We start from the raw sequence: 111,700 nt of genomic DNA, 5'->3' as shown, positions 1-111,700 counted from the left end.
CCGTGGGGTCATAGATACCGCGCGTACTCGTCGAGCACCCCCAGCACCTCCGCCTCCCCGCCCGGCGGAAGCTGGAGCACGACCTCCTCGCAGCCGAGCTCCTCGTAGTGCGCCAGCTTCCCGGGGTTCGGAAGGACCGCGTACGGGACGACCTGGAGGGCCTCCGGGTCGCGGCCCGCCTTGTCCCAGGCCTCGCGGAGCACCGGGACCGTCTTCGTCAGGCCCCGGCCGCCGATCGGCATCCAGCCGTCCGCGTACTCGGCGATCTGCGCGAAGAGCTTCGGCCCCGCCGCCCCGCCGATCAGGGTCCTGGGCGCGCCGCCCGCCGGCTTGGGGTACGCGTAGGAGGCCCGTACCGAGACCCCGAACTCGCCCTCGTACGCCGTCGGTTCCGCCGCCCACAGCGCCCGCATCAGCGCCATCCGCTCCCGGCCGAGCTCACGCCGCGTCGCCCACTCCACACCGTGGTCGGCGGCCTCCTCCTTGTTCCAGCCGAAGCCGACGCCGAGGGTGAAGCGGCCGCCCGAGAGATGGTCGAGGGTGGCGATCTGCTTCGCCAGGTCGATCGGATCGTGCTGCGTGACCAGCGTGATGCCGGTGCCGAGCCCGAGCCGCTCGGTGACGGCGGCCGCCTGGCCGAGGGCGACGAAGGGGTCGAGGGTACGGCCGTACTCCGGGGGCAGTACGGCGCCCGCCGCCGGGTACGGAGTCGTCCGCTCGACCGGGATGTGGGTGTGCTCGGGCAGATAGAGCCCGGCGAAGCCCCGCTGTTCGAGCTCGCGCGCGAGCCGCACGGGAGTGATGGTCTCGTCGGTCAGGAAGATCGTGGTCGAGATCCGCATAGGGGCAAGGTAGGCCGCGCGGCGGGGATTTCCGAGAGATGCGACGAGGATGTGTCTTGCGTTGCACGGGCGTTCACGGCTTCGTAGAAGCGTGACCGCCATGAGCGAACCGACCAGACGAACGCTCCTCACGACGGGCGCCGCCTCCGCCCTTACCTTGGGAACCGTGAGCTTCGCGCACGCGGAACCGGGCGGCGGCGACCGCACGGAGACGGTCGGCGGCACGCTGCCGCCCGGCTCCCCCGACTTCGTGTACCTCCCGGTCGAGATCCCGCGCGGGGTGCGCGAGATCCATGTCTCGTACGCGTACGAGAGGCCGGCCGTCCCCGCCGGGACGCAGGGCAACGCCCTGGACATCGGCCTCTTCGACCAGCGCGGCACCGCACTCGGCGGCAAGGGCTTCCGGGGCTGGTCGGGCGGCGCCCGCAATGAGTTCTTCGTCCGGTCGGACGCGGCGACCCCGGGGTACATCGCCGGTCCCGTACGCCCCGGCACCTGGTTCGTCGTCCTCGCGCCGTACACGGTGGCGCCGCAGGGGCTCACGTACACGGTGACGATCACCCTCCGCTTCGGCGCCTCGCCGCCCACGCCCCGGCCGGTGTACCCGCCGGAGCGGGCCAGGGGCCGGGGCATGGCCTGGTACCGCGGCGACTGCCATCTCCACACCGTGTACTCGGACGGGCGCCGCACCCCCGCCGAGGTCGCCGCGCTCGCGCGCGCCGCCGGGCTCGACTTCCTGGCCACCACCGAGCACAACACCCATGGCGGGCACGGGGCGTGGGCGGAGCTCGCCGGGGACGACCTGCTGGTCCTGCTCGGCGAGGAGATCACCACCCGCAACGGGCACGTCCTGGCGCTGGGGACCGACGCGGGCACGTTCGTGGACTGGCGCTACCGGGCGCGCGAGAACCGCTTCGGGCACTTCGCGCGCGAGATCCGCCGGGCGGGCGGCCTGGTCGTCCCGGCGCACCCGCACGCCACCTGCATCGGCTGCAACTGGAAGTTCGGCTTCGGCGAGGCGGACGCGGTCGAGGTGTGGAACGGTCCGTTCACCCCGGACGACGAGGTGTCCCTCGCCGGCTGGGACGCGGCGCTCGCCCAGGGCCGCTGGACCCCGGCGATGGGCAGCAGCGACGCCCACCGGGACCCGGACCGCGTCGGCGGCCCGCAGACGGTGGTCCTGGCGGACGACCTGAGCCGGGAGGCGATCCTGGCGGGCCTGCGCGCGGGCCGCTCGTACGTGGCCGAGTCGGCGTCGGTGTCCCTGGACTTCGCGGTGACGGACGGTTGGGGCGGCTCGGCGGGCATCGGCGAGCGGCTGCGGGTGGCGGCGGCGGACGAGCCGGTGACGGTACGGCTGACGGTGACCGGCGCCCCGGAGGGCGGCACGGTCCGTCTCGTCACGGACCAGGGCGTCCTGCACACGGCGCAGGCGCAGACGCAGACGCAGACGCAGGCGCGGGGCACGGTCCAGGTGGAGTGGGTGACGACGGCGGCGTACGCCACCTACGTACGTGCGGAGGTCCGCCACGCGGCGACGCTGCCACCCCTGCCGGGCGCGCTCGCGGCCTTCACGAACCCGGTGTTCCTGGACGTCAGCCCTGGTACTCGCTGAGGTCGATGGCGTGCACGCGCAGCGGGACGCCGAAGACGGGGTGGTCGATCTCGCGCTCGGGTTCCATGCCGAGCTTGCTCATGACGTTCTCGGAGGCCGTGTTGGAGATGTGCGCGATGGCGATCACCCGGTCGAGGCCCCGGTCCTGCAGCGCGAACTCCAGGACGGCGTGGGCGGCCTCGGAGGCGTATCCCTGCCCCCAGAACTGCCGCCCGAGCCGCCACCCGATCTCCACGGCGGGCAGCACCTCGGGCAGGAACTCGGGCACGGAGAGCCCGGCGAACCCGATCAGCTCCCCCGACCCGAGCAGCTCGACGGCGAAGAGCCCGAACCCCTCCTCGTCCCACTCCTCCTCCCACCGCTCGATGTCCTCGGCGGTCTGCTCCAGATCCCGTACGGACCCGTCGCCGATCCAGCGCATCACCTCGGGATCGGCGTTGATCTCGGCCATCGGGACGAGGTCGTCGTCGGTCCAGCGGCGGAGGAGGAGGCGGGGCGTGAGGATCTCGGTCATGGGTCCATCGTCCCGCACCGAGGGCGCGGGAAAATCCGCCGGTGCTCACGGGGTGCGGCTGCTTGGATGACGGCATGCTGAACCGCCTTGAGACGTATGACGACGCCGTCCCCCGATCCGCCGCCCGCGCCGAGGAGTTGGGGCCGCTGACCCTGTTCGTACGGGAGGGGGACGGGTGGCCGTACTACGCGAGGCCCGCGCTCGGGTACGCCGGTGAGGTCTCGGTCGACGAGGTGGACCGGGTGCGGGCGCGGCAGCGGGAGCTGGGGGTGCCCGAGGCCTTCGAGTGGGTGGCGGAGACGACGCCGGGGCTGCGGGCGGCCGTCGAGAAGAGCGGGCTCGTGGTGCACGAGCACCCGCTGATGGTTCTCGAGGGCGAGGGCGAGGGCGAGGGCGAGGGCAAGGCGGTCGCGGTGCCCGAGGGCGTCACCGTACGGATCGTGGGCGCCGACGACCCGGCCCTCGAGAGCGCCGCCGCCGCCCCGTACGCGGCCTTCGGTGCCACCCCCTCCGCCACGGCGGCCGCGGACCTCGCGGCCAGGATCGAGGCCGGTCTCACGCGCCTGGCGGCCGCCCTGGACGCGAGCGGCACGGCGCTGTGCGCCGGGCAGCACCAGCCGGTCGGCGCCGTCTCCGAGGTCGTCGGCGTCGGCACCCTGCCGGCCGCCCGCCGCCGCGGCCTGGGCCTCGCGGTCACCGCCGCCCTGGTCGCGGACGCCCGGGCCCAGGGTGTGGAGACGGTCTTCCTGACGGCCACGGACGAGACGGTGGCCCGCCTCTACGGGCGGCTCGGCTTCCGCACGATCGGCACCGCGCTGATCGCCGAACCTGCCGCCTGACGGTCGTACCGCGAAGGGTCTCGCGAAAGATCCCGCGCAAGATCCCGCGCAAGATCCCGCGAAAAACTTCTCCGGACGTGTCACATCCGCGTCGCGCGCTCCGTCATTGCGGTGAAGGCAACAGCAACGGCACCACGGACCGCCGAAGGAGCGACCACCATGCAGCACGAACTCAAGGCCCGGATGACGAACCCCGCCTACATCCTCCCCGAGGCCGGACCGGCCACCCAGAACCTGGTCAAGGCCACCCGTCAGGGCGGCGTCCCGGAGTCCACCCTGGAGCTCGTGCACCTGCGGGCCAGCCAGATCAACAGCTGCGGCTTCTGCGTCGACTACGGCGTCAAGAGCGCGAGGAAGGCCGGCGTGAGCGACGAGAAGCTGTTCGCCGTCTCCGCCTGGCGCGAGGCGCCGTACTTCTCCGCGGAGGAGCGGGCGGCGCTCGCGCTGGCCGAGCACGCGACGCGGCTCGCCGACACCTCGGACGCCGTGCCGGACGAGGTGTGGGACGCGGCCGCCGACCACTACGACGAGAAGCAGCTCGCCGCGATCGTGCTGATGGTCGGGCTCACCAACCTGTTCAACCGGCTCAACGTCACGGTGAGGCAGCCGGCCGGCGTGGGCCTGTAGGCGGACCGTCGGCGCTACGTGGTGGCGGGTACCGCGACCTCGGGCGCGAGGACCGTCACCGGCAGTCCCACGTACGCGGTGATGCCGTTGCCGTCCGTCGGGCGCAGCTCCACGTGCGCGCCCAGGCGGGCGGCGAGCCGGCCGACGACGTAGTGGCCGAGGTAGCGGGTGGGCGCGACGAGGAAGCTCTCGTCGCCGGACAGCCGGGCGTTGGCGCGGGCCAGGTCGTCCGCGCCCATGCCGACACCCCGGTCGACCACGGCCAGGCAGTACTCGTCGAGGTCCCGCCAGCCGTACACCTCGACCGGCAGCTGGACGGCCGAGTACACCAGCGCGTTCTCGATCAGTTCGGCGAGAAGGTGCGACAGGTCGGCGACGGCGTCGCCTCGGATGCGGCAGGGTTCGATGTCGGCCGTCGCGACCCTCTGGTAGTGCTCGACCTCCGCGACCGCCGACTGCACCACCTCCCGGGCGGTGACCGTGCCCGGCCAGGCCCGCGGCGGGTCCTGTTCCCCGGCGAGGACGAGCAGCGACTCGGCGTTGCGCCGCATCCGGGTGGCGAGGTGGTCGAGTTCGAAGAGTTCGCCGAGGGCCTCCGGGTCGATCTCCTGGCTCTCCAGCGTGGTGATGAGACCGAGCTGCCGGCGCAGCAGGCTCTGGTTGCGGCGGCCGAGGTTGGCCAGTGACTCGGAGGTGTTGCGGCGCAGGGCGGCCTGTTCGGCGGCGAGGCCGACGGCCGTCCGCTCCACGTTGCGCAGCGCGGCGGCGAGCTGGGTGATCTCCTGTGCGCCGCCGGGCACGGGCGCGTCCGTGCGGTACGGGGGTGAGGTGGTCGCCTCCGTTCCCCCCTCCGCCTCCTGGATGCGCCGCACCGCCTCCTGGAGCCGCACACCCGCCACCTCGTCGGCCTCCTCGGCGAGCGCGCCGAGCGGGCGGGTGATGGAACGCGCGGAGAGTACGGCGAGGGCGGCGGCGACCGCCACGATGAGGAAGCCGAGGGCGACGAACCCGGCGAGCTGTCCGGCGGCCGCAGAGCTGAGTTCCCCGGCCCGGACCCGCGCGTCCGCTCCGACGCCGCGTTGCACGCCGTAGAGGTCGTCCACGAGGACGGTCATCGAGCGCCACCACAGGTCGGGGTCGACGGTGACGCGGGAGCCGTCGGCCGCCGCGGTGGCCCGTTTCTCCAGCTCGGTGACGCGCCGGGCGTCGGCGGTGGCGAAGGCCTTGTCGAGGGCCGCGCGCTGGTCCGGGGTCGCGGACGTGGCGTACTGGCGCAGGGCGGCCACCCGGGCGGCCCGTACGTCGGCGAAGGCCTGGTACTCGTCGTCCCGGAAGCGCCCGGCGGCGAAGACCCCGTTGAGGGAGCCGCGCTCCAGGGCCACGGACTCGGTGGCGTCGCCGAGCGCCCGCAGGGCGCCCATGGCGTCGTCGAGCTCCCGGTCGCCGGCCGCGACCGGGCCCTGCGTGGGATGGCCGGCGGTGAGGGTGGCGATGGCGTCGGTGTAGAAGGCGAAGGTCTCGGTGCGCGAGCCGTCGGCGTCGACCGTCGAGCGCACGGCCGTCAGCCGCCCCAGGGGGTCGGCGCCCGGCAGGTCGCCGAGCGCGGCGCGGGCGGTGTCCGAGCGGGCCCGCTGGGCGTCCAGGTCGTCGCGGTACTGCCGGGCGCCGCCGAGGAGCCCGTTGCTGAGCCCGCGCTCGCGCTGGAGTTCGTGGACGAGGGCCTGGACGGCGAGGACGCGGTCGACCCGGTCGCGGGTCTCGCGGGCGGCGGCCCAGTCGGCCGCGCGGTCGGCGACGGCGAGTCCGGTGAGGACGAGAAGGAGGCAGGTCGGTACGGCCAGGACGACGGTGACCCGTCCGCGGATGGTGCTCCAGCCGGGGGTCAGGCGGGCGAGGCGTCCAACGACTTTCGCTGTGGGAGTCACTCCCACGACGCTAGGCAGCCGTCCGGTGCCCGCCGTTTCCCCGCCGTAAGGGGACAGTTGCGCTCCGCTCACCCCGGCCGAATCGAACGGGATGTGGCGCGGGTCACCCGCCCGTAACGCACGCGCCCGCGACGGCCGCGGAGCGGCCCCTCGTAACCCGCTGCGCCGCGGTCGCGTTGGAGCGGGCATGAAGAAGATCCTCACCGCAGCCCTGACCGGTCTCGCCGTGGCCGGGAGCCTCGGTACGGCCGGTACCGCCGCCGCCGAAAGCGACCTTCCCTCGGTCGTACCGCTGAGCGGCGTGCTGGCGCCCAAGGCGAAGCCGGCCGCCGCGGCCGACATGCCACCCGCCAACGCGGCCGTCGAGAAGCTGCTGCCGGGGCCGCTGCGGCCCTGAGGGCCTGAGGCCCTGAGGCCCGGAGACCGGGCACCCGGAGAACGCCGAAGTGGCGGGACCGTGAGGGTCCCGCCACTTCGTGCTGTGACTCAGGGGTTCGCGCGGGGGACGGTCAGTCCGCCACGACCAGCGACGGCGTCTCCTTCGTCAGCACCTCGCCCCGGAAGAACGCGGGGCTCCTGCGCTGCATCACCAGCATGATCACCACGCCGAGCAGCAGCAGCCCGACGCCGATCACGAAGACCGAGCCCATCCCGAGGACCGAGGAGCCGGAGCCGTACGCCGGGTCCCACATGTCGTAGAGCGTCTTGCCGAAGACGGCGGTGAGCATGAGGCCGCCGACGCCCGGGAGGATGCCCTTGACCATCAGGTTGCCGAAGGACGAGGTCAGGTCCTTGCGGAAGAACCAGACGCAGGCGAAGGCCGTGATCGAGTAGTAGAAGCAGATCATCAGGCCGAGGGCGTAGATCGTGTCGACCAGGACGTTCTCGCTGACCAGGCTCATCACCGCGTAGAACACTCCGGTGGCGATGCCCGCCCACACGGTGGCGCGGCCCGGCGTCTTGAAGCGCGGATTCATCCGGGCGAAGGCCGGGGGCAGCGCCTCGTACGCGCTCATGGCGAGGGCGGTGCGGGCGACCGGGATGAACGTGGTCTGGAGGCTGGCCGCGGCGGAGGCGAGGACGGCGACGAAGAGCAGGATGCCGAGGCCGGAGCCCATGATCGGGCCGGCGAGGACGGCGAAGACGTTGTCGGAGGTCTCCGGGTTGCCGAGGCCGGTGCCCTCCTCGCCGATGCCCGCGTACATCTGTACGGCGATGGCGACCAGCAGGTAGGAGGCGACGATGACGACCATGGCGAGGAAGGCGGAGCGGCCGGGGGTGCGGGCGCTGCCGGTGCTCTCCTCGTTGATGGACAGGCAGGCGTCCCAGCCCCAGTAGATGAAGATCGACAGGGAGAGGCCGGCGGTGAAGGCCGAGAAGGACTCGATGCCGAAGGGGTTCAGCCAGCTGAGGGAGAAGTCGATCGATCCGGCGACCTGGTCGGCCTTGCTGATCGCCATGAAGGCGAAGATCGCGATGACCGTGAGCTGCAGGCCGACGAGGGCGTACTGGACCCACTTGGTGGCGGTGATGCCGCGGTAGCTGATCGCCGTGGCGATGCCGATGAAGACCAGCGTGGTGAGGATGTGGACGGCCTTGTTGTCGTCCAGTGCGGCGACGTCCGCGCTACCGGTCACCTCGCCCGCCGTGAGCCAGAAGAAGGAGGTGGCGACACCGGCGAGGTTGGACAGGACGACGATCGTGGCGACCAGCAGGCCCCAGCCGCACATCCAGCCGATCCTGGGTCCGAAGGCCTTCACCGACCAGGTGAAGGAGGTGCCGCAGTCGGGGAGGGCCTTGTTGAGTTCCCGGTATGCGAATGCGACCAGCAGCATGGGCAGGAAGCCGGCCAGGAAGACGGCGGGCATCTGGAGTCCGACCTCGCCGACCGTGGGGCCGAGCGTGGAGGTCAGACAGTAGACCGGGGCCACCGTGGAGATGCCGATGACGGCACCGCCCATCAGCCCGACGGAGTTGCCGCCGAGGCCCTTCGTACGTACGCCGTTCGTGTCGCCCGGGGCGGTGACGCCCCTTACCGTGTCTCCGGCCTGGGGCCGTGCATCCACCTGAGTCATGAAGAGGACGTTAGGTGCTGCGGTTTCCACATCCGGAGGACAGAACTCCGCAACGTCGACCGATCTTCACCTTGCATTAAGAGGGCGATAAGACGCTCTCGGCATTGATTGAAAGATCGACGAGCGGTCGGGGCCGACCGATTGGTTGGCCCACTCGCACGCGTCCGATATACGGGAACCGCAGCAGTGTCCCGAATGTCCGTTTTCAAAATTTCCCGAGGTTTTTTGGGAACCCCCGCGGAAGCCTCTCGGAAGCCACTCCGAGCGGGATCAACCGGGCCAGACCACCGCCTGCAACTCGCTGTACGCGTGCAGGGCGTACGACCCCACGTCCCGCCCCACACCGCTCTTCTTGAACCCGCCGAACGGCGCCTCCATGTTCCGCCCGATCGTGTTCACCCCGACCCCGCCCGCCCGCAGCCGGGCCGCGATGCGGAATGCGCGGGCCACGTCCCCGGACCACACGTAGTCGAGGAGCCCGTAGTCGGTGTCGTTCGCGAGCGCGACGCCCTCCTCCTCGTCGTCGAAGGGGACGACCACGACGACCGGGCCGAAGATCTCCTCCCGCACCACCCGCATGTCGTTCGTACAGTCCGCGAGCAGGGTGGGGGCGACGTAGAAGCCCTTCTCGAAGCCGGCCGGGCGCTCCCCGCCCGCGACGACCCGCGCCCCTTCCTTACGGCCCAGCTCGATGTACGACTCCACCCGGTCGCGGTGGGCCGCCGAGATCACGGGACCGACGACCGTGCCGCGCGCCGTCGGGTCCCCGACCTTCAGATACGCCAGATAGCCGGCGAGCTTCTCGATCAGCTGCTCGTAGATCCCGCGCTGGGCGAGCACCCGGGTCGGGGCCGTACAGATCTGCCCGCTGTAGAAGGAGAAGGTCGTGCCGATGCCCATCACCGCGGAGTCGAGGTCGGCGTCGTCGAGGACCAGCGCGGCGCCCTTCCCGCCCAGCTCCATCAGCTGCCGCTTCAGGGACCGGCCGCAGACCTCGCCGATCGCCTGGCCGACGGCCGTCGAGCCGGTGAAGGAGACCATGTCGACGTCCGGGGAGTCGACGGCCGCCTCGCCGACGGCGGTCTCCGTGCCGGTGACGACGTTGACGACCCCCGGCGGGACCCCGGCCTCCTCCAGCGCGCGCGCCATGGCGTACACGGAGAGCGGGTCCTGCGGGGCGGGCTTCACCACGACCGTGTTGCCCATCGCGAGAGCCGGGGCGATCTTGCCGGCCGGATTGGCCCAGGGGTTGTTGTACGAGGTGATGCAGGTGACCACGCCGACCGGGCGGCGTACCGCCACCGCGCCGAAGACCCCGGCCTTCCCCATCGGGCCGGCTTCGTTGATCTGCGGGGGCAGTGCCTGCTCGACCGGCTCCAGGGCGCCGCGCGCGTACCGCCGGAAGCGGGAGGCACCGACGGCGACCTGCATCCCGCGCGCGGTACCGGTCGTGGCCCCGGTCTCGGCCTGCGCGAGGGCCGTGTTCGCCTCGGCGTCGCGGGCCATCAGGTCCGCGGCCCGGTCCAGGATCGCGGCGCGCTCCTCCGGTCTCGTACGGGACCAGGCGCCGAAGGCCGCGCGGGCGGCGGCGGCCGCCTCGTACACCTGGCGCCCGCTCGCCTCGGGCGCGAGGCCGACGACCTCCTCGGTGGCGGGGTTGATCACCTCGTAGTGCCCGGAGTCGGGCTCGACCCACTGCCCGTCGATGTACAGCTTCTCGGCCTTCACCTGGTGCTCACCGTCCTCGTGTCGCGCCCGGAGCGCAGGACCTTGCCCGGGATGGCGCCGGTCACCTGGTCGTCGCGGATGGTCTCCACGCCGTTGACGCGCACGGACACGACCCCGATCGCGCGCGAGTCGAGCCGGGGGCTGTCGCCCGGCAGGTCGTGCACGAGCGTCGCGGGGCCCGCGTCGATCCGCTCGGGGTCGAAGAGGACCAGATCGGCGTGGAAGCCCTCCGCGACCCGCCCGCGCTCGCGCAGCCCGAAGAGCCGGGCGGGGTCGTCGGTGAGCATCCGCACCGCCTGTTCGAGGGGGAGCAGCTTCCGGCCGCGCAGACAGTCGCCGAGGAAGCGGGTGGTGTACGGGGCGCCGCACATGCGGTCCAGGTGCGCGCCGGCGTCGGAGCCGCCGAGCATCACGTCCTCGTGCTCCCAGGTCTCGCGGCGCAGCGCCCAGGAGGCGGGGTCGTTGTCGGTGGGCATGGGCCACAGGACGGTCCTCAGGTCGTCGTTGGCGCAGATCTCGACGAGGCACTGGAAGGGGTCCTGGCCGCGTTCGGCGGCGATGTCGCTCACGACGCGGCCGGTCAGGCCCTCGTTCTCGCGGCTGTACGTGTCGCCGATGACGTACCGGCCGAAGTGCGCGAGGCGCCGGAAGACACCGGCCTCCTTGGAGTCGGCGCGCAGCAGCATCTCGGCGCGGACGGCCGGGTCGCGGAGCTTCGCGATCCGCTCGGGGACGGGGAGGGAGAGGATCTCGCCCCAGCCGGGGATGAGGTTGAGGGCGCAGAACGTGCCGAGCGACATGTTCATGGGGGTCAGGATCGGCATCGTGAGGGCGACGATCCGGCCGCCGGACTTGCGGGCGCGTTCGGAGGCGAGGAGCTGGCGCGGAACGCGTTCGGGGACGGCGGCGTCGATGGTGAGGACGTTCCAGTTGAGCGGGCGGCCCGCGGCGGCGGTCATGTCGACGAAGAGGTCGATCTCGTCGTCGGAGAACTGGTCGAGGCAGCCGGCGAGGATCGCCTCGATCTGGGTGCCCTCGTGTTCGCCGACGGCTCGGGAGAGGGCGATCAGCTCGGCGGGGGACGCGTGCCGGGAGGCGACGGGGGCGCCGTCGCCGTCGGAGTGGGTGGACGACTGGGTGGTGGAGAGCCCCCAGGCACCGGCGTCCATGGCGTCGTGGAGGAGCGCGATCATGCGGTCGAGCTGGGCGGGGGTGGCCTGCCCGCCGATGGCCTGGGGGCCCATCACGTACCGGCGCAGGGCGCAGTGCCCGACCATGAAGCCGGCGTTGACGGCGATCCGCCCTTCGAGGGCGTCGAGGTACTCGCCGAAGGACGACCAGGTCCAGTCGACGCCGTCCTCCAGGGCCTTGAGGGCCATGCCCTCGACCTTGGACATCATGCGGCGGGTGTAGTCGGCGTCCTCGGGCCGGTCGGGGTGGAGGGGCGCGAGGGTGAAGCCGCAGTTGCCGCCGGCGACGGTGGTGACGCCGTGGTTCATGGAGGGGGTGGCGAAGGGGTCCCAGAAGAGCTGGGCGTCGTAGTGGGTGTGGGGGTCGACGAAGCCGGGGGCGAGGACGAGGCCGTGCGCGTCCTCGGTGGTGCGGGCTGGGGTGTCGGCGCGGACGCCGTCGAGGACGACGCGCCCGTCCCGTATCCCGATGTCGGCGACGCGTGCGGGGGCGCCGGTGCCGTCCACGACGGTGGCGCCCTTGATCAGGTGGTCGAGCATGACGGTCCTTTCGGCACGTGGACTGCCCCGGCCGGGGGCCGCGCAGCCGGCCGCGGCTGCGAGGGCCTCCGACCGGGGCCGGTACGAGACGGCGATCCGGGAAGACACCGCCTCGCGCTCACTGCGGGCGGGGCTCCCCCACCCGGGGACGGGGGCCGCGGGGCCCCGGGCCCGTCAGGCGCCCGCGGCCTGGCGGAAGCGGGTCGTGCGGTGGACCGGGTCCGTGTCGATCTTGGGGATCACGTGCTCGCCGATCAGCTTGATCGTGGTCATCGTGTCCTCGTACGACACCCCGATCGGCAGCCCGAACGACAGCTGGTCCGCCCCCGCCTGCTCCCACCGCTTGCACTGCGCGAGCACCTCCCCCGGGTCCCCGCAGATCATCAGCTCCTCCGCGATCAGCAGCTCGATGATCTCCGCCGAGTACTCCGGCAGCAGCTCCGGCCACTCCGGGATCCCCTCCGGCCGCGGGAACGTGTCGTGGTAGCGGAAGAGCAGCGACTGCAGGTAGTTCAGCCCGCCCCCGACCGCGACCTCCACCGCCTTCTCGTGCGTCTCCGCGCAGATCGCCGTCGACGTCACCATCACGTTGTCGTTGACGAAGTCGCCGACCGCCTTCGCCTCCTTGATCGCCGTCTTGTACGACTCGACGACCCACTCCATGTCGGAGACCTTCTGCACGCTGAACCCCAGCACCCCGAGCCCCTTCTTCCCCGCCATCGCGTACGAGGACGGCGACCCGGCCGCGTACCACATGGCCGGGTGGGACTTCCCGTACGGCTTCGGCAGGACCTTCCGCGGCGGCAGCGACCAGTGCTTGCCCTGGAAGCCGACGTACTCGTCCTGGAGCCACATCTTGGGGAACTCGGCGATCGTCTCCTCCCAGATCTCCTTGGTGTGGTTCATGTCGGTGATGCCCGGCATGAACCCGAGGATCTCGTGGGAGCCCGCCCCGCGCCCCGAGCCGAACTCGAAGCGTCCGCCCGAGAGATGGTCGAGCATGGCGACCTTCTCGGCGACCTTGACCGGGTGGTTGACCGGGGCCAGCGGGTTGAAGATGCCCGAGCCGAGGTGGATCCGGTCCGTGGCGTGGGCGAGGTACCCGAGGTAGACGTCGTTCGCCGAGAGGTGCGAGTACTCCTCCAGGAAGTGGTGCTCGGAGGCCCAGGCGTACTTGAACCCGGACGCGTCGGCCTGGATGACGTACTCGGTCTCCTCCATCAGCGCCTTGTGCTCGGCCTCGGGATCGGTCTCGGCGCGCTTGCCGACGTATCCCTGTACGAAGATCCCGAATTCCAAGGGGGTTCACCGTCCTCGTCATCCTCGTCATTTCTGACGTACCGTCAGATTCTCGATGTGCCCGACTGTCGCACCGCACGGCGGGTGCGTCAATACCTGATGGAGCGTCAGAACAGCGCGACCCCCGCCAGCCAGCCGCCGTCGATGACGAACGGCTGCCCGGTGATGTACGCGGAGTCGTCGGAGGTCAGGAAGAGCGCGAGCGCGGCGACCTCCTCCGGCCGCCCGATCCGTCCGAGCGGCACCAGCTTCCGGTAGAGCTCGGCCGTCGCCGCCGGATCCACACCCTCCGGGTTGCTCATGGGGGTGTCGATCGCGCCCGGACAGACCGCGTTGACCCGGATCCTCTTGGCCGCCAGCTCCAGGGCCGCGACCCGGGTGAGCCCGAGCACCGCGTGCTTGGTGGCGGCGTAGGCGCCGACGCCCGCCATGCCCGTCACGCCCGTGTACGAGGCGGTGTTGACGATCGTGCCGCCGCCGGCCGCCTCGATCTCCGGCGCGACGGTACGGATCCCCAGGAAGCAGCCCACCTGGTTGACCCGCACGATCGCCTGGAACTCGTCCAGCGGCGTCGACACCAGCTCGTTGAAGCGGAGGATGCCCGCGTTGTTGACGAGCCCGTCGATCCGCCCGAAGCGCTCCTTGGCGGCGGCGACCGCACCCGCCCACTCCTCCTCGCTCGTCACGTCGAGGTGGACGTACGCGGCCCGCTCCTCCCCCAGCTCCTTGGCCAGCGCCTCGCCGAGGTCGTCGAGCACGTCGGCGAGGACGACCCGCGCCCCCTCGGCGGCGAAGAGCCGTGCCTCCTGCTCGCCCTGTCCGCGCGCCGCGCCCGTGACGACGACGACACGCCCGTCCAGCTTGCCCATGATCGGTCTCCTCAGTTCAGATGCGGGGCGACCTCTGCGGCGAACACCGCCATCTGGTCGGTGAGTTCGGTACGGCTCCGGGAGCGGAACCGCACCTGGATCTGGTCCACGCCCATCTCCCCGTAGGCGCGCAGCGAGGCCGCGAGGGCCTCCGGCTTGCCGGTCAGCGCCCGCCGGCCGACCTCCCAGCCGGGCTCGCCGACGTACAGGGGCTCGACGATCGCTCCGATCGTGACCGGGTCGGCGATCCCCGCCTCGGCGCGCAGCCGCTTCAGCCGGGCGATCTGCGCGGGAAGCCTGTCGCGCGGGTCACCCTGCGGCAGCCAGCCGTCGCCCCTGAGGGCGGCCCTGCGCACGGCGGCCGGCGAGGAGCCGCCGACCCAGAGCGGCACCCGCTCCTGCGCGGGCCGGGGCCGCTGCCCCAGGTCCTTGAACGCGAACCGCTCGCCCGCGTGCTCCGGGTACTCCTCGGGCCCGAGGGCGGCCCTCAGCGCGTCGAGCGTCTCGTCGAGCACGGCCCCGCGCGCGGCGAAGTCGACGCCGAGCGCCTCGAACTCCTCCTGGACGTGCCCGGCCCCGACCCCGAGGACCAGGCGACCTCCGGAGAGATGGTCGAGGGTCGCGTACGCCTTGGCGGAGACGAGCGGGTGACGCAGGCCGACGACGGCGACGTGCGAGAGCAGCCGGACGCGCTCGGTGGCGGCGGCGAGGAAGGAGAGGGTGGCGACCGGGTCGTACCAGACGGTGCTCATCGGCCCGGCGAGGCGGCGCGGGATGGCGACGTGGTCGCAGCAGGCGAGGTAGTCGAAGCCGGTGCGGTCGGCGACGCGGGCGATGTCGAGCAGGTCGGCGGGGCCGGCCGCGGCCTCCCAGGGCTCGGCGTAGATCGTGCTCTGCGACTGGACGGGGAGTTGCATCCCGTAGACGACCATGGCGACCCCTTTTGATCCGCGTCTCTGATCTGACGATCCATCAGGTACGAGCGACGGGGCTCATGCTCGTACCTGACGCTTCATCAGACAAGGGGCCGGACACACCTCAGGGAATCCAGAGCCCGTCCTCGGACAGACCGAGCAGCTCGATGGCGTTGCCGCGCACGATCCGTTCGACGACCTCCGGGTCCAGGTGTCCCATCTGGGCCTCGCCGACCTCCCGGGACTTGGGCCAGGTGGAGTCGGAGTGCGGGTAGTCGGTCTCGTACAGGACGTTGCCGACACCGATCGCGTCGAGGTTCCTCAGACCGAAGGCGTCGTCGAAGAAGCAGCCGTGGACGTGCTCGGCGAACAGCTCCGACGGCGGGCGCAGCACCTTCTCGGCGACGCCGCCCCAGCCGCGGTTCTCCTCCCAGACGACGTCGGCGCGTTCCAGGATGTACGGGATCCAGCCGATCTGCCCCTCGGCGTACATGATCCGCAGATTCGGGAAGCGCTCGAACTTGCCGCTCATCAGCCAGTCCACCATCGAGAAGCAGCAGTTGGCGAAGGTGATGGTGGAGCCGACGGCGGGCGGGGCGTCGGCGGAGGTGGACGGCATCCGGCTGGAGGAGCCGATGTGCATGGCGACGACGGTGCCGGTCTCGTCGCAGGCGCGCAGGAACGGGTCCCAGTAGTCGGTGTGGATGGACGGAAGGCCCAGGTGGGGCGGGATCTCGGAGAAGGCGACGGCGCGGACGCCGCGGGCGGCGTTGCGGCGGACCTCGGCGGCGGCGAGCTCGGCGTCCCACAGGGGTACGAGCGTGAGCGGGATCAGCCGGCCGGCGGCCTCCGGCCCGCACCACTCCTCCACCATCCAGTCGTTGTACGCGCGGACGCCGAGCAGGCCGAGCTCGCGGTCGGACGCCTCGGTGAAGGTCTGCCCGCAGAAGCGGGGGAAGGTGGGGAAGCAGAGCGCCGACTGGACGTGGTTGACGTCCATGTCGGCGAGCCGGTCGGGGACGGAGTAGGAGCCGGGGCGCATCTGCTCGTAGGTGATGACCTCGAGCCTGATCTCGTCCCTGTCGTAGCCGACGGCGGTGTCGAGCCGGGTGAGCGGCCGGTGCAGGTCCTCGTACACCCACCAGTCGCCGATCGGCCCGTCGTCGCCCCTGGCGCCCATGACCGGGGCGAACTTGCCGCCGAGGAAGGTCATTTCCTTCAGCGGGGCGCGGACGATACGGGGTCCGACGTCCCGGTACCTGGACGGAAGCCGGTCCCGCCAGACGTGGGGCGGCTCCACGGTGTGGTCGTCCACCGAGATGATCCTGGGGAAGGTGGGGAAGGTCGAGGACGTCGGGAAGGTCGAGGACGTCGGAAAGGTCGGGGAGGTCTCCATGCGTTTCACGGTAGCGCCGATCTGACGCCCCGTCAGCTAGCGGGATCCGGAGAGCTTGTGCAGACAGTCACCCGATGCTGACGCGCCCCCTCCGGACAAGGCAGACTGTCTTGGGCGAAACCAGCGGTACGGGCAGGGGGAGCTATGGACCGTGAGAACGGGCCGCGAGTACCGGAGCAGCGGGCTCCGCAGACAGGTCCCGGCGTTTCGGGCGGCGACCTGCGCTTCGGCGTGCTCGGCCCGGTGCGCGCCTGGCGGGACGGCAAGGCCCTGCCCTCCGGCTCGCCCCAGCAGCGGGCGCTGCTCGCCGCGCTCCTGATGCGCGACGGGCGCACGGCCACGGCCGCCGAGCTGATCGACGCCATCTGGGGCGACGAGCCGCCCTCGCAGGCGCTCGCGGCGGTACGGACGTACGCCTCGCGGCTGCGCAAGATCCTCGCCCCCGGGGTCCTGGTCAGCGAGTCCGGCGGCTACGCGATCCGTACGGACGCCTCCGCCCTGGACCTGAACGTGGCGCAGGAGCTGGCCGCCGAGGCGGAGAAGCTGCGGGCGGCCGGGGACCGCTGCGGGGCGCGCGCCCGGATCAACAAGTCGCTGGGCCTGTGGGACGGCGAGGCGCTCGCCTCCGTACCGGGGCCGTACGCGGAGACCCAGCGGGCCCGCCTGGAGGAGTGGCGGCTGCAGCTCCTGGAGACGCGGCTCGACATGGACCTGGAGGTCGGCGCGCACGCGGAGGCGGTGTCGGAGCTGACCGCGCTGACGGCGGCGCACCCGCTGCGGGAGCGCCTGCGCGAGCTGCTGATGCTGGCCCTGTACCGCAGCGGCCGGCAGGCCGAGGCGCTGGCCGTGTACGCGGACACGCGCCGGCTCCTCGCCGAGGAGCTGGGCGTCGACCCGAACCCGGAGCTGTCTCGGCTCCAGCAGCGGATCCTCCAGGCGGACGCCGAACTGGCCCGCCCGGCCGAGGAGACGGCCGCGCCGGCTCCCGCCGTGGCCCGGCCCGCCCAGCTCCCGGCCACGGTCCCCGACTTCACCGGCCGCTCCTCCTTCGTACGGGAGCTCGGCGACCGGCTGGCCACCGCCGAGGGTTCCGTGATGGCCGTCTCGGCGCTCGCGGGCATCGGGGGCGTCGGCAAGACCACGCTCGCCGTGCACGTGGCGCACGAGGCCCGGCCGCACTTCCCCGACGGCCAGCTGTACGTCGACCTGCAGGGCGCCGGGTCGCGCGCGGCGGCGCCGGAGACGGTCCTGGGCGCCTTCCTGCGCGCTCTCGGCACACCGGACTCCTCGATCCCGGACTCGCTGGAGGAGCGGGCGGCGCTGTACCGCTCGACGCTCGACGGCCGGCGGATCCTCGTCCTCCTGGACAACGCCCGCGACGCCGCCCAGATCCGGCCCCTGCTGCCGGGCACGGCGGGCTGCGCGGCGCTGGTGACCAGCCGGATCCGGATGGTGGACCTGGCGGGGGCGCACCTGGTGGACCTCGACGTCATGTCCCCGGAGGAGGCGCTGCAGCTGTTCACCCGGATCGTGGGCGAGGAGCGGGTCTCCGCCGAGCGGGAGGCCGCGCTCGACGTGGTCGCCGCCTGCGGGTTCCTCCCCCTGGCGATCCGTATCGCCGCCTCGCGGCTGGCCGCGCGCCGCACGTGGACGGTCGCGGTCCTGGCGGCGAAGCTCGCGGACGAGCGCCGCCGCCTGGACGAGCTCCAGGCGGGCGACCTCGCGGTCAAGGCCACCTTCGAACTCGGCTACGGCCAGCTGGAGCCCGCCCAGGCCCGCGCCTTCCGCCTCCTGGGCCTGGCGGACGGCCCGGACATCTCCCTTGCGGCCGCCTCCGCGGTCCTGGACCTGCCGCCCCAGGACACCGAGGACCTCCTGGAGGCCCTGGTCGACACCTCCCTCCTGGAATCCGCGGCCCCGGGCCGGTACCGGTACCACGACCTCGTCCGCCTCTACGCGCGTGCATGCGCGGAACGCGACGAGGAACCGCCGGCGGAGCGGGAGCGGGCGCTGTCGCGGCTGCTGGACTTCTACCTGTCGACGGCGGCCCGCGTGTACGCGATCGAGAGGCCGGGCGACCGCCTCGTCGACCACCTGGAGCCCACGGAGTACGAGGGCCTGACCTTCACGGACCGCCACGCGGCCCAGGACTGGCTGTACCGCGAGGCGAACTGCCTGCTGGCGTGCGTACGGCAGTCGGCGGGGGCGGAGGGGACGCTGCGGCGGGCGGTCGATCTGCTGTGGGCGTGCATCGACCTGGGCGAGTCGGGCGCCAACTCCAAGCAGTACGAGTCGGTGGCGGGGGCGCTGCGCGACGCGGCGCGCGGGTTCGGCGACGAGCACGCCGAGGGCCGCGCGTACATGAGCCTCACCAATGTCCGTACCCACACCGGGCGCTTCGACGAGGCCGATCGCGACGCCGCGCACGCGGCCCGCCTCGCGGCGAAGACCTCGGACCCCCTGACCCTGCCGTGGGCGGCCAACGCCCGTGGCATCATCGCGATTTACCAGACGCGGCAGGCCGACGGCGAGCAGTATCTGACCACGGCCATCGAGGGATTCCGCGCGGACGGAAACAGCCCCGGCGAGGCCAGCGCCCTGTGCAATCTCTCGCGGATCCACCTGGCCATGGGCCGTGTGGGCAGCGCGGTCTCCCTGGCGGAACAGGGCATCGCCATCTACGACTCCATGGGGCACTCGCTCCGCGGAGCGAACGGCCGCTACGCACTCGGCATGGCCCTGACCGAGAGCGGGCGGCACAGCGCGGGCGCGGAGGCGCTGCGCGAAGCCCTGGAGGTCTTCCGGGACAGCCGCCAGCGGCTGTGGGAGGGTATGACTCTCTTCCGGCTCGCGGAACTCGAACTGGCCGCCCGTCGGCCGGCACTGGCGGCGGCCTTGGCGGAGCAGGCGCTCGTGGTGCTCAGCGGCATCGGCGGGGAGTGGCGGCGGGGGAACGTTCTCACCGTGCTCGGCCAAGCCCTCGACAGCATCGGCCAACGCGGCCGCGCGCAGGCGTGCTGGCGCGAGGCGCTCGCGATTCACGAGACGCTCGACTCACCGGAGGCCGCGGCCATCAGGGCTCTGCTGACCCCTTCGGCCGCCGCTTAGGCGTCGCGGACTGCGCGTTCATCGAACGTTTATCGCCGACCGCCATGCTCTGTCCCATCGATCCGTCGCGTCGGGGGGCAGACGGGTCGCTGGTGAGGCCGTCGCTCCGACGCACTAGGGTGAGCGGCCCTGAGAGGCCCGTCCGGCCGTCCGCGGGGGAACAGCCGGACGGGCCCTACCGATCCGACTCCACCGCTCAGACAACGGAGGACCCATCATGACCGAGCCGACGAAGACCGACCCCGTCCTGAAGCCCCAGGACCAGCACGCCACCGGCACGGAGGAGAATTCGGTCACGACGCTGGACCAGCACGCGACCGGCGGCGACATCCGGACGCTGGACCAGCACGCGACCGGCGGCGACATCACGACCCTGGACCAGCACGCCACGTCCGAGCCGTTCAAGCCGACGCAGGGCTGAGCCTCCCTCGGGGGACGACCGCGGCGGCACCATCGGGGGAGTCGCCGGGGTCGTACCCGTCCGGAAGCCGGCCGCGCAGGCGCTCGGGGGACGTCCGCCGGAGCCGGGGGGGCCTGACGGACAGGGCGCGGCGCGCCGCGACCGGACGAACAAGACGGAGGGGCCGGGCACTTGCCCGGCCCCTCCGGCACGTCCCGACGCCGGTGCGCGCCCTCAGACCCCCCGGATCAGCACGTTCGGACCGCACAGCTTCCGCATGTCGTCCTCGTCCGAGGTGTAGAGCGTCACCCGGCCCCGCTGACGCCCCGCGATGACGGCGAGTGCCGCGTCGATTGCGTACTTGTGACCGTGCAGGCCGGCGCCCTTGAGGAGGCTGATCGCCGCGTCCGCGACATCCTCGGTGACGGGTTCGACCACGACACGGGAGAGGAACCACTTCCAGGCGGCGTACGGCACCTTGTCGTGGTACGCCTCGATCAGGGTCATGGAACTGGTCACCACGCGAATGCCGAGTTCATGGGCCATGACGATACGTCGGGCCATGACTCGGTCGCGCCGAGCGGCTCGCGAGAGGCCCTCGCAGTCCAGCACGTAGCAGCTCTCCGACATCAGGCGGCCTCAGCGCCCCGGGCGGCCTCGGCCTCCCGGGCCTCGCGCTCCTCGTGCCACTTCTCGATCTCACGGCGCTCCGCCTCGGCGGCGGCGAGTTCCTCTCCCGTAAGCGGCCCGCCGGGCTCCAGCATCCATGCGGCCAGCTCCCCCAGCCGGTCCTGCTCCCGCTGACGCTGTATGGCATGCGTGACGTACGCGCTGAAGCCGCCCGGGCCCACTTCCTTGCGGATCTCTTCCGCGAGCTCCTCCGGCAGGGTGACCGTGTACTTCTTCGTTGCCATACCAATTACCATACCATCACCGTGAGTGACCTGCGTCCTTCAGCGCGCGTACGAGCCGAGGCCCACCAGGCAGTACACGTACTCGTTCACGGTCGCCCCGTTGATCGTGTAGCGGTGGGAGAAGGCGTACTGCGTCTTCGGGTTGGCGTTGCAGCGGTTCAGGTCCGAGGTCAGGGGGATCGTCTGGATCACCCGGTAGTGCGCGTCGGACGCCGAGCAGGGGACCTCGTCGATGTCGCTGACGCTCTGCGCGGTCGTCGAGTCCGGGAGCGTGCCGTTGAGGCAGGTGCCCTTCGCGTACGGGTCCGGGGGCTCCGGTGTCGTCTCGGTGGGGGCCGGGGTGGTCGTCGTGGTGGCGGACGGGGTACGGGAGGAGGCGGTGGGTGAGGGGCGGGCCGTGGGGGTGCCGTCGTCGTCGGTGTCGTTCGTGAGGACGAGGGCGGCGATCACCGCGCCGAGGACCGCGAGCGGGACCAGGCAGCCGAGGACGCCGGACTTGCGTGACGGCGCCGGGCGTGTGGCCCCGGTGACGCGAACGCGCAGGAGGACGACGCCGTCGCCGAGGCGGGCCGGGACGAGGTCGCCGTCGCGGCAGGGCGGGATGGCGAGCTGGGCGGGCCCGGTGGGGGTCTGGACGGTGAGGACCACACCCGTGGCCGCCTGCTGCGGGGTGAGGGTGACGGGGACTTCTGGCGACGACACCGGCTGCTCCAGGAGGTGAGGAGGTGAGGATGCTGGGGTGGTCGTGCGACTGGTACCGCGTCATGTGACGTACGTGCGGGGGCAGTTGGTTGCAGAGGGGTATCGGTGTTCAGGCGCGGGCCCGCAGCTTCCCCTTGACCACCTTCCCGCTCGCGTTCCGCGGCAGCTCCCCCACGAACTCCACCTCCCGCGGCACCTTGTAGTTCGCCATCTCCCGGCGCGCCCACGCGATCAGGTCGTCCCCCGTCACCACCGAGCCCGGCCGCCGCACCGCGAAGGCCTTGCCCACCTCGCCGAGCCTGGCGTCCGGGATGCCGACGACCGCGACGTCCGCGATGTCGGGGTGCAGGCCCAGGAGTTGCTCGATCTCCGCCGGGTAGGCGTTGAAGCCGCCGACGATGAACATGTCCTTGATGCGGTCCGTGATCCGCAGGTTGCCCGCCTCGTCCAGGACACCCACGTCACCCGTGTGCAGCCAGCCGTCCGCGTCGACGGCGCGGGCCGTCTCCTCCTCGTCCTCGAAGTAGCCGCGCATCACGTGGTGGCCGCGCACCAGGACCTCGCCCGCCTCCGAGAGGCGGACCTCCGTGTCCGGGATCGGGCGGCCCGAGGTCGTCGCGATGACCTCCGCGGGGTCGCCCCTGCGGCACATGGTGACGATGCCGCTCGCCTCGGAGAGGCCGTACGCGGTGAGGACCGTGCCGACGCCCAGTTCGCCGCGCAGGCGCTCCACCAGCCGGAGCGGGACGACCGCCGCGCCCGTGACGACCAGCCGCAGGGCCGAGAGGTCGTACGAGGAGCGGGCGGGGTGGTCGAGCAGGGACTGGTGCAGGGTCGGCGGGCCCGGCAGCACCGAGATCCGTTCCGCCGCGATGTTCGCGAGGACCGTGTCCACGTTGAAGACGGGCTGCGGGACCATGACCGCGCCCCGCGTCAGGCAGGCGATGATCCCGGCCTTGTAGCCGAAGGTGTGGAAGAACGGGTTCACGATCAGATAGCGGTCGCCCTCCCGCAGGCCGGCGAGCTCCGACCAGACGTCGTAGCAGCGCAGGGTCTGGGCGTGCGTGATCACCGCTCCCTTCGGGGCGCCCGTCGTCCCCGAGGTGTAGATGATGTCCGAGGGATCCCCCGGGGAGATCGCGTCCGCCCGCGCGCGGACCTCCGCCTCCGGGACCGACTCGCCCTCCGCCAGGAAGTCCTTCCACGTCGTGTAGTCCTCGGGCGCCGCGTCCGCCAGCACCACCACCCGTTCCAGGTGCGGGAGTTCCACGCCCGCGCGGCGCAGCGACGCGACGTACGACGTCCCCAGGAACGTCCCCGTGATGAACAGCAGCTTCGCCCGGGAGCGCGCGAGCACGTACGCCGCCTCCGTGCCCTTGAAGCGGGTGTTCAGCGGGACGAGCACCGCGCCCGCCGTCACCGCCCCGAGCGCCGAGACGATCCAGTCCAGGGTGTTCGGTGCCCAGATCGCGACCCGGTCGCCCGCCCGGACCCCGGCCGCCATGCAGGCCGCCGCCGCGCGTTCGACGCGCTCGCCCAGCTCTTCGTACGAGACACGCGTACGGGTGCGGCCCTCGACGACCGCCTCAGCCGCCCCGTACCGCCGAGCCGCCCACCGCACCAGCCCGGCTATCGAGCCCCACTCCAGGTCACCGCGCATTGCCGCCCTCCCGTAGCTGACTATCCGTCAGATTAGCTGTAGCCTGACGCGCTGTCAGCAGTGAGGACGACCGAGGGGGTTGCCGTGCTCAAGGACCGCACAGCCATCGTCGGGATCGGACAGACACCCTTCGCGAAACAGCTGCCCGAGTCCGAGAAGGCCCTCGCCTGCCGGGCGATCCTCGCCGCCCTCGACGACGCCGGCATCGCACCCTCCGAGGTCGACGCCTTCGCCTCGTACACGATGGAGGAGACCGACGAGGTCGAGGTCGCCAAGGCCATCGGCGCCGGCGACGTCACCTTCTTCTCCAAGGTGGGGTTCGGCGGCGGCGGCTCGTGCGCGACCGTCGGGCACCTCGCCGCCGCCGTCGCCACCGGCCAGGCGAGCGTCGGGGTAGCCTGGCGGTCACGCAAGCGCGGCAGCGGGCCACGGCCCTGGAAGAACACCCGGGCACAGCTCCCGACCCCCGGACAGTGGACCCGGCCGTTCGGACTCCTGCGGCCCGCCGACGAGATCGGCATGCTCGCCCGCCGCTACATGCACGAGTACGGCGCCACCCGCGACCATCTCTTCAACGTCGCCCTCGCCTGCCGCAACCGGGCCAACCAGAACCCGGCCGCGATCATGTACGAGCGGCCGCTGACCCGCGAGATGTACATGACCGCCCGCTGGATCAGCGAACCCCTCTGCCTCTTCGACAACTGCCTGGAGACCGACGGGGCACTCGCCTGTGTGATCGTGAGCGCCGAGCGGGCGCGCGACTGCCGGCAGAAACCCGTGTACGTCCACTCCGCCGCCCAGGGCCTGCCCGCCCAGCACCACGGCATGGTCAACTACTGGAACGACGACCCGCTCTCGGGCCCCGCCTGGACCGCCGCCCGGCACCTGTGGAAACAGGCCGACTTCGGGCCCGAGGACGTCGACGTCGCCCAGATCTACGACGCCTTCACGCCCCTCGTGCCGCTCTCCCTCGAGGGCTACGGATTCTGCGGACGAGGAGAAGGCGCCGCGTTCACCGAAGGGGGCGCCCTGGAGATCGGCGGAAGGCTGCCCCTCAACACGGGCGGAGGAGGGCTGAGCGAGGCGTACGTCCACGGCTTCAACCTCATCAACGAGGGCGTGAAGCAGCTCCGCGGCTCCTCCACCGCCCAGGTACCGAACGCCTCCACCTGCCTGGTCACGGCGGGCGAGGGCGTCCCCACATCGGCGATCCTGCTGAGGAGTTGAGATGCTGACACCCGTGGTCGACGAGGACGGCGCGCCCTTCTGGGAGTACGCCGCCCGGGGCGAACTCCGCGTCCAGGCCTGTTCCGCCTGCGGGGAGCTGCGCTTCCCGCCCCGGCCCTGCTGCCCGCACTGCCAGTCCTTCGCGAGCGAGTGGCGCCGGATGTCCGGCCGCGGCCGGATCTGGTCGTACGTCCTGCCCCACCCGCCGCTGCTCCCCGACTACGCCGCCCAGGCCCCGTACAACGCCGTCGTCGTCGAACTCGCCGACGCGCCCCGCATCCGTCTCGTCGGCAACGTGGTCGCCGCCCCCGACGCCCCGCTCGACTCCGTCGATCCGGCGCGGCTGCGGATCGGGGCCGCGGTGAGGGTGGCGTTCACGGCGATCGACGGCATGGCCGTGCCGCGCTGGCTCCTGGAGCGCGGGTGAGCACCTCCGGCATCACCGTCGCCCACGACAAGGAGACCGGCGTCGCGGTCGTGACCCTCGACCGGGCCGAGAAGCACAACGCGATCACCGTGGAGATGGCCCGGCTGCTCTCCGACACCTGGCGTGCGTTCCGGTACGACGACTCCGTACGGGCCGTCGTCGTCACCGGCGCCGGAACGAAGGCCTTCTGCACCGGCATCGACCGCTCGGCCGCCACCGGGGTGCCGCAGCCGTCCTCCCCGTACACGATCGACGATCCGCTGATCGCCATCGGCCCCAAGGCGAACGACCTGTGGAAACCGGTCGTCGCCGCCGTGGAGGGCATGGCGTGCGGCGGGGCGTTCTATCTGCTCGGGGAGGCGGAGTTCCTCGTCGCCGGCGAGGAAGCGGTCTTCTTCGACCCGCACACCACCTACGGGATGGTCAGCGCCTTCGAGACGATCCACATGGCGCAGAAGATGCCGTTCGGGGAGGTGGCCCGCATGGCGCTGATGGGGACGGCCGAGCGGATCTCGGCCCGGCGGGCGTACGAGACGGGGCTCGTCTCCGAGCTGACCGCGCCCGGCGGCGCGCTGGACGCCGCCCGCGGGGCCGCCGCCGTCATCGCGGCGTACCCCACCGAGGCGGTCCAGGGCACGGTCCGGGCGCTGTGGTCGGCCAAGGAGGCCGCCCGCGCCCAGGCCCTCGCCCACGCGCCGCATCTGGTCACGCTCGGGAACCTGCCGCCGGAGCGTCAGGCCGAGCTGTTCACGAGGAGGGGGACGGGCTTCCGGACGCGGTAGGCGTGGCCGAGGCGTCCGTCCTGCGGACGTCGTACACCGCGCACTTCCTGACCTTGTCGACGAGCCTGGGGCTGTCCATCTTCACGTCGAAGACCTTCGACTCCCCCGGCCCGACCGTCACCAGCTCGTCCTTCGAGTCGACGAGGCCGTTCGAGGCGTCCTTGAACTCCAGGGTCACCCGGTACGTCTCGGTGAACGACCGGCGCGAGGTGATCCGCAGGGTCGCCGTGGTGTCCGCCTTACGGGCCGGCTTGCCCGCGCGCTTCCTCTGCGCGGGCTTCACGCAGTCCACGACCTCGACCTCCACGTCCGACGAGGGCGAGACGCTCGGCGTGGCGGGCTCGGTGGTGTAGTCGCTGCCGCTGCCACCGCCGCCCGAGCTGTCGTGGTCGTCGTAGTCGTCGTTCTGCTTCTTGGAGCTGGAGCAGCCACCGCCACCGTCGGAGTCGCTGCTCCTGCTCTTGCCGCTCTTGCCGCTCTTGCCGCTGCCGCTCTTCCCGCCGCTGCTGCTGGTCTGGAAGCCCGTCAGCGCGAGCACCACCACCGTGAGCGTCGCCGCGAGCTTGACGCCGCGACGCGCCGTCGCCGTTGCCATCCCGGCCCCTCCTGTCGTGTCCGCGCCACCCTAGCGCCGCGTGGCGGGGCCCCCGCACCCGGCGTAGCGTCGGGACCGAGAGCCGGACCGAAGGAGGCCGATCGATGGTCCGAAACGTCATCGGCTCGGTCCTGGCCCTCGCCGGAGCGACGGCCGCCGTCTGGAGCCCCTTCCGTGCCTGGTACGACGGCCGTCACGGCAGCGATTACCGCATCGACGACCTGTTCGGCGGCATCACCGACGCGAAGGCGGAGGTGGTCGGCTCGATCCTGCTGCCGTTCGCCTTCGCCGCCGTGGTCGCGCTCCTGGGTGTGGTGCTGCGCTCGCGGATCCTGGTGGCCCTCGCCGGGCTGGTCGTGGTCGGGTTCACCGTCCTGTGGATGGTCCGGGTCGGGCAGGCCGAGGGCAGCCTGACGGTCGCCGGCGACGGTACGGGTCTTGGCGACGGGGTCGCGGCCGCCCTCGGCGGCGGGGTGCTGCTCCTCCTGGCCGCGGTGGTCATGTCGGGCCGCGCCCGCACGCACGAGATGGAGCTCGGCCCGCAGCCGGAGCCGCGGCCCACGCACCCGACCCTGGACGACCCGGACGCGACGCAGGGACAGCCGACCCGGACGATGGACGTGCCCACCCGGGACCGGCAGCACCACGAGCCGCAACACCACGAGCCGCCGCCCCCGAACCACCGCCCCTGAGCCACTGCGGCCCGAGTCATCGCCCCTGAGCCACGGCGGCCCGAGTCATCGCGGCCGAGTCACAGCCGCCCCAGTCACCGCGCCTGAGCCACGGCCGCCCGAGCCGTCCGCAGCCGGGCCGCGGCCCGACGAGTCACTGCGCCCGAGTCACTGCGCCCGAGTCACTGCGCCCGAGTCAACCGCTCCTCGTCACGCCCTCGGCGCCGCCGACCGGCCCGTCGCCGTGCCCTTCACCGCGTCGAGGGCGTACACACAGCGGTCCTTGCTGCACGCGTACACGACCCCGCCCCGCGCCACCGGCGAGCCGGTGATCTCGCCGCCGGTCGCGAGCTTCCAGCGCAGCTGGCCGCCCGTCGCGTCCAGCGTGTACAGGACGTGGTCCGCCGAGCCGAAGTGCACCCGGCCGTCGGCGACGACCGGCGTGCCGATCAGCTCGCCGCCCGCCGCGAACCGCCACTTCGGGGTGCCGGTGACCGCGTCGAGCGTGTACAGCGCGCTGCCGCTGCCCACATGCACGTTGCCGTCGACGACCAGGACCGGCTCGATCGACTGGCGCGACTCCGTGGCGATCCGCCAGCGGTCCTGACCGGTCGTCGCGTCGAGCGCGTACACCGTGCCGAGGTAGTCGGCGAGGTACACCCCGCCGCCCGTGACGGCGGGACCGGGGGCGAACGCCGGCGGCGAGAGGAAGACCGCGGGCGCCTCGAAGTGCCAGCGGACGTGCCCGCCGGCGATGTCGATCGACAGCACACGCGTACCGGCCGAGACGTACACACAGCCGTCCTCCGCCGGGGCCACCCGGACCGGGACGTTGCCGCAGGAGGCGGCGTCGCCCACCGGGTACGACCAGCGCTCGACACCCGTACGGGCGTCCAGGGCCTGGAGCCGGGCGTCGCGCCACACGTACACCGTGTCGCCGTGCACCGCGGGCCCCGCCTCCGGGGTCTCGAAGTCCGTCTGCGCACCGCTGATCTCCCACAGCTTGGCGCCGTTGGAGGCCTCCCAGCCCTGGACCCCGCCGCCCCGGGTGCCGGTGACGACCGTGCCCCGGTCGACCTTGAGCGAGTACACCCAGGCGTCCGTCGAGAGCCGCCAGCGCTCGCTGCCGTCGGCGGCGTCGAGGGCGTACAGCGTGGGCCCGTCGGAGGCGTGGATACGGCCCTGGGACACGGCCATCGACCAGGCCACGTCCCGGGTCTTGAACTGGCGGCGGCCACTGGCCACGTCCAGCGCGTGCACCTCGAAGGAGGTCACGTAGAGGAGGTCGCCGGCGACGACCGGCGTGCCCCACACGTCGTTCGACATGCGGAAGCGCCAGGGCCGCCAGTGCGACGGCTCCTGCGCGGCCTCCGGGGCCGGGGCGGGCGAAGGCAGCGGACGGGAGCCGGGCGGCGGGCCCGGCTCCGCGCCGTTCGCGCCGCCGCCGGGCGGGCGGATCCAGCCGGTGGCCGGGCCCGCGTCGGCGCCGAGGCCGGCGCCGACGGCGGCGCGGGTGTCGGCGACCCGGGGGCCGGGCCCGATCGGGACCGCGGCGCCCGCCAGACGTACGGGACCGGCCTCCTGGCCCGCCTCCGCCGGCCCGGCGTGCCGTCCGCCGCCCACCGCGACCGCGCCCTGGCCGGACCGCGGGTCGCCGCTCCACTCCGGCGCCGGCCGGGGCGGACGCGGCGGTGCGGGCGGGGCGGCGGGAGGCGGCGGCGTGCTGGGGCGGCCGCCGCGGCGCGTCTCGATCATGGCCGTGGCGCGCTGCGGCAGCCAGGCCGAGGCCGTACCGCTGTCGTCGCTGCCCGAGCCGAAGAGATGCGGCGCGAGCTGCGCCTGCAGATCGGCCGGCGTCGGGCGGCGCGCGACGTCCATCTGCATGCAGGAGTCGATGAGCGGGCGCAGCTCGTCCGGCAGCCCTTCCAGGTCCGGGCCTTCCCGCAGCAGCATGAAGACGGTCTCGACGGGGTTGGCGCCGTGGAAGGGGGCGTGGCCGGTCGCGGCGAAGACCAGCATCGAGCCGAGCGAGAAGACGTCGGAGGCGCCGGTGACGCTGCGCGAGTCGCGGGCCTGCTCGGGCGACATGTACGCGGGCGTGCCGACGGCGACGTTGGTCATGGTCAGCCGGGTGTTGGAGACGCCGGATGCGATACCGAAGTCGATCACCCGGGGGCCGTCCTCGACGACGAGGACGTTGGAGGGCTTGAGGTCGCGGTGGACCAGGCCCGCGCCGTGGATGGACTGCAGGGCCTCGGCGACACCGGCGGCCAGCCAGCGCACCGCCTGGGCCGGCAGCGGCCCGCACTCGTTCACTATCTCTTCGAGGGAGGGTGCGGGAACGTACGCGGTGGCGAGCCACGGCACGGCGGCCCGGGGGTCCGCGTCGACGACGGCGGCCGTGTAGAAGCCGGAGACCGCCCGTGCGGCCTCGACCTCACGGGTGAAGCGGACACGGAACAGCTGGTCCTCGGCGAGCTCGGTCCGCACGGTCTTGATCGCCACGCGCCGCCCGGACGCCGAGCGCGCGAGATAGACCAGGCCCATGCCGCCTGCACCGAGCCGGCCCAGCACCTCGAAAGGCCCGATCCGTCTCGGGTCGTGCTGCGTCAGCTGCTCCACTTGCCTGCCACCTCCCCGTACGGGCCATGAGGGTACGGCCCCGTGGCCCTGATTCTTCCTGTCCGAGGCGGCGGTTGCGAACCCGGGGGCGGATCGGGGTGTCTTACCTCATATCGCCGGACGCGGCGGAGGGCTTTTCGGCGGGTTCGCCGCTTTCATCACCGGGCTCGACGTGGGCTTCGCCGGCTCGCCCGGCCGTGCGCTCGGCCGTGCGCTCTGCGGCACGCTCTGTGGCGGGCTTGTCGGCGGGCTCGTCGGCCGGCTCCGCCAGGACCGCGAAGCGGGCGCCCTGGTTGTCGTGGAGGACGGCGATGCGGCCGTGCGGGGTGTCGAAGGGCGGGTTCGTGACGCGGCCGCCGAGGGCGACGGCCCGCGCGCAGGTCTCGTCGCAGTCGGTGACGGCGAAGTAGATGAGGATGTGCCCCGGCATCTCGGCCGGGAAGGCCCCGGTGAGGACCGCGCGGCCACCGAAGGCGGAGTCGTCACCGGGGCGGGAGCCGGGCGGCGACCAGACGCGGTAGTCGAAGTCGCTCTCCCTGCCCTCCTCGTCCGGCTCGACCTGGCGGCCGAGATAGCCGAAGACGGAGGCGTAGAAGGTGTCGACCGCGTCCTTCTCCCGCGTGTACACCTCCATCCAGCAGAAGGAGCCGGGGAGCATCGTCTTCTCGAAGCCGTCGTCGTCGCCCGCCTGCCGCAGGCCGAAGACGGCGCCGCCGGGGTCGGCGGCGAGCGCCAGCACGCCGAAGGGGCCGACAGGGTAGGGCTCCATGATCATCTGCCCGCCGGCGGCCTTGATCCTGCCCGAGAGCAGGCCCGCGTCGTCGGTGGCGAGGTAGACGGTCCAGGTGGTGGGCATCCGGCCGTCCCGCTTCGGGATGAGGCCGGCGACGCGCTTGCCGTCACTGAGGGCCTCGTCGCGGTCGGGGTCGAAGGTCCAGCCGAAGAGCTCGCCGTAGAACCGCTTCCCCGCCTCGAGGTCGGGGAGCTGCGCCTCCACCCAGCAGGGGGTGCCCTCTGTGAATACGGCCATGGCTCCACGCTAGGTCGGGGAGACCCGCCGCGCACGCCCCGTAATCGAACATACCGCCATATAGGGACCCGGCGGCCCCCGAGTTCCGTGAGTTGTCCACCGAAGTTGTCCACAGGCTGTTAATAAGCCTATTCGGGTACGGGGCGGCTCCCTGGATGCCCCCGGAGCGGTCCCGGAGCGCTCCCGTGACGCTCGTGGGGCACTCGGGGGAAGCCCCGGCCCGGCACCCCGCGGCCCGCGCGAAGCCCTCCGATCGCCGCTCCGGAGGGGCCGCACCCCATTTGCAGTCGGCCGAATCGCGCGCCGATCACCCCTCGGTAAGCTGACGGCATGACAGGACAAGTACGCACCGTCGACGGCCGCGTGGCCGGACGACGCGGTCAGGCGACGCGGCAGAAGCTGCTCGACTGCCTCAGCGAGATGCTCAGCTCCTCGCCGTACCGGGACGTCAAGGTCATCGACGTGGCCCGGAAGGCGGGGACTTCACCCGCGACGTTCTATCAGTACTTCCCCGACGTCGAGGGCGCCGTCCTCGAGATCGCGGAGGAAATGGCCAAGGAAGGCGCGGCGTTGACCGATCTGGTCTCCGGCCGCTCCTGGGTCGGCAAGGCCGGCTGGCAGACCTCCGAGGAACTGGTCGAGGGTTTCCTGGACTTCTGGCGCCGGCACGACGCGATCCTGCGGGTCGTGGACCTCGGCGCCGCGGAGGGCGACAAGCGGTTCTACAAGATCCGCATGAAGATCCTGAACTCCGTCACCAACTCCCTTACGGAGACGGTCAAGGAGCTCCAGGCGAAGGGCAAGGTCGACAAGGACGTGAGCCCCGCCGCGATGGCGGGCTCCCTGGTGGCGATGCTGGCCTCGGTGGCCGGCCACCAGAAGGGCTTCCAGACCTGGGGAGTGAAGCAAGCCGAACTGAAGCCGAATCTGGCGCTGTTGGTGCACCTGGGGATCACGGGCAAGAAGCCGACGAAGTAGCCCGCACACCACCTCTTCGCCCGTCCTGTCACGCCGACGGCGGTCCCCTTCGCGAGACTGCCGTCGGCGTTCCCATGTCCGGCGGGCGGCACGCGCCCGGCGAAGACCCGGCGCAGACCCGGCGCAGGCTCAGCGAAGACCCGGCGCAGACCCGGCGAAGACCCGCGGGGCTACCGTCGCGTCAGTCGGAGGAGCCTGATCTCCCGCTCCACCCGGGCCTGGTACGTCGCGTACGGCGGCCAGAACCGGAGCGCCGCCTCCCACGCGTCCGCCCGCTCCTGGCCCGAGAGCAGCCGCGCGCGCACCGGGATCGTCTCGCCCCGCCAACTCACCTCCGCGTCCGGGTGCTTCAGCAGGTTCCCGGTCCAGGCAGGATGGCCCTCCCGGCCGAAGTTGGACCCGATCAGGAGCCAGGTCCCGCCGGGCTCCGGCAGGCACGCGAGCGGGGTCACGCGCGGCTGCCCCGACCTGGCGCCCTTCGCGGTGAGGACGAGGCCCGGCAGCATCTGCGCGCTCAGCATCACCTTGCCCCGCGTCAGCCGGTGCACCGCCCGGTCCATCGCCGGGATGACGTGCGGGGCGACCTTCGCGAACGTCCGCGTGGACGACACCTTCTGCATCAGACGCACTCCGACGGGCATCAGGCCGCCACCTCCCCGAAGAGTCCGGTCACCTGGGCCGCCCGCTCGCGCAAGCGGCGCGCGGGCCCGAAGAGCAGCTCGTCGGCCGTCGCCCGTTTGAAGTACAGGTGGGCCTCGTGCTCCCAGGTGAAGCCGATGCCGCCGTGCAGCTGGATCGTCTCCCCCGCCACCGTCCGCAGCGCGTCGAGGGCGGCCGCCAGCGCGAGCCCGCCGGTGCCGGGGTCCCGGGCCGCGCCGTACGTCAGCGAGCGCGCCGCCTCCACCTGGACGTACAGGTCGGCGACCCGGTGCTTGACCGCCTGGAAGGAGCCGACGGGCCGCCCGAACTGTTCACGGGACCGGACGTACTCGACCGTGCGGTCCAGGGCCGCCTGGGCGGCGCCGACCGCCTCGGCCGCGAGCGTCACGGCCGCGCTCCGTCCGGTCGCGGCGAGCGCGCCCAGCACGTCGACCGGCTCTTCGCCGAGCAACTCGGCCTCCACATCCCGTAGTTGGACTGAGGCCTGCGAGCGGGTCGCGTCCAGGGCCGGCTGCCGTACGCGGACGAGTCCGGCCGCCTCCCCGCGTACGAGGAAGAGCAGGGTGCGGCTGCGCGCGAAGCCCCCGGCGTGGGCGGCGACCACGAGCAGCCCGGCGCTGTGTCCGTCGAGGACCTGGGTGACCTCCCCGTACAGCCGCCACGTGCCGTCCGTGACGTGCGCCTGTACGCCACCGGCCCGCCCGCCGCCGGCGGCCCAGGAACGGTTGTCCCCCGTCAGGCCGAGCACGAGGGAGAGCGCGCCGCCGGGGACGGCGAGGGCGCAGGTCAGGGTGCCGTCGGCGATGCGTGGCAGGAGTGCGGCGCGCTGGACCCCGGTGCCGAGCGCGGTGATCGGCGGGGCGGCGAGGACGGCGGTGGCGAGGAGCGGCGAGGGGGCGAGGGCCCGGCCGGTCTCCTCGCAGGCGAGGGCGAGCTCGGCGGGGCCGCAGCCCACGCCTCCGTACTCCTCGGGCAGGGCGAGGCCGGGCAGCCCGAGGGCGGCGGACATCCGGTGCCACAGGTCGGTGTCGTACCCCTCGGGGGTGGCGACGGCGGCGCGGACCTCGGCGGGTCCGGAGCGTTTGGCGAGCAGTTCGCGCAGGGTGCGGCGGATCTCGTCCTGCTCCGCGGTGAAGGCGGCGTCCATGGGGCTCCCCTCCGTATCTGACGGCCCGTCATGTTAGGCCGGGCCGGAGCAGAAGCACAGAGCCAGGATCAGCAGATCTCGCCGGGCGCCTTCGCGGTCGCCCGCAGCAGATCCCGTACGAGATCGAAGTCGACGTTCTCCGTGCGCCGGAACCGCAGGCAGCCCTTGCCCATGTCCTGGCCGGCCAGCCGCTCCTCGAAGCTCTCCCGGACGTCCGGGCGCATCAGATAGAAGGAGATGTAGTGCTTCTGCTGGGCGAAGGCGATCTCCGGCTGCCCGCCCGGCCGCCGGTACGCGGGCATGCCGTAGGACAGGATCTCCTCGAAGCCGTGGAGCTCCGTGCGGCACAGCTCGCGCAGCCGGACCAGGACCGTCAGCCGGTCCGGATCGACGACCTCGGCGAGGTAGCCGTCCACATCCTCGGTCTCGCTTCCCGGCATCCCTTCCTCCTTGTTCGACGTATCTGATGTACCGTCAGATTCATGCCCACCACATCACGAGGCCGCCGCCGCGTCGCCGTCGTCGGCATATCCCTCTCCGACTGCGGCCGCGTCGACGAGGCCACTCCCTACACTCTGCACGCCCAGGCCGCCCGCCGCGCCCTCGCGGACAGCGGGCTCGACCGCTCGCTGATCGACGGCCTCGCCTCGGCGGGCCTCGGCACGCTCGCACCGGTCGAGGTCGCCGAGTACCTGGGTCTGCGCCCCCGCTGGGTGGACTCGACCGCCGTCGGCGGCGCCACCTGGGAGGTCATGGCCGCGCACGCGGCCGACGCCATCGCCGCGGGCCACGCCAACGCCGTCCTGCTCGTCTACGGATCGACCGCCCGCGCCGACATCAAGGCCCGGCGCCGCACCTCGAACCTCTCCTTCGGCGCGCGCGGCCCGCTGCAGTTCGAGGCCCCCTACGGGCACACCCTGATCGCCAAGTACGCGATGGCCGCCCGCCGCCATATGCACCAGTACGGGACGACCCTGGAGCAGCTCGCCGAGGTCGCCGTCCGGGCGCGGGCGAACGCCGCGCACAACCCGGAGGCGATGTTCCGCGAGCCGGTCACGGTGGACGAGGTGCTCGGCGGCCCGATGATCGCCGACCCGTTCACCAAACTCCACTGCTGCATCCGCAGCGACGGCGGCTGCGCGGTGCTGCTCGCGGCCGAGGAGTACGTGCCGGACACGGCGAAGGCGCCCGTGTGGATCCTCGGCACGGGCGAGCACGTCTCGCACACCACGATGTCGGAGTGGGAGGACTTCACGGTCTCTCCGGCGGCGGTCAGCGGCCGGCTCGCCTTCGAGCGGGCGGGGGTGCGGCCCGAGGACATCGACCTCGCCGAGATCTACGACGCCTTCACCTACATGACGCTGGTGACGCTGGAGGACCTGGGCTTCTGCGCGAAGGGCGAGGGCGGCCCGTTCGTGCAGGAGAAGGACCGGCTGCCGGTGAACACGGACGGCGGCGGGCTCTCGGCCTGTCACCCGGGGATGCGGGGACTGTTCCTGCTCGTGGAGGCCGTACGGCAGCTGCGCGGGGAGGCGCCGGGGCTGCAGGTGCGGCGCGCGGACGGGAGCCTGCCGGAGCTGGCGGTGGCGTCGGGGACGGGGGGCTGGTTCTGCTCGTCGGGAACGGTGGTGCTGGGCCGGGGCTGACCCGGCCCCACGGATCCCCACAAGCAGCGCGCGGCCCACGCGGTGCCCGTGAAGGAGTACGGGAACGAGTCGCGGGCCGCCGCAGCCCGACAGAGGAGAAGCCTCCTCCCCGGCAGGAAGTGGGCCGAACGTACCCGCTACTGTCCTGCGCACTAGGGGAGGGAAGATCTTGAAGCACGCGCACACGCACACGCACAGACACGGCCGCCGCCTGACGGCCCTGGCCGTCACCGCCGTCCTCGCGGCCACCGGGGGGACCCTGGCCGCGCCTTCGGCCATAGCCGCCGTTCCGGCCGCCACCGCCGACACGACGCCGCAGGAGACCGCCGTACGGTTCCCGCTGAACGCGGAGGTCGTCAGCGCCGGCACCTCCGGCTTCCTGTCGAAGACCAACACCGCCACCCCCGAGTACCGCTGGACCCGGTACGCGGACGGCACCTCCACCGTGTTGCCCGCCGCCGCCCTGGTGACCGGCGGGGTCTCGGACATCGTGGTGACAGGGGAGAACGCGGAGCCACACCTCAACCGCTTTTTGAAGATCCACGACATGACCTCACCCTCGGCGGCGCCCGTGGAGGTGGACCTCGACGAGCTCGGCGCCGACTACTGGTTCGCGGGCGCGATCGGCTCGACGCTGATCGCCATGGTGGAAACGGGGGAAGCGGGCTGGCTGCCCCACCTCATCACCGCAGAGGGCGGGTCATTGACCCACCGCCCGGTCACCGGCATGCCGGAGGGGGCATGCGACCTGAACGTGACCGCGTACTCCACGAACACCGCCGTGTTCGACTGCGGGCTCGGGTTGAACGAGGTCCGCGGCAAGGTCGTCGTCGATCTCACCACGGCCACCGCCGTATCCGCGCACGTCCAGGCCGGCTCTCCCGCCCGTCTGTGGGAGGCCGCCGTCTCCAGCACCCATGTGGCGTGGCACGAGTGGGTGGATGGGGCGCGGGTGATCGGCGCCGCGCGGCGCGGCTCGACCGAGACCAAGCGGATCCGGACGAAGGGCTACTACGAGGACAGTTTCCGGATGCTCGGCGAGTGGGTGACCGTCGGCGAGCCGCGCCCGCTCGAATACAGCGGAGGCCCGTACGGCGGTGTGGCGCCCACACCGCCGAGGCCCCTCACGGCCGAGTCGGCCGAGACCGGCGAGACGGTCGATCTCCTCGCGCACCTCTCCTCCGCGGTCCCCGCCCCCGACGGCTCCCTGATGGTGCGGGGCGGCACACCGGCCGAGGGCGAGGGCCTCTACCAGGTGGCCCTCGGCGCGGACGGGAAGCCGGTCGCCACGCTGGTCGCCTCGACCGGTCAGGCGACCGCCGTGACCCTCCTCGGCAGTACCGTCCCGACCGTGTTCACCGGCGACCAGCTCGCCAAGGGCGTCGATCTCAGCTGGGACCTGTCCCGGGGCGACGCGTACGTGTGGGCGACGCTGGTCCACGTACGGACCGGGCAGCGGCTGCAGTGGCCGCTCGTGACCGACGGCGGCCCGACGGCGCGGCGGACGGTCAGCCTGCGCTGGAACGGCAGAGAGCTGACGGGCTTCGGCTCCACACGCCCCGCACTCAACGGTGAGTACACCTGGGAGATCGCCGCGCTACCGGACGACGGCATCGGCCCGGACCTGAAGGCCACCGGGCGGTTCACGGTGTCCCGTCCCGTGGCCCCGCACGACTACGACGACAACGGGACCCCCGACGTGTTCGTCCGCGACGGGAACGGAGCTCTGGTGCGCCTCGGCATGCAGCGGTCGGAGGCGGGCGACAGCGTCCTCCACGAGGGCGGCTGGAACGTCGGCGGCGGCTGGCAGATCTACGACCGGATGGAGTCCGTCGGAAACGTGGCGGGCACCTCCGTGGCCGACTCGATCGCCCGGGACAAGAGCGGTGTGCTCTGGCTCTACCAGGGCACCGGCCTCGGGGCGAAGCCGCTCCAGCCCCGGACGAAGATCGGCGGGGGCTGGCAGATCTACGACCAGCTCGCGGGCGGCAGCGACCTCACCAACGACGGCAAGGCCGACCTCCTCGCCACGGACAAGTCCGGCGTCCTCTGGCTCTACGGCGGAACGGGCAATGCCAACGCCCCCTTCGCCACGCGGAAGAAGATCGGCTGGGGCTGGGGCATCTACAACCAGCTCACCGCCGTCGGCAACATCGCCGGAGCGGCGGCCGGAGACCTCCTCGCTCGCGACAAGGACGGCGTCCTCTGGCTCTACCTCGGCAAGGGCGACGGCACGTTCGCCAGCCGCATCAAGATCGGCGGCGGCTGGAACACGTACAAGGACCTCATCGGCATCGGTGACGGCAACGGCGACGGCCGCCCCGACCTGTTCGCGCTCAAGCAGGGGACGGGCAAGAGGGCGTACTTCTACGCGGGCACGGGTGACTGGCGCGCGCCGTTCAGAGCCGGGAAGTCCACCGGCGTGCTCCCGGATGACGTGTCGTACGACACCGGGTTCTGACGGCCCGAGGCCGGAGCATGCCGAGCGGCTGCTCCGGCCTCCCCGACCGCTCGGGCCGCGCGATCCGCCCGGCCACTGCCGCCTAGGGTTACCGCATGACCGACTTCGACCACGCGCTCCGCTCCCTGCGGGTCTGGGACACCGAGCTGCCCGTCTTCGACCCCAGGACGGCGCCCGCCGATCCCCTGCCGCTCTTCCACGACTGGTTCGTGGCGGCGGCCCGAGCAGGCCAGATCGAGCCCCACACCATGTCCCTGGCGACCGTGGACGAGGACGGCCGGCCCGACGTCCGTACGGTGATGCTGCACGACGCCGACGAGCGCGGCTGGCACTTCGCCTCGCACGCCACCAGCGCGAAGGGCCGCCAGCTCGCCGCCCGTCCCGACGCCGCGCTCCACTTCTACTGGCCGGCCCAGGGCCGCCAGGTGCGGGTGCGCGGCCGGGTCACGACCGGGACGCCCGAGGAGGCGTACGCGGATCTGCACGCGCGCACGACCGGCGCCCTGGCCTCGGCCCTGGTCGGCAGGCAGAGCGAGGTGCTCGGCTCGCGCGAGGAGCTGGCAGCGTCGAGCGCCGTGGCCTGGGAGCGGGCGAGCACCGATCCGGACGCCCACGCGAAGACGTGGACCCTGTACGTCCTCGAGCCGGCCGAGGTCGAGTTCTTCCAGGGCGACGAGCAGCGACGCCACGTGAGGCTCCGATACCGCAGGGAGACCACCACCTGGGTCCGCGAGCTGCTGTGGCCCTGAGGGCGCACCATGAGAGGAGGAGGTGGAACGCGATGGGTACGTACATGGACGTCCACCACAACATGGTGGGCATCACCGCTGAACAGCTCCGGGAGGCGCACGCCGCCGACCTCGCGATAGAGAAGGACGAGGGCGTGCACTTCGAGCGGGCATGGGCGGACCCCGAGTCCGGTCTGGTGTACTGCCTCTCCCACGGTCCCTCGGCCGAGGCGGTCCAGCGCATCCACGCCCGTACGGGTCACGCGGCCGACGAGATCCACGAGGTGCCCCTCAGCGTCTGAGCCGAAGCGGAAGCCGGAGCGGATGCCGGAGCGGAAGTCGAGGCCGGGGCCGGGGCCGGGGCCGAGCCCGGAGCCCGACCCTCCCGGCCCGTGTCACTCCCCCGCGTACATCGAGTCGATCTCGCGGGCGAAGTCCCGCAGCACCGCGCCCCGTCTCAGCTTCAGCGAGGGCGTCAGGTGCCCGCTGGTCTCGGACCACTCGGTCGTGAGCACACGGAACGCGCGGATCGACTCGGCCCGGGACACCAGCCGGTTGGCGTCGTCCACGGCACGCTGCAGCGCCGCGAGGAGTTCCTCGTCCCGGGTGAGCTCCCACAGGGCGAGGTGGTCCTTGCGCCGCATCCGCCGCCAGTGCAGAAGCCCCTCGTGGTCCAGGGTGACCAGCGCCGTGATGTACGGACGGTTGTCGCCGAGGACCATGCACTGGCCGACCAGGGGATGCGCGCGCAGCCAGTCCTCCAGCGGCGCCGGGGCGACGTTCTTGCCGGCCGAGGTGATGAGGACGTCCTTCGTGCGGCCGGTGATCCGCAGATAGCCGTCCTCGTCCAGCGCGCCCAGGTCCCCCGTCGGGAACCAGCCCTCGTCGGTGTAGGGCAGCGCCACACCGCGCTGGGCGTCCCAGTAGCCGGCGAAGACATGGCCGCCCTTGAGCCACACCTCCCCGTCGTCGGCGATCCGTACCGCCGTGCCGGGCAGCGGCCGGCCGACGGTTCCGGTGCGCGGGAGCCGCGGCGGGGTGACCGTCGAGGCGGCGGTCGTCTCCGTCAGGCCGTACCCCTCGAAGACCTCGACCCCAGCGCCCGTGTAGAACTCCGAGAGCGTGGCCCCCAGCGGCGACCCGCCGCAGATCACGTACCGGACCCGCCCGCCGAGCGCGGCCCTGATCCGCCGGTAGACCAGGGGGTCGTACAGCGCCCGCGCCGCCTTCAGCCCGAGGGAGGGCTCCGCCTCCTGCCCGTACCGACGGGCGACCCGGGCGGCGCGGTCGAAGGAGGCGGCCCGGCCCGAGCGTTCGGCCGTGGCGCGGGCCGCGTTGTAGACCTTCTCCAGGACGTACGGGATGGCCAGCAGGAACGTGGGCCGGAAGGCGGCCAGGTCGGGCAGCAGGTCGTCGTTCTCGACGGACGGCGCGTGCCCGAGCCGTACCCGCGCCCGCACACAGCCGATGGCCACCATCCGGCCGAAGACGTGCGCGAGGGGCAGGAAGAGCAGCGTCGACGGGGGTTCCTTGCTCTCCTCGCGGAAGACGGGGTGGAGGAGTTCGACGGCGTTGTCGACCTCGGCGAAGAAGTTGGCGTGGGTCAGGGCGCAGCCCTTGGGACGGCCGGTGGTGCCCGAGGTGTAGATGAGGGTGGCGAGGGTCTCGGGGGTGAGCAGCCCGCGGCGGGCGGTCACGGCCTCGTCGGGGACGTGCGCCCCGGCGCGGCGCAGATGGTCGACGGCGCCCCCGCCGAGGACCCAGAGGTGGGCGAGGCCGGGCAGTCCGCGACGCTCGGTGGAGACCAGCCGGGCCTGGCTCATGTCCTCGACGACGCAGGCGGCAGCGCCGGAGTCCTGCAGGATCCAGCGGGTCTGGAAGGCGGAGGAGGTCGGGTAGACGGGGACGGTGATCAGGCCGGCGGCCCACGCGGCGAAGTCGAGCAGGGTCCACTCGTAGGTGGTGCGCGCCATGAGGGCGAGCCGGTCCCCGGGCCGCAGGCCCTCGGCGATCAACCCCTTGGCCACGGAGTGGACTTCGGCGGCGAAGGCGGAGGCGGTGACGTCCTGCCAGGTGCCGTCGGGACGCTTGCGCCCGAAGACGACGGCGCCCGGCTCCTCGCGCGCGTTGTCGTAGGGGAGGTCGGCGAGCGAACCGCGCCGGACCCGGGGGGCGAGCGGGGGCACGGAGGCCTCCCGCACCCGCCCGTCGACGACGGTCACGGTCACGGTCACTGAAGGGGTGGCGACGGACACGTACGACTCCTCGGTCTGACCCTCAAGTAACCTTACTGTGCGGTAAATAAACGGCCATGCAAAGGAGTTCGAAGGAGTCGAATGAGGAATTTCCTCGCCCTGGCCGGGGCCGTGGCCCGTTCCCCCTTCACGAAGGTCCGCCCGGACGCGCCGCTGCCCCGGACCCGGATCGAGAGCGGCCCGCGACGGATCGACGGGGACCACCTCGCCGCGTACGCACGGATCTGCGGCTTCCCACCGGAAGAGCGGTCACTGACGCTGCCGCTGACGTACCCTCACGTCCTCGGTTTCCCCGCGGCGATGCGGTTGATGGCCCGCCGGGACTTCCCGCTGCCGCTGCTCGGCCTGGTCCACACCTGGATCACGATCACCCGGCACGCCCCGCTGACGGCGGACGACCGCCCCGAGATCACGGTGTACGCCCGGACGCTGTCCCCGCACCGCAGGGGCACGGAGGTCACGATGGTGACGCAGGCGCGGCTCGCGGGGCAGCTGGTGTGGGAGTCGACGAGCGGCTATCTGGCACGCCACGCCCGCCCGGCCGGCTCCCCTCCGCGCAGCCCGGCGCCGCCACCGCTGCCCGAGACCGCCGAGTGGCGCCTCCCGGCCGATCTGGGCCGCCGCTACGCCGCCGTGTCCGGCGACCGCAACCCGATCCACCTCCACCCGCTCACCGCACGCGCCTTCGGCTTCCCCGGGACCGTCGCGCACGGCATGTGGACCTTCGCCCGCTGCCTGGCCGAACGGGACCCGTCCGGTGAACTCCCGTACGCACGCGCAGAGTTCAAGGCGCCCGTACTCCTGCCGGGGGTGGTCTCCTACGCCGCCGGCGACTCCGGCCGCTTCCAGCTGAGGAACGGCGACCGCCTGCACCTGACCGGCGTCACAGGGGAGGGCGGGGAGTCCGGGGAGCCCGGGGAGCCCGGGGAGGAGACCAGCGCTCGCTCGTCATGAGGGTGCCGAGCCCCGCCCAGGAGAAGTTCATCAGCGTCGCCGCCGCCTCCCAGGCCGTCATCCCCGGCGTCTCGTTGGCCCAGTTGGCCAGCGACTCCGCCGCCCCGACCAGCGCCTGGGACAGCCCCGCGACATCCCGCTCGGCCAGCTCCGGGTCCCGCCGCGTCGCACGGTGCGTCTCCCGCGCGGCGGCCCCGATCAACGTCCCCACGTACGCCACGATCTCGTCGCGCATCTGCGCCGCCTCACCGGCGAACGGCTCCCCGTGCGTCCGCGCCTGCCGGCTCAACACCGCCCAGCCGTCGGGGTGCTCGGCCGTGTGCGTGAAGAAGGCGAGCAGCCCGGCCCACAACTGCTCCTCGGCCGGCAGCTCCGGATCGACCCCGGCCGCGACGGCGGCGAGCAGCGCCTTCGCCTCCCGCCGGATGCAGGCGGTGAAGAGGTCTTCCTTGGAGTTCAGATACAGATAGACGAGCGGCTTGGACACGCCCGCGAGCTCGGCTATCTCGTCCATGGACGCGGCCTGGTACCCCCGCTGCCCGAAGGTCTGCACGGCGGCGTCCAGCATCTGCTGCTCGCGCACCGCCCGCGGCATCCGCTTGACCTTCGTGCCGCCCACCTCGGACATCCTTCCCACCCCTGCTCGCCTGCTCCCGGGGAGAGCCTACGGCCTCGTCGGCCGGGGGCGGCCAGACCCTGGTCGGCGGTCACGCGGCAGTCGGCGCTTGCGCGCCCCGGTGAAGCGAACCGAGTTGCCGGGTTCCGGCAGTACGTCTTGTGCACCGCCTGCCGAGCTCCACCGATGCGGAGGACATGGTGGCGAAGCATCATGAGGCGGGCCGCTGCTGATCCTGGCGGCCACTCGGCTTCATGACCCGGGTGGCCCTGACGAACGGAGGAGGAGAGAGATGAGCGCCATCCTGATCCTGTTCGGCTCTCTCGGGGGAATCGGCCTCCTGCTGGTGATCCTCCTGCTCCGCCGCTCCAGCAGTCGCACGGGAACCGTCGACGGGCTGCGGATCGAGCACGAGGCCCGGCGTCAGGCACAGATCGACCGGATCTCGTACAACGCCCGATCCGTCCACAACTCCATGCCCACCTCAAGCGACAGCCACCAACAGCGCCATCGCCGCGGCTGAGCCGGGGCGGCCCGGCGTCGTCCCCTACAGTGCGAAGGCATGACGGCACTCGCATCCTTCACCTTCGTGCGCCACATCGACGGGCTCCGCTACCGCTTCGAGCGCGACGGCGAGCACAACGGCCGCCCCGCCTACCGCCGAACGGACGGGAACGTGCGGTGCGTCTGGTCGCCGGCCGACGGCTGGCACTGCGAGATCGCCGACGGCCTCGTCACCGCCCATCCCCTCGACAGCCACGCCGACGAACCCGAACCCCCTGCCACCGTCTGGCGCAGCTTCAAGAACGATCGCTCCTACCTCTACGACCTCCGGACCCTCGACCCCGAAGCGTGATCCGCCGGACGGCGACGCCTTCGAAGGTCCGGCCCGCCGTGCCTTCGTGACAGGGTGAACGAATGGCGACGAACCGCGAGCACTCATCCGATCTCCACCCCACCGGATTCACACCGTGGCCGGACACCGCCCCGGCCCACAGTGATCTCCTCGCGGCGAAGGCCCTCGTCTACGACCCCTGCGGGTTCACCTGCTCGCAGCCGGTCCCCGAAGCCGAGAGTGCCGCGTACGCCGCCCACGCGTTCACCCTCGACGGACTCTCCGTCCGATTCCGCGCGGCCAGGACGACCCCCACCAAGGTCGGCCAGTTCGTCACCGTATGGAAGAGGGCCCCGGGCGGGCCCATCCAGCCCTTCGACGCGACGGACCCCGTCGACCTCTTCGTCATCAGCACCCGCGACCAGCACCACCTCGGCCAGTTCGTCATTCCCATGGACGCGCTCCGCCGGCACGACGTCGTGTCGGCGAACGGTTCCGGTGGGAAGCGAGCCTTCCGCGTCTACCCGCCCTGGGTGACCACCACCAACCGCCAAGCCGGCATGGCGCAGGCGTGGCAGCTGGACTACTTCCTGCACCTGCCCCAGGACGGGTCCATCGACTCCGCCCGTGCCCGAGAGCTCTACCACCCATAGGGCGGCGCCCGCGCGACCACAGGACGAGCCGGCCCGCCGACAGGGCCGGCTGGTGGCTGACGACGTGATGCCCATGCCCCCGCACCGGGGACATGGGCATCAGGCGTGCACGTGGAGCTACGCGGCGACGATCAGGCGGCGACGGCCACCGGCTCGCGCTCGTCGACCGGGGAGGACGAGGCCGCGTTGTACGCGTCGACGTCCAGGATCTTCTCGCGGGCGGCGACGACGACCGGGACCAGCGCCTGGCCGGCGACGTTCGTGGCCGTACGGACCATGTCGAGGATCGGGTCGATCGCCATCAGCAGACCCACGCCCTCCAGCGGGAGACCCAGGGCCGAGAGCGTCAGCGTCAGCATGACCGTCGCCCCGGTCAGACCGGCGGTGGCGGCGGAGCCGACCACGGAGACGAAGACGATCAGCAGGTACTCCTTGAGGCCCAGCTGCACGTCGAAGATCTGCGCGATGAAGATCGCGGCCAGCGCCGGGTAGATCGCGGCGCAGCCGTCCATCTTCGTCGTGGCGCCGAACGGGACGGCGAAGGAGGCGTACTCCTTCGGGACGCCGAGGCGCTCGGTGACCTTCTGGGTGAGCGGCATCGTGCCGACCGAGGAGCGGGAGACGAAGGCCAGCTGGATGGCCGGCCAGGCGCCCTTGAAGAACTGGAGCGGGCTGACCTTGGCGACCGTCGCGAGGAGCAGCGGGTAGACGCCGAAGAGGACGATGGCGCAGCCGATGTAGATGTCGGCGGTGAAGGTGGCGTACTTGCCGATCAGGTCCCATCCGTAGTTGGCGATGGCCTTGCCGATGAGGCCGACGGTGCCGATCGGGGCGAGGCGGATGACCCACCACAGCGCCTTCTGCAGCAGCTCCAGGACGGACTCGGAGAAGTTGAGGATCGGCTGGGCCCGCTCGCCGATCTTGAGGGCGGCGACACCGGCGACGGCGGCCATGAAGACGATCTGCAGCACGTTCAGCTCGGTGAACGGCGTGATGACGTCCGTCGGGATGATGCCGGTGAGGAAGTCGATCCAGCTGCCCTTGTTCTCGGGCAGCTTGGCGTCCTGCGTCGTGACTCCGGCGCCGGCGCCGGGGTTGGTGATCAGGCCGATCGTGAGGCCGATGCCGACGGCGATCAGGGACGTGATCATGAACCAGATGAGCGTCTGGCCGGCCAGCCGGGCAGCGTTGTTGACCTTGCGCAGGTTGGTGATCGACACCAGGATCGCGAAGAAGACGAGCGGCGCGACGGCCAGCTTCAGGAGCTGGACGAAGATGCCGCCGACCTGCTCCAGGGTCTGCTTGAGCCAGCTGACGTCCTGGCTGCGGGCGAGCCAGCCGAGCAGGACACCGAGCACGAGACCGGCGACGATCTGGGCCCAGAAGGGGATCTTCGGTATGCGGGAGGAAGTCGGGGACTTCGTCTCCGGCGTGGACGCGGACGCGGACACAGACACACTCCACAGGTGCGTATCGGAACATACGGGACGGGGGTGCGGTACACCGCGCTCAGGCGGTACCGCTGCATGATGCCGGGGTCAGAGCTCGCGGCAACAGACCGCGGACATACAGCGGCACAGATCGACATGCCGGCGCGCCACGAGCGGAATGCTCACGGCATCGGGGAGGCGCACGGCTGTCTTCACGCCGGACACGTTAACACTTGAACTTTGAGAAGCTCAAAGCCCTTCTTTGAGGTGCTCGGGTGCCGCCTGGACCTCCGAAACGCAGAACACCCCGCTCAGGAGCCTTCGAAGCTCCCGATCGGGGTGTGTCGTCTGTGATGAACCTTACGCGTCCTCGCGGGCCCGGTTGGCCTCGAGACGCCCCTTCGCCCGGTCCACCTTGGACACGATCTGCTCGGACATCGCGTCCCGCTGCCTGCGCAGCAGCACGAAGCTGAGCGGCGCGGAGATGACGATGGAGAGGAGGAGCACCCACAGCAGGTTGGAGTCGCCGAGGCCGCTCGGCAGCACGCCGAGGTAGACGAGCCCCCAGAGCGCGAGGAAGCAGCCGGCGAAGATGCCGATGCGCATGAGGGTGTACCGGAGGGTGGCTGCGCCCGTCCCGTTGCTCGTCCCGTTCTCGGACACGACGGCCCCTTTCTCTGTCGTACGGATTCGCCCGACCAGTGAAGCACGGGGCAAACGTGATCAATTCAGCGGGAGCAGCATGAAGATGTCGTCGCGGTCGTCCCCCTCGGCCACCCGGATCGCGCCGGGCACCCGCCCGACCTCCTTGTAGCCGCAGGAGGCGTAGAAGCGGTCGACGCCCGTGCCGCCCCGGCAGGTGAGCCGTATCGCCTCGATCCCGTCGAAGCCGCGCACCGCGTCCTCGACGGCGGCCATCAGGTCGCGCCCGTAGCCCTTGCCCTGGTGGGAGGGGTGGACCATCACCGTGTACAGCCACACCCAGTGCTTCATCAGCCGGTGCGTGTTGTACGCGACGAAGGAGGTGGCGGCGACGGTGCCGTCCTCCTCGTACCCGACGACGAGCCGCATCCGTCCCTCGGCCATCGCGACGAGGTGCTTGACGAGCTCCGGCCGGATCTCGTCGGCGGTCACCGGCGGGACGAAGCCGACGGCGCCGCCCGCGTTGGACACGTCCGCCCACAGGCGCAGGACGCCGTCGCGCAGGGCAGGGGTGATCGGGGGGTCGAGTGCGAACGTGAGCGCCATGGGACCGGTCTCAGACCCGCATCGGCTGGGGCGACTCGCGGCGGTCCGCGTCGGGCCCCGGGTACTCGCGGATGATCTCGTAGCGCGTGTTGCGCTCCACCGGGCGGAAGCCGGCGTCCCGGATCAGTTCGAGCAGGTCGTCACGGGTGAGCTTGTTCGGCGTGCCGTAGTTGTCGGCGTCGTGCGTGATCTTGTACTCGACGACCGAGCCGTCCATGTCGTCCGCACCGTGCTGAAGCGCGAGCTGGGCGGTCTGGATGCCGTGCATGACCCAGAAGACCTTGACGTGCGGCACGTTGTCGAACAGCAGCCGCGAGACCGCGAAGGTCTTCAGGGCCTCGGCGCCGGTCGCCATGGTGGTGCGGGCCTGGAGCTTGTTGCGGACCTTGCCGTCCTTCATATCCACGAAGTCGTGCTGGTAGCGCAGCGGGATGAAGACCTGGAAGCCGCCGGTCTCGTCCTGGAGCTCACGCAGCCGCAGCACGTGGTCGACGCGGTGACGGGGCTCCTCGATGTGCCCGTACAGCATCGTCGAGGGGGTCTTGAGCCCCTTCGCGTGCGCGAGGCGGTGGATCCGGGACCAGTCCTCCCAGTGCGTGCGGTGGTCCACGATGTGCCGGCGGACCTCCCAGTCGAAGATCTCCGCGCCACCGCCGGTGAGGGACTCCAGACCGGCCTCGATCAGCTCGTCGAGGATGTCGGAGGCCGACATGCCCGAGATCGTCTCGAAGTGGTGGATCTCGGTCGCCGTGAACGCCTTCAGCGAGACGTTCGGCAGCGCCTTCTTCAGCTCCGAGAGGGAGCGCGGGTAGTAGCGCCAGGGCAGGTTGGGGTGGAGCCCGTTGACGATGTGCAGCTCGGTGAGGTTCTCGTTCTCCATCGCCTTGGCGAGGCGGACGGCCTCCTCGATGCGCATCGTGTACGCGTCCTTCTCGCCCGGCTTGCGCTGGAACGAGCAGTACGCGCAGGAGGCGGTGCACACGTTCGTCATGTTGAGGTGACGGTTGACGTTGAAGTGGACGACGTCACCGTTCTTGCGGGTCCTGACCTCGTGGGCCAGGCCGCCGAGCCAGGCCAGGTCGTCGGACTCGTAGAGAGCGATGCCGTCCTCCCGGCTCAGCCGCTCTCCGGAACGGACCTTCTGCTCAAGGTCGCGCTTGAGTCCCGCGTCCATGTACGGCCGCCTCCCATGTCTGACGTGTTTCAGGCTCCACCCACCGTACTCTCAGCCCTCTTCGGGGAGATCCCCGACCCGGTTCTCCCACTTGGTGGAGAGCACGATCGTCGTACGGGTGCGGGAGACGCCCTTGGTGCCGGAGAGCCGGCGGATCGTCTTCTCCAGCCCGTCGACGTCGCTCGCCCGCACCTTGAGCATGTACGAGTCGTCGCCCGCGATGAACCAGCAGTCCTCGATCTCGGCGAGGTCCTTCAGGCGGCGCGCCACGTCCTCGTGGTCGGCGGCGTCGGAGAGGGAGATGCCGATGAGGGCGGTGACGCCGAGGCCGAGCGAGGCCGCGTCGACCGTCGCGCGGTAGCCGGTGATGACCCCGGCCGCCTCCAGACGGTTGATGCGGTCGGTGACGGAGGGGCCGGAGAGCCCGACGAGCCGGCCGAGTTCGGCGTACGAAGCCCTGCCGTTCTCGCGCAGAGCCTGGATGAGCTGCCTGTCCACGGCGTCCATAGGTACGAAGCCTTCCATTGTCCAGCGATACCGCGAGTTTAGGTATAGAATCTAAGGTACACAGGGGCGACACCCTGTGAATCTTTCAGTTGATCAAAGACGATCTTTCAGGAGTGGTGTTCACCGTGTACACGATCGAGATGGCCTACGCCCGTATGCGCGAGCTGCAGGACCTGGCCAACCGCTCGCGTGCCCACCAGCCGTCCGCTTCGAAGCGCGCCGAGAAGAAGCGCGCCTCCAAGAAGCGCTAATCCCCCCGGGAGGAAGCCCCACCGAGCTCCCCCTCCCAGCGGCGGTACAGCCGGTGCGGCACCCCTGCCGCGTCGAGCACCCGCCCGGCGACGAAGTCCACCAGATCCTGGATGTGCGTCGCCCCCGCGTAGAACGCCGGAGAGGCGGGCAGCACCACGGCGCCCGCCTCGTCCAGCGCCACCAGGTGCTTCAGCGTCTGCCCGTTCAGCGGGGTCTCCCGCACCGCGACCACCAGCGGCCGCCGCTCCTTGAGCGTCACGCTCGCCGCCCGCTGCAACAGGTCCTTCGAAAGCCCCAGCGCCACACCCGCCACCGAGGCGGTCGACGCGGGAACGATCAGCATCCCCTTGACGGGGTACGACCCCGAGGACGGCCCCGCGGCCAGATCCCCGGCGGCCCAGTACCGCACGTCGTCGACGTCCACCTCGAAGGTGCCGGGCTTCCCGTCCGCGCCCCGCGCGAGCCACTGCGCGAGGTCCTCGCGCCAGTGGGCATCCCGGAAGGCGATCCCGGTCTCGTCGAGCAGCGTCAGCCTCGACGCCCGCGAGACGACCAGATCGACGCTCTCCCCCGCTGCGAGCAGCCCCCTCAGGACGGCGGCGGCGTACGGGGTCCCTGACGCCCCGGACACCCCGACCACCCAGGGACGACGCTGCTGTTTCTCTACCGGCTCCACGCCGACGAGCCTATCCGGCGGCGTGGAGGGCGGCCTTACTCAGGCTGCCTTGCCGACTTTGACGACGTACACCGTGACGGACGCATCGTCCGGGCGGTACAGCACCCGCCAATCCCCTACCGGCAGCCGGTAATAGCCGGATCCCCCCAAAGCGCGCGCCTCGCCCGGACGCGGCTCCTCGGCCAGCACCCGAATGGCTGCCGCGCACGCCTTCGCGCCGACGGGATCGGCCTCGCGCAGTCGGCGGAACTCCTGCATCGCCAGGTGCTCCCAGACCACGACACGGCTCACCGTTCGGCCTGCCTGTCCTCAGCCTCCAGCTGTGCCATGAACGCGTCGTGATCGAGCCGCGGCCCGCCGGGATCCGCCTCGCGGCGCCTGGCCTCCGCGATGTCCGCCTCGTCCCGGAAGCGCTGGAGCTCCTCGAGTTCGTCTATCGGCACGAGAGCCGCCGCCGGCTTCCCGTACTCACTGATGAGGATGTGTTCGTGGCCGTGGCGGACCCGGCCCACCAGCTGTCCCAGCTGGTTGCGGGCCTCCACGAGCGGATACGTATCCATGAAGAAACTGTACACACCTGCGGGTCCGTACGGTGGCCGTTCGAACTACACGGTCAGGCCGCGCACCAGCAGGTCGAGCAGCGCGCACACGAAGAGGGAGATCCCGATGAAGCCGTTCGTGGTGAAGAACGCGCGGTTCAGGCGGGACAGGTCGTGCGGCTTCACGATCGTGTGCTCGTAGCAGAACGCCGCCACCACGATCACCAGACCGGTCCAGAAGAACAGCCCCGCGTCCGTCGCCAGCGCGTACCAGACGAGCAGCCCGGTCGTGACGACCGCCGAGGCCCGCGCGCCCCAGAGCGCGGCCGGAACGCCGAAGCGGGCCGGGACGGACAGGACGCCGTGGGCGCGGTCCGCCTGGACGTCCTGGCAGGCGAAGATCAGGTCGAAGCCGCCGATCCAGACGCCGACCGCCAGGCCCAGGATCACCGCGTCCCAGGACCACGCCCCGGTCACCGCGATCCAGGCCCCGATCGGCCCTATGGCCTGGGCGAGCCCGAGGATCGCGTGCGGGAAGTTCGTGAACCTCTTCCCGTACGGGTAGACCACCATCGGCACGACGGCGAGCGGCGCGAGCGCCAGACACAGCGGATTCAGCAGCGCCGCGGCCCCCAGGAACACGACGACCGCGATCCCCGCCCCGGTCCACGCGGACCGCACGGACACGGCCCCGGTCACCAGCTCCCGTCCCGCGGTGCGCGGATTACGGGCGTCGATCTCCCGGTCGATGATCCGGTTGCAGGCCATCGCGAAGGTCCGCAGCCCGACCATGCAGAGGGTGACGAGCAGCAGGGTCACCCAGTGGATGTCCCGGTCCACCTGGAACATCGCGGTCAGCGAGGCGATGTACGCGAACGGCAGCGCGAACACCGAGTGCTCGATCATCACGAGCCGCAGGAAGGCCTTCACCTTGCCCGTGGGCTCGGGAGCGGGCCCGGAACCGAGAACTCCCTCGGCGGCAGACGTCATCCGAGGAACCTCCGGAAGTCTTCGATGCGGGTGCGCAGCTCGGCCCTGTCCATGGGGTCGATCTCCAGGTCGAGGTGGACACCCGTGTCGTGCCCCTTCGGCGTCAGCCGCACGTGGAAGGCGAAGCCGTCCCCGACCGGAACCGACTGGAGCTCCAGCGGGTTGCTCCGCGCCTCGGTCACCGGCAGCCGGAACGACCCGCCGCTCTCGAGCCCCGCGCGCAACGCGTCCGTGAACGCAGCCACCTCGTCGAGGTCCAGGTAGGCGCCGAAACCCGCCGAGAACACGTCGTCCCAGTCCGCCGTCACCCGCCAGCCCTCCGAGGAACCCGGGTCATGCGCCAGCGCGACCCAGGCGACGTCGTCGCCGATCCGAAGCTCCGGGCTCACAGCCCGTACTCCTTCCAGCGGCGGTCCACCAGGGCCGCCGTCGACGGGTCCGACTCCACCATGTCCGGCCAGCCGCCGTCGCGGGTGTAGCCCTCCTCGGGGAGCTTCTTCGTCGCGTCGATGCCCGCCTTGCCGCCCCAGAACTGCTGGTACGAGGCGTGGTCCAGGTGGTCCACCGGGCCCTCGACGACCGTGAGGTCGCGGGCGTAGTCCGTGTTGCCCAGGGCCCGCCAGGAGACCTCGTGCAGGTCGTGCACGTCGCAGTCCTTGTCCACCACGATGATCAGCTTCGTCAGCGACATCATGTGCGCGCCCCAGATGGCGTGCATGACCTTCTGCGCGTGCTTCGGGTACTTCTTGTCGATCGAGACGATCGCGCAGTTGTGGAAGCCGCCCGACTCCGGCAGGTGGTAGTCCACGATGTCCGGCACGATGATCTTGAGCAGCGGCAGGAAGAAGCGCTCCGTGGCGCGGCCCAGCGGGCCGTCCTCCGTCGGCGGCCGGCCCACCACGATCGACTGCAGCAGCGGACGCTTCCGCATCGTCACGCAGTCGATCTTCAGCGCGGGGAACGGCTCCTGCGGCGTGTAGAAGCCCGTGTGGTCGCCGAACGGCCCCTCCGGAAGCATCTCGCCCGGCTCCAGCCAGCCCTCGATGACGACCTCCGCGTTCGCCGGCACCTGCAGCGGCACCGTCTTGCAGTCGACCATCTCGATCCGCTTGCCCTGCACGAAGCCCGCGAACAGGTACTCGTCGATGTCACCCGGCAGCGGCGCCGTCGACGCGTACGTCACCGCCGGCGGGCACCCGAAGGCGATCGCGACCGGCAGCCGCTCGCCCCGCTCCGCCGCCACCGCGTAGTGGTTGCGGCTGTCCTTGTGGATCTGCCAGTGCATCCCGATGGTGCGCTTGTCGTGGCGCTGCAGCCGGTAGAGACCGAGGTTCCGCACCCCCGTCTCCGGGTGCTTGGTGTGCGTCAGGCCCAGGTTGAAGAAGGACCCGCCGTCCTTCGGCCAGGTGAACAGCGCCGGCAGCCGGTCCAGGTCCACGTCGTCCCCGGTCAGGACGACCTCCTGGACGGGCGCGTCCTTCACCTTCCTCGGCGGCACGTGCACCATCGAGCCCAGCTTGCCGAAGGCCTCCCGCACCCCGACGAAACCGTGCGGCAGCTCCGGCTTGAGCAGCCCGCCGATCTTCTCGCTGATCTCCTCGTACGACTTCAGGCCCAGCGCCTTCAGCAGCCGGCGGTCCGTCCCGAAGACGTTCATCGCGAGCGGCATGGCGGAGCCCTTGACGTTCTCGAAGAGGAGCGCCGGACCTCCCGCCTTGTTCACCCGGTCGACGATCTCCCCGACCTCCAGGTACGGATCGACTTCGGCCTTGATGCGCTTGAGGTCGCCTTCGCGCTCAAGGGCCCTGAGCAGCGAGCGGAGATCGTCGTAAGCCATAGGGGCCAGTATCGGTCACCGGCTAGGCTGGGCCTGTCACCGGGGCCGTCGAAACGAGCCCCGCCATCGCTTCCAGGGGGCTGTCCCACATGCTCAGGGCGCTAATGATCATCCTGCCGTTGGCGCTGGCGATCTATGCCTGCATCGACTGCGTCACCACCCCCGACGACGAGGCCAAGTACCTGCCGAAGGTGGTCTGGGTCTTCCTCATCCTGCTGTTCCCCGTGGCCGGGTCGATCGTCTGGTTCGCTGTCGGCAAGACGCGCAAGTCCCCCGCCGGCGGCCGTACGCCCTCCGAGTGGCACCGCAACCACCGCACCGAGTGGGTCGCCCCCGACGACAACCCCGACTTCCTCAAGTCCCTCCGCGACGAGAACAAGAAGGACGAGTCCCTCCTCAAGGACTGGGAGGCGGACCTGCGCCGCCGCGAGGAGGAGCTGAAGAAGCGCGAGCAGGACGGCGACAAGGACCAGTGATGGAGCTGCGGCTCCTGGTCACCTTCGAGAAGGTCGCGACCGTCCTGAGCTTCACCCGGGCCGCCACCGAGCTGCGGTACGCCCAGTCCAGCGTCACCAGCCAGATCCGCTCCCTGGAGTCCTCCCTCGGCGTGGAGCTCTTCGAGCGCCTCGGCAGCCGCATCCGGCTGACCGAGGCCGGTGAGCGGCTCCTGCCGTACGCCCGCAGGATCATCGAGCTGTCCGAGGAGGCGCGGGCGGCGGTCGTGGAGACCGAGGAGCCGGCCGGGACGATCGCCGTCGGCACGATGGAGTCGCTCACCTCCTACCGGCTGCCGCCGCTCCTGGAGCTCTTCCACCACCGCTACCCGAAGGTGCGGCTCTCGCTGCGCCCCACGCTCGGTGACGAGACCCGGCAGGCGCTGCGCCAGGGGACGTACGACATCGGCTTCCTGATCGACCCCGCGACCGAGCACGCCGGTCTGGAGAGCGAGATCCTCAGCCAGGAGCCGCTGGTCCTGGTGGCCTCGCCCCGGCACGGGCTGGCCGGGCGTACGGGCCTGAAGGACGCGGACCTGGCGGCCGCACAGCTGGTGGGGACCGAGCCGGGGTGCCCGTATCGCGACCTGTTCGAGGCGGAACTACGGGAGTGGGCGCCGCCGTTCACGGAGTTCGGCACGCTCGAGGCGACCAAGCGGGGCGTGGCGAGCGGTCTCGGGATCGCGCTGCTGCCCCGGATCGCCGTCTCCGAGGAGCTGGCGTCCGGGGCTCTGGTGGAGCTGGACTGGGAGCCGCCGTTCTCCGTCTTCACGCAGATCGCGTGGCGGCGGGGGAAGCGGCTTCCGGCGCATGTGCGGCTGTTCGTGGAGCAGGCGCGGCGGCTCGTACGAGAGTCACCTTGAGGCTCGCGAGCACGATCAGCGGGACGCCGAGCGCCTGGACGAGGCCGATGTGGTGCCCGTACACCGCCCAGTCGGCGAACATCGCGACGGCCGGGTAGGTGAAGGCGAGCACGGCGATCTTCGCGGTGGGCAGCTTCTGGTAGGCCGCGTACATCAGCACGTACATGAGCCCGGTGTGGATGAGCCCGAGCCCGGCGAGCCAGCCCCATCCGGCACCGAGGCCGGCCGCCGCCCCGAAGTCGGCGAAGGGCAGCAGCAGCGGGATGCCGACGAGGACCTGCACGAGGGCGATCAGGTGGGGCCGCACGCCGGTGATCCGCTTGGTGACGATGGTCGACAGGGCGTAGAGCACGGCGGCGCCGAGCGCGAGTCCGAGCCCCTTGAGGGAGGCGGTGTCCCCGGGCCGGATGCCGGAGACGAGGACGAGCCCGATGAAGGCGACGGCGAGCCAGCCGAACTTGGCGGCCGTGATCCGCTCCCGGAACATCACCGCGCCGAGCACCACCAGGAAGAACGGCTGCGTGTGGTAGACGACGGTGGCGAAGGAGATCGAGGTGGCCTCGTACGCCTCGAAGAGCAGGACCCAGTTGAAGACGATGAACACCCCGCCCAGCGCGGCGAGTCCGAGCTTCTTCGGCGTGAGGCCGTGCCCGGTGAAGTAGCCGCGGGCCAGGCTGTACGCGCCGAGGGCGGCGGCCCCGAAGAGGCACCGGAAGAACACCACGTTGAAGGGCGACGCCCCGGACTCGACGACGAAGATGCCGAGGGTGCCGGAGAGCACCATGGCGAGGGTCAGTTCGATGGTTCCCCTGGTCTGCGTTCCGCGCTCGTTTCTCATGGCAGTGACGCTACGGAGACCCGACCCGGCCGGTCCACGAGCCAGTGGGGCGTCCTGCCGATGGGCCCATCGGCAGGACCGATGGGGCCGGAATACCGCCGGGGAAGGCGAAGTTGGCACCGGGGCACCCTGACACCGGAGGGGACCTCGCCCGCTTCCCGTACGAGGTGGGGACGGACGCCGACACGTGAGGACCCCGGCCCCGGCCGACCCGCGCGACTCGACGTCACCTCCCGGCCGGTGTCTCTCCCTCCGTGGCGGCACCCCTTTCCAGACACTTGCCCCGCCGGGTATCTTGCATGGCATGGAACCAGGTGATTCGACCAAGCAGGCCCGGGCAGCCGCCCAGCTGCGCAAGGGTGTCCTGGAGTACTGCGTCCTCGCCCTGATGCGGGACCGCCCCCGCTACGGCGTGGAACTCCTCCGCGCCCTGGAGGACTCCGGCGCCCTGGCCACCAGTCAGGGCACGGTCTACCCGCTGCTCTCCCGGCTCCGCCGCGACGACCTGGTCACCACCACGTGGCAGGAGTCCGCCTCCGGACCGCCCCGTCGCTACTACGCGCTCACCGACAGCGGCCGGGCCGCGCTCGACGAGTTCACCCGCGTCTGGCCCGGCTTCCGCAACGCCGTCGACGCGTTCCTGACCACCCCGCCCCCCTCCACGGGAGACCCCGCATGAAGTCCTCCGCCGACCCCGTACGCGACTACCTCTCCACCGTCGAGCGCGAGGCTTCCGCACTCCCTGCCGACCGTCGCCAGGAACTCCTCGCCGACCTGGCCGAACACATCGAGGTGACGCGCGCCGAGCGCCCCGACGCCGCGATCGGCGAGGTCCTGGCGCAGTTGGGGGACCCCCGCACGATCGCGGCGACGGCGCTGGCCGAGGCGGGGAACGGGGCCGCCCGGGCCGGGACCTCGACCCCGGGCGGTGTCGGCGCACCCGCCCGGCGCGGCAAGGTGCACCCCCTGGCACCACTCCTGATGCTCACCCTCTCGCTGCCCTTCATGATGGCCTTCCCCGACCACCCCGGCCCCCTGTTCGGCGTCCTGTTCCGCGTCGTCGGCGCGGTGCTTCTCTGCACCTCGGTGCACTGGACCGCCGTCCAGAAGACCACCGGCGTCCTCCTTGCCGCCGTCCTGCCGAGCGTCGCCGTCGCCACCTGGAACCTGTCCAGCGGCGGCCCGGCGGGCGACGGCCCGGCCCTCCTGGCCAACCTGGCGATGCTCGCCCTGCTGACCGGCACGGCGACCTGGCTCTGGCGGGTCCGCCGCGCCTGACCGGAACCCTCTTCGTCCGGGGCGTCAGGGCAGGACAGCAGGCGACGCTCCTCGACGGGGCCCGGTCACCTCTGGTGCGCCGCGCGGCCCGGGTCCTGCGCGAGCGGGGCCTGATCCTGACCGTTCACGGCAAGGGCACCTTCGTCGTCGATCCGCTGCCGACGGACGACGGCCACCAACAGGTGTGACGGCCCCGGTCCGGCGGGAAAGGCTCTCCGCATGGATCAGGAACAGGCCCGCAAGTGGCTCACCACCGCCCTCGACGAGGCTCGGGCCGGGCTCGCCGAGGGCGGGATCCCGATCGGGGCCGCGCTCTACGCGGCCGACGGGACGCTGCTCGGGCGGGGGCACAACCGGCGCGTGCAGGACGGGGACCCGTCGACGCACGCGGAGACCGCCGCCTTCCGGGCGGCCGGCCGGCAGCGCTCGTACCGGGGGACGACGATGGTGACGACCCTCTCCCCCTGCTGGTACTGCTCCGGCCTGGTGCGCCAGTTCGGGATCTCGCGGGTGGTCGTCGGCGAGGCGGAGACCTTCCACGGCGGGCACGACTGGCTCGCGGAGCACGGGGTGGAGGTCCTGGTGCTCGACGACCCCGAATGCACCGCCCTGATGCGGGAGTTCATCGAGAAGCATCCGGCGCTCTGGAACGAGGACATCGGCGATGAGTGAGTCGAGCATTCCGACGATCGATCTGGCCGCGGACCCCGCCGGGCAGCTGCCCGCGATCGACCGCGCCCTGCGCGAGGCCGGCTTCCTGCTGGTCACCGGGCATGGTGTCGAGCCGGGGCTGCGCCGGGAGATCCGTGCCGTCGCCCGGCGCTTCTTCCACCTCCCGGCCGCCCTCAAGGAGCCGTACGCGGTGAAGGTCGGCGGACGCGGCTGGCTCGGGCCGGGCGCGGAGGCCAACGGGTACGCGGAGGGGACGGCGACCCCGCCCGACCTGAAGGAGTCGCTCTCCTTCGCGGCGGAGGAGCCGACCGGGGACGCGGCCGTGGACGCCGAATGGTTCCTGCCGAACACCTGGCCCGCCGAGGCACCCGAGCTGAAGCCGCTGGTGGAGACGTATCTGGCGCTGATGCGTGCGCTCTCGGACCGGATCCTGGAGCTGCTCGGCACGGCCCTCGGCGAGGACCGGGACTTCTTCACCCGGCACACCGGTCACCCCACCTTCGGCTTCAACGTCAACTGGTATCCGGGGCGGGAGCGGACCGGCGAGCCGGAGCCCGGCCAGTTCCGGATCGGCCCGCACACCGACTTCGGCACGGTCACGGTCCTGGACCGGCAGGCGGGCAAGGGCGGCCTGCAGGTGTTCACCGACTCGGGCGGCTGGCAGGACGCCCCGTACGACCCCGAGGCGTTCACGATCAACATCGGGGACCTGATGGCGCGTTGGACGGCCGGACGCTGGCGCTCCGGGCGCCACCGGGTCCTGCCGCCGCCCGCCGACGCACCCGCCGAGGAGCTGATGTCGCTGGTGTACTTCTACGAGTGCGACCCGGGAACCACCCTCGCCGGCATCGAGTCCCACACGTATCTGCGCGCCCAGCTCGACGCGATCACCACCGGATGACAACCCCTGCCCACCAGTGTCGAAAAGCCTGCCGCTTTCCCAACACCCTGTCGATATCCTTGAGTTGACGCGTGACGGGGGTGACGGGGCGTGGACAGAGAGCTGTACGGCCGCGAGGCGGTCTTCCAGGAGTCCGGGCTCGCCGCACGGCTGACCGGACTCTCCCCGTACCGCTTCGCCCGCACCGCGTACGAACACGGCGACGACCCGCCCGTCACCGTCTTCACCGGCGGCCGCGGCATGGGCAAGACCGCCCTGCTCAAGCAGATCCGCAACGCCTACAAGGGCGCCACCCCGCTCGCGCTCGTCGACTGCGCGCACATCGAGCCGCCCGCCGACCACGGCCCCGGCTGGAACCCGCTCACGGGCGCGCTCGCCGAGCTCGCCGGGCAGCTCGCCCCGCGCGGGTTCGCCACCGCGCCCGTGGAGTTCCCCCGGCTGTCGCTCGGCCTGGTCGCCGTCGCCTCCCTCAGCTGGTCGCGGGAGGACGAGGAGCGGGCCCGGCGCGATCTGCAGCGCCTCGGGCCGGTCCTCGCGACCGTGGACGCGGCGAAGGGGGCCGGCGCCACCTGGGTCTCCAAGGTCCTCAGCAAGCTGGCCGCCAATTTCGCCGAGGCGACCGCCCCCATGGCCGGGCTCCTGGCCGAGGCGACCGTCGAGACCGTCCTGGAGGAGGTGTTCGGCCGCAGCCAGCGCAAGTCCGAGAGCTGGTACGGCAATTACCGCAACGCCGGCGGCCGCGGCAAGATCGGCCTCCAGTACCTCGCCAACGACTTCGAGCAGGGCGGCCGGCGCGGCCAGGAGGCCGAGAGCTTCCTCGTCGGCGCCCTCGTCGAGGACCTGTACCGCGCCTACACCGGTCTGCTCCGGGCCGGAGCCCGCCGCGGCCGGCCCGTCCTCCTCCTCGACAACGCCCATGAGCCGCTGGGCCGGCGCCTGATCGAACCGATCCTGCGGGACCGCGCCGACGGGCGCCGCGACCGGGTCGTCGTCCTCGCCACCTCCCGGGTCCGCGACCACGAGGGCCTGCGCCGCGCCACGCGGCTGCGGCTGCCCGAGACCGCCCGCCTGGCCCCCTGCCCGCGCGGCACGGACGTCACCTCCGGCATCCTCGCCGTCGAGCTGACCCCGCTCTCCCCCGCCCACGCCCAGGCGGCCTTCGACCGCCACGACCCGGCCGGCCGCACCCCGGCCGACCTGGCCCGTGGCGTCCACCGGCTCGCCGGCGGGCGCCCCCTGGGCGTCACCCTGCTCGGCCGGGCCGCCGGTGAGGCCCCGCGGGACCTGCGCTCGTCCCTCACCCCGGGCGCCCTGCTCGACCTGACGGTGGAGCTGCGCGAGGACGCCCCACCCGTGCCGGTCGCGCCGGCCCTCCTCGGGCAGCTGCTGCCCGGGGAGCACCACGGCCGCCTCGCGGTGCTCGCCGCCGCCCACGACGAGACCTCCGCCCGGCTCCTGGCCCACACGCGGCTGCCGGGGGAGTCCCCGGACGGGGACATGGCGCTGGAGGTACGGGACCGGCTGCGCGCCGAGGGCTGGCCCGAGAGCCCCGAGCACTTCGTCGCCGATCCGCTGCTGCGCGCCCTGCTGCTGCACCGGCTGCGCTTCGAGGACGGCGAGGAGTACGCGACCTGGCGGGCCGTGCACGAGACCCTGCACCGGCACTACGACCAGGAGGCGGGACTCCCGTACCGGCTCCATCACGAACTGGCCCTCGGCCGGACCCAGCAGGCCGTGACCCATCTGCGGGTCACGTTCCCGCGTCCGGACGTCGAGGGCTGGCTGGGACGGCTGCGGTTCATCGCCTCCGCCCCCTACCCGCGCACCCGCGCCGGCCGCGCCACCGGCACCGCCACCGGCACCCCCACCGCCACCGCCACCGGCACCGGCACCGGCACCGGCACCGGCGTGGGCGACCGGACGGGGCCCGACCCGCGCCGGGCCGTCGCGCTCGGGCAGCGGCCGCCCGCCCGGCTCCCCGCCGGTCTCGACGCCGAGTCCACCGAACTCCATCTGCGGCTCCGGCGGTTGCTGCACGCCGTCTGGCTGCTGACCGACCCGCTCGCCCTGCCCGACGGCGAGGTGACCGAGAAGCTGGCGCACGAGCTGCGCCAGCTGTCCGGCCGCCATCTGACGGGCAACCGACCGCTGTGGGACGCGGCCACCCACTGGCCGACGGACATCCGCGCCTGGCAGGAACTCTCCCTGCCGTCGGCGCGCGAGGACGGAGTCTGAGGACATGCTCGCCTGGCTGCGCTACCACTTCTGGTTCACCCCGCGTCAGAAGCTCCTCACGTCCGTCGTCGCCCTGGCGGTCCTCGGCGGTCTGCTCGGGTACGGGGTGAACCGTTTGACCACCCCGGAGGACCGTTCCTGCGCCGCGGGCGTCGAACGGCCCGTGGGCAGCACGGAGTGCATCGGCGTCAACGGCGACGGATACGACTTCGGCGCCGCGCACCTCACCGAGGTGGCCGGCCGGATCCGCGACGAGAACCGCACGCTGAAGTCGGGCGAGTACGCGACGGTCGCCCTGCTTTTGCCGCTGACCTCCACGGACAGCGGCATGCGGGTCAAGGTCCTGCACGAGATCCAGGGCGCCTTCGCCCGCCAGTACCGTGCCAACCACGAGTCCAACAGCGAGACCCCCAAGATCCGGCTCGTCCTCGCCAACACCGGCAAGAGCAACGCCCATTGGCGTGCGACGGTCGACCGGCTGAAGACGATGACGGGCGGCCCCGACCGGTTGCGGGCGGTCTCCGGGGTCGCCACCAGCTCCACCGAGATACGCGAGGCGGTGACGGCCCTGACCGGCGCGGGCATCGCCGTCGTCGGCACCACCATCACCGCCGACGACATCGCCAACGGCCCCGGCGCCGGCAACAACCGCTACCCGGGCCTGGCCCGCGTCTCCCCCACCAACGGCGACGAGGCCAAGGCGCTGGCCCACTTCGGCAAGGTCGAGGCGTCGAAGGCGCTCCTCGTCCAGGACACCCGCAGCGGCGACCACTACACGGACACGCTGAAGTCCGCGTTCGCGGCCTCGCTCAAGGGCGCGCCGTACGAGCCGCAGCTGTTCACCTCGCCGCCCGACCCGACGGAGGAGGGCACGACCGCGAACACCTTCCGCCAGATCACCCATCTGATCTGCGACACCCGGGCGGAGACCGTCTTCTTCGCGGGCCGCCACACGCAGCTGCGGCAGTTCATCAACGCGCTGGGCGCGCGGGGCTGCGCCGAGCGTTCCTTCACGATCCTGACCGGTGACGAGGGCTCGTACCTGGGAGAGGACCGCAAGCTCAACCGGGCCGCGCTGAAGGCGAAGCTGACCGTCCGCTACGCCTCGCTCGCCCACCCGGACGCCTGGAAGCCGGCGCCGGGCCGGCCGGTCCCGGCGACGGGCGGTTCGGTGGTCGCGTACGAGACGTTCCTGGCGGACATCGCGAAGGCCGCGAAGGAGCCGGTCGGCCTCGCCGACGGCCAGGCGATCGTGGCGTACGACGCGATGGCGACGGCGGTCCACGCGATCCGCCAGGCGACGCCGGAGGGCAGCCAGTACCCGGAGCAGGAGGACGTGGTCACCCAGTGGCCGCAGGTGAAGGGCTCGCTCCGGGTCCAGGGCGCGAGCGGCTGGATCTGCCTGGACAACTTCGGCAACCCGTTCAACAAGGCGGTCCCGATCGTGGAACTGGCCCAGGACGGCTCACAGAAGTTCGTCCAGATCGCCTGGCCGGAGGGCGAGCCGCCCAAGGAGGACTGCCTCCCGCCGCGGCGGGGGTGAGCGTTGTGGGCCTACGGCTCCCACTTGGGCCAGGGCGCCTCGTCGCGCTCGTACAGGCCGCGCAGGTGCTGCCGGCGTTCATCGGTCCACGACGCCCAGTCCGTCGGGTGACCGTCCACCGCGGCGACCAGGCGCTCGAAGTGATCGTGCCACCCCGCCAGCGCGTCCAGCTTCTCCTCCTGCGTCCCACGGAACTCGTTCGTGAAACGCAGCACGGTCGCCCCGCCGCTCCCGGCCGGCTCCAGGTGGAACCGGATCCGGCCGTGCGACGGGCCGACCGTGTACTCGGCCACGTACTCCGGGTCCCAGGCCGTCACCCGGCCCGAGACCACCACATCCCCGTTCAGCCAGCGCAGCGTCACCGCGCCGCCCAGCCTCGGCTCCAGCACATCGGCCGCGCAGAGCCAGTGCCGCAGCCCCGCGGGCGTCGCGACGGCCGCCCAGACCTCCGCCACCACCCGCGGCAGCTCCACCACGAACCGCAGGAGGTGCGTGTCGCCGTCGTGGGTCTCGCACCTGCCCTGCGCTATCGCTTCGCTCATACCTCCAGCGTCGCGCCGGGGCCCCGGAGGCGCGAGCTCACACCCCCGCGTACGAGTGCTTGCTGCTCACGAAGATGTTGACGCCGTAGTAGTTGAAGAGGAAGCAACCGAAGGCGACGAGCGCGATGTACGCGGCCTTGCGGCCCTTCCAGCCGGCCGTGGCACGCGCGTGCAGATACGCCGCGTAACCGACCCACGTGATGAAGGACCAGACCTCCTTGGCGTCCCAGCCCCAGTAGCGGCCCCACGCGTCGCCGGCCCAGATCGCGCCCGCGATGATCGTGAACGTCCACAGCGGGAAGACGGCCGCGTTGACCCGGTACGAGAACTTGTCCAGGGACGCCGCGGACGGCAGCCGCTCCAGTACGGAACGGGCGAAGGCGCCCGGGTTCCCGCCGGTCGCGAGCTTGTTCTCGTAGGAGTCGCGGAAGAGGTAGAGCAGGGTGGCGACCGCGCCCAGGTAGAAGACGGCGCCGCAGAAGATCGCGGTGGAGACGTGGATCCACAGCCAGTACGAGTCGAGCGCCGGAACCAGCTGGTCGCTCTCCGTGTACAGCCAGGTCGTGGCCATGCCCAGGTCGAGCAGGACGGTCGTGACCAGCGGCAGACCGATCCAGCGGACGTTCTTCCTCGCGACGAGGAAGCCGAGGTACGCGCCGACCGCCACGGTGGAGAAGGTGGTGGAGAACTCGTACATGTTGCCCCAGGGGGCGCGCTGCACGGAGATCGCGCGCGTGACCACACCGGCCGCCTCGACGAGGAACGCGAGCGCGGTGAGCGAGACGGCGATACGGCCGTACAGATCGCCCTTGACCGTGCCGCCGGCCGCGCCGGGGCCGTCGGGCACGTCGCGGACACCGGCGCCGGACCGGGTGACGACCTTCGGCTTGTCGAGCACGGCGGTCCCTCCGGTGCAAGCACCGGCTCCACTGGAGCTTCGCGCCCCCTTCTGCTGCTTGACCTGGACGGACACCGCCGGAGCCGGGGTGTCGCCGGTCAGCGCGGCGGCCGTCCGGCCGACCTTGCTGCGGCTGCCGAAGACCCACTCGGCGATATGAGCCAGGAAGGCCAGGGTGTAGACGGCCATCGAGGAGTAGATGAGCATGTTGCTCATCTGCGCCAGGCTCTCGTTGGTCTCGGCGGCGAGACTCACGGCGGCGAGATTCACTTCTCAGCCCCTTCGGCTTCTGCGGGTTCCGGCGCGGTCGGCGCCTGTGCGTTGAGCGTGACCGCGAGGTCGGCCAGCTCCTCGGGAAGCTTGGCGGATTCGCTCCGGCCGAGCCCCGCCATCTCGACGACGGTGACGCCGTCCTTCCCCCGTACGGCCCGGACCCAGACCCGTCGCCGCTGGATGAACAGCGAGCCGGTCAGACCGGCGATCGCGGCGATCGCGCCCGCGAGGGCAAGACCGTTGCCCGGCTGCTGGGAGACCTGGAAGCTCGCCCACTCCTTGATCTCCTTCTCGAAGGTGATCGAGCCGGCGCCGTCGGGCAGGGTCATCGTCTCGCCGGGCAGCATCCGCTGGGCGACGCCGGTGCCCTCGCCGACCTTGAACTGGGTCATCTTGGTGGTGTCCAGCTGGTACACGTTCTGCGGCAGTCCGGAGTCGACGCGCAGATCGCCGTGGTAGCCGGTGAGCGCCATGACGGGGAAGTCCAGCGCGGGGAACTGCGAGAACATGTCGCCCTTGCCGGCGCCCGCGAAGGTCGGCACGAAGAAGGCCTGGAAGCCCAGCTGTTCCTTCTTGCCGTTCTTGTCGCGGTAGCCGTCCATCACCTTGATCGCGCCGGTCGAGGTGATGTTGTTGTCGAACGGCAGCAGCGGGACGGCCCCGTGGAAGACGACCTTGCCCCGGCCGTCCTTGACGGTGACGACGGGCGCGTACCCGTGGGCGATCAGATAGACCTTGGAGCCGCCGACCTCCAGCGGCTCGTTGACCCGGATGACCGCCTTCTTGTCCGGTCCGGTGCCCTCGGAGTACGTGACGGCGGCCTCGAAGGTGCGCGGGGTGCCGCGCTGAGGGCCGTTCTTCTCGTACGTACCGGTGAAGGTGTCGAGCTTGAAGCTGAACGGGGGCAGCTCGTCCGTGCTGAACCAGGAGCCGGACTTGAAGTCGTCGTACTGGGTGAGGGTGTTGGAGAAGCCGTCGCCCTCGATGATCAGCTTGCCGCCCTCGGACTTCATCAGCTTGCCCCAGCCGAAGGCCACCAGCATCACGATCAGCGCGAGGTGGAAGAGCAGGTTGCCGGTCTCGCGCAGATAGCCCTTCTCGGCGGCGACGGCGTCCTTGACGGTGTGCGCGCGGAACCGGCGTCCCTTGAGCAGCGCGAGCGCGGCCTCGCGGACCTGCTCGGGCTCCGCCTCCGTGCGCCACGTCGTGTACGCGGGCAGCCGGGTGAGGCGGCCGGGGGCGCCGGGCGGGCGGCCGCGGAGCTGGCCGACGAACTGCCAGCTGCGGGGCACGATGCAGCCGATGAGGGAGACGAACAGCAGGATGTAGATCGCGGAGAACCACACCGAGGTGTAGACGTCGAAGAGCTGGAGCTTCTCGTAGAGCGGCGTGAGCGTCTCGTGGGCCTGCTTGAAGGTCTGCACCTTCAGCTCGTCCACGTCGGTCTGCGGGATGAGCGAGCCGGGGATCGCGCCGAGGGAGAGCAGGAAGAGCAGGATCAGCGCGACCCGCATGGAGGTCAGCTGCCGCCAGAACCAGCGGATCCAGCCGATGACCCCGAGGGTGGGGCCGCCGCCGACGGTCTCGGGACCGGTCTCCTCCCGGGGCGCGGTGGACAGCTGGGAGCCCGCGGCGCTCAGCTCTTCGGTCTCGCTCGCGCTCGCGTTCGCGCTCGCGTTCGCGCTCTCGCTGGTGGTGCTCTGGCTGGTGTTGCTCATGGGTCAGATCCCCGGAGTGAAGTCGGCCGCCCAGGACTGCATCTCGGTCACGATGCGATCCCAGGCTCCGGTGACGAGCAGCAGGCCGGTGACGATCAGCATGATGCCGCCGATGCGCATGACCCAGACATAGTGCCGCTTCACCCAGCTGAAGGTGCCGAGCGCCCGCCGGAAGGCGATCGCGGTGAGGATGAAGGGCAGGCCGAGGCCCACGCAGTAGGCGACGGTCAGCACGGCGCCGCGGCCCGCGCTGGCCTCGTTGGAGGCGAGCGCCAGTACGGCGGCGAGGGTCGGGCCGATGCAGGGGACCCAGCCGAGGCCGAACAGCACGCCCAGCATGGGGGCGCCGAGCAGTCCGGTCACCGGGCGCTTGTGGAAGCGGAACTCGCGGCGGGTGAGCCGGGGCATCGCGCCCATGAAGAAGGCGCCGAGCACGATGGTCAGGGCGCCGAGCACCTTGGAGATGACGTCGCGGTGCGTCTGCAGGGCGTCGCCGAAGCCGCCGAAGAGGGCGCCCCCGGAGACGAACACCACGGTGAAGCCGAGGACGAACAGCGCGGCCCCGCCCGCCATCCGCCCCCGCTTGGCCTCGGCCAGGTCGGTGCCGGTGACGCCGGTCACGTACGACAGATAGCCCGGCACGAGCGGCAGGACGCACGGGGAGAAGAAAGAGACCAGACCGCCGAGCACGGCGATGGGCAGGGCGAGCAGGAGTGCCCCGCTGAAGACCGTCTCGTTCACCGGATCACTTCTCCGCGAGAAGCGGCTCGATCATCGAGCGGAGCTTCTTCTCGTCGAGGGCCATGAGGGCGCGGGCGGCGATCTTTCCGTCCTTGTCGAGGACGACGGTGGACGGGATGGCCTGCAGGTTGAGGGTGCCCTTGGGGAATCCGTTGAGGATCAGCTTCCCCGAGGGGTCGTACAGGCTCGGGTAGGGGACCTTGTAGTCCTCCTCGAAGGTCACCGCCTGCTGCTTGTTGAAATCGCGGGTGTTCAGCCCGACGAATTCCACGCCCTTGGCCTTGAGCTCGTTCGCGACCTTGGCGAAGTGCGGCGCCTCGGCGCGGCAGGGGCCGCACCAGGAGCCCCACGCGTTCAGGACGACGACCTTGCCCTTGAGGTCGGCGATGTCGAGCTGCTCGCCCTCGATCGTCTCGCCCGCGATCTTGTTGGGTGCCGCGCGCTCGCCCTTGGCGACGGTGGAGACACCGCCCGTGTTGGTCACGAAGTTGGTTCCGCCACCGCCTCCGGACTTCCCGTTGGAGTCCGAGCCGCAGGCCGACAGAGCGAGGGCGGCCGACAGCGTTCCGACGGCGAGCAGGGTGCGTCGAGGGGCACGGCTAAGGCTCATGTGAAAAGTTTCGCATGGGCGTTTGAGGGATCTTGGGCGCCCCCCTCGCTGCCCGTAAAGCCCCTTGTCAAGGGGGCTTAAAGGGCATGTCGGGGTCAAGCGGGCCTCAGGAAGGTGTTCCACCCGCCCGCCGGGGACTGGCCCACCTCGAGCGTACGGAGCTTGGCGAGGATCGCGGGGTCCTGCGCGTCCAGCCAGTCCACGAACTGGCGGAAGGAGACCAGCCGGACGTCCTTCTTGCCGGCCATGCCCTTGAGCGCCTCCTCGACGGCGTCCATGTAGATGCCGCCGTTCCACTGCTCGAAGTGGTTGCCGATGAAGAACGGCGCGCGGTTGGACTCGTAGGCCCGGTTGAACCCGTTGAGGTAGGCGTCGGTGGCCTGCCGGCGCCAGCCGGGATAGCGCGAGGGCACGCCCTTGGTCGTGTTCTTCGACTGGTTGGCGAGCATGTTGTAGTCCATGGACAGGACCTCGAAGGAGTGGCCGGGGAACGGCACGGCCTGCAGCGGCAGGTCCCAGATGCCCTGGCGCTTGACCGGCCACATCTGGCGGCCGCCGGGTGAGCTGGCGTCGTAGCGCCAGCCGAGCCGCTTCGCCGTGGGCAGGAGGTTGTCCTGGCCGAGGAGGCAGGGGGTGCGGCCGCCGACGAGCTCCTTCGAGTAGTCGAAGGGCAGCGGGTCGAGATCGGTCCAGCCGCTGTTGGTCTTCCACTCGGTGACGAACTTCATCGCCTGGTCGATCTCGCTCTGCCACTGGGCCGGGGTCCAGTTGCCGACCGAGCCCGAACCGCCGCAGAAGTGGCCGTTGAAGTGGGTGCCGATCTCGTGCCCGTCGAGCCAGGCCTGGCGGACGCCCTTGAGGGTGTCCTTGATGTGGTCGTCGGTGAGGTAGCCGATGTCGGAGGCTCCGACGCGGTTGTTCGGCGGACGGTAGAGGTCCTTCTTCGACTCCGGCAGGAGGTAGATCCCGGAGAGGAAGAACGTCATCGCGGCGTCGTGGTTCTTGGCGAGTTCGAGGAAGCGGGAGAAGAGACCGTTGCCGACCTCGCCGGCGCCGTCCCAGGAGAAGATCACGAACTGCGGCGGGGTCTGGCCCGGTTCGAGCGGGACGGGGGCGTCGGGCTGGTGCGGCTGCTTTCCTGTGTCGGCGGTGGAACCGTCACCGATGAGCCGGCCCTCTTCCTTGGTGGGTGCGGGTGCGCTCGGGTCGCCCGAGGCGTCACCCCCCTTACCAGGTCCGGAACGTCCCTTCCTATCCTTTTCGTTACCGCTGCACCCCGCGAGCCCCATCGCCGCCGCGGCTCCAACTCCCGCTCCCAGCAGTCCCCTTCGGCTGATCCGACTCATCCCGCGCATGACATCCCCATTCGCGTTCCCGTATGACCGAAAGGTCATCCAAACCGACAATGAGTGAGATGCCGGGAGGAACACGGAGGTTCCCGGAATTAGCACAAAAATTTCAGGGCGGTCCGCCGACGAACGTCGGCCGACCGCCCTGAGGGGAGGGTCTACTCCTGAAAAGCTCCGGCGTCTACGCCCCGAACGCCTTCGCCTTCCCCTTCACCGGCTTCGCACCCGCGAGCAGATGCGCGGGCACGAGATCGCGGGCCGGCTCGCTGTAGCCGACCGAGACGATCCTGTCGCCCTGGTACGTGAACGAGGTGAGCGAGGCCAGCGTGCACTGCCGGCGCCGCGGGTCGTGCCACAGCCGCCGCTTCTCGACGAAGCTGCGCACGATCCAGATCGGCAGCTGGTGGCTGACGCAGACCGCCTCGTGGCCACGGGCCGCGTCCTTCGCCGCGTCCAGGGCCCCCATCATCCGTACGACCTGCTCGATGTACGGCTCGCCCCAGGACGGCTTGAACGGGTTGGTGAGGTGCTTCCAGTTGCCCGGCTTGCGCAGCGCCCCGTCGCCGACGCCGAAGGTCTTGCCCTCGAAGACGTTGCCCGCCTCGATGAGCCGCTCGTCCGTGGCCAGGTCCAGGCCGTGGCTCTTGGCCACCGGCTGGGCCGTCTCCTGGGCGCGCTCGAGCGGCGAGGAGACGACGTACGTGACGTCCCGCTCGGCCAGGTGCTCGGCGACCCGGTCGGCCATCTGCCGGCCGAGCTCGGAGAGGTGGTAGCCGGTGCGGCGGCCGTAGAGGATGCCGTCGGGGTTGTGCACCTCGCCGTGGCGCATCAGGTGGACGACGGTGATGTCGTTCCCGGCCTTGTCCCTGGTCATGCGGTGGCCTCCGCTGCGGCGCGGGCGGCGGCGGGCAGCGCGGCGGCGATCCGCTCGATCGCGCGCTCGTCGTGGGCCGTGGACACGAACCAGGACTCGAAGGCGGACGGCGGCAGATAGACCCCGTCGGCCAGCATCGAGTGGAAGAAGGCGTTGAAGCGGAAGGCCTCCTGCTTCTTCGCGTCGTCGTAGTCGCGCACCTCGTTCGCCGTGAAGAAGACGGAGAACATGTTGGAGGCGGTCTGCAGCCGGTGCGCGACACCCTCCTTGGTGAGCGCGCCGGTGACGAGCTCCTGGATCTCCTTCGACACCGCGTCGACCTTCTCGTACGCGGCGGCGTCGAGCAGGCGCAGCTGCGCGAGGCCGGCGGCGGTCGCGACCGGGTTACCGGAGAGGGTGCCCGCCTGGTAGACCGGGCCGGCCGGGGCGAGGTGCCCCATGACGTCCGCGCGGCCGCCGAAGGCCGCGGCCGGGAAGCCGCCGCCCATGACCTTGCCGAAGGTCATCAGGTCGGGCTTCACGCCGTCGACGCCGTACCAGCCGGCGCGGGAGGTCCGGAAGCCGGTCATGACCTCGTCGGAGATGTACAGCGCGCCGTTCTTCGCGCACGCGTCCTTCAGGCCCTGGTTGAAGCCGGGCATCGGCGGCACGACGCCCATGTTGCCCGGCGAGGCCTCGGTGATGACACAGGCGATCTCGCCCGGGTACCGGTGGAAGGCCTCGTGCACCGCCTCCAGGTCGTTGTACGGCAGGACGATGGTGTCCCCGGCCTGCGCGCCGGTCACGCCGGGCGTGTCGGGCAGACCGAAGGTGGCCACACCGGAGCCGGCCGCGGCGAGCAGCGCGTCCACGTGCCCGTGGTAGCAGCCGGCGAACTTGACGACCTTCGCCCGGCCCGTGAAACCGCGGGCGAGCCGGATCGCGGACATCGTGGCCTCCGTACCGGAGGAGACCAGCCGCACCTGCTCGACCGGCGCGATCCGGCCGACGATCTCCTCGGCGAGGGCGACCTCGCCCTCGCCGGGCGTGCCGAAGGAGGTGCCACGGGAGACGGCGGCCTGCACGGCCGCGGTCACCTCGGGGTGGGCGTGGCCGAGAATCATCGGCCCCCACGAGCAGACCAGGTCGACGTACTCGCGACCGTCCGCGTCGGTGAGGTACGGGCCGGTACCGGACACCATGAACCGGGGCGTTCCGCCCACGGCCCGGAAGGCGCGCACCGGTGAGTTCACGCCGCCGGGCGTCACGAGGGACGCGCGGTCGAAAAGCGTCTGTGAGACTGGGGCTTCGTATGAGTACGGCACTGTGGTCCTGACCTGCGAGTAAGTCTGCGAGTACGGAGTGACGGCGTGGGCACCCTGTGAATTACGCCGGGGCGTGGGTCCTCCGCGTCTGCGAAACTGGGGCGTCATAGGGATGGCTCACGGAATCCATGGTGTCAGAGGCCCGGACGTTCTTGCGGACAGGTGTTTCACCGCGAGAGCGTGGGGGAGGTCACTGTCACGATGATCGGGTTGCGCGGCGGGGGTCGTGTTGCCTAAAAAGCAGTCGGGTGGAGATATGCATCGCGGTGGCGAACTGGGTGAGGGGACGGACGATCTGGGTCCGGAGCCTGCCCGGCCGGGGAGGCACCGGCGACGGCGTACGGAACAGCCCCCGCAGTCGACAGGATCCACGGAACCCACGACGGAGGGCGGGAGTGGCCGGTTGGGGGTGACGTACAAGTACTTCGGCGCACCCGACGGCGCCACGGCGGCCCGCGTCCCGATCTCGATGCGCCCGGAGGAGCTGGGCGGCGACGAGCTCGGCATGGGCGGCATGTTCACCAAGATCAAGCCCGAGACCATAGCCGCGATGGTCCTCACGGGCATCCAGGGCATGCCCCTGCACAAGGTGCCCCCGCTGGAGCTGGTCGTCCTTCACCCCGACTACGCGGTGGTGAAGCTGCCCATGACGGTGGTCGACCCGCTGCGCGGCATCGGCGAGGAATCGGTCGGCGCGGCGGCCTTCATCTGGTCCACGGTCCCGGACCGCGGCGGCCCGCGCGACGCCTTCAACGTCTACCAGCTGCTGCACGAGTGGCAGGACTTCTCGGTCCGTCTGCACGAGGCGGGACACCAGCCGTACTGCCTGGTCTGGCCGTAGCCGCAGGGCCGGCCGCTGTGGCGTGCGGCCACCGCCCCTTCGCGAAGGCCGTCCCGCCGGCAGGCGTTTCGCCGCACTTCCCACTCCCATAAGTGCTGAAGTGAGGACAAACGGAACGAAGTGGGCGGGAGCCGCGCCCGCGGGAACCCGCGCGAGGCGCCAGGAAGGACGGACACCGTGAGCAGAGTGCGCATGGCCGGCGAGCCCATGCAGATCGGCGAGGTCGCCGCACGGACGGAACTGTCCCTGCGGACCATCCGCCAGTACGAGGACAGCGGTCTGGTCGTCCCGTCGGCATCGTCCCAGGGCGGATTCCCGCTCTACACCGACGCCGACGTGGACCGGCTGATGGTGATCCGCCGGATGAAGCCGCTCGGCTTCACGATCGACGAGACCCGCGACCTCCTCACGGCGGTGGACCGCCTCGCCACGGACCACCCGGGCACGGACGGCGAGCTCTCCCCCGAGGAGCGCTCCACCCTGATCGCACGCGTACGCCACTACGAACGAGCCGCTGCCGAACGCGTCGCCGAACTGCGCGCCCAACTCTCCCGCGCGGAGGAATTCGCGGGCTCCTTGCGGGCACGCCTGGGTGAGGGCGTCCTGGCGTAGGGGACGACCGTCGGGGCAATCACCCCGACCCGACCTGGCGGAGGGACCTGTTGTGGGCAATCGTCCCGCCAGGCCGACCTGACCGAGAGACCTGTTGCGGGCAATCGACCCGCCGGGCGGACCTGACCGAGAGACCTGTTGTGGGCAATCGACCCGCCGGGCCGACCTGACCCAGGGACCTGTTGCGGGCAATCGACCCGCCAGGGGTCCCCCCAGGACGAAGTCCTAGGGGGAGGGTAAGGGTGGGCACAACCCACGGGGGCGGCGCCGCTTTCGAGGCCGTTCAGGCCGGGCGGCCCGGGACCCCGGGCCTGGCAGGCCCCTACAGCTGGAGCTCCTCGGTGAGGGCCGCGAAGAAGCGGGCGTACGCCGCCGGGCTCGGCGGCATCTCCGGGTTCCACGGCGCCACGCGTGCGTGCCCCACGGGCGGGAACACCTCCGGCCCGACGGCGTTGGCGCGGCTGTCGTAGAGCACCAGGTCCGGATTCAGCGCGGCGGCGTGCTCCCAGTCGGCCGTGAGCCAGCTGGCACCGGGCCCCGGCCCGGGGTCGAGCAGGCGGACGCCGAGCTCCTGCAGCCGCGCCAGCTCGGGCCAGGCGTGCGGCCGGGCCAGATGGACCTGGTCGGGGCCGGCGCCGGACAGGGCGAGGACGGTGCGGTCACTCCGCGTGGCGGCGGCCCGGAGGGCGGCCTCGGCGGAGGCGATCGGATCGGCACCAGCACCGGCACCGGCACCGGCACCGGCCATGGAGCCAGGGGCGGCCGCGAGCCCCGCGCCCAGCTCACCGAAGCGCGCGATGATCGCCGGCAGACCGAGCTCGTTGCCGACCGCCAGCGCGGCCAGCGGCACCCCCACCCGGTCGGCGACGGCCTCGTCCAGCGCGTAAGGGCTCTTCCCGTCGTACGTGACGTCGACGATCAGGTCGGGGCGCAGGCTCCTCAGCGCCTCCTCGTCCACGGCGCGCCCCGGCCCCAGGTAGGCCACACCGGCCGCCTCCAGCTCCCCCGCCTTGACCGGGTCGAGCGCCGCCCCGTCGTGCGCGGAGCCGTACACCGCCACGGGCGTCACCCCGAGATCCAGAAGCCCCGCCCCGGCCCGTACGTAGGCCACCACCCGCCCGGGCGGGCGTACGGCCGTCAGCGCCGTACCCCTGTCGTCGGTGAACCCCCACACTCCTGCGGCCCCTGCGTCCGACATGCGGCTGCTCCCTCCCCGGCCGGAATCTGCCTCTCCCGCCACCTTGAAGCGCTTCCCCGGCCCACACAAGAGGGCCTCCCGCCCATCCCCCGGGGCCGGGACTTTCATCCCGGACCCCCTGCCGAAAGTCCCCCATCATCGTGTTAACTGAACAGGTCGGGAGGAAGCAGTAGGAATCGTCAGCGCCGTACGCACGCGCCGCCTGGCAGGGCGCGCCACCGTACCGGCCCTCGCGCCCTGGAGTCAGCATGTCGTCCTTGCCCGGCCAGTTCTCCGACCCTCGTGTGATCACCCTCTTCGGCGTGCTCGCCGCCTCCGCCGCGGTGTGGGTGGCGCAGGGCCTGCGTGCCCGCGCCCGCCGCGCACAGGCCGCCGCCCCGCTGGAACGGGTCTGGCACCCGCAGGAGACCGTGCCGCTCACCCCCGCCGAGGAGTACGCCTTCGGCCAGGTCGTCTCGCGCCTCTCGGTGGGTTCCGCGGGCCGCCTGCGGTGAGCGGGGCCGCCCCCTAGGGTGCGCGGCATGACTGCTTCCGGTCCGCGCCGTGACACCCGCGGCATCGTCGACGCCGCCGAGCTCTTCGCCCACGTCCGGTTCCGCCGCCACGTGCCGGCGACGCCGGAGCTGCGCCCCTACGTGGACAACTACTGGTTCATCGACTGGGACCTGTCCGAGCCGTACGCCTCCCATGTCGTCCCGCATCCCTCCGTGAACGTCGTCTTCCAGCGCTATGGGGAGGACTCCTCCGGAGAGGTCTCCGGGATCGGGCTCGACCTGTTCACGAAGAAGCTCACAGGCGTCGGCCGGGTCTGCGGAGTGAAGTTCCGTCCGGGCGGCTTCCGGCCCTTCGCCCCCGCGCGGCCGGTGTCGGCGTGGACGGGCCGGCGCGTCCCGCTCGACGAGGTGTTCGCGGGCGCGGGGGACGCCTCCGTGGCCGCCGTGCTCACCCCCGAGACCGACCACGCGCGCGTGGCGGCGCTCGACGCCTTCCTGCTGGCCCACGGCCCCGAGCCCGACCCGCAGGCCGTCCAGGCCATGGCGCTGATGGAGCTGGTCCGTACGGACCGTACGATCCGCCGCGTGTCCGAACTGGCCCGCACGCAGGGGCTGTCGAGCCGCTCCCTCCAGCGGCTGTTCTCCCAGTGCGTCGGGGTCGGCCCCAAGTGGGTCATCCTGCGCCACCGCATCCACGACGCCCTGGAGCGCGTCGAGTCCGCCGAGTCAGCCGGGGGCGCCAAGGCTGCCAAGGCGCAGGGCGCCCTGGACTGGGCCGGGCTCGCGGCCGAGCTCGGCTACAGCGATCAGGCCCATCTCGTACGGGACTTCACGGCGACGGTCGGGGTACCGCCGACCGCATACGCCCGCCGGTTGTCCGACCCCTGACCTACAGTGCGGGCATGGACACCCACGCCTCGCCCGTACGCCTGGAGCCTTGGTCCGAGGGGGACTTCGGCCTGCTGCGCGCCATGAACGCGCCGGAGCTCATGGAGCACCTGGGTGGCCCCGAGAGCGAGGAGGCGCTTGCCAAGCGGCACGAGCGGTATGTGCGGCTGAGCGCCGACCGGACGAGCGCGGGGCTGATGTTCCGGATCGTGCTGCTCCCCGAGGAGGTCGCGGTCGGCGGCATCGGCTTCTGGAAGCAGACCTGGGACGGGGAGCCGGTGTACGAAACGGGCTGGACGGTGCTGCCGGGGTTCCAGGGGCGGGGCGTCGCGAGCGCCGCCACGCGTGCGGTGGCGGCGCTGGCGCGGGCCGAGCGTACGTACCGCTTCCTGCACGCCTTTCCGTCGACGGAGAACGGGGCGTCGAACGCGGTGTGCCGCAAGGCCGGCTTCGAGCTGCTCGGTGAGCGTGAGTTCGAGTACCCGCCGGGCCATCCGCTGCGCTGCAACGACTGGCGTCTGGACCTGGAGGGCCTCTAGCCGTCCGAGCTGTCCGAGCTGTCCGAGCTGTCCGAGCCGTCTGCGGTCAGCGGCTTGGTGAAGTGGAAGGCGACGATGTCGAGGCGCTCGCGCAGGTAGAAGCGGTGGGCTCCGGTGCGATGGGTACCGGAGTCCAGGTTGAGCTCGTGGCAGCCGGTCTCCCGCCCGTGCTGCTCCAGGTAGGCCAGGAGCGCGTGGCCGACGCCGGTGGAGCGGGCGGTCTCGGCGGTGACGAGGTCGTCGACGTAGAGCTTGCGGATCGCGCTGGTGTTGTCGATGATCCGCCAGCCGGCGACGCCCACGCAGGTGCCGTCCTCGGCGTAGGCGGCGCTGAAGCGCAGGCCCTGGGGATGGCCGTGGCGGTGGATGTCGCGGAAGAGCTGCGGCGTGAGGTGCGGGCGCAGCTCGCGCAGGACGGGGAGCAGGTCCCCCTCCAGGCGGGGGTCACCGGGCTCGAGGTCGATGATCTTCATGCCGGGACCGTATCTCAGGGTCTTCTCAGGGTTGACGAGCCGGGGCTCCTCGCGGATATTTATCTGCGTGGCACAGATTCTTCTTCACGCACACACTGCGAAGGGACCCCTCTCATGACCGTTCTCGTCACCGGAAGCCGCGGCCGCGTGGGCTCCACCCTCCTCGGGCTGCTCCACAGCGCGGGCATCAAGGCCAGGGCGGCCTCCAAGGACCCCACGGACCTCTCCCCACCAGGCGGCATCGACACCGTCCGCTGCGATCTCGCCGATCCGGCGGACTTCGAGGCCGCGCTCGACGGCGTCGACTCCGTCTTCCTGTACGCCGAGCCCTCGCACATCGACGCCTTCGTCGCGCAGGCCCGGGCGGCCGGCGTCCAGCACGTCGTCCTGCTCTCCTCCAGCTCCGTCCTCGCCCCCGACGCCGCGGAGAATCCGATCGCCGCCTCCCACCTGGCCGTCGAGCGCGCCCTGGCGGCCGCGGCGGACGACGGAGCCTTCGAGGCGACCCATCTCCAGCCGGGCGCCTTCGCGAGCAACGCCCTGCAGTGGTCCTGGGCGATCCGGTCCGCGCGCGCGGTGGAGCTCCCGTACCCCGGGTCCCACGGCGACCCGATCCACGAGAAGGACGTCGCCGAGGCCGCCTTCGCGGTCCTCACCGCGCCGCGGCTGCGCGGCTCCTCGTATCTGCTGACCGGCCCCGAGTCGCTCGACTTCACCGAGCAGCTGGCGATACTCGCGGAGGTGACGGGCCGTGCGACGAGCTGCGCCGCCGTCACCCCCGAGCAGTGGAAGGCCTCGGTCGCCGCCTCCATACCGGAGTCCTTCGCCGACGCCCTGCTCTCCTACTGGGCCTCGCACGACGACCGGCCGGTCCCCCTGACCCGGACCGTCGAGGAGCTGACCGGGCACCCGGCCCGCACCTTCGCCGCGTGGGCCACCGACCATGCGGACGCCTTCCGCCCGTAGCGGCCATGCCGGCCGGGGCGGGCGGTGCAGCCGCGGCGGGCAGGGCCCCGGGCGGCGAATTCCCTGGCCGCGCGGGGCGCCACGGTGACATCCTGTCCCCGTGAACGGACCGGAGATCCAGATCAGCTTCGCCCCCGACCTGCGGCTCTTCGTCTCGGCGGAACGGCGCTCGGGGCGCACGACCGTGGCGACCGACGGCGTCTCGACGCTCGGCCATGTCGTGGAGTCGCTGGGCGTCCCGCTGACCGAGACCGGGCGGCTGCTGGTGGACGGGCAGCCCGTGAAGGTGTCCCACATCCCCGCGGCGGGCGAGACGGTCGAGGTCGAGGGCGTCGAGCGCCCCCAGCCGGTGCCGGGAGCCCCTCTCCGGTTCCTCCTCGACGTCCATCTGGGCACGCTGGCCCGGCGGCTGCGGCTGCTCGGGGTCGACGCGGCGTACGAGAGCGAGGACATCGGCGACGCCGCGCTGGCCGCGCTCTCGGCGAAGGAGCGGCGCGTGATGCTCTCCCGGGACCGCGGGCTGCTGCGCCGCCGGGAGCTGTGGGCCGGCGCCTATGTGTACAGCGACCGGCCCGACGACCAACTCCGTGACGTCCTGGAGCGCTTCGCGCCCACGCTGATGCCCTGGACCCGCTGCACCGCCTGCAACGGGGACCTCACCGACGCCGACAAGGACTCGGTGCGCGAGCGGCTGGAGCGCGGCACGGAGAAGACGTACGACGTCTTCGCGCGGTGCACGGAGTGCGAGCGGGTGTACTGGCGGGGTGCTCACCACGCCCGGCTGGAGGCGATCGTCACCGACGCGCTGCGCGAGTTCGGCGGCGCGGCCGCGCGGTGACCCGAAGGCCCGGTGCGGTCAGCCGAGTTCGCCCGTGCGCAGCCGCTCGACCTGGTCGGCGCTGAGCTCGACGGTCCGGCGCATATGGGCGATGAGCAGGGCGACTTCGGCATCGCTGTACGCGTCGAACATCGTGCCCCAGGCCTCGTTGAGCCGCCGCCAGAACGCGCCCAGCTCCGCCATCCGCTCCGGCACCGCGGTCACGAGGACGCGCCGCCGGTCCTCGGCGTCCCGCTCGCGCGTGACATAGCCGGCCCGCTCCAGCCGGTCGACGAGCCGGGTCGCGGAGCCGGTGGTCAGCCCGGTCAGCTCGGCGATCCGGCCGGTGGTGACGGGGCCGGGCTCCAGGGCGAGCAGGTTCAGGCACTGCACATCGGTCGGGTGGAGCCGCAGACGGTCGGCGACGGCCTGGTTGAACAGCGCGTACGCGGCCATGTAGCGGCGGGCCTCGTCGTACAGCTCGGTCATCAGACCGTCGCGCCGGGCGGAGTTCTTCTGCGGCATGCAGAAATTGTACGAAACAGCGAACCGGCGCTCTACGGCTCCGGGGCCGTCAGGTAGCGCTGGACGGTCGGCCCCAGCCAGGCGACGACCTCCTCGCGGGACATCGCGACCGCGGGCGGCAGTCGCAGCACATAGCGGGCGAGCGCCATGCCGAGGATCTGCGAGGCGACGAGCGCGGCGCGGCGCGGCGCCTCGGCGGGGTCGGGGCAGACGCCGAGGGCGACGGGGCCGAGCTGCGCGGCGAAGATCGCCTGCATCCGCTCGGCGCCCGCGGCGTTGGTGACGCCGACCCGCAGAAGGCCGGTCAGGACGTCGTCGCGCTCCCAGCGGTCGAGGAAGTGCGTGACCAGGACCGCGCCGATGTGGCGGGCGGGCAGGGCGCCGAGTTCGGGAAGGTCCAGTTCGATCTCGGACGCGGCGGCGAACAGGCCCTCCTTGTTGCCGTAGTAGCGCATCACCATCGACGGATCGATTCCGGCGTCGCGGGCGATGGCCCGGATGGTGGCGCGCTCGTAGCCGTCGGAGGCGAATCGCTCGCGGGCGGCTTCGAGGATCGCGGCGCGGGTAGCGTCGGAGCGGCGGGCGGTCTTCATGCCAACAACTGTAGGCCAACAGGTGTTGACACGCCATCGCGGCTACTCCTACATTTGCCAACAAGCGTTGACCAACAGACGTTGGCCAACGGACGTTGTCATGGCACACCTGGAGGCAGCCATGAACCACCTGGACACGGACGTTCTCGTCGTCGGCTCCGGCCCCACCGGAATGCTGCTCGCCGGCGACCTCGCCACCGCCGGCCTGCGGGTCACCGTGGTCGAGCGCCGCCCGCACGGCATCAGCAACATGACCCGCGCCTTCGGCGTCCACGCCCGCACCCTGGAGCAGCTCGACGCCCGCGGCCTCGCCGACGAACTGATCGCCACCGGCACGCCCATCACCGAGCTGCGGCTCTTCCGCCGCCTCACCCTCGACCTGTCCCGCCTCCGCTCCCGCTTCCCGTACCTCCTCATCACCCCCCAGTACGAGGTCGAGCGCCTCCTCGAGCGCCGGGCCCTGTCCGCAGGCGTGGACTTCCGGTACGGGACGGAACTGCGCGGACTGAGCCAGGACACCGACCAGGTCACCGCCGAACTCACCGGCCCCGACGGCACCCCCCTCACCCTCCGCGCCCGCTACCTCGTCGGCACCGACGGCGTGCGCAGCGCCGTGCGGACCGCCCTCGGCCTGCCCTTCCCCGGCGTCTCGGTCATCCGCTCCATCGTCCTCGCCGACGTCCGCCTCGCCGAGAAGCCCGAAGGACTGCTCACGGTCAACGGCACCGGGGACGCCTTCGCCTTCATCGCCCCCTTCGGCGACGGCTGGTACCGGGTCATGGGCTGGAACCGCACCCGCCAGGTCCCCGACAGCGAGCCCGTCGACCTCGACGAGGTCCGCGAGATCGCCCGCCTCGCGCTCGGCACCGACTACGGCATGCACGACGCCCGCTGGATCTCCCGCTTCCACAGCGACGAGCGCCAGGCCCCCGCCTACCGCGTCGGCCGGGTCTTCCTCGCAGGCGACGCCGCCCACGTCCACTCCCCCGCCGGCGGCCAGGGCATGAACACGGGCCTCCAGGACGCCGCCAACCTCTCGTGGAAGCTCGCCGCCGTCCTGCGCGGCGAGGCCCCCGACCCCGAGGCGCTCCTCGACAGCTACCAGTCCGAACGCCACCCCGTCGGCGCCGCCGTACTCCGCAGCAGCGGGACCATCGTCCGGCTCGCCATGGCCCACGGCCCCGTCCTGCGCGCCGTCCGCGCCCTCGCCTCACGCTTCCTGAACACCGTCCGCCCCGCCTCCGCCAAGGCGATGGGCATGATCAGCGGAATCGGCATCACCTACGGCCGCGACGCCCGGCGCGTCCCGGACCTGAACCTTCGGGAAGGCAGGCTCTACGAGCTGCTGCGCGCGGGCGAGTTCGTCCTGATCGCCCCCGAGGGAGCGACCCCGGACCTGCCGGCATCCCCCACCACCCCGACCCGCGTCGTACGGGCCACCTGGACCGACCCCACCCGCCGCTCGGCGCTCCTCGTCCGCCCCGACGGCTACACGTTCCGATGACCGTGCGGTCAGAAGACGTACGGGTCGCCGGTGCTCAGCACCAGGACGCGATGCCGGTCGTTCTTCGGGTTCCCGTCACTGATCCCGTCGGTCCAGATGGTCCCGATGTCGACCGTCAACTCCTCAGGGGAGCCCGCCGTCCGCAGATCGAGCGCCAGCTCCTCGACCGCCCCGGCGGCCCGCAGCTCACCCGTGCGGCAGACCACCACCCGGTCGCTCCCCCACAGACAGGACGGAGGCAGCTCCTGCCCACCCGCCATCGGCTCGGAGAAGGCGAGCCGCACGGTCGCCTGGGACACGTGCGACGGCCCGTGGTTCTCACTGACCAGCCAGACACCCAGCCGCCCCTCCCAGAGGGAGACATGGCCGTGGTGGGCCAGATCGGCCTCCGACCCGACAGCACGGGCCCCCTCACCCGTACCGACCACCACCGCGGCTGCCAACGCCGCCCCGAACAGGGCCTTGCGCATCACACTCATGCCCTGAAGATACCGATTACCGCCCATATATTCTGACCATCCGTCAGTCAGCGTGTCCCCGTGGCACCCTGACCCCATGCTCATCGCCCGCTCCGCCGCTCTCTTCGTCCTCGCCGCCCTCTTCGAGATCGGCGGAGCCTGGCTCGTCTGGCAGGGCGTCCGCGAGCACCGCGGCTGGATCTGGATCGGCGCCGGAGTCGTCGCCCTCGGCCTCTACGGCTTCGTGGCCACCCTCCAGCCCGACGCCGACTTCGGCCGGATCCTCGCCGCCTACGGCGGAGTGTTCGTCGCGGGATCCCTCGCCTGGGGCATGGTCGCCGACGGATACCGACCCGACCGCTGGGACATCGCCGGAGCCCTGATCTGCCTCGCCGGCATGGCCGTGATCATGTACGCCCCACGCACCCGCTGACCACCGCATATCCTGACCACGCGATCGACGTAATCGACCACATGCGCGAGGAGCACGCCATGACCGCCGCCGGTACCCCCATCGCCGTCGTCACCGGAGCGAGCAGCGGTATCGGCGCCGCCACGGCCAAGCAGCTCGCCGCCGCCGGATACCGCGTGGTCCTCACCGCCCGCCGCAAGGACCGCATCGAGGCACTGGCCGCCGAGATCGTCGAGGCCGGCCACCAGGCGACCGCCTACGCCCTCGACGTCACCGACCGCGAAGCCGTCCAGACCTTCGCGACCGCCTTCCGCACGATCGCCGTCCTCGTCAACAACGCGGGCGGCGCCCTCGGCGCGGACCCCGTCGCGACCGGCGACCCCGACGACTGGCGCCAGATGTACGAGGTCAACGTCATCGGCACCCTCAACGTCACCCAGGCTCTGCTCCCCGCCCTGACCGCCAGCGGCGACGGCACGGTCGTCGTCCTCTCCTCCACCGCCGGCCACTCCACCTACGAGGGCGGCGCCGGCTACGTCGCGGCCAAGAACGGCGCCCGCGTCCTCGCCGAGACCCTCCGCCTGGAGATCGTCGGCACCCCGGTCCGCGTCATCGAGATCGCCCCCGGCATGGTGAAGACCGACGAGTTCGCCACCACCCGCTTCCGCGGCGACACCGAGAAGGCCGCCAAGGTCTACGCGGGCGTGGCCGAACCCCTCACCGCCGACGACGTCGCCGACACCATCACCTGGGCCTGCACCCGCCCCCCGCACGTCAACATCGACCTCCTGATCGTCCGCCCCCGCGCCCAGGCCTCCAACACCAAGGTCCACCGCGAGCTGTGAGCGCACGACGACGAGGGGCCGACACCCTGTGCCGGCCCCTCGTCGGTCTGCGTCTCAGCCCTTCACGCAGATGACCTGCTTCAGCTTCGCGACCACCTCGACCAGGTCCCGCTGCTGATCGATGACCTTCTCGATCGGCTTGTACGCGCCCGGAATCTCGTCCACGACGCCGGAGTCCTTACGGCACTCCACGCCCCGCGTCTGCTCCTCCAGGTCCCGCGTCGAGAAGCGCCGCTTCGCCGCAGTCCGGCTCATCCTCCGGCCGGCGCCGTGCGAGGCGGAGTTGAAGGCCTTCTCGTTGCCGAGTCCCTTCACGATGTACGAACCGGTGCCCATCGAGCCCGGGATGATCCCGAAGTCGCCGGAGCCCGCCCGGATCGCACCCTTACGGGTGACGAGCAGGTCCATCCCCTCGTACCGCTCCTCCGCCACGTAGTTGTGGTGGCAGGAGATGACCGGATCGAAGGTCACCTTCGCCTTGCGGAACTCCCGCCGGACGACCTCCTGGAAGAGCGCCATCATGATCGCGCGGTTGTACTTCGCGTACTCCTGCGCCCAGAAGAGATCGTTCCGGTAGGCGGCCATCTGCGGCGTGTCCGCGACGAAGACGGCCAGGTCCCGGTCGACGAGCCCCTGGTTGTGCGGGAGCTTCTGCGCCTCGCCGATGTGGTACTCGGCGAGTTCCTTGCCGATGTTCCGCGACCCGGAGTGCAGCATCAGCCACACAGCTCCGGTCGAATCCAGGCAAAACTCGACAAAATGATTGCCCCCGCCCAGCGTTCCCATCTGCTTTTCGGCACGTTCATGGCGGGATTTGACCGCATCCGCGATCCCGTCGAACCGCGACCAAAGGTCGTCCCACCCCGCCGCCGGAAACTGGAACAGCCGCTTCGGGTCCACCATCTCCCGGTGCATCCCCCGCCCCACCGGAATCGCCTGCTCGATCTTCGAGCGCAGCCGCGAGAGGTCACCCGGCAGGTCGTTCGCCGTCAGCGACGTCCTGACCGCGGACATGCCGCAGCCGATGTCCACCCCGACCGCCGCCGGGCAGACCGCCCCGTGCATCGCGATCACCGAGCCGACCGTCGCGCCCTTGCCGTAGTGCACGTCCGGCATCACGGCCAGGCCCTTGATCCACGGCAGTGTGGCCACGTTCCGGAGCTGCTGCATGGCGCCGCCCTCCACCGTGGAAGGATCGGTCCACATCCGGATGGGCACCTTCGCACCCGGTACCTCTACATACGACATACTTCCTCGATCCCCCAAAAAAGCCTGATAACGCAAAAACCGGCGCCAAGGCCCGTACAGGTGACAACGGACCGGCATCGACGGCAGCGCGTGCGATAGACATTGTGTCTGTCGACCACACCGCGGCGGCAAACAGTTTTCGGGGAAGTCCTCGGGAGAAGGGAGCCTGGCAGCGTGCAGCGACAGGCGTACGTACCCGGTCTGACAGCGCTCGCAGCCGCGCTCGTCCTGGGCCTCACCGGATGCTCCTCCGGGACCGAAACCGGCACCGCCGCCGTCGACTCCAAGGCCGGCGTCGCCGCCCCCGCCGCGCCCCCCGGCCGCTACCGCACGCTCTTCGAGCCCTGCGGCTCGGTCCAGCAGGCCACCCTCAGGGACCTGCTGCCGGGCGTCGCCCAGCTTCCCGACGCGGAACGCGACAGGGCGTACCGCGGCACCGCCGCCGTCACGTACGACAACGACCGCCGTGTCGGGTGCAGCTGGAAGGCCGACGCCCCGGACGTCTCGCACCGGCTGCGTCTCGACATCGAGCGGGTCGTGTCGTACGACCCGGCCGTCAGCGACGACGACCGCGCGCAGCAGGTGTTCTCCGGCAAGCAGGTCGCGGCGGACCTCCCGCAGCCCCCGAAGCCGACCCCGCCGCCCCAGGCCCCCACGAGCACCGGCACCACACCTCCCGCGCAGCCGTCCGGCTCCACCAGCCCTTCCAGCCCCTCCACCGCCACCGGCTCCCCCGACCCGGGCATCCCCACCACCGGTCTGGAGCCCCGTGTCCTGGTCGGCCTCGGGCAGGTCGCGTTCCTCGACGACACCCTCAGCACCGGTGGATCGAACGGCCGGCACCGCACCGTGAGCGTGGTGTTCCGCACATCCAACGTGATCGTGACGGTCGAGTACGCGGAGCAGACGACCGGTTCCGCGGAGGCCCCCGACAGCCGGGAACTGCAGGAAAAGGCCCAGAACCTGGCCCGTCTGCTCGCCGAGCGCCTGGAGGCGTAGCCGGGCGGATCCGCTCCGTGAGCGCGCCGGGACCACGTAACGTGTCGGCGTGCCTCGGCGTACCGTGGCCGCCGGCCGGACCGTACGACTAGCGACTGAAGGAACCATGCACCGATCAGCCCCGCGACTCACTCGCATACTCGCCTGCGCAGCCGTCCCGGTGATGCTCGTCGTCGCCGGCTGCTCCTCGGACTCCGACAGCGGTTCCCCGGACAAGGGCAAGGGTTCGGCGTCCGCCGCCCCCAGCGCCCAGCAGTCGACGAAGACGGTCGAGCCCGCGAAGTTCGCGAAGCTGCCCGACGTCTGCAAGTCGATCTCCGCGAAGACGACCGCGAGCCTGGTGCCCAAGGCGAAGGCGAAGAACGGTACGACGGCCAACTCCAGCGACACCACCAGCCGCGGCGGCTGCTCGTGGAACGGCCTCGACGACAAGGGCGTGAAGGGCTCGCAGTACCGCTGGCTCGACGTCTCCTTCTACCGCTACGAGTCGGACGCCTCCCTGGGCAGCGGCCAGGAGCGCGCCCAGGACAACTTCACCAAGGAGCTCGCCAAGCTGCAGGCGACCGAGGGCGCCAAGAAGCTGCGCACCACGGACGCGCCGGGCGTGGGCGAGCAGTCGAAGGCCGTCGCCTACGAGCTGAAGAAGACGGGCGAGGACTTCAAGTACGCCTCGGTCGTGGCGCGTACGGGCAATGTTCTGGTGCTGCTCACGTACAACGGCGCCGGTTACGCGGGGGCGGCCGCGCCCGCGGACAAGGCGATGATGGAAGGCGCGCTGAAGGCCGCCAAGGAGGCGGTCGCGGCGGTCGCGGCGGCGAACGCGTAACGGTGTAGCGGCAGCGGGTCGCGAACACCCGCATTTGCGCAGGTTTTCGAGGAGTCCGTCCCTCCCCCGGGGGTCGGGCTCCTCGCGCGTGTGCCACGCTGTGCCCGCTAGATGTCGAGATTGACGGGGAGGGGATCGCGGGTGGCCGCGGTGCAGCTGACACGCACGCACAAGATGCTGATCGGTGTGGTCATCGCCGGTGCGGTGATCATCGCCGGGATCGGCTTCGCGGGTTCGTACGCCGCCGTGCGCGAGCTCGCCGTGGAGAAGGGCTTCGGCACCTTCTCGTACTTCTTCCCGATCGGCATCGACGCCGGTATCTGTGTGCTCCTCGCGCTGGACCTGCTGCTGACCTGGATCCGGATCCCGTTCCCGCTGCTGCGTCAGACGGCATGGGTGCTGACCGCGGCGACGATCGCGTTCAACGGCGCGGCCGCCTGGCCGGACCCGCTGGGTGTCGGTATGCACGCGGTGATCCCGGTGCTGTTCGTGGTCGCGGTCGAGGCGGCGCGCCATGCGGTGGGCCGGATCGCCGACATCACGGCGGACAAGCACATGGAGGGCGTGCGGATCACGCGGTGGCTGCTGTCGCCGATTCCGACGTTCCGGTTGTGGCGGCGGATGAAGCTGTGGGAGCTGCGCTCGTACGAGCAGGTCATCAAGCTGGAGCAGGACCGGCTCATATACCAGGCCCGGCTGCAGGCGCGGTTCGGGCGGGCGTGGCGGCGCAAGGCTCCGGTGGAGGCGCTGATGCCGCTGCGGCTGGCGAAGTACGGCGTGCCGCTGGCGGAGACTGCGGCGGCGGGGCTCGCGGCGGCGGGGGTGGAGCCGATGCTGATCCCACCGCAGCCGACGGTCGCCCAGCCGGTCGAGGTCCCGGTGCAGGTCCAGGCCGGGCAGCTCCAGGCCGGGCAGCTCCAGGCCGCGCAGGTCCAGGCCGTACAGGTCCAGCCGCAGCTGCCCCAGGGCCAAGGCCAGGCCCAGGGTCCGGCCCCGGCCCCGGTCCCGGTCGAGGTCGCGCAGGAGGTCCCCGCGAACCACGACAGCCCGTGGTTCGCCGCGCAGCAGCTGCCGCCGGAGGCGTACGAGGGTGACTACGCCCCCGAGTACATGGACGGCCCTGAGCACTTCGAGGAGTACGCCGAGCACCCGGGGTTCCCGGAGCACCCGGAGCACCCCGAATACGCCGAGGAGCACGTCGAGGAGTACGTCGAGCCGGAGCCGCCGGTGGACGAGTTCACCGAGGCTGCCTACAAGGCGATGTGGCACTACGTCGAGGAGCGGCAGGACTTCCCCAACGCCGAGCAGCTCGACATATGGCTCAGCGACACGTACGGCGTGCGGCACCCGCGCAGCGCGTCGCTCCTGCGGGAGCTGACCCCGCGCCTGCGCCACCGCATCGAGCTGGAGATGCAGGAGAACCACATCCCGTAGGCCACGGGACGCGGACAGCGCGAAGGGCCGCCACCCGGCATCGGGTGGCGGCCCTTCGCGCTGTCCGTGCGGCGGCGCTACGCGCCGAGCAGCTTCCGCACCCGCTCGGCCCCGACCGCCAGCAGCAGCGTCGGCAGGCGCGGGCCCGTCTCGCGGCTCACCAGGAGCTTGTAGAGCAGAGCGAAGAACGCGCGCTGGGCGACCTTCAGCTCCGGGGTCGGCTTGGCCTCGGGGTCGAGACCGGCCATGACCTTCGGGACGCCGTAGACGAGCGTGGTCAGGCCGTCCAGGGACCAGTGCGTGTCCAGGCCGTCCAGGAGCATGCGCAGCGATTCGCGGCCCTGGTCGTCGAGGGAGCCGAGGATCTCGGTGTCCGGCTCGTCGCGGACGATGGTGCGCTGGTCGGCCGGGACCTGGGTGGTGATCCAGTTCTCGGCGCGGTCCAGGCGCGGACGGACCTCGTCCAGGGACGTGACCGGGTTCTCCGGGTCGAGCTCGGTCAGGATCCGCAGGGTCTGCTCGTCATGCCCGGCAGTGATGTCCATGACCGAGGCCAGCGTCCGGTACGGCAGCGCGCGCGGGGTGCGCGGCAGCTCACCGGCGGCGGTGCGGGCGGCACGCGCGTACGCGGCCGCGTCGGCCGGCAGCACGGAGCCGTCGGCGACCTTGGCCTCCAGCTTGTCCCACTCGTCGTAGAGCCGCTGGATCTCCTGGTCGAAGGCGATCTTGAAGGACTGGTTCGGCCTGCGGCGCGCGTACAGCCAGCGCAGCAGCGGCGCCTCCATGATCTTCAGCGCGTCCGCCGGGGTGGGCACGCCGCCCTTCGAGGAGGACATCTTGGCCATGCCGCTGATGCCGACGAAGGCGTACATCGGGCCGATCGGCTGCACGCCGTCGAAGATCTCGCGCACGATCTGGCCGCCGACGACGAACGACGAGCCGGGGGAGGAGTGGTCCACGCCCGAGGGCTCGAAGATCACGCCCTCGTACGCCCAGCGCATCGGCCAGTCGACCTTCCAGACCAGCTTGCCGCGGTTGAACTCGCTCAGCTCGACGGTCTCGGAGAAGCCGCAGTCCGTGCAGGTGTAGGCCAGCTCGGTGGTCTCGTCGTCGTACGACGTGACGGTCGTGAGGTCCTTCTCGCACTGCCCGCAGTAGGGCTTGTACGGGAAGTAGCCCCCGGCGCCGCCCGAGCCGTCGTCCTCGCTGGCCGCGCCCGAGCCCTCCTCGGCCTCCAGCTCGGCCTCGTCGACGGGCTTCTGCGACTGCTTCTTCGGCGCCTTCTTCGTCCGGTACTGGTCGAGGATCGCGTCGATGTCACCGCGGTGCTTCATCGCGTGCAGGATCTGCTCGCGGTAGGCGCCCGCCGTGTACTGCTCCGTCTGGCTGATCGGGTCGTACTCGACGCCCAGCTCGGCCAGCGACTCGACCATGGCGGCCTTGAAGTGCTCCGCCCAGTTCGCGTACGGCGAGCCGGCGGGGGCCGGGACCGAGGTCAGCGGCTTGCCGATGTGCTCGGCCCAGGTCGCGTCGACGCCCGCGACGCCGTTGGGCACCTTGCGGTACCGGTCGTAGTCGTCCCACGAGATGAGGTGCCGGACCTCGTACCCGCGCCGCCGGATCTCGTCGGCGACGAGGTGCGGGGTCATGACCTCGCGGAGGTTGCCCAGGTGGATCGGGCCGGAGGGGGAGAGTCCGGAGGCGACGACGACCGGTTTGCCAGGCGCACGTCGCTCCGACTCGGCGATGACCTCGTCCGCGAAACGGGAGACCCAGTCGGTCTCGGTGCTGCTCTGAGCCACGGTCGGTACGTCCTTCTTTCTGGAATCTCTCAAAGCCTTACAGCCCTACGTCAGTCATTGTCCCAGACGAAACGAGCCACTCCGAGGTTGTCCACAGGTGGAGAAAACACGTTGCCCACCCATGGGACACTTGACAAGCGAAATAGCCCTCCTTCACTTCGACAACAGGAACGGAAGCTCATGGCCTCGGTCCCTTCCCTCGCTTCGACCGTGCAGCAGCGTCTCGCGGAAGGTCTCTCGGCAGCCCTGCCGGAGGCCGGTTCCGCCGACCCGCTGCTGCGACGAAGCGACCGGGCCGACTTCCAGGCCAACGGCATCCTGGCCCTCGCCAAGCAGCTCAAGGGCAACCCGCGTGAGCTGGCGACGAAGGTCGTCGACGGCATCCCGGCGAACGACGTGCTGAAGGAGATCGAGGTCTCGGGCCCCGGCTTCCTGAACATCACGGTCACGGACGAGGCGATCATCAAGACCCTCGCCGCCCGCGCCGCCGACGACCGCCTCGGCGTGCCGCTCGCGCGGAACGCCGGCACGACGGTGATCGACTACGCGCAGCCGAACGTGGCCAAGGAGATGCACGTCGGCCACCTCCGCTCCGCCGTGATCGGCGCCGCGATGGTCGAGATCCTGGAGTTCACGGGCGAGAAGGTGGTCCGCCGCCACCACATCGGCGACTGGGGCACCCAGTTCGGCATGCTCATCCAGTACCTGATGGAGCACCCGCACGAGCTGGACCACAAGTCGGAGGAGGAGGTCTCCGGCGAGGAGGCCATGTCGAACCTCAACCGGCTCTACAAGGCCTCGCGCGCGCTCTTCGACTCCGACGAGGAGTTCAAGACCCGTGCACGGGCGCGTGTCGTCGACCTGCAGGCGGGCGACGAGCAGACGCTGGCCATGTGGCAGCGGTTCGTGGACGAGTCGAAGATCTACTTCTACTCGGTCTTCGACAAGCTCGACATGGACATCCAGGACCCCGACGTCGTCGGCGAGTCCGGCTACAACGACGTGCTGGTGGAGACCTGCCGGATCCTCGAGGAGTCGGGCGTCGCGGTGCGCTCCGAGGGCGCGCTGTGCGTCTTCTTCGACGACGTCAAGGGCCCGGACGGCAACCCGACGCCGCTGATCGTCCAGAAGTCCGACGGCGGCTTCGGCTACGCGGCCACCGACCTGTCCGCGATCCGTGACCGCGTGCGGAACCTGAAGGCGACGACCCTGCTGTACGTGGTCGACGCCCGCCAGTCCCTGCACTTCAAGATGGTCTTCGAGACGGCCCGCCGGGCCGGCTGGCTGAACGACGAGGTCAAGGCCGTCCAGCTGGCCTTCGGCACGGTGCTCGGCAAGGACGGCAAGCCGTTCAAGACCCGTGAGGGCGAGACGGTCCGGCTGGTGGACCTGCTGGACGAGGCGATCGACCGGGCCGCGTCCGTGGTCCGCGAGAAGGCGCGTGACCTGACCGAGGACGAGATCGCCGAGCGGGGTGCCCAGGTGGGTATCGGCGCGGTGAAGTACGCGGACCTGTCGACGTCGGCGGCGCGGGACTACAAGTTCGACCTGGACCAGATGGTGTCGCTGAACGGCGACACGTCGGTGTACCTCCAGTACGCGTACGCGCGCATCAAGTCGATCTTCGGCAAGGCGGGTGACCGCACGCCGGTCGCCCACCCCGAGCTGGAGCTGGCCCCGGCGGAGCGCGCACTCGGCCTCCACCTGGACCAGTTCGGCGAAACCGTGGCCGAGGCCGCTGCCGAGTACGCCCCGCACAAGCTGGCCGCGTATCTGTACCAGCTCGCCTCGCTGTACACGACGTTCTACGACCAGTGCCCGGTCATCAAGCCGGAGCCGCCGAAGGAGATCGCGGAGAACCGCCTCTTCATCTGCGACCTCACGGCCCGGACGCTCCACCAGGGCATGGCCCTGCTGGGCATCCGGACGCCCGAGCGTCTCTGACACGTCCGGCAGGCAGCCAGGCATATGGCCGAAGGCCCCGGCACCGTCTCGTACGGTGCCGGGGCCTTCGCCGTATGACCGGGTTCCCCGTCAGGACAGCCACGCGCCCCTGCCGGGGTGGTAGCTGTACGTCTTCTTCCCCTCGGTCGCGCTCGTACGGAACGGCTTGCCCCCGTCGTCGACGCGGACCGTCCCGCGCCGCTCGCCGCTGCTCCACTCCACCTCCAGGTACCAGGCGGCGACGTGCTCCTCGGTATGCACGTGGAGGTTGAGGACCTGGGGGTCGCTGGTGGAGACCTTGTACGGGAAGTCCTTGGCCGGGACGACCCCGTCGCCGTCGATGCCCGCGACCGGCTTCGCGAAGGGGCGCGGCGCATCGAGGTCGATGTCGAAGGTCTGCGGGACGAGACCGCTGCCGCAGCCGTCGCCCATCGCGTACGCGTCCCGGTCCAGGGGCGCGCCGCGCTCCACCACCCGTACGCGCACGGCGCCGAGGACCACGGCCTCGTCGGTGCGGCCGGTCACGGTGAGCTGGAGCTCCGTCTGGCCTCCGTCGACACCGCCGAGCTCGCGCGCCCAGCCTCGGGTGTCCTGCGGGGCGGGCGGGGCCGGGACCTGGCCGGGCTCCTGGTCGAGGGCGTAGAACTCGCCGCAGGCCCCTGCCCAGTTGTACGAGCTGATGCCGACGCTCACGGGGGGCGGGGTGGTGGTCCCTGCCGCGTTGTCGCCGGTCCGTTCGTCCGGGCTGCCGACGGCGTACGCGACGGGCACGGCGAGCGCGACGACGGCGGTCGCGGCCAGAGCCATGCGCAGGCGCTTGCGGGAGCGGGGAGCGGGAGCGCCGGGCGCGGGCCGCGGCGACTCACCGGTGATCACGGTCTCGGGGTCCGCCTCGGGGTCCGCCTCGGGGTCCGCCTCTGGCTCCGGCTCCGGCTCTGGCTCCGGCTCCTGAACAGCCGGTGTGGCCTTCCCCCGTCGGCGGGCCTCGTCGGCCAGGATCCAACTGCGGTGCAGCCGGATCAGTTCGTCGCGGGAGGCCCCGCACAGCCGGCCCAGCCGTTCCACGGGGGCGAACTCGGTCGGCACGGCGTCGCCGTTGCTGTACCGGTGCAGTGTCGACGTGCTGACGTGGAGCTTCTTCGCCAACGCGCCGTAGCTGAGCCCGGATCGCTCCTTCAGCCCGCGCACCAGCTCTGCGAAATCGTCCGTCCCTGCCGCCACGCGCCCGCTCCCCCTCGCCTCGCCGTCCCAGGAACGCGTTCCAGGGGAAGACCATCCCCCCAGGTCACAGCAAGCGCGAGCGTTCCGGCTTCCCTCATTGTCCCCTGGGGATTGCGGTGCGATCAGCCGGCCCCGCAGGGTGTGACCCATGTCGAGCAGCCGCGTCACCGACGCTGCGGCCCTGGCGGTGCTGATCGCCTGTGCCGCGATCGTGATCGACCTGATCAACGGTCAGTGAGGAATCCAGGGGAGATCGTCACCGCGGCCGTCACGACCGCCCCTGCTCGTGGGGCGGCGTGACGGTGGCGGCGAAGGGGCGGGCCGGAGGGTCAGCGGATCGGCCGGGATGTCCTGCCTGACACCTCGTCGATCTCCGTGTGTGCCTTCTGGAGCAGCTGCGAGGCGAGATCCATGAGCGCGCGTGCGCCCGCGATCTCCTCGCCCACCCGCAGCTGTTCCGGGTCGGACGGGTGCCGGTGGGCGTTGCCCTGGGCCCGGAACTCGGTGCCGTCACCGAGCCGCACCATGGCGGCCGCCCTCGTCCGGTCGCCGTCCTCCTGGAATTCCATCTCGATGTGCCATCCGACGAGCGTGTGCATCATGAGGACCACCTCCTGAGGTACTTCCAGGGTGCGCCGCCCGGCCCCTCCTCACCAATCGGTGCGTAGCTCGCGCAGGGTGCTCACGGTCCGTTAATTCGCTTGCGCGGTCGGTATCGACGACCCAAACTGTTAGTCATGACTAACGAATTAAGGGAAACGGGGATCGTGGAGTCCGGCGGCCTCCCCTCCTTCGGCCGCCCGGACGCCGGTCTCGTCCTGATCTCCGAATGGCAGACGGAGGACGCCGAGCGGCAGCGGATCGTGATGGACGGTGTCATCGACACCTGGGCGCGGGCCCGGCTGCCGGAGGCCTTCCTCGCCCGCCACTGCCTGGCGGGCTCCGACGGGCGCACGATCCTCAACATCGCCCAGTGGACGGACGCGGCGGCCCACCTGGCCTTCACCGCCGACCCCGCCAACCAGCGGGCGATCGCCGACTCCGTCCACGCCCTCATCACGGTGGGCCCGCCCGGCCGCTACACCTACGACCGCACGGTGGTGCTCCGCGAGACCCTCCCGGGCCGCCCCATACGCAGCCTCAGCACCTCCACCCCCTCCGAGGCCGGCGAGGCCGGCGTCGCCCGGCACTTCCACCGCAGCGAGGACGGCAAGCGCGTCCACGTCCTCACGGCCCACGAAGACGAAGGGGACGGAACCGCCCTGCGGTTCCGTCCCTGTCGAGGAGTCGTCAGACCCCGCGGCTGAGCTTCTGGGCGACCTCGGTGGCCCAGTAGGTGAGGACCATCTGCGCACCCGCGCGCCTGATCCCGGTCAGCGTCTCGAAGATGGCCTTGTCGCGGTCGATCCAGCCCTTCTCGGCCGCGGCCTCGACCATCGCGTACTCACCACTGATCTGGTACGCGGCGACCGGCACGTCCACGGCGTCGGCGACCTTCGCGAGCACGTCCAGGTAGGGACCCGCGGGCTTCACCATCACCATGTCGGCGCCCTCCTCCAGGTCCAGCGCCAGCTCCCGCAGCGACTCGCGGATGTTGGCCGGGTCCTGCTGGTACGTCTTGCGGTCACCCTGCAGAGACGAGGCGACGGCCTCGCGGAAGGGGCCGTAGAAGGCGGAGGAGTACTTCGCGGTGTACGCGAGGATCGACACGTCCTCCTTGCCGATGGTGTCCAGCGCGTCGCGGATCACCCCGACCTGGCCGTCCATCATCCCGGACGGCCCCACGACGTGGACGCCGGCGTCGGCCTGGACCTGCGCCATCTCGGCGTACCGTTCCAGCGTGGCGTCGTTGTCGACGCGCCCGTTCTCGTCCAGGACCCCGCAGTGCCCGTGGTCGGTGTACTCGTCGAGACAGAGGTCGGACATGATCACCAGATCGTCGCCGACCTCGGCCTTCACGTCCCTGATCGCGACCTGCAGGATCCCGTCCGGATCCGTGCCGGCCGTACCGGCCGCGTCCTTCTTCTCGTCCTGCGGCACGCCGAACAGCATGATCCCGGAGACCCCGGCCTCCAGCGCCTCCACGGCGGCCTTGCGCAGGGTGTCCCGCGAGTGCTGCACCACGCCGGGCATCGCGGCGATCGGCACGGGCTCGCCGATGCCCTCCCGCACGAACGCGGGAAGGATCAGATCGGCCGGGCTCAGCCGCGTCTCGGCCACCATCCGCCGCATGGCAGGAGTCGTCCGCAGCCGCCGCGGCCGCGCCCCGGGAAAGGTTCCGTACGAGTTCATACGCCCGAGGCTACGCCCGCGGGAATCCCCCTTTTACCGACACCTTGCCGGACCCCGGCGCCCTTGCGGGCGCGTCCGCTCCAGGTGCCCCTACCGCACCGGGGTGCGGGACCCCGACAAGGCCCCGCACCCCGAGCTGCCGACTACGTCGTCCGCCGCCGCCGCGCGCCCGGCCGCCGCTCGCTCGGCCGCGTCACCGGATCGCCCGCCTCCAGCGCCGCCGCCCGCCGCCGCAGACCGAAGTCCGCCAGCGCCTCCGCCAGCTTGTGCACCGACGGCTCAGGCGACAGCACGTCGACCCGCAGCCCGTGCTCCTCCGCCGTCTTCGCGGTCGCAGGACCGATACAGGCGATGACCGTCACGTTGTGCGGCTTCCCGGCGATCCCGACCAGATTCCGCACGGTCGACGACGACGTGAACAGCACCGCGTCGAAGCCACCGCCCTTGATCGCCTCGCGCGTGTCCGCCGGCGGCGGCGACGCCCGCACCGTCCGGTAGGCGGTCACGTCGTCGACCTCCCACCCGAGCTCGATGAGCCCCGCGACCAGCGTCTCCGTCGCGATATCGGCCCGCGGCAGGAAGACGCGGTCGATCGGGTCGAAGACCGGGTCGTACGGCGGCCAGTCCTCCAGGAGCCCCGCCGCCGACTGCTCACCGCTCGGCACCAGGTCCGGCTTCACACCGAAGTCCACGAGCGCCGCGGCCGTCTGCTCGCCGACCGCCGCCACCTTGATCCCGGCGAAGGCCCGCGCGTCGAGCCCGTACTCCTCGAACTTCTCCCGCACCGCCTTCACCGCGTTGACCGACGTGAAGGCGATCCACTCGTAGCGGCCGGTCACCAGACCCTTGACCGCACGCTCCATCTGCTGCGGCGTCCGCGGCGGCTCGACGGCGATCGTCGGCACCTCGTGCGGCACCGCACCATACGAACGCAACTGGTCGGAGAGCGACGCGGCCTGTTCCTTCGTACGCGGCACGAGCACCCGCCACCCGAAGAGCGGCTTCGACTCGAACCACGCCAGCTGGTCCCGCTGCGCCGGGGCGCTGCGCTCGCCGACCACGGCTATCACGTGCCGGTGTCCCTCGGGCGAGGGGAGCACCTTGCCCTGCTTGAAGACCTGGGCGATCGTGCCGAGCGTCGCGGTCCAGGTCCGCTGCCGGGTCGTCGTGCCGCCGATGGTCACGGTGAGCGGGGTGTCCGGCTTACGGCCTGCCGCCACCAGCTCTCCGGCCGCCGCCGCCACCGCGTCCAGCGAGGTGGACACGACCACGGTGCCGTCCGAGGCACCGACCTCGGCCCAGCACCGGTCGTCGGCGGTACGGGCGTCCACGAACCGCACATCGGTGCCCTGCGCGTCGCGCAGCGGGACACCGGCGTACGCGGGTACGCCCACCGCGGTGGCGACACCGGGCACGACCTCGAAGGGGATGCCCTCGGCGGCGCAGGCCAGCATCTCCTGACCTGCGTTCCCGTCGAGGCCGGGGTCGCCGGTCACCGCACGGACGACCCGCTTGCCGCCCCGCGCGGCCTCCATGACAAGATTGGTCGCATCCCTCAACACGGGGACACCGGCGGTTGTTGACGCCTCGTCAACAACCGTCAGCTCAGGCGTGCTCACGCCCGCGCGCGCATGGCAGCGGACTACTTCGAGCACCTCCGGCTCGGCGATCAGGACGTCCGCGCCGGAGAGGGCTTCGACGGCCCGGAGTGTCAGCAGTCCGGGGTCGCCTGGTCCGGCGCCGAGGAAGGTGACGCTTCCATGACCGGAGAAGGCCGGGGACGCGGGGCTGGTGGTCGGGCTGGTGGGGCTCAAAGTGCTCGCTCCCCCATAAGACCGGCCGCACCCTTGGCGAGCATCTCGTCCGCGAGTTCGCGTCCGAGCGCCATCGCCTCGTCGTACGACGCGGGTACGGGACCGGTGGTGGACAGCTGCACCAGCGTCGAGCCGTCGGTGGTACCGACGACGCCGCGCAGGCGCATTTCAGTGACAATCTGCCCGCGGCCGGAATCCTCGGCCAGCAGGTCGGCCAGCGCACCCACGGGTGCGGAGCAGCCGGCCTCCAGGGCGGCGAGCAGGGAGCGCTCGGCGGTCACGGCGGCCCGGGTGTGCGGGTCGTCGAGCTCGGCGAGCGCGGCGACGAGGTCGGCATTGGACGCCGCGCACTCGATCGCCAGTGCCCCCTGGCCGGGGGCGGGCAGGACGGAGTCGACCGACAGGAAGTCGAGCGACAGGGAGCCGGTGAGCTCCTCCGTCCCGCCGATGCGGTTGAGACCGGCCGCGGCGAGAACCACCGCGTCCAGCTCGCCCTTGTGCACGTATCCGACGCGGGTGTCGATGTTCCCGCGGATCGGCACGGTCTCGATGGTCAGCCCGTGGCTGCGCGCGTAGGCGTTCAGCTGGGCCATCCGGCGCGGCGAACCGGTGCCGATCCGGGCGCCCTGCGGAAGCCGCTCGAGCGTCAGCCCGGCACGGGCCACCAGCACGTCGCGCGGGTCCTCGCGGCGCGGGATCGCGGCCAGGGCCAAATCCTCCGGCTGCGCGGTCGGCAGGTCCTTCAGCGAGTGGACGGCGAAGTCCACCTCGCCCGCCAGGAGCGCGTCGCGCAGCGCGGTGACGAAGACTCCCGTACCGCCGATCTGCGCGAGGTGCTCACGGGAGACGTCCCCGTACGTCGTGATCTCCACGAGCTCGACGGGCCGGCCGGTCAACTGCCGGACGGCATCGGCCACATGCCCGGACTGGGCCATGGCGAGCTTGCTGCGCCTGGTCCCGAGCCTCAGTGCCCTCTGGGCCCTCTCGGTCATACTCGCCCTCGGTTCTTGACGTCGGCGTCATTCAGGTCGGCCCGGGAGACGGAGGCGACCGTCTCCGGGTCGAGGTCGAAGAGTGTCCGCAGCGCGTCGGCGTACCCGGCGCCGCCGGGCTCGCTGGCCAGCTGCTTGACCCGCACGGTCGGCGCGTGCAGGAGCTTGTCGACCACCCGGCGCACGGTCTGGGTGATCTCCGCGCGCTGCTTGTCGTCGAGGTCGGGCAGCCGGCCCTCGAGCCGGGCCACCTCGCCCGCGACCACGTCGGCGGCCATGGTGCGCAGGGCGACCACGGTCGGGGTGATGTGCGCGGCGCGCTGGGCGGCGCCGAAGGCGGCCACCTCGTCGGAGACGAGGGCGCGCACCTGGTCGACGTCGGCGGCCATCGGGGCGTCGGCGGAGGCCTCCGCCAGCGACTCGATGTCGACGAGCCGGACACCCGGCATGCGGTGGGCGGCGGCGTCGATGTCGCGGGGCATGGCGAGGTCGAGCAGCGCGAGCGGGGCCGTGCGGTCCTTCATCGCGGTCTCGACGGCCTCGCCGGTCAGGACGAGTCCGGTGGCGCCGGTGCAGGAGATGACGACGTCGGCACGTGTCAGTTCGTCGCCGACGGCAACCATCTCGACCGCGCGCGCGGCCACTCCCGTACCTCCCCCGGAGCTGCCCCCGGGCTCGGTGAGGATCTCCACGAGCCGCTCGGCGCGGGCGGACGTACGGTTGGCGATCACGATCTCGGCGACGCCGGCGCGCGCGAGCGTGGCGGCGGCCAGCGAGGACATCGAGCCGGCGCCGATGACCAGGGCGCGCTTGCCGGCCGACCAGGCGTTCACGTCCGTACCGTCGGCGAGCTGCTGGAGCCCGAAGGTGACGAGCGACTGCCCGGCCCGGTCGATGCCGGTCTCGCTGTGGGCGCGCTTGCCGACCCGCAGCGCCTGCTGGAACAGGTCGTTGAGGAGCCGGCCGGCGGTGTGCAGCTCCTGGCCGAGCGCGAGGGCGTCCTTGATCTGGCCGAGGATCTGGCCCTCGCCGACGACCATGGAGTCGAGCCCACAGGCCACCGAGAAGAGGTGGTGGACGGCCCGGTCCTCGTAGTGCACGTAGAGATAAGGGGTCAGCTCTTCGAGGCCGACGCCGCTGTGCTGGGCGAGCAGCGTGGACAACTCGGCGACACCGGCGTGGAACTTGTCCACGTCGGCGTAGAGCTCGATGCGGTTGCAGGTGGCCAGGACCGCGCCCTCGGCGGCCGGTTCGGCGGCGAGGGTGTCCTGCAGCAGCTTGGCCTGCGTGTCCGCGGCGAGCGAGGCCCGCTCGAGGACGCTGACCGGGGCGCTGCGGTGGCTGAGACCGACGACGAGGAGACTCATGCCGGCATCACGGCGGGGACGTCCCCGTCGGGTCCCTTGCGGCCCGCGCCCTTGCGCTGGGGTTCGCCGGCTCCGGCACCGAGGGCCGTGGGCGGCGTCGGCACAGCGGCGGCAGCGGCAGCGGCAGCGGTGGTCTCGGACTCCGCCTCCTCGCCGGCCTTGCGCTGCTCGTGGAAGGCGAGGATCTGCAGCTCGATGGAGAGGTCGACCTTGCGCACGTCCACGCCGTCGGGAACGGAGAGCACGGTCGGGGCGAAGTTCAGGATGGAGGTGACCCCGGCGGCCACGAGCCGGTCGCAGACCTGCTGGGCGACGCCGGCCGGGGTCGCGATGACACCGATGGAGACGCCGTCCTCGCTGATGATCTTCTCGAGGTCGTCGCTGTGCTGGACGGGGATCCCGGCGACCGGCTTGCCGGTCATGGCGGGGTCGGCGTCGATCAGCGCGGCGACGCGGAAGCCACGGGAGGCGAACCCGCCGTAGCCGGCGAGCGCGGCGCCGAGGTTACCGATACCGACGATGACGACGGGCCAGTCCTGGGTCAGGCCGAGCTCGCGGGAGATCTGGTAGACGAGGTACTCGACGTCGTAGCCGACGCCTCGCGTCCCGTACGAGCCGAGGTAGCTGAAGTCCTTGCGCAGCTTCGCGGAGTTGACCCCCGCGGCGGCTGCGAGCTCCTCGGAGGAAACCGTGGGTACGGACCGCTCCGACAGTGCGGTGAGCGCACGCAGATACAGCGGAAGCCGGGCGACGGTGGCCTCGGGAATTCCTCGGCTGCGGGTCGCCGGTCGGTGAGTTCGGCCAGTTGCCACGATGCTCCTGCGGGATGAGCGGGGCTGCAGGCGGCCATATGTCCCGTGACCGCCCCGTCGAATGCAGGCTATGTCTTTGTGAACGCGTGCACAAAGATGGTGTCCGTTTTGTCCGGCCAAAGTGACCGGGGTCACGCGGCCGGTTCGCGCCATGACGGAACCATGGAGCGCGTCAGCCCGTTGAGTATCCGAAGGGGGCAAAACCGCACACTCTCCTCACGATCACGCCCCCGAAACCCAACAAAACGTCCACGATGGTAACCGTCTTCCGGTCAGCCACCCAGTTCACGGCGGAGCCGGCCGGCGTCCACGCGCCAGAAGGTGTGCTGCTCGCCGTCGACCAGGACCACGGGGATCTGCTCCCAGTACTCGCGGTGGAGCTCCTCGTCCTGAGTGATGTCCTTCTCCTCCCAGCTCGCTCCGGTCTCGGCGCAGACGGCCTCGATCACGGCCCGGGCGTCGTCGCACAGATGACAGCCCGGCTTGCCGATCAGCGTCACGGTCCGCGAGGAGGCGACGGGAGCGGCGGGGGTGTCCTTCTTCTTCGTCCGTCCAAACATGCCGTCCATTCTGCGCCGCGCCGGAGCGTGCCCCGCGCCCCGTGCCTCCAGCTTGCTCCCTCATTGTCCGTTTAACAGGAGAGTCGCGGAGTGTTCACGCCTCGGCATCCCGAGACGTCGGGAAGTACCGAACAGACTGGCTATGCTCACGACATGGCCGCAATGGGATGGCTCACCCCCCGTAGGCGCTCCGCCACCGCGCGCAGCGTTCTGGCAGGCGAGGCCGCCGCGGAGGCGGCGCGCAAGACCTCGCAACAGCTCGAACTGGAGCGGGAGACAGCGGCGCGGGCCGAGCCCGCCGAGCCCGAGTTCCCGGTCGTCGGGGACGCCGAGGCCGCCGCCTTCTTCGACCTCGACAACACCGTCATGCAGGGCGCCGCGATCTTCCACTTCGGCCGCGGCCTGTACAAGCGGAAGTTCTTCCAGCGCCGTGAACTGGCCCGCTTCGCCTGGCAGCAGGCGTGGTTCCGGCTGGCCGGCGTCGAGGACCCGGAGCACATGCAGGACGCCCGCGACAGCGCCCTGTCCATCGTCAAGGGTCACCGCGTCTCCGAGCTGATGTCGATCGGCGAGGAGATCTACGACGAGTACATGGCCGACCGCATCTGGCCCGGCACCCGCGCGCTCGCCCAGGCCCACCTCGACGCCGGGCAGAAGGTCTGGCTCGTCACGGCCGCCCCCGTCGAGACGGCCACGATCATCGCCCGCCGCCTCGGCCTGACCGGCGCGCTCGGCACCGTCGCCGAGTCGATCGACGGCGTCTATACGGGCAAGCTGGTCGGCGAGCCCCTGCACGGCCCGGCCAAGGCGGAGGCCGTACGCGCGCTGGCCGCCGCCGAGGGCCTGGACCTCAACCGCTGCGCCGCCTACAGCGACTCCCACAACGACATCCCGATGCTCTCGCTGGTCGGTCACCCGTACGCCATCAACCCGGACACCAAGCTGCGCAAGCACGCCAGGGCGCGCGAATGGCGACTGCGGGACTACCGGACGGGCCGCAAGGCGGCCAAGGTCGGCATCCCGGCCGCCGCGGGCGTCGGCGCGCTGGCGGGCGGCACGGCCGCCGCGGTCGCCCTGCACCGCCGCCGCCGCTGACCCCGTGGCGCGCCCGGCGCGCCGCCGGCCTGCCGATACGTTTCGGCTGCGATCATCTGCGACAACCCGGGACCGACCCCACTCACCCGTACGTGGTCGAACAACGCCGTACAGGTCGACCGACGGGCATTCCCTCCTCCCTACCCGACAGCGGCCCGGATCACTCCCCCGTTGCGCACTCGAGCACAACAGCACCTGCGCGCAGTCACACTCGGAAGCAATCCGATCAACAACCGGTCACCAAGTGCGAACGATCACGTCCACAAGCGGTAACAGATGCGACGGAATCGATGATTTGAGCAACTGGGTGTAGCGCTGCCTGTACGAAGCGTTATTCTCCTCAGACGCACAACGGAACCCACACGTCGCCACGACGAGTGAACGGTCCCGCACTGCACGTGATGGAAGCTCTGCCTCTGGGAGTCCCGTGTACCCACACGTCGGGGTTGACGCCTCGGGCCTGGCTACGCTGCGCGCAACGGTCCTCGACCACTTGCGCGGCTTCGTCCCCACCGCGTACGCCGGCCCTGTCCCCGCCTTTGCCTTCGCCGCACCGGCACCCGCCGGTCCTTGCTATGCCCTCGCCGAGAGCGGAGCCGCTGTCGGCAGACGGGGCAGCCGCGGCGGCACCGGAACCTCGACCGCCGCCCGCCGCCCCACCGCCGACAGCGACAGCGCGCGCATGATGGACCTCGTCGAGCGCGCCCAGGCCGGTGAGGCCGAGGCCTTCGGCCGCCTGTACGACCAGTACAGCGACACCGTCTACCGCTACATCTACTACCGCGTCGGCGGGAAGGCGACCGCGGAGGACCTCACCAGCGAGACGTTCCTGCGCGCCCTGCGCCGGATCTCCACCTTCACCTGGCAGGGCCGCGACTTCGGTGCCTGGCTGGTCACCATCGCCCGCAACCTGGTAGCCGACCACTTCAAGTCGAGCCGCTTCCGCCTCGAAGTGACCACGGGCGAGATGCTCGACGCCAACGAGGTCGAACGCAGCCCGGAGGACTCCGTCCTGGAGTCCCTCTCCAACGCCGCCCTCCTCGACGCCGTCCGCCGCCTCAACCCCCAGCAGCAGGAGTGCGTGACCCTGCGCTTCCTGCAGGGCCTCTCGGTCGCCGAGACGGCCCGGGTCATGGGCAAGAACGAGGGTGCGATCAAGACCCTCCAGTACCGGGCCGTGCGCACCCTCGCGCGCCTGCTCCCGGACGACGCCCGCTGACCACTTCGCGCCCCCCACACGCGCCCCCGCACGCCGCGCCGCGCCCCATCCCCCGCATCACCCCCCACGCCCCCCGACCCCTGCCCAACTCACAGTCGGTGACGCCTCGATGACGCACTGGTCCGATCATCTTTCGCGCGTAACCCAAGTGCCGCGCCGCTCGTTGTGCGGAATGCAGGCTCCCTGTGGTCACGCCGTGCCCGCAGCCACTCACTCGTTCGTGTGGATGCGTTCAAGGTGTGCAACCTTCCGGACACCCCGGGGAGTCGACCGTCATGACGAGAGGAGGTGCCGCCAGTGATCGCGAACGTATCGGCGCACCGGCGGGCGAACGCCTTCGCCCAGGCCCTGGAGGATCGGGCGTCCGAGGGCGCGGCGGCCGAGCAGCCCGAGGCATCGGCCGAACCGGCCGAGCAAGGGCGGCTGTTGGCGCTGGCGAACGGTCTCGGCGAGCTGCCGAAACCGGAGATGGACCCCGAGGTCAAGGTGGTGCAACGAGCCCAGCTCGTCGCCGCCATGGAAGCGATGCTCGCGGAGGGGAGCGCAGCCGCGGGCCCTACGGTGCCGGAGCAGCGGACATCGAGCGGACGGGGAACCCACCGGGCCTCCCCGCTCCGGAAATTGCGCCCCCGCTCCCGCTGGTCGAAGGGCATCGCCGCGGGGGGCCTCACGGTCGGTGTGGCCGCGGGCGCTTTCAGCGGTGTGGCCGCTGCGAGTTCCGACGCCCTTCCCGGTGACTCGCTCTACGGGCTGAAGCGCGGCATGGAAGACATCAAGCTCGGAATGGCCGACGACGACGCCGACCGGGGCGGGATCTACCTGGACCAGGCGTCGACCCGGCTCAGCGAGGCCCGCAGGCTCATGGAGCGCGGCCGCGCCGGCGACCTCGACCACGAGTCGCTCAGCGAGATCCGCCGCGTCCTCGGCGGCATGAAGCACGACGCCTCCGAGGGCCACCGGCTGCTGCGCCAGGCGTACGAACGGGACGGCGAGATCGGCCCGATGGCCCGGCTGAACTCCTTCGCCCAAGCCCACCGCGGCACCTGGAAGGGCCTGCGCGACCGGCTGCCCGTCCAGCTCACCGACGTCGGCAACGAGGTGAACGACGTCTTCGTCGCCATAGACGAAGAGGTCGAGCCGCTCCAGGGGATGCTCCCCCGCACCCCGGAGAAGGGCGCCGTCGGCACCAACAGCCCCGGCTCCCCGCAGGACACCCCGCGTACGCAGACCCAGCGCCCGCCGTCCTCCCCCGCAGCCCCCTCCACGGGCGGCGAAGGCTCCACCCGGCCCCAGCCCTCAGGCTCCGGCTCGGGCACGGGCTCCCCGGAGAACGACGGCCTGCTGGGCGGGAACACGGGCGGACTGCTCGACACCCCGCCGACCGGCACACTCCCCAGCCCGTCGACCGACCAGTCGGCACCCCCGATGCCGGACGTCACCCTTCCGCCCCTGCTGCCGGGCCTGCTCCCCGGCCTGGGCATCGACAGCGAGGACACCCGCTAGGACGACGACGATGGGGCGCCCCTCCAAGGATCCAGGGAGGGGCGCCCCATCGTCGTACCGTCACTCAGACGGACACGGCCGGAAGAACAGGGTCAGAGGAACACGATCAGAAGAACACCGACCTGCGCTGCACCAGCAGCTTGTACAGCGTGTGCTGGATCTGCTCGCGGACCTGGTCCGTCAGGTTGAACATCAGCATCGGGTCCTCCACCGCCTCCGGCGGATAGTCGTCCGTCGCGATCGGCTCACCGAACTGGATCGTCCACTTCGTCGGCAGCGGCAGCGCGCCCAGCGGCCCCAACCAGGGAAACGTCGGCGTGATCGGGAAGTACGGAATGCCCAGCACCCGCGCCAGCGTCTTCGCGTTGCCGATCATCGGGTAGATCTCCTCCGCGCCCACGATCGAACACGGCACGATCGGCACCCCGGCCCGCAGCGCCGTCGAGACGAAGCCACCCCGGCCGAAGCGCTGCAGCTTGTACCGCTCGCTGAACGGCTTCCCGATGCCCTTGAACCCCTCCGGCATCACGCCCACGATCTCCCCGGCCCGCAGCAGCCGCTCCGCGTCCTCGGAGCAGGCCAGCGTGTGTCCGGCCTTGCGGGCCAGCTCGTTGACCACCGGCAGCATGAAGACCAGATCGGCGGCGAGCAGCCGCAGATGGCGGCCGGCCGGGTGATGGTCGTGGACGGCGACCTGCATCATCAGGCCGTCCAGCGGCAGCGTCCCGGAGTGGTTCGCGACGACCAACGCGCCGCCCTCGGCGGGGATGTTCTCCACGCCCTTCACTTCCACCCGGAAGTACTTCTCGGCAAGCGGCCGCACCAACGACATCAGGACCTGGTCGGTGAGCTCCTTGTCGTAACCGAACTCGTCGACCTCGTACTCGCCGGTCACCCGCCGCCGCAGAAAGGCCAGCCCACCCGCGAGCCGCCGCTCCCACCCGCTCCGGCGCCCCGGCACGGCCTCGGCGTCGACGCCCTCCGGCTCCACCGCCGCCTGGGCGGCCTGCGCGGCCTGCGGGACCTCCTCGGGCCCGTGCCGCCCCTGTCGGCCCCGAACGTCCGGCTCGCCCTGCTGGCCCTGCTGCTGGCCCGGCAGAGCGCGTACGGCGGCATCCCTGGCCGCCCTGGCGGGCCGGCGCCGCGCCCGTGAGCGGTCGTCGTCGAACGGAATGACCTTGGCGTCCGCCATCGTTACCTGGGCTCCTTCTGATCCAGCCGGGCCGCGACCCGGTCCACGGCCCCCGCGAGCGTCTCCGGCGGAAGCAGCCCCGGCCCGCGGCTGCGGGCGAAGTCCGCGAAGGTCTCGGCCGTCGTGAACCGAGGGGTGAAACCGAGCGTCTCGCGCATCTGGACCGTGGAGACGACCCGGCCGTGCGTGAGGAGCCGGATCTGCTCGGGCGCGAAGTCGGTGACACCGACCGTCCGCAGCGCCGAGCCGACCCACGTCACCGCGGGCAGCAGCACCGGCACCGTCGGCCGCCCCAGCCGCCGCGCGCACTGCGACAGCAGCAGCACCCCGTCCCCGGCCACGTTGAACGTGCCGCTGTTCAGGGTCGCCCGGCGCGGCTCGTTCGAGGCGAGGTGCAGGACCTCGATGACGTCGTCCTCATGGACGAACTGCAGCCTCGGGTCGTATCCGAAGACGGTCGGCAGGACGGGCAGTGACAGATACTCGGCCAGCGGGGAGTCCACCCGCGGCCCGAGGATGTTCGCGAACCGCAGCACGCACACCGCGACATCCGGCCGGCGCCGCGCGAAGCCCCGTACGTACCCCTCGACCTCGACGGCGTCCTTGGCGAAGCCACCGCTCGGCAGCGACTTGGCCGGGGTCGTCTCGGTGAAGACGGCCGGGTCGCGGGGCGCGGAGCCGTAGACACTCGTACTGGACTTGATCACGAGCCGTCCGACCCGCGGCGACTTCTGGCAGGCGCCCAGCAGCTGCATGGTGCCGATGACGTTGGTCTCCTTGACCGACGTCCGGCCCCCGGCGCCGAGGGCCGTTCCGGTGACGTCCATATGGACGACCGTGTCCACCTCGTGTTCCGCGAGCACCTTCGCGATGGTCGGCTGGCGGATGTCCGCCCGGACGAAGTCGGCTCCGCCGAGGTCGTGCGCCGGCGCCACCGCGTCGACGGCGACCACCCGGTCCACCTCCGGGTCCCGCTGGGCGCGCCGTACGAAACGGCCGCCCAGATGCCGGGCCGCACCGGTGACGAGCACGACCTTGCCCAAGATCAGCGCCTTCCGTCGATCCCTCCCCCGGGTTCTCCCCGGAGGGTCTGTGCGCCACCGTAGCGCCTCGTTGTTGCGCTGCGATGACTGCCGTGGGCAACCGGGTGGAACCGGCCGAAAAAAGCGTGGCCCCCCACCGATTTCGGTGGGGGGCCACGCTCGACGCACAAACAGCCGTCGTTACAGCCGTCGCTTACTTCTTGTTGCGACGCTGAACGCGGGTGCGCTTGAGCAGCTTGCGGTGCTTCTTCTTGGCCATCCGCTTGCGCCGCTTCTTGATAACAGAGCCCACGACTACCCTCGCTCACTTCTCTTTACTCGGTGCGGGGCGTCTGGGCCCACACGACCTACGAGGGCTTAGCCTACCGCCCATAGCACCGCGCTTGTAATCCGAGGGGCGGACGAGCTCCCGGCCGCGCGCTCGCTACGCGGTCTCCACCCCCACGAAAGACTCCCTGAGGTACTCGTGAACCGCCTGTTCCGGGACCCGGAAGGACCTGCCCACCCGGATCGCCGGCAGATGACCGCTGTGCACCAAGCGGTACACGGTCATCTTCGACACTCGCATCACCGAGGCGACTTCCGCCACGGTCAGAAACTTGACCTCGTTGAGAGGTCGATCGCCAGCAGCCATGACCCACCTGTACCTTCCGCACACGACGCCCACCGGCTTCCCCTCCGGTGACCCTGCGTCGCTGTGCGCTCACGCTCCAGACTAGGGGCGTGTGGTACGAGTGGGGAAGAGGAGCAGCCATCGGCCGTTTACCGTGACAGACACGCTCGATTGAGTACATAGCGAGTAAGCGGGCGGTAGTAATCCGACCGCACGGCATCATCAAGCGGAACGGCCACGGAGACCTGCCCCTCCGCCTCTCCGACAAACAGCGCGGGATCGTCCGTATCGGCGAGACCGATGGCCTCGAAACCCAGCTGACCTGCACCGCAGACCCATCCGTGGTCCCCCACGACGAGCTCGGGCAGCGGCCATCCGGCCTCCACCGCACCCTCGAGAGCAGCCCTAACCGGCAGCGGTGAGTGGCTGTGCGCCCCCGTCTCGCGCCCGGCTCCCGGCAGACCGGGTTCTCGCACCAGCGCGACGCCTCGTACGTAGTCGAGGATGTACGTGCGTAGACCGAACCGGGTCGTTATGTCGACACATCTCCCCTGCGCGGGTGTGAGAACAAGACATCCCACCGCCGACAAAGCGTCTGCAAGCTCTGCGTAGAACCCGAGCAGTCTGTGCGGATGACCGGTCCCGATCAGCACCGGAGCCCGCCGCCCCGCCACCTCACCCAGCCGCGCCGCGAACGCGTTCAGGCCGCTCAACGTCCGCTCCGGATCGATGACATCGGGCCCCGACCGGTGCGACGGGTCCCCTGACACCCCGCATTTGTCGGCCATGAGGCGCAGCAAGTCTCCCTCGCCCCAGCCCCATTGAGGGTCGAGACCCAGCATCACCCGCGGATCCCGCGCCGCGAAGAGCCGGTAACTGCGCAGGCTCTCCTCCCGCGAGGTCGCCACCGTCCCCGCCAACCCCGCCGCCAACAAATGCGCCCGCAACGCCCCGGTACTCAGCACCCTCTCGATGCTGCCCGAGCCAGGCTGACGGCGGACCAAAACCCCTGGGAGACCCCACCGTTGGCGTAACCACGGAACAAGCTCTCAGGCGAGCAGACCTCTGAGCGGAAACGCCGCCCGACGCGTCGCCAGCACCGCCTGGTCGAGCCGGTCCGCCGGGTCGTAGCCCTCCTCCCAGTCGCGCCAGCCCACCGGCCACCGCCCGTCCGTCATCCGCGCCGGCCCCAACTGCCGCGTCCGCGCGTACACCAGGTCCCGCCACGACGAGGGAATCACCGACTCGGGATCGATCTCCGCATGCGCCGCGATCCCCACCAGATGCGTCCACGACCGCGGCACCACATCCACCACCGCGTACCCGCCGCCGCCCAGCGCGACCCACCTGCCGCCGTCCACGTGCGCGTGCGCGAGCTCATGACACGCCACCTGCACCGCCCGCTGCGCGTCCAGCGACACCGCCAGGTGCGCCAGCGGATCCTCGAAATGCGTGTCGGCACCGTGCTGGGTCACCAGCACCTGCGGCCGGAAGTCCGCGATCAGCTCGGGCACCGTGGCATGGAACGCCCGCAGCCACCCCGCGTCCCCCGTCCCCGCCGGCAGCGCCACGTTCACCGCGGAACCCTGGCCCGCGCCCGCCGCACCCGTCTCCTCCGGCCACCCCGTCTGCGGGAACAGCGTCCGCGGATGCTCGTGCAGCGAGATCGTCAGAACCCGCGGGTCCTCCCAGAACGCCGCCTGCACCCCGTCCCCGTGGTGCACGTCCACATCCACGTACGCGACCCGCTCCGCGCCCAGCTCGAGCAGGCGCGCGATGGCCAGCGACGCGTCGTTGTAGATGCAGAAGCCCGACGCGGACCCGGGCATCGCGTGATGCAGCCCGCCCGCGAAGTTCACCGCGTGCGCGGCCTCCCCGCGCCACACCGCCTCGGCCGCGCCCACCGACTGGCCGGCGATCAGCGCGGACACCTCGTGCATCCCGGCGAAGGCCGGATCGTCGACCGTCCCGAGCCCGTACGACTGGTCCGCGCGGCGCGGATCGGCCGAGGCCGCCCGTACCGCCGCCACATAGTCCTCGCGGTGCACCAGACGCAGCGTCGAGTCCCCGGCCGGCTTGGCCGCCACCACGTCCACGGCCCGGTCGAGCCCGTACGCCCGCACCAACCCCATGGTCAGCGCGAGCCGCACCGGGTCCATCGGATGCTCGGACCCGAAGTCGTACTGCGTAACAGCTTCATCCCACATCAACAGTGCGCGGCCGCTCATGCCCGCCACCGTATCGGGCCTGTTGAGAACCGAACGACGTGGCGTACGCCACCGTCACCAGGACCAACACCATCGGCACGAGCATCGCTCCCCGATAGCTCCACGCGTCGCCGAGCGCCCCGACGAGCGGGGAGCCGATCAGGAACCCCACGTAGTTGAAGACATTGAGCCGGGCGACGGCAGCGTCGCTCGCGCCCGGACCGTGACTCTCGAAAGCCTGCCTCCCGGCCGCGGCGAACGTCTGCGGCACGATCACACTCAGCCCCAGGCCGAGCACCGTGAACCCGGCCATCCCCACCCACGCCCCCGGCGCCGCCGCGACGACCGCGAACCCGAGCGCCGCCAGCACCGCCCCGCACCGCACGACCATGGCGGCCCCCAGCCGCCGCACCCCGAAGTCCCCGACGGCCCGCCCGAGCAGCGTGGTGACCATGTACGCGTTGTACGGCACGGTCGCCAGCTCCTCCGAGCTGCCCAGCACGTCCTGCAGATACTTCGCCGACCAGTTCGACACCGTCGAGTCGCCGATGTACGCGAAGCTCATGACGAGACAGAAGGGCAGCAGCAGCTTGAAGGCGACTCCGCCACCGCCCGCCGTGACCCGCTCTTCCACCGCCGGCCCCGGCTCCCTGTCCACGTACCACCGGCTTCCGACGAACGCGACGGGCAGCAGGACGGCCACCACCGGCAGATACGAGACGAACAGCGGCAGATGCCAGTGCGCCCCCGCCCACGCCAGCGACGCCCCCGTGATCCCGCCCAGGCTGTACGCGGCGTGGAACCCGAGCATGATGCTCCGCCCGTACGCCCGCTGAAGGTTCACCCCGAGCATGTTCATGGAGGCGTCCAGCGCGCCGACCGCGAGCCCGAAGACCCCGAGGGCGACGGCGACCTGCCACATCTGCGTCCCCGCCCCGACCCCGAGCAGCGCCAGGAGGACGAACGGCTGCGACCACCGCAGCACCGCCCCGGGCCCCACCCGCGCCACGACCTTCTCGGAGACCACACTGGCCACACCGGCCAGGATCGGAACGGCGGCCAGGAAGACGGGCAGCAGCCCGTCGGAGATCCCGTAGCGGTCCTGGATCGCCGGTATTCGGGTCACAAGGAGCGCGAACGTCACTCCCTGGACGAAGAAACTGACCGCCAGGGATCCCCGCCCACGCCGCAACCGCGCATCCGTCATGGCGGCACAGCGTAGGCCCCGGCCCTACCCATGGGTAGATGGATCACACGCCCAAATCTGCGCCTCTCAGCGCAGCAGCCCCAGGAGCTCCCCCATCTCGGCGAAGTAGCCGGTGGCCCCTGCCAGTCGCTCCCGGGGCGTCATCGCCGTGAACCCGTACACGTCCATCCCGGCGGCCAGGGCGGCCTGGACACCCAGGCGACTGTCCTCGACGACGACGCACCGCTCGGGCGCGACCCCCATCCGCGCGGCGGCGTGCAGAAACAGATCGGGGGCCGGCTTCCCGCGTCCCACGTCCTCGGCGCTGAAGATGTTCTCGTCCCGGAACCAGGAGTCGAGCCCGGTCGTGCGGTGCCCGACCCGAATCCGCTCGTGGGACCCGGAGGACGCCACGCAGTACGGAATGTCGTCGTCGACGAGCTGCTTGAGCACGTCCCGCACCCCGGCGACAGCCTCCAACTCCCGCTCGAAGGCGGCGAAGACACGCGCGTGAAAGGCCTCGTCGAAGTCCGCCGGCAGCCGCTCCCCGGTCCGCTCCCCGATCAGATCGTGTACGCGGTGGATCGCCGCGCCCATGTAGTCGCGCAGGGAGTCCTCGTACGAGGTGGGGTGCCCGAGCTCGGTCAGGTAGCCGGCCAGGATGGTGTTGGAGATCGGCTCACTGTCGACGAGGACCCCGTCATTGTCGAAGACGACCAGTTCGTAGCGCATGCCCACACGATAAACGCCCCTGAACGCAGAAAAGCCCCGCACCAGAAGGTGCGGGGCTTTCCCACAATGATTGTTCGGCGGCGTCCTACTCTCCCACAGGGTCCCCCCTGCAGTACCATCGGCGCTGAAAGGCTTAGCTTCCGGGTTCGGAATGTAACCGGGCGTTTCCCTAACGCTATGACCACCGAAACTCTATGAAGTTGAACCGCCGCACCCCGCAGGGGGCGTGTTCGTTACTTCAGAACTAACACAGTGGACGCGAGCAACTGAGGACAAGCCCTCGGCCTATTAGTACCGGTCAGCTCCACCCATTACTGGGCTTCCACATCCGGCCTATCAACCCAGTCGTCTACTGGGAGCCTTACCCTCTCAAGGAGGTGGGAATACTCATCTCGAAGCAGGCTTCCCGCTTAGATGCTTTCAGCGGTTATCCCTCCCGAACGTAGCCAACCAGCCATGCCCTTGGCAGGACAACTGGCACACCAGAGGTTCGTCCGTCCCGGTCCTCTCGTACTAGGGACAGCCCTTCTCAATATTCCTACGCGCACAGCGGATAGGGACCGAACTGTCTCACGACGTTCTAAACCCAGCTCGCGTACCGCTTTAATGGGCGAACAGCCCAACCCTTGGGACCGACTCCAGCCCCAGGATGCGACGAGCCGACATCGAGGTGCCAAACCATCCCGTCGATATGGACTCTTGGGGAAGATCAGCCTGTTATCCCCGGGGTACCTTTTATCCGTTGAGCGACGGCGCTTCCACAAGCCACCGCCGGATCACTAGTCCCGACTTTCGTCCCTGCTCGACCCGTCGGTCTCACAGTCAAGCTCCCTTGTGCACTTACACTCAACACCTGATTGCCAACCAGGCTGAGGGAACCTTTGGGCGCCTCCGTTACCCTTTGGGAGGCAACCGCCCCAGTTAAACTACCCATCAGACACTGTCCCTGATCCGGATCACGGACCGAGGTTAGACATCCAGCACGACCAGAGTGGTATTTCAACGGCGACTCCACCATGACTGGCGTCACGGCTTCAAAGTCTCCCACCTATCCTACACAAGCCGAACCGAACACCAATATCAAACTGTAGTAAAGGTCCCGGGGTCTTTCCGTCCTGCTGCGCGAAACGAGCATCTTTACTCGTAGTGCAATTTCACCGGGCCTATGGTTGAGACAGTCGAGAAGTCGTTACGCCATTCGTGCAGGTCGGAACTTACCCGACAAGGAATTTCGCTACCTTAGGATGGTTATAGTTACCACCGCCGTTTACTGGCGCTTAAGTTCTCAGCTTCGCCCTGTCGAAACAGAGCTAACCGGTCCCCTTAACGTTCCAGCACCGGGCAGGCGTCAGTCCGTATACATCGCCTTACGGCTTCGCACGGACCTGTGTTTTTAGTAAACAGTCGCTTCTCGCTGGTCTCTGCGGCCACCCCCAGCTCACGGAGTAAATCCGATCACCAGTGATGGCCCCCCTTCTCCCGAAGTTACGGGGGCATTTTGCCGAGTTCCTTAACCATAGTTCACCCGAACGCCTCGGTATTCTCTACCTGACCACCTGAGTCGGTTTAGGGTACGGGCCGCCATGAAACTCGCTAGAGGCTTTTCTCGACAGCATAGGATCATCCACTTCACCACAATCGGCTCGGCATCAGGTCTCAGGCTATGTGCTGTCCGGATTTGCCTAGACAGCGCCCTACACCCTTACCCCGGGACAACCACCGCCCGGGCTGGACTACCTTCCTGCGTCACCCCATCGCTTACCTACTACCACCTTGGGTCAGCGGCTCCACCACTCCCCTTTGCCCGAAGGCTCCGGGGCGGCTTCACGGCCTTAGCATTAATGGGCTCGATATTGGGCGTTTCAAAGCGGGTACCGGAATATCAACCGGTTGTCCATCGACTACGCCTGTCGGCCTCGCCTTAGGTCCCGACTTACCCTGGGCAGATCAGCTTGACCCAGGAACCCTTAGTCAATCGGCGCACACGTTTCTCACGTGTGTATCGCTACTCATGCCTGCATTCTCACTCGTGAACCGTCCACAACTCGCTTCCGCGGCTGCTTCACCCGGCACACGACGCTCCCCTACCCATCACAGTCCCCGTTGGGGGTATGTACTGCAATGACACGACTTCGGCGGTACGCTTGAGCCCCGCTACATTGTCGGCGCGGAATCACTTGACCAGTGAGCTATTACGCACTCTTTCAAGGGTGGCTGCTTCTAAGCCAACCTCCTGGTTGTCTCTGCGACTCCACATCCTTTCCCACTTAGCGTACGCTTAGGGGCCTTAGTCGATGCTCTGGGCTGTTTCCCTCTCGACCATGGAGCTTATCCCCCACAGTCTCACTGCCGCGCTCTCACTTACCGGCATTCGGAGTTTGGCTAAGGTCAGTAACCCGGTAGGGCCCATCGCCTATCCAGTGCTCTACCTCCGGCAAGAAACACACGACGCTGCACCTAAATGCATTTCGGGGAGAACCAGCTATCACGGAGTTTGATTGGCCTTTCACCCCTAACCACAGGTCATCCCCCAGGTTTTCAACCCTGGTGGGTTCGGTCCTCCACGAAGTCTTACCTCCGCTTCAACCTGCCCATGGCTAGATCACTCCGCTTCGGGTCTTGAGCGTGCTACTGAATCGCCCTATTCGGACTCGCTTTCGCTACGGCTTCCCCACACGGGTTAACCTCGCAACACACCGCAAACTCGCAGGCTCATTCTTCAAAAGGCACGCAGTCACGACCCACATCCGAAGATGTGAGCGACGCTCCCACGGCTTGTAGGCACACGGTTTCAGGTACTATTTCACTCCGCTCCCGCGGTACTTTTCACCATTCCCTCACGGTACTATCCGCTATCGGTCACCAGGGAATATTTAGGCTTAGCGGGTGGTCCCGCCAGATTCACACGGGATTTCTCGGGCCCCGTGCTACTTGGGTGTCTCTCAAACGAGCCGTTGATGTTTCAGCTACGGGGGTCTTACCCTCTACGCCGGACCTTTCGCATGTCCTTCGCCTACATCAACGGTTTCTGACTCGTCTCACAGCCGGCAGACTGTGAAAGAGAGATCCCACAACCCCGTATGCGCAACCCCTGCCGGGTATCACACGCATACGGTTTGGCCTCATCCGGTTTCGCTCGCCACTACTCCCGGAATCACGGTTGTTTTCTCTTCCTGAGGGTACTGAGATGTTTCACTTCCCCTC

General features: G+C 71.0%; 111 protein-coding genes and 2 rRNA genes (1 of these 113 cut by a window edge). 46 read left to right on the top strand and 67 right to left on the bottom strand.

Annotated elements, in window-relative coordinates:
* Positions 1-8: 8 nt before the first annotated feature.
* Positions 9-842 (bottom strand): LLM class F420-dependent oxidoreductase, encoded by an 834-nt coding sequence (locus tag FDM97_RS03330; RefSeq protein ID WP_137988775.1) that lies wholly within the window; start codon positions 840-842, stop codon positions 9-11.
* Between the two features lie 100 nt (positions 843-942).
* On the opposite strand from FDM97_RS03330, the gene FDM97_RS03325 reads away from it, so the two are divergent.
* Positions 943-2,457, top strand: a complete 1,515-nt coding sequence (locus FDM97_RS03325; RefSeq protein WP_137988774.1) for a CehA/McbA family metallohydrolase — start codon at positions 943-945, stop codon at positions 2,455-2,457.
* Here FDM97_RS03325 and FDM97_RS03320 read toward each other — a convergent pair.
* The gene (locus FDM97_RS03320) at positions 2,438-2,971 is read right to left on the bottom strand and encodes a GNAT family N-acetyltransferase (protein WP_137988773.1); all 534 of its coding nucleotides are present in this window, start codon (positions 2,969-2,971) and stop codon (positions 2,438-2,440) included. The genes FDM97_RS03325 and FDM97_RS03320 overlap by 20 nt on opposite strands.
* 74 nt (positions 2,972-3,045) lie before the next feature.
* On the opposite strand from FDM97_RS03320, the gene FDM97_RS03315 reads away from it, so the two are divergent.
* Together FDM97_RS03315 and FDM97_RS03310 are read left to right on the top strand one after the other, a co-directional pair.
* Positions 3,046-3,810 (top strand): GNAT family N-acetyltransferase, encoded by a 765-nt coding sequence (locus FDM97_RS03315; protein WP_137988772.1) that lies wholly within the window; start codon positions 3,046-3,048, stop codon positions 3,808-3,810.
* 159 nt (positions 3,811-3,969) lie between these two features.
* Positions 3,970-4,437 carry a carboxymuconolactone decarboxylase family protein gene (locus tag FDM97_RS03310; RefSeq protein ID WP_137988771.1) on the top strand — a complete coding sequence of 156 codons (468 nt, stop codon included), beginning with the start codon at positions 3,970-3,972 and terminating at the stop codon, positions 4,435-4,437.
* A 14-nt stretch (positions 4,438-4,451) separates the two neighbouring features.
* Here FDM97_RS03310 and FDM97_RS03305 read toward each other — a convergent pair whose 3' ends face one another.
* On the bottom strand, positions 4,452-6,362 hold the full coding sequence (locus FDM97_RS03305; RefSeq protein ID WP_175439020.1) for a sensor histidine kinase: 1,911 nt from the start codon (positions 6,360-6,362) through the stop codon (positions 4,452-4,454).
* Positions 6,363-6,549: 187 nt separating this feature from the next.
* Between FDM97_RS03305 and FDM97_RS35670 the strand changes: the two genes are divergently transcribed.
* Positions 6,550-6,759, top strand: a complete 210-nt coding sequence (locus FDM97_RS35670; protein ID WP_175439019.1) for a hypothetical protein — start codon at positions 6,550-6,552, stop codon at positions 6,757-6,759.
* A gap of 112 nt (positions 6,760-6,871) precedes the next feature.
* On the opposite strand, the gene FDM97_RS03300 is transcribed toward FDM97_RS35670, so the two are convergent.
* The 7 genes from FDM97_RS03300 to FDM97_RS03270 all read right to left on the bottom strand — a co-directional run bounded on the left by FDM97_RS03300 (position 6,872) and on the right by FDM97_RS03270 (position 16,373).
* Complete coding sequence (locus FDM97_RS03300) at positions 6,872-8,437, bottom strand: APC family permease (protein ID WP_137988769.1); 1,566 nt, start codon at positions 8,435-8,437, stop codon at positions 6,872-6,874.
* A gap of 270 nt (positions 8,438-8,707) precedes the next feature.
* A complete protein-coding gene (locus tag FDM97_RS03295; protein ID WP_137988768.1) occupies positions 8,708-10,165 on the bottom strand; it encodes an aldehyde dehydrogenase family protein in 1,458 nt (485 codons plus the stop codon).
* Positions 10,162-11,895 (bottom strand): N-acyl-D-amino-acid deacylase family protein, encoded by a 1,734-nt coding sequence (locus FDM97_RS03290; protein ID WP_137988767.1) that lies wholly within the window; start codon positions 11,893-11,895, stop codon positions 10,162-10,164. The genes FDM97_RS03295 and FDM97_RS03290 overlap by 4 nt, the downstream gene beginning before the upstream one ends.
* 174 nt (positions 11,896-12,069) lie before the next feature.
* The gene (locus tag FDM97_RS03285) at positions 12,070-13,194 is read right to left on the bottom strand and encodes an LLM class flavin-dependent oxidoreductase (RefSeq protein WP_137988766.1); all 1,125 of its coding nucleotides are present in this window, start codon (positions 13,192-13,194) and stop codon (positions 12,070-12,072) included.
* 107 nt (positions 13,195-13,301) lie between these two features.
* Entirely contained in the window at positions 13,302-14,063 is a 762-nt protein-coding gene (locus FDM97_RS03280; RefSeq protein WP_137988765.1) for an SDR family NAD(P)-dependent oxidoreductase, read from the bottom strand.
* A gap of 11 nt (positions 14,064-14,074) precedes the next feature.
* Positions 14,075-14,995 (bottom strand): LLM class F420-dependent oxidoreductase, encoded by a 921-nt coding sequence (locus FDM97_RS03275; protein ID WP_137988764.1) that lies wholly within the window; start codon positions 14,993-14,995, stop codon positions 14,075-14,077.
* Between the two features lie 106 nt (positions 14,996-15,101).
* On the bottom strand, positions 15,102-16,373 hold the full coding sequence (locus FDM97_RS03270) for an amidohydrolase family protein (RefSeq protein ID WP_137988763.1): 1,272 nt from the start codon (positions 16,371-16,373) through the stop codon (positions 15,102-15,104).
* A 144-nt stretch (positions 16,374-16,517) separates the two neighbouring features.
* On the opposite strand from FDM97_RS03270, the gene FDM97_RS03265 reads away from it, so the two are divergent.
* Both FDM97_RS03265 and FDM97_RS03260 read left to right on the top strand, forming a co-directional pair.
* Positions 16,518-19,481 (top strand): AfsR/SARP family transcriptional regulator, encoded by a 2,964-nt coding sequence (locus tag FDM97_RS03265; RefSeq protein WP_137988762.1) that lies wholly within the window; start codon positions 16,518-16,520, stop codon positions 19,479-19,481.
* A gap of 217 nt (positions 19,482-19,698) precedes the next feature.
* Positions 19,699-19,902: a hypothetical protein gene (locus FDM97_RS03260; RefSeq protein ID WP_137988761.1), complete on the top strand. Its 204-nt coding sequence runs from the start codon at positions 19,699-19,701 to the stop codon at positions 19,900-19,902.
* Between the two features lie 213 nt (positions 19,903-20,115).
* On the opposite strand, the gene FDM97_RS03255 is transcribed toward FDM97_RS03260, so the two are convergent.
* The 4 genes from FDM97_RS03255 to FDM97_RS03240 form a co-directional block, all read right to left on the bottom strand.
* A complete protein-coding gene (locus FDM97_RS03255) occupies positions 20,116-20,445 on the bottom strand; it encodes a hypothetical protein (protein ID WP_349775369.1) in 330 nt (109 codons plus the stop codon).
* Positions 20,446-20,510: 65 nt separating this feature from the next.
* Entirely contained in the window at positions 20,511-20,795 is a 285-nt protein-coding gene (locus tag FDM97_RS03250) for a ribbon-helix-helix domain-containing protein (protein ID WP_137988759.1), read from the bottom strand.
* A gap of 39 nt (positions 20,796-20,834) precedes the next feature.
* On the bottom strand, positions 20,835-21,497 hold the full coding sequence (locus FDM97_RS03245; RefSeq protein ID WP_137988758.1) for an LppU/SCO3897 family protein: 663 nt from the start codon (positions 21,495-21,497) through the stop codon (positions 20,835-20,837).
* 109 nt (positions 21,498-21,606) lie between these two features.
* Entirely contained in the window at positions 21,607-23,157 is a 1,551-nt protein-coding gene (locus FDM97_RS03240; RefSeq protein ID WP_137988757.1) for a FadD3 family acyl-CoA ligase, read from the bottom strand.
* 84 nt (positions 23,158-23,241) lie between these two features.
* Here FDM97_RS03240 and FDM97_RS03235 point away from each other — a divergent pair, with 84 nt between their 5' ends.
* From FDM97_RS03235 to FDM97_RS03225, 3 genes are read left to right on the top strand one after another with little or no spacing between them, the layout of a single operon-like run.
* Positions 23,242-24,384 carry a lipid-transfer protein gene (locus FDM97_RS03235; RefSeq protein ID WP_137988756.1) on the top strand — a complete coding sequence of 381 codons (1,143 nt, stop codon included), beginning with the start codon at positions 23,242-23,244 and terminating at the stop codon, positions 24,382-24,384.
* A 1-nt stretch (position 24,385) separates the two neighbouring features.
* Entirely contained in the window at positions 24,386-24,811 is a 426-nt protein-coding gene (locus FDM97_RS03230) for a Zn-ribbon domain-containing OB-fold protein (RefSeq protein WP_137988755.1), read from the top strand.
* Positions 24,808-25,593: an enoyl-CoA hydratase/isomerase family protein gene (locus FDM97_RS03225; RefSeq protein ID WP_254705478.1), complete on the top strand. Its 786-nt coding sequence runs from the start codon at positions 24,808-24,810 to the stop codon at positions 25,591-25,593. Before FDM97_RS03230 ends, FDM97_RS03225 begins: the two co-directional genes overlap by 4 nt.
* Here the strand turns inward: FDM97_RS03225 and FDM97_RS03220 are convergent.
* Positions 25,559-26,188 (bottom strand): hypothetical protein, encoded by a 630-nt coding sequence (locus FDM97_RS03220; RefSeq protein WP_137988754.1) that lies wholly within the window; start codon positions 26,186-26,188, stop codon positions 25,559-25,561. The two genes, FDM97_RS03225 and FDM97_RS03220, sit on opposite strands and share 35 nt — an antisense overlap.
* A 104-nt stretch (positions 26,189-26,292) precedes the next feature.
* Between FDM97_RS03220 and FDM97_RS03215 the strand changes: the two genes are divergently transcribed.
* On the top strand, positions 26,293-26,880 hold the full coding sequence (locus FDM97_RS03215) for a hypothetical protein (protein WP_137988753.1): 588 nt from the start codon (positions 26,293-26,295) through the stop codon (positions 26,878-26,880).
* 189 nt (positions 26,881-27,069) lie between these two features.
* On the opposite strand, the gene FDM97_RS03210 is transcribed toward FDM97_RS03215, so the two are convergent.
* Positions 27,070-29,481, bottom strand: coding sequence for an outer membrane protein assembly factor BamB family protein (locus tag FDM97_RS03210; protein WP_137988752.1), 2,412 nt, complete (start codon positions 29,479-29,481; stop codon positions 27,070-27,072).
* 103 nt (positions 29,482-29,584) lie between these two features.
* The gene (locus FDM97_RS03205) at positions 29,585-30,511 is read right to left on the bottom strand and encodes a VOC family protein (RefSeq protein WP_175439018.1); all 927 of its coding nucleotides are present in this window, start codon (positions 30,509-30,511) and stop codon (positions 29,585-29,587) included.
* Positions 30,512-30,841: 330 nt separating this feature from the next.
* Here FDM97_RS03205 and FDM97_RS03200 point away from each other — a divergent pair, with 330 nt between their 5' ends.
* Positions 30,842-31,489, top strand: coding sequence for a TetR family transcriptional regulator (locus tag FDM97_RS03200; RefSeq protein ID WP_137988751.1), 648 nt, complete (start codon positions 30,842-30,844; stop codon positions 31,487-31,489).
* Between the two features lie 170 nt (positions 31,490-31,659).
* Here the strand turns inward: FDM97_RS03200 and FDM97_RS03195 are convergent, their stop codons facing one another.
* The 3 genes from FDM97_RS03195 to FDM97_RS03185 all read right to left on the bottom strand — a co-directional run bounded on the left by FDM97_RS03195 (position 31,660) and on the right by FDM97_RS03185 (position 33,736).
* Positions 31,660-32,130 (bottom strand): nitroreductase family deazaflavin-dependent oxidoreductase, encoded by a 471-nt coding sequence (locus FDM97_RS03195; protein ID WP_137988750.1) that lies wholly within the window; start codon positions 32,128-32,130, stop codon positions 31,660-31,662.
* Positions 32,130-33,296: an acyl-CoA dehydrogenase family protein gene (locus tag FDM97_RS03190; protein WP_137988749.1), complete on the bottom strand. Its 1,167-nt coding sequence runs from the start codon at positions 33,294-33,296 to the stop codon at positions 32,130-32,132. The genes FDM97_RS03195 and FDM97_RS03190 overlap by 1 nt, the downstream gene beginning before the upstream one ends.
* Positions 33,297-33,364: 68 nt before the next feature.
* The gene (locus tag FDM97_RS03185) at positions 33,365-33,736 is read right to left on the bottom strand and encodes an iron chaperone (RefSeq protein WP_137988748.1); all 372 of its coding nucleotides are present in this window, start codon (positions 33,734-33,736) and stop codon (positions 33,365-33,367) included.
* A 42-nt stretch (positions 33,737-33,778) separates the two neighbouring features.
* Here FDM97_RS03185 and FDM97_RS03180 point away from each other — a divergent pair, with 42 nt between their 5' ends.
* From FDM97_RS03180 to FDM97_RS03165, 4 genes are all read left to right on the top strand, one after another.
* Complete coding sequence (locus tag FDM97_RS03180; RefSeq protein WP_137988747.1) at positions 33,779-34,942, top strand: thiolase C-terminal domain-containing protein; 1,164 nt, start codon at positions 33,779-33,781, stop codon at positions 34,940-34,942.
* A gap of 169 nt (positions 34,943-35,111) precedes the next feature.
* On the top strand, positions 35,112-37,403 hold the full coding sequence (locus FDM97_RS03175) for an FG-GAP-like repeat-containing protein (RefSeq protein WP_137988746.1): 2,292 nt from the start codon (positions 35,112-35,114) through the stop codon (positions 37,401-37,403).
* Positions 37,404-37,498: 95 nt separating this feature from the next.
* Positions 37,499-38,152, top strand: coding sequence for a pyridoxine/pyridoxamine 5'-phosphate oxidase (locus FDM97_RS03170; protein ID WP_137988745.1), 654 nt, complete (start codon positions 37,499-37,501; stop codon positions 38,150-38,152).
* A 32-nt stretch (positions 38,153-38,184) separates the two neighbouring features.
* Positions 38,185-38,433, top strand: a complete 249-nt coding sequence (locus tag FDM97_RS03165) for an SCO4226 family nickel-binding protein (protein ID WP_137988744.1) — start codon at positions 38,185-38,187, stop codon at positions 38,431-38,433.
* 93 nt (positions 38,434-38,526) lie between these two features.
* On the opposite strand, the gene FDM97_RS03160 is transcribed toward FDM97_RS03165, so the two are convergent.
* A complete protein-coding gene (locus FDM97_RS03160) occupies positions 38,527-40,386 on the bottom strand; it encodes an AMP-dependent synthetase/ligase (protein ID WP_137988743.1) in 1,860 nt (619 codons plus the stop codon).
* 81 nt (positions 40,387-40,467) lie between these two features.
* Here FDM97_RS03160 and FDM97_RS03155 point away from each other — a divergent pair, with 81 nt between their 5' ends.
* Positions 40,468-41,340, top strand: a complete 873-nt coding sequence (locus FDM97_RS03155; RefSeq protein ID WP_137988742.1) for a MaoC family dehydratase — start codon at positions 40,468-40,470, stop codon at positions 41,338-41,340.
* Here FDM97_RS03155 and FDM97_RS03150 read toward each other — a convergent pair.
* Positions 41,270-41,959: a TetR/AcrR family transcriptional regulator gene (locus FDM97_RS03150; protein WP_137994628.1), complete on the bottom strand. Its 690-nt coding sequence runs from the start codon at positions 41,957-41,959 to the stop codon at positions 41,270-41,272. The genes FDM97_RS03155 and FDM97_RS03150 overlap by 71 nt on opposite strands.
* Before the next feature lie 289 nt (positions 41,960-42,248).
* On the opposite strand from FDM97_RS03150, the gene FDM97_RS03145 reads away from it, so the two are divergent.
* The 3 genes from FDM97_RS03145 to FDM97_RS03135 all read left to right on the top strand — a co-directional run bounded on the left by FDM97_RS03145 (position 42,249) and on the right by FDM97_RS03135 (position 43,444).
* Positions 42,249-42,479, top strand: coding sequence for a hypothetical protein (locus FDM97_RS03145; RefSeq protein WP_137988741.1), 231 nt, complete (start codon positions 42,249-42,251; stop codon positions 42,477-42,479).
* Between the two features lie 39 nt (positions 42,480-42,518).
* Positions 42,519-42,812, top strand: a complete 294-nt coding sequence (locus tag FDM97_RS03140) for a PH domain-containing protein (protein WP_137988740.1) — start codon at positions 42,519-42,521, stop codon at positions 42,810-42,812.
* Between the two features lie 62 nt (positions 42,813-42,874).
* A complete protein-coding gene (locus tag FDM97_RS03135) occupies positions 42,875-43,444 on the top strand; it encodes a MepB family protein (RefSeq protein ID WP_137988739.1) in 570 nt (189 codons plus the stop codon).
* A gap of 131 nt (positions 43,445-43,575) precedes the next feature.
* Here FDM97_RS03135 and FDM97_RS03130 read toward each other — a convergent pair whose 3' ends face one another.
* The 5 genes from FDM97_RS03130 to FDM97_RS03110 form a co-directional block, all read right to left on the bottom strand.
* Positions 43,576-44,895: a dicarboxylate/amino acid:cation symporter gene (locus FDM97_RS03130; protein ID WP_137988738.1), complete on the bottom strand. Its 1,320-nt coding sequence runs from the start codon at positions 44,893-44,895 to the stop codon at positions 43,576-43,578.
* Between the two features lie 339 nt (positions 44,896-45,234).
* Positions 45,235-45,480, bottom strand: coding sequence for a DUF4229 domain-containing protein (locus tag FDM97_RS03125; RefSeq protein ID WP_137994627.1), 246 nt, complete (start codon positions 45,478-45,480; stop codon positions 45,235-45,237).
* Between the two features lie 117 nt (positions 45,481-45,597).
* Positions 45,598-46,122 carry a GNAT family N-acetyltransferase gene (locus tag FDM97_RS03120; RefSeq protein WP_137988737.1) on the bottom strand — a complete coding sequence of 175 codons (525 nt, stop codon included), beginning with the start codon at positions 46,120-46,122 and terminating at the stop codon, positions 45,598-45,600.
* Positions 46,123-46,132: 10 nt separating this feature from the next.
* Positions 46,133-47,296: an aminofutalosine synthase MqnE gene (gene mqnE / locus FDM97_RS03115; protein ID WP_137988736.1), complete on the bottom strand. Its 1,164-nt coding sequence runs from the start codon at positions 47,294-47,296 to the stop codon at positions 46,133-46,135.
* A gap of 51 nt (positions 47,297-47,347) precedes the next feature.
* Positions 47,348-47,803 carry an Lrp/AsnC family transcriptional regulator gene (locus FDM97_RS03110; RefSeq protein WP_019888578.1) on the bottom strand — a complete coding sequence of 152 codons (456 nt, stop codon included), beginning with the start codon at positions 47,801-47,803 and terminating at the stop codon, positions 47,348-47,350.
* A 125-nt stretch (positions 47,804-47,928) separates the two neighbouring features.
* Here FDM97_RS03110 and FDM97_RS36805 point away from each other — a divergent pair, with 125 nt between their 5' ends.
* Positions 47,929-48,054: a hypothetical protein gene (locus FDM97_RS36805; RefSeq protein ID WP_284440317.1), complete on the top strand. Its 126-nt coding sequence runs from the start codon at positions 47,929-47,931 to the stop codon at positions 48,052-48,054.
* Here FDM97_RS36805 and FDM97_RS03105 read toward each other — a convergent pair.
* The 6 genes from FDM97_RS03105 to FDM97_RS03080 are packed head-to-tail and all read right to left on the bottom strand — an operon-like array spanning position 48,051 to position 52,097.
* Complete coding sequence (locus FDM97_RS03105; RefSeq protein ID WP_137988735.1) at positions 48,051-48,731, bottom strand: UbiX family flavin prenyltransferase; 681 nt, start codon at positions 48,729-48,731, stop codon at positions 48,051-48,053. The two genes, FDM97_RS36805 and FDM97_RS03105, sit on opposite strands and share 4 nt — an antisense overlap.
* A 39-nt stretch (positions 48,732-48,770) precedes the next feature.
* Positions 48,771-49,022, bottom strand: coding sequence for a type II toxin-antitoxin system RelE family toxin (locus FDM97_RS03100; RefSeq protein ID WP_217510222.1), 252 nt, complete (start codon positions 49,020-49,022; stop codon positions 48,771-48,773).
* Positions 49,019-49,291: a type II toxin-antitoxin system Phd/YefM family antitoxin gene (locus FDM97_RS03095; RefSeq protein WP_137988734.1), complete on the bottom strand. Its 273-nt coding sequence runs from the start codon at positions 49,289-49,291 to the stop codon at positions 49,019-49,021. The genes FDM97_RS03100 and FDM97_RS03095 overlap by 4 nt, the downstream gene beginning before the upstream one ends.
* A 45-nt stretch (positions 49,292-49,336) precedes the next feature.
* Positions 49,337-50,260, bottom strand: a complete 924-nt coding sequence (gene mqnP, locus FDM97_RS03090; protein ID WP_137988733.1) for a menaquinone biosynthesis prenyltransferase MqnP — start codon at positions 50,258-50,260, stop codon at positions 49,337-49,339.
* Positions 50,257-50,649, bottom strand: a complete 393-nt coding sequence (locus tag FDM97_RS03085; RefSeq protein ID WP_137988732.1) for a hypothetical protein — start codon at positions 50,647-50,649, stop codon at positions 50,257-50,259. Before FDM97_RS03085 ends, mqnP begins: the two co-directional genes overlap by 4 nt.
* Complete coding sequence (locus FDM97_RS03080; RefSeq protein ID WP_137988731.1) at positions 50,646-52,097, bottom strand: menaquinone biosynthesis decarboxylase; 1,452 nt, start codon at positions 52,095-52,097, stop codon at positions 50,646-50,648. Before FDM97_RS03080 ends, FDM97_RS03085 begins: the two co-directional genes overlap by 4 nt.
* A gap of 89 nt (positions 52,098-52,186) precedes the next feature.
* On the opposite strand from FDM97_RS03080, the gene FDM97_RS03075 reads away from it, so the two are divergent.
* Complete coding sequence (locus FDM97_RS03075) at positions 52,187-52,573, top strand: PLD nuclease N-terminal domain-containing protein (protein WP_137988730.1); 387 nt, start codon at positions 52,187-52,189, stop codon at positions 52,571-52,573.
* Complete coding sequence (locus tag FDM97_RS03070) at positions 52,573-53,454, top strand: LysR family transcriptional regulator (RefSeq protein WP_137988729.1); 882 nt, start codon at positions 52,573-52,575, stop codon at positions 53,452-53,454. The genes FDM97_RS03075 and FDM97_RS03070 overlap by 1 nt, the downstream gene beginning before the upstream one ends.
* Here FDM97_RS03070 and FDM97_RS03065 read toward each other — a convergent pair.
* A complete protein-coding gene (locus FDM97_RS03065) occupies positions 53,360-54,292 on the bottom strand; it encodes a DMT family transporter (RefSeq protein ID WP_137988728.1) in 933 nt (310 codons plus the stop codon). The two genes, FDM97_RS03070 and FDM97_RS03065, sit on opposite strands and share 95 nt — an antisense overlap.
* 304 nt (positions 54,293-54,596) lie before the next feature.
* Here FDM97_RS03065 and FDM97_RS03060 point away from each other — a divergent pair, with 304 nt between their 5' ends.
* The 6 genes from FDM97_RS03060 to FDM97_RS03030 all read left to right on the top strand — a co-directional run bounded on the left by FDM97_RS03060 (position 54,597) and on the right by FDM97_RS03030 (position 60,921).
* Positions 54,597-54,971: a PadR family transcriptional regulator gene (locus FDM97_RS03060; RefSeq protein ID WP_137988727.1), complete on the top strand. Its 375-nt coding sequence runs from the start codon at positions 54,597-54,599 to the stop codon at positions 54,969-54,971.
* The gene (locus FDM97_RS03055; RefSeq protein WP_137988726.1) at positions 54,968-55,570 is read left to right on the top strand and encodes a DUF1700 domain-containing protein; all 603 of its coding nucleotides are present in this window, start codon (positions 54,968-54,970) and stop codon (positions 55,568-55,570) included. Before FDM97_RS03060 ends, FDM97_RS03055 begins: the two co-directional genes overlap by 4 nt.
* Before the next feature lie 219 nt (positions 55,571-55,789).
* A complete protein-coding gene (locus FDM97_RS03045; RefSeq protein WP_137988725.1) occupies positions 55,790-56,242 on the top strand; it encodes a nucleoside deaminase in 453 nt (150 codons plus the stop codon).
* A complete protein-coding gene (locus FDM97_RS03040) occupies positions 56,235-57,143 on the top strand; it encodes an isopenicillin N synthase family dioxygenase (protein WP_137988724.1) in 909 nt (302 codons plus the stop codon). Before FDM97_RS03045 ends, FDM97_RS03040 begins: the two co-directional genes overlap by 8 nt.
* 90 nt (positions 57,144-57,233) lie before the next feature.
* The gene (locus FDM97_RS03035; RefSeq protein ID WP_137988723.1) at positions 57,234-59,378 is read left to right on the top strand and encodes a hypothetical protein; all 2,145 of its coding nucleotides are present in this window, start codon (positions 57,234-57,236) and stop codon (positions 59,376-59,378) included.
* Between the two features lie 4 nt (positions 59,379-59,382).
* A complete protein-coding gene (locus FDM97_RS03030) occupies positions 59,383-60,921 on the top strand; it encodes an ABC transporter substrate-binding protein (protein ID WP_137988722.1) in 1,539 nt (512 codons plus the stop codon).
* 11 nt (positions 60,922-60,932) lie between these two features.
* Here the strand turns inward: FDM97_RS03030 and FDM97_RS03025 are convergent, their stop codons facing one another.
* From FDM97_RS03025 to hemL, 8 genes are all read right to left on the bottom strand, one after another.
* Positions 60,933-61,463: an SRPBCC domain-containing protein gene (locus FDM97_RS03025; RefSeq protein ID WP_137988721.1), complete on the bottom strand. Its 531-nt coding sequence runs from the start codon at positions 61,461-61,463 to the stop codon at positions 60,933-60,935.
* A 37-nt stretch (positions 61,464-61,500) separates the two neighbouring features.
* Positions 61,501-62,616 (bottom strand): c-type cytochrome biogenesis protein CcsB, encoded by a 1,116-nt coding sequence (gene ccsB, locus FDM97_RS03020; RefSeq protein ID WP_137994625.1) that lies wholly within the window; start codon positions 62,614-62,616, stop codon positions 61,501-61,503.
* 11 nt (positions 62,617-62,627) lie between these two features.
* Positions 62,628-64,352 (bottom strand): cytochrome c biogenesis protein ResB, encoded by a 1,725-nt coding sequence (gene resB / locus FDM97_RS03015; protein ID WP_137988720.1) that lies wholly within the window; start codon positions 64,350-64,352, stop codon positions 62,628-62,630.
* A 3-nt stretch (positions 64,353-64,355) separates the two neighbouring features.
* Entirely contained in the window at positions 64,356-65,093 is a 738-nt protein-coding gene (locus tag FDM97_RS03010; RefSeq protein ID WP_137988719.1) for a cytochrome c biogenesis CcdA family protein, read from the bottom strand.
* Between the two features lie 4 nt (positions 65,094-65,097).
* Entirely contained in the window at positions 65,098-65,703 is a 606-nt protein-coding gene (locus FDM97_RS03005; protein ID WP_137988718.1) for a TlpA family protein disulfide reductase, read from the bottom strand.
* A 95-nt stretch (positions 65,704-65,798) separates the two neighbouring features.
* A complete protein-coding gene (locus FDM97_RS03000; protein ID WP_137988717.1) occupies positions 65,799-67,049 on the bottom strand; it encodes a polysaccharide deacetylase family protein in 1,251 nt (416 codons plus the stop codon).
* Positions 67,050-67,233: 184 nt separating this feature from the next.
* Positions 67,234-67,926: a histidine phosphatase family protein gene (locus FDM97_RS02995; protein WP_137988716.1), complete on the bottom strand. Its 693-nt coding sequence runs from the start codon at positions 67,924-67,926 to the stop codon at positions 67,234-67,236.
* Positions 67,923-69,230 carry a glutamate-1-semialdehyde 2,1-aminomutase gene (hemL, locus tag FDM97_RS02990; RefSeq protein WP_137988715.1) on the bottom strand — a complete coding sequence of 436 codons (1,308 nt, stop codon included), beginning with the start codon at positions 69,228-69,230 and terminating at the stop codon, positions 67,923-67,925. Before hemL ends, FDM97_RS02995 begins: the two co-directional genes overlap by 4 nt.
* Positions 69,231-69,486: 256 nt before the next feature.
* Here hemL and FDM97_RS02985 point away from each other — a divergent pair, with 256 nt between their 5' ends.
* Together FDM97_RS02985 and FDM97_RS02980 are read left to right on the top strand one after the other, a co-directional pair.
* Complete coding sequence (locus tag FDM97_RS02985) at positions 69,487-70,071, top strand: hypothetical protein (protein ID WP_137988714.1); 585 nt, start codon at positions 69,487-69,489, stop codon at positions 70,069-70,071.
* 192 nt (positions 70,072-70,263) lie between these two features.
* Positions 70,264-70,683: a MerR family transcriptional regulator gene (locus tag FDM97_RS02980; RefSeq protein WP_137994624.1), complete on the top strand. Its 420-nt coding sequence runs from the start codon at positions 70,264-70,266 to the stop codon at positions 70,681-70,683.
* 322 nt (positions 70,684-71,005) lie between these two features.
* Here the strand turns inward: FDM97_RS02980 and FDM97_RS02975 are convergent, their stop codons facing one another.
* A complete protein-coding gene (locus FDM97_RS02975; RefSeq protein ID WP_254705476.1) occupies positions 71,006-71,881 on the bottom strand; it encodes a TroA family protein in 876 nt (291 codons plus the stop codon).
* Between the two features lie 248 nt (positions 71,882-72,129).
* Here FDM97_RS02975 and FDM97_RS02970 point away from each other — a divergent pair, with 248 nt between their 5' ends.
* From FDM97_RS02970 to FDM97_RS02960, 3 genes are read left to right on the top strand one after another with little or no spacing between them, the layout of a single operon-like run.
* On the top strand, positions 72,130-72,375 hold the full coding sequence (locus tag FDM97_RS02970; protein WP_137988713.1) for a hypothetical protein: 246 nt from the start codon (positions 72,130-72,132) through the stop codon (positions 72,373-72,375).
* Between the two features lie 27 nt (positions 72,376-72,402).
* Positions 72,403-73,263 (top strand): helix-turn-helix domain-containing protein, encoded by an 861-nt coding sequence (locus FDM97_RS02965; RefSeq protein WP_137988712.1) that lies wholly within the window; start codon positions 72,403-72,405, stop codon positions 73,261-73,263.
* A 14-nt stretch (positions 73,264-73,277) separates the two neighbouring features.
* Positions 73,278-73,802 (top strand): GNAT family N-acetyltransferase, encoded by a 525-nt coding sequence (locus FDM97_RS02960; RefSeq protein WP_137988711.1) that lies wholly within the window; start codon positions 73,278-73,280, stop codon positions 73,800-73,802.
* Here the strand turns inward: FDM97_RS02960 and FDM97_RS02955 are convergent.
* Positions 73,799-74,275 (bottom strand): GNAT family N-acetyltransferase, encoded by a 477-nt coding sequence (locus FDM97_RS02955; RefSeq protein ID WP_137988710.1) that lies wholly within the window; start codon positions 74,273-74,275, stop codon positions 73,799-73,801. The genes FDM97_RS02960 and FDM97_RS02955 overlap by 4 nt on opposite strands.
* Positions 74,276-74,389: 114 nt before the next feature.
* Here FDM97_RS02955 and FDM97_RS02950 point away from each other — a divergent pair, with 114 nt between their 5' ends.
* Both FDM97_RS02950 and FDM97_RS02945 read left to right on the top strand, forming a co-directional pair.
* On the top strand, positions 74,390-75,241 hold the full coding sequence (locus tag FDM97_RS02950) for an NAD(P)H-binding protein (RefSeq protein ID WP_137988709.1): 852 nt from the start codon (positions 74,390-74,392) through the stop codon (positions 75,239-75,241).
* Between the two features lie 100 nt (positions 75,242-75,341).
* Entirely contained in the window at positions 75,342-76,079 is a 738-nt protein-coding gene (locus FDM97_RS02945) for a Mut7-C RNAse domain-containing protein (protein ID WP_137988708.1), read from the top strand.
* A gap of 18 nt (positions 76,080-76,097) precedes the next feature.
* Here the strand turns inward: FDM97_RS02945 and FDM97_RS02940 are convergent, their stop codons facing one another.
* Entirely contained in the window at positions 76,098-76,583 is a 486-nt protein-coding gene (locus FDM97_RS02940) for a MarR family winged helix-turn-helix transcriptional regulator (RefSeq protein ID WP_137988707.1), read from the bottom strand.
* 32 nt (positions 76,584-76,615) lie between these two features.
* Positions 76,616-77,176: a TetR/AcrR family transcriptional regulator gene (locus FDM97_RS02935; RefSeq protein WP_137988706.1), complete on the bottom strand. Its 561-nt coding sequence runs from the start codon at positions 77,174-77,176 to the stop codon at positions 76,616-76,618.
* Positions 77,177-77,276: 100 nt separating this feature from the next.
* Between FDM97_RS02935 and FDM97_RS02930 the strand changes: the two genes are divergently transcribed.
* On the top strand, positions 77,277-78,680 hold the full coding sequence (locus tag FDM97_RS02930) for an FAD-dependent monooxygenase (protein WP_137988705.1): 1,404 nt from the start codon (positions 77,277-77,279) through the stop codon (positions 78,678-78,680).
* Positions 78,681-78,688: 8 nt separating this feature from the next.
* On the opposite strand, the gene FDM97_RS02925 is transcribed toward FDM97_RS02930, so the two are convergent.
* A complete protein-coding gene (locus FDM97_RS02925; protein WP_254705475.1) occupies positions 78,689-79,159 on the bottom strand; it encodes a hypothetical protein in 471 nt (156 codons plus the stop codon).
* Between the two features lie 76 nt (positions 79,160-79,235).
* On the opposite strand from FDM97_RS02925, the gene FDM97_RS02920 reads away from it, so the two are divergent.
* A complete protein-coding gene (locus FDM97_RS02920) occupies positions 79,236-79,571 on the top strand; it encodes a YnfA family protein (protein ID WP_137988704.1) in 336 nt (111 codons plus the stop codon).
* Positions 79,572-79,630: 59 nt separating this feature from the next.
* Positions 79,631-80,395: an SDR family NAD(P)-dependent oxidoreductase gene (locus FDM97_RS02915; protein WP_137988703.1), complete on the top strand. Its 765-nt coding sequence runs from the start codon at positions 79,631-79,633 to the stop codon at positions 80,393-80,395.
* 54 nt (positions 80,396-80,449) lie between these two features.
* Here FDM97_RS02915 and FDM97_RS02910 read toward each other — a convergent pair whose 3' ends face one another.
* Positions 80,450-81,643, bottom strand: a complete 1,194-nt coding sequence (locus FDM97_RS02910) for an RtcB family protein (RefSeq protein ID WP_137988702.1) — start codon at positions 81,641-81,643, stop codon at positions 80,450-80,452.
* A gap of 174 nt (positions 81,644-81,817) precedes the next feature.
* Here FDM97_RS02910 and FDM97_RS02905 point away from each other — a divergent pair, with 174 nt between their 5' ends.
* From FDM97_RS02905 to FDM97_RS02895, 3 genes are all read left to right on the top strand, one after another.
* Positions 81,818-82,642, top strand: a complete 825-nt coding sequence (locus tag FDM97_RS02905) for a DUF3558 domain-containing protein (RefSeq protein WP_137988701.1) — start codon at positions 81,818-81,820, stop codon at positions 82,640-82,642.
* Between the two features lie 106 nt (positions 82,643-82,748).
* Positions 82,749-83,468, top strand: a complete 720-nt coding sequence (locus FDM97_RS02900; protein ID WP_137988700.1) for a DUF3558 domain-containing protein — start codon at positions 82,749-82,751, stop codon at positions 83,466-83,468.
* 141 nt (positions 83,469-83,609) lie between these two features.
* Positions 83,610-84,902, top strand: coding sequence for a DUF2637 domain-containing protein (locus tag FDM97_RS02895; protein ID WP_137988699.1), 1,293 nt, complete (start codon positions 83,610-83,612; stop codon positions 84,900-84,902).
* Positions 84,903-84,979: 77 nt separating this feature from the next.
* Here the strand turns inward: FDM97_RS02895 and lysS are convergent, their stop codons facing one another.
* Positions 84,980-86,704, bottom strand: a complete 1,725-nt coding sequence (gene lysS, locus FDM97_RS02890; RefSeq protein ID WP_137988698.1) for a lysine--tRNA ligase — start codon at positions 86,702-86,704, stop codon at positions 84,980-84,982.
* A gap of 180 nt (positions 86,705-86,884) precedes the next feature.
* Here lysS and argS point away from each other — a divergent pair, with 180 nt between their 5' ends.
* Positions 86,885-88,648: an arginine--tRNA ligase gene (gene argS / locus FDM97_RS02885; protein ID WP_137988697.1), complete on the top strand. Its 1,764-nt coding sequence runs from the start codon at positions 86,885-86,887 to the stop codon at positions 88,646-88,648.
* 90 nt (positions 88,649-88,738) lie between these two features.
* Here argS and FDM97_RS02880 read toward each other — a convergent pair whose 3' ends face one another.
* A complete protein-coding gene (locus tag FDM97_RS02880; RefSeq protein ID WP_254705474.1) occupies positions 88,739-89,869 on the bottom strand; it encodes a helix-turn-helix domain-containing protein in 1,131 nt (376 codons plus the stop codon).
* Between the two features lie 329 nt (positions 89,870-90,198).
* Positions 90,199-90,468, bottom strand: a complete 270-nt coding sequence (locus tag FDM97_RS02875; protein ID WP_137994621.1) for a DUF1876 domain-containing protein — start codon at positions 90,466-90,468, stop codon at positions 90,199-90,201.
* Positions 90,469-90,606: 138 nt separating this feature from the next.
* On the opposite strand from FDM97_RS02875, the gene FDM97_RS02870 reads away from it, so the two are divergent.
* On the top strand, positions 90,607-91,176 hold the full coding sequence (locus FDM97_RS02870) for a hypothetical protein (RefSeq protein WP_137988695.1): 570 nt from the start codon (positions 90,607-90,609) through the stop codon (positions 91,174-91,176).
* Here FDM97_RS02870 and hemB read toward each other — a convergent pair.
* The 6 genes from hemB to FDM97_RS02840 all read right to left on the bottom strand — a co-directional run bounded on the left by hemB (position 91,160) and on the right by FDM97_RS02840 (position 97,715).
* On the bottom strand, positions 91,160-92,161 hold the full coding sequence (gene hemB / locus FDM97_RS02865; RefSeq protein WP_137988694.1) for a porphobilinogen synthase: 1,002 nt from the start codon (positions 92,159-92,161) through the stop codon (positions 91,160-91,162). The genes FDM97_RS02870 and hemB overlap by 17 nt on opposite strands.
* 143 nt (positions 92,162-92,304) lie before the next feature.
* A complete protein-coding gene (locus FDM97_RS02860) occupies positions 92,305-93,975 on the bottom strand; it encodes a bifunctional uroporphyrinogen-III C-methyltransferase/uroporphyrinogen-III synthase (protein WP_137988693.1) in 1,671 nt (556 codons plus the stop codon).
* Positions 93,972-94,967 carry a hydroxymethylbilane synthase gene (hemC, locus tag FDM97_RS02855; RefSeq protein WP_137988692.1) on the bottom strand — a complete coding sequence of 332 codons (996 nt, stop codon included), beginning with the start codon at positions 94,965-94,967 and terminating at the stop codon, positions 93,972-93,974. The genes FDM97_RS02860 and hemC overlap by 4 nt, the downstream gene beginning before the upstream one ends.
* On the bottom strand, positions 94,964-96,334 hold the full coding sequence (locus FDM97_RS02850) for a glutamyl-tRNA reductase (protein ID WP_137988691.1): 1,371 nt from the start codon (positions 96,332-96,334) through the stop codon (positions 94,964-94,966). The genes hemC and FDM97_RS02850 overlap by 4 nt, the downstream gene beginning before the upstream one ends.
* Positions 96,331-97,146: a redox-sensing transcriptional repressor Rex gene (locus tag FDM97_RS02845; RefSeq protein WP_137988690.1), complete on the bottom strand. Its 816-nt coding sequence runs from the start codon at positions 97,144-97,146 to the stop codon at positions 96,331-96,333. Before FDM97_RS02845 ends, FDM97_RS02850 begins: the two co-directional genes overlap by 4 nt.
* Before the next feature lie 272 nt (positions 97,147-97,418).
* Positions 97,419-97,715 (bottom strand): glutaredoxin family protein, encoded by a 297-nt coding sequence (locus FDM97_RS02840; RefSeq protein WP_137988689.1) that lies wholly within the window; start codon positions 97,713-97,715, stop codon positions 97,419-97,421.
* Positions 97,716-97,859: 144 nt separating this feature from the next.
* Here FDM97_RS02840 and FDM97_RS02835 point away from each other — a divergent pair, with 144 nt between their 5' ends.
* The 3 genes from FDM97_RS02835 (at position 97,860) to FDM97_RS02825 (ending at position 101,523) form a co-directional block, all read left to right on the top strand.
* On the top strand, positions 97,860-98,801 hold the full coding sequence (locus FDM97_RS02835) for an HAD family hydrolase (protein ID WP_137988688.1): 942 nt from the start codon (positions 97,860-97,862) through the stop codon (positions 98,799-98,801).
* A 427-nt stretch (positions 98,802-99,228) separates the two neighbouring features.
* A complete protein-coding gene (locus FDM97_RS02830) occupies positions 99,229-100,020 on the top strand; it encodes an ECF subfamily RNA polymerase sigma factor, BldN family (RefSeq protein ID WP_137988687.1) in 792 nt (263 codons plus the stop codon).
* A 297-nt stretch (positions 100,021-100,317) separates the two neighbouring features.
* Positions 100,318-101,523: a DUF5667 domain-containing protein gene (locus FDM97_RS02825; RefSeq protein WP_137988686.1), complete on the top strand. Its 1,206-nt coding sequence runs from the start codon at positions 100,318-100,320 to the stop codon at positions 101,521-101,523.
* Between the two features lie 106 nt (positions 101,524-101,629).
* On the opposite strand, the gene FDM97_RS02820 is transcribed toward FDM97_RS02825, so the two are convergent.
* The 10 genes from FDM97_RS02820 to FDM97_RS02775 all read right to left on the bottom strand — a co-directional run.
* Positions 101,630-102,715, bottom strand: a complete 1,086-nt coding sequence (locus tag FDM97_RS02820; RefSeq protein WP_137988685.1) for a lysophospholipid acyltransferase family protein — start codon at positions 102,713-102,715, stop codon at positions 101,630-101,632.
* 2 nt (positions 102,716-102,717) lie between these two features.
* A complete protein-coding gene (locus FDM97_RS02815) occupies positions 102,718-103,758 on the bottom strand; it encodes an NAD-dependent epimerase/dehydratase family protein (protein WP_137988684.1) in 1,041 nt (346 codons plus the stop codon).
* A gap of 193 nt (positions 103,759-103,951) precedes the next feature.
* On the bottom strand, positions 103,952-104,050 hold the full coding sequence (locus tag FDM97_RS02810; protein ID WP_003948845.1) for a 30S ribosomal protein bS22: 99 nt from the start codon (positions 104,048-104,050) through the stop codon (positions 103,952-103,954).
* 132 nt (positions 104,051-104,182) lie between these two features.
* A complete protein-coding gene (locus tag FDM97_RS02805; protein WP_158988220.1) occupies positions 104,183-104,392 on the bottom strand; it encodes a helix-turn-helix domain-containing protein in 210 nt (69 codons plus the stop codon).
* A 128-nt stretch (positions 104,393-104,520) separates the two neighbouring features.
* Complete coding sequence (locus tag FDM97_RS02800) at positions 104,521-105,336, bottom strand: phosphatase (protein WP_137988682.1); 816 nt, start codon at positions 105,334-105,336, stop codon at positions 104,521-104,523.
* A gap of 84 nt (positions 105,337-105,420) precedes the next feature.
* Positions 105,421-106,599, bottom strand: coding sequence for an acetoin utilization protein AcuC (locus FDM97_RS02795; protein WP_137988681.1), 1,179 nt, complete (start codon positions 106,597-106,599; stop codon positions 105,421-105,423).
* Positions 106,568-107,785 (bottom strand): MFS transporter, encoded by a 1,218-nt coding sequence (locus FDM97_RS02790; RefSeq protein ID WP_137988680.1) that lies wholly within the window; start codon positions 107,783-107,785, stop codon positions 106,568-106,570. Before FDM97_RS02790 ends, FDM97_RS02795 begins: the two co-directional genes overlap by 32 nt.
* A gap of 66 nt (positions 107,786-107,851) precedes the next feature.
* Positions 107,852-108,496 (bottom strand): HAD family hydrolase, encoded by a 645-nt coding sequence (locus FDM97_RS02785; protein ID WP_137988679.1) that lies wholly within the window; start codon positions 108,494-108,496, stop codon positions 107,852-107,854.
* Between the two features lie 72 nt (positions 108,497-108,568).
* Positions 108,569-108,685: ribosomal RNA gene (gene rrf / locus FDM97_RS02780) — 5S ribosomal RNA — on the bottom strand.
* 79 nt (positions 108,686-108,764) lie between these two features.
* Positions 108,765-111,700 (bottom strand): 23S ribosomal RNA (locus FDM97_RS02775); it runs 186 nt beyond the window's last position.

This window comes from Streptomyces vilmorinianum (genome assembly GCF_005517195.1).
In the GTDB taxonomy this organism is placed as follows: domain Bacteria; phylum Actinomycetota; class Actinomycetes; order Streptomycetales; family Streptomycetaceae; genus Streptomyces; species Streptomyces vilmorinianum.
Note: the sequence above shows the minus strand (reverse complement) of the source record. Positions and strands in the feature narration are given on the sequence as shown.

Coding starts and splice junctions, on each gene's coding strand:
- FDM97_RS03330 (WP_137988775.1), bottom strand. CDS start 842: ATGCGGATCTCGACCACGATCTTCCTGACCGACGAGACCATCACTCCC.
- FDM97_RS03325 (WP_137988774.1), top strand. CDS start 943: ATGAGCGAACCGACCAGACGAACGCTCCTCACGACGGGCGCCGCCTCC.
- FDM97_RS03320 (WP_137988773.1), bottom strand. CDS start 2,971: ATGACCGAGATCCTCACGCCCCGCCTCCTCCTCCGCCGCTGGACCGAC.
- FDM97_RS03315 (WP_137988772.1), top strand. CDS start 3,046: ATGCTGAACCGCCTTGAGACGTATGACGACGCCGTCCCCCGATCCGCC.
- FDM97_RS03310 (WP_137988771.1), top strand. CDS start 3,970: ATGCAGCACGAACTCAAGGCCCGGATGACGAACCCCGCCTACATCCTC.
- FDM97_RS35670 (WP_175439019.1), top strand. CDS start 6,550: ATGAAGAAGATCCTCACCGCAGCCCTGACCGGTCTCGCCGTGGCCGGG.
- FDM97_RS03300 (WP_137988769.1), bottom strand. CDS start 8,437: ATGACTCAGGTGGATGCACGGCCCCAGGCCGGAGACACGGTAAGGGGC.
- FDM97_RS03290 (WP_137988767.1), bottom strand. CDS start 11,895: ATGCTCGACCACCTGATCAAGGGCGCCACCGTCGTGGACGGCACCGGC.
- FDM97_RS03280 (WP_137988765.1), bottom strand. CDS start 14,063: ATGGGCAAGCTGGACGGGCGTGTCGTCGTCGTCACGGGCGCGGCGCGC.
- FDM97_RS03275 (WP_137988764.1), bottom strand. CDS start 14,995: ATGGTCGTCTACGGGATGCAACTCCCCGTCCAGTCGCAGAGCACGATC.
- FDM97_RS03270 (WP_137988763.1), bottom strand. CDS start 16,373: ATGGAGACCTCCCCGACCTTTCCGACGTCCTCGACCTTCCCGACGTCC.
- FDM97_RS03265 (WP_137988762.1), top strand. CDS start 16,518: ATGGACCGTGAGAACGGGCCGCGAGTACCGGAGCAGCGGGCTCCGCAG.
- FDM97_RS03260 (WP_137988761.1), top strand. CDS start 19,699: ATGACCGAGCCGACGAAGACCGACCCCGTCCTGAAGCCCCAGGACCAG.
- FDM97_RS03255 (WP_349775369.1), bottom strand. CDS start 20,445: ATGGCCCGACGTATCGTCATGGCCCATGAACTCGGCATTCGCGTGGTG.
- FDM97_RS03250 (WP_137988759.1), bottom strand. CDS start 20,795: ATGGCAACGAAGAAGTACACGGTCACCCTGCCGGAGGAGCTCGCGGAA.
- FDM97_RS03240 (WP_137988757.1), bottom strand. CDS start 23,157: ATGCGCGGTGACCTGGAGTGGGGCTCGATAGCCGGGCTGGTGCGGTGG.
- FDM97_RS03230 (WP_137988755.1), top strand. CDS start 24,386: ATGCTGACACCCGTGGTCGACGAGGACGGCGCGCCCTTCTGGGAGTAC.
- FDM97_RS03220 (WP_137988754.1), bottom strand. CDS start 26,188: ATGGCAACGGCGACGGCGCGTCGCGGCGTCAAGCTCGCGGCGACGCTC.
- FDM97_RS03215 (WP_137988753.1), top strand. CDS start 26,293: ATGGTCCGAAACGTCATCGGCTCGGTCCTGGCCCTCGCCGGAGCGACG.
- FDM97_RS03205 (WP_175439018.1), bottom strand. CDS start 30,511: ATGGCCGTATTCACAGAGGGCACCCCCTGCTGGGTGGAGGCGCAGCTC.
- FDM97_RS03200 (WP_137988751.1), top strand. CDS start 30,842: ATGACAGGACAAGTACGCACCGTCGACGGCCGCGTGGCCGGACGACGC.
- FDM97_RS03195 (WP_137988750.1), bottom strand. CDS start 32,130: ATGCCCGTCGGAGTGCGTCTGATGCAGAAGGTGTCGTCCACGCGGACG.
- FDM97_RS03190 (WP_137988749.1), bottom strand. CDS start 33,296: ATGGACGCCGCCTTCACCGCGGAGCAGGACGAGATCCGCCGCACCCTG.
- FDM97_RS03185 (WP_137988748.1), bottom strand. CDS start 33,736: ATGCCGGGAAGCGAGACCGAGGATGTGGACGGCTACCTCGCCGAGGTC.
- FDM97_RS03180 (WP_137988747.1), top strand. CDS start 33,779: ATGCCCACCACATCACGAGGCCGCCGCCGCGTCGCCGTCGTCGGCATA.
- FDM97_RS03170 (WP_137988745.1), top strand. CDS start 37,499: ATGACCGACTTCGACCACGCGCTCCGCTCCCTGCGGGTCTGGGACACC.
- FDM97_RS03165 (WP_137988744.1), top strand. CDS start 38,185: ATGGGTACGTACATGGACGTCCACCACAACATGGTGGGCATCACCGCT.
- FDM97_RS03155 (WP_137988742.1), top strand. CDS start 40,468: ATGAGGAATTTCCTCGCCCTGGCCGGGGCCGTGGCCCGTTCCCCCTTC.
- FDM97_RS03145 (WP_137988741.1), top strand. CDS start 42,249: ATGAGCGCCATCCTGATCCTGTTCGGCTCTCTCGGGGGAATCGGCCTC.
- FDM97_RS03140 (WP_137988740.1), top strand. CDS start 42,519: ATGACGGCACTCGCATCCTTCACCTTCGTGCGCCACATCGACGGGCTC.
- FDM97_RS03135 (WP_137988739.1), top strand. CDS start 42,875: ATGGCGACGAACCGCGAGCACTCATCCGATCTCCACCCCACCGGATTC.
- FDM97_RS03125 (WP_137994627.1), bottom strand. CDS start 45,480: ATGCGCATCGGCATCTTCGCCGGCTGCTTCCTCGCGCTCTGGGGGCTC.
- FDM97_RS03120 (WP_137988737.1), bottom strand. CDS start 46,122: ATGGCGCTCACGTTCGCACTCGACCCCCCGATCACCCCTGCCCTGCGC.
- mqnE (WP_137988736.1), bottom strand. CDS start 47,296: ATGGACGCGGGACTCAAGCGCGACCTTGAGCAGAAGGTCCGTTCCGGA.
- FDM97_RS03110 (WP_019888578.1), bottom strand. CDS start 47,803: ATGGACGCCGTGGACAGGCAGCTCATCCAGGCTCTGCGCGAGAACGGC.
- FDM97_RS03095 (WP_137988734.1), bottom strand. CDS start 49,291: ATGGATACGTATCCGCTCGTGGAGGCCCGCAACCAGCTGGGACAGCTG.
- mqnP (WP_137988733.1), bottom strand. CDS start 50,260: ATGACGTCTGCCGCCGAGGGAGTTCTCGGTTCCGGGCCCGCTCCCGAG.
- FDM97_RS03080 (WP_137988731.1), bottom strand. CDS start 52,097: ATGGCTTACGACGATCTCCGCTCGCTGCTCAGGGCCCTTGAGCGCGAA.
- FDM97_RS03075 (WP_137988730.1), top strand. CDS start 52,187: ATGCTCAGGGCGCTAATGATCATCCTGCCGTTGGCGCTGGCGATCTAT.
- FDM97_RS03070 (WP_137988729.1), top strand. CDS start 52,573: ATGGAGCTGCGGCTCCTGGTCACCTTCGAGAAGGTCGCGACCGTCCTG.
- FDM97_RS03065 (WP_137988728.1), bottom strand. CDS start 54,292: ATGAGAAACGAGCGCGGAACGCAGACCAGGGGAACCATCGAACTGACC.
- FDM97_RS03060 (WP_137988727.1), top strand. CDS start 54,597: ATGGAACCAGGTGATTCGACCAAGCAGGCCCGGGCAGCCGCCCAGCTG.
- FDM97_RS03055 (WP_137988726.1), top strand. CDS start 54,968: ATGAAGTCCTCCGCCGACCCCGTACGCGACTACCTCTCCACCGTCGAG.
- FDM97_RS03045 (WP_137988725.1), top strand. CDS start 55,790: ATGGATCAGGAACAGGCCCGCAAGTGGCTCACCACCGCCCTCGACGAG.
- FDM97_RS03040 (WP_137988724.1), top strand. CDS start 56,235: ATGAGTGAGTCGAGCATTCCGACGATCGATCTGGCCGCGGACCCCGCC.
- FDM97_RS03030 (WP_137988722.1), top strand. CDS start 59,383: ATGCTCGCCTGGCTGCGCTACCACTTCTGGTTCACCCCGCGTCAGAAG.
- FDM97_RS03025 (WP_137988721.1), bottom strand. CDS start 61,463: ATGAGCGAAGCGATAGCGCAGGGCAGGTGCGAGACCCACGACGGCGAC.
- resB (WP_137988720.1), bottom strand. CDS start 64,352: ATGAGCAACACCAGCCAGAGCACCACCAGCGAGAGCGCGAACGCGAGC.
- FDM97_RS03005 (WP_137988718.1), bottom strand. CDS start 65,703: ATGAGCCTTAGCCGTGCCCCTCGACGCACCCTGCTCGCCGTCGGAACG.
- FDM97_RS03000 (WP_137988717.1), bottom strand. CDS start 67,049: ATGAGTCGGATCAGCCGAAGGGGACTGCTGGGAGCGGGAGTTGGAGCC.
- FDM97_RS02995 (WP_137988716.1), bottom strand. CDS start 67,926: ATGACCAGGGACAAGGCCGGGAACGACATCACCGTCGTCCACCTGATG.
- FDM97_RS02985 (WP_137988714.1), top strand. CDS start 69,487: ATGCATCGCGGTGGCGAACTGGGTGAGGGGACGGACGATCTGGGTCCG.
- FDM97_RS02980 (WP_137994624.1), top strand. CDS start 70,264: ATGGCCGGCGAGCCCATGCAGATCGGCGAGGTCGCCGCACGGACGGAA.
- FDM97_RS02975 (WP_254705476.1), bottom strand. CDS start 71,881: ATGTCGGACGCAGGGGCCGCAGGAGTGTGGGGGTTCACCGACGACAGG.
- FDM97_RS02970 (WP_137988713.1), top strand. CDS start 72,130: ATGTCGTCCTTGCCCGGCCAGTTCTCCGACCCTCGTGTGATCACCCTC.
- FDM97_RS02965 (WP_137988712.1), top strand. CDS start 72,403: ATGACTGCTTCCGGTCCGCGCCGTGACACCCGCGGCATCGTCGACGCC.
- FDM97_RS02960 (WP_137988711.1), top strand. CDS start 73,278: ATGGACACCCACGCCTCGCCCGTACGCCTGGAGCCTTGGTCCGAGGGG.
- FDM97_RS02955 (WP_137988710.1), bottom strand. CDS start 74,275: ATGAAGATCATCGACCTCGAGCCCGGTGACCCCCGCCTGGAGGGGGAC.
- FDM97_RS02950 (WP_137988709.1), top strand. CDS start 74,390: ATGACCGTTCTCGTCACCGGAAGCCGCGGCCGCGTGGGCTCCACCCTC.
- FDM97_RS02940 (WP_137988707.1), bottom strand. CDS start 76,583: ATGCCGCAGAAGAACTCCGCCCGGCGCGACGGTCTGATGACCGAGCTG.
- FDM97_RS02935 (WP_137988706.1), bottom strand. CDS start 77,176: ATGAAGACCGCCCGCCGCTCCGACGCTACCCGCGCCGCGATCCTCGAA.
- FDM97_RS02930 (WP_137988705.1), top strand. CDS start 77,277: ATGGCACACCTGGAGGCAGCCATGAACCACCTGGACACGGACGTTCTC.
- FDM97_RS02925 (WP_254705475.1), bottom strand. CDS start 79,159: ATGAGTGTGATGCGCAAGGCCCTGTTCGGGGCGGCGTTGGCAGCCGCG.
- FDM97_RS02920 (WP_137988704.1), top strand. CDS start 79,236: ATGCTCATCGCCCGCTCCGCCGCTCTCTTCGTCCTCGCCGCCCTCTTC.
- FDM97_RS02915 (WP_137988703.1), top strand. CDS start 79,631: ATGACCGCCGCCGGTACCCCCATCGCCGTCGTCACCGGAGCGAGCAGC.
- FDM97_RS02910 (WP_137988702.1), bottom strand. CDS start 81,643: ATGTCGTATGTAGAGGTACCGGGTGCGAAGGTGCCCATCCGGATGTGG.
- FDM97_RS02900 (WP_137988700.1), top strand. CDS start 82,749: ATGCACCGATCAGCCCCGCGACTCACTCGCATACTCGCCTGCGCAGCC.
- argS (WP_137988697.1), top strand. CDS start 86,885: ATGGCCTCGGTCCCTTCCCTCGCTTCGACCGTGCAGCAGCGTCTCGCG.
- FDM97_RS02875 (WP_137994621.1), bottom strand. CDS start 90,468: ATGCACACGCTCGTCGGATGGCACATCGAGATGGAATTCCAGGAGGAC.
- FDM97_RS02870 (WP_137988695.1), top strand. CDS start 90,607: ATGACTAACGAATTAAGGGAAACGGGGATCGTGGAGTCCGGCGGCCTC.
- hemB (WP_137988694.1), bottom strand. CDS start 92,161: ATGAACTCGTACGGAACCTTTCCCGGGGCGCGGCCGCGGCGGCTGCGG.
- hemC (WP_137988692.1), bottom strand. CDS start 94,967: ATGACCGAGAGGGCCCAGAGGGCACTGAGGCTCGGGACCAGGCGCAGC.
- FDM97_RS02850 (WP_137988691.1), bottom strand. CDS start 96,334: ATGAGTCTCCTCGTCGTCGGTCTCAGCCACCGCAGCGCCCCGGTCAGC.
- FDM97_RS02840 (WP_137988689.1), bottom strand. CDS start 97,715: ATGGACGGCATGTTTGGACGGACGAAGAAGAAGGACACCCCCGCCGCT.
- FDM97_RS02835 (WP_137988688.1), top strand. CDS start 97,860: ATGGCCGCAATGGGATGGCTCACCCCCCGTAGGCGCTCCGCCACCGCG.
- FDM97_RS02820 (WP_137988685.1), bottom strand. CDS start 102,715: ATGGCGGACGCCAAGGTCATTCCGTTCGACGACGACCGCTCACGGGCG.
- FDM97_RS02805 (WP_158988220.1), bottom strand. CDS start 104,392: ATGGCTGCTGGCGATCGACCTCTCAACGAGGTCAAGTTTCTGACCGTG.
- FDM97_RS02795 (WP_137988681.1), bottom strand. CDS start 106,599: ATGAGCGGCCGCGCACTGTTGATGTGGGATGAAGCTGTTACGCAGTAC.
- FDM97_RS02790 (WP_137988680.1), bottom strand. CDS start 107,785: ATGACGGATGCGCGGTTGCGGCGTGGGCGGGGATCCCTGGCGGTCAGT.
- FDM97_RS02785 (WP_137988679.1), bottom strand. CDS start 108,496: ATGCGCTACGAACTGGTCGTCTTCGACAATGACGGGGTCCTCGTCGAC.